Genomic DNA, 114,834 nt, shown 5'->3' with positions numbered 1-114,834 from the left:
CCTTTGGATTTGAGCGGCTGGGTGTCGTGGTCGGCGATCTGTACCTGGTCGATCCTTCGCTCCCGGCGGGCCGCGAGGGGCCGGAGCGTGGCGTCCGCCTGGAGGTCCGGATGTTCGAACGGGGTGATGCGGGCGGCTCCCTGTACAAGGCATGGCCGATCACTTTGGAGCGGCCCTTGTGGCGGGCGGACTTGCTGGAGTCCGTGGCCAGCCCGCCGGGCAGCCTGGACCGCGCCCACTACCACCCCTCCTTCACCGGCTGGGGGCCGGTGGATGACGTGTTCACCCCAGAGCTGAGCGCCGACCCCGTGGGCTGGCTGGCCGACAGGCTTGCCGACCCGGCCGCGTTGCTGGCGGAGGCGGGGGTCGGGCGCGGAGAGGTGGGGCCGCACGACGTCGCCGATCTGCAGGCCGCGCAGCCGGACATCATGAGGTTCGTAGAGCAGTTGATTGACACGGCTGCCGACGGCCTGCAAGCGCGGCCGCCCCACTGGGAACAGCTCGCGAGCGCCCGCATCAGTTGGCTGTGACAGGGAGAACCCCATGATCGCCATGCCGGCGCAGGATCAGGACATGGTGGTCGACGGCATCGACTGCACGACGGTCCTCAACACGCACCTGGAGTGGACGCCGGAATTCGCGGTGCACCTCGCCGACGGCCGCAGCGGCCGCGCCGCCTGCCCGCGCGCCGACACCCCCAGCGTCTACGAGAAGGGCGCCGACCGCCGGGCGGTCACGGCGCGGCACGTGCTGGCCGAGGCCCGCTCCGCGCTGTGCGGGCGCCCCTTCGGGCAGACCTCCTTCGACCAGGCACTGGAGGCATACCGGCCGCGCTGGGGACACGCGGCCTGCTACGGCCTCTCGGCGGCCCACTTCGAAGCCCGCCGCCCCGGGCCCGGATCCGGCGGCCCCGGTATGCCGCGACTGCTGTTCAACCTCCTCAACGGTGGCCTGCACGCCTACAGCCTCCCGGTGGCCGCGGACTTCACCGAGTTCCTTCTCGTGCCCCGCGGCACGGCCATGGTGCCCGCGATCGACGCCTACCGCCGCCTCCTGCCGGCCGCCCGTACCGCCCTTGCGGACCTCCCCACCCGGGACGTGGGTGGCCACCGGGTACACGAGGTGGGCCCCGAGCCGAACAAGGCGGCCCTGGCCCTGGTCACCGCTCTGCTGCAGCAGACCGGGCTCGGCGACGACTTCGGCCTCATGGTCGACGCGAGCGCGGGCGACTGGCTGCACGGGGACAAGTACGTGCTCCCCGTCAGCGGCCGGCGCTTCGACCGGGACGGCCTCATCGGCTACTGGCTGGAGCTGATCGACACCTTCGACCTGGTCATGGTCGAAGACCCCCTCGCCGAAACGGACCGGGCCGGCTGGAGCGCGCTGCGCGCGGCCCGGCCGCCGCACTGCCGGCTGCTGGGGGACAACATCACCTCCACCTGCCCCGAGCGGCTGCCGGCGCTCGCGCACTGTGTCGACGGCGTGCTCCTCAAACCTGACCAGGCAGGCAGCCTCAGCGAGGCCCGCCGGTTCGCCCGCCTGGCCGGCCGGCTCGGACTGCCGCTGATCGCCTCGGCCCGCTCGGCCGAGACCGACAGCCCCCTGATCAGCCACGTCGCCGTCGAGTTCGGCGCCGAATACCTCAAGGTGGGCCCCTTCGCGGACTTCAGCTCCGTCCTGCGCACCAACGAACTGCTTCGCGGGGCGATGAGGTGAAGGACCGCCAGCTGGCGATCGTCACGGTGCGGCACTCGCTGACCGCACACAACACGGCGGGATACATCACCGGGCGCCTGGACGTGCCGCTCTCCGCCCAGGGCCGGGAGGCGGCCCGCCACTACGTGCGGGCCACCGGGCTGCTGTCGGCCGACATCGTGCTGTCCTCGCCCGCCCGCCGCACCATGGAGACGGCCCTGCTCCTGACCGGCCTGACGGAAGAGGACATCGTCTGCGACGTGCGTTGTCACGAGCGCCACTACGGAGCGCTGCAAGGACTCAGCCGCATGGAGGTGGCCGCGTGCGACGGGCAGATCACCTACCTGGAAGCCGGCGGCGTACGGCACTCAGTCAACCCGCCCGGTGGAGAGACGCTTGCCGAGCTGCGAGCCCGGGCCCAGGCCTTCCTGTCCGCAGTGCAGGCTCTGCCCGCCCGGTCGGTCCTCGTTACGTCTCACGGAACCTTCCTCCAACAGCTCCACGGACTGCTGCTGGGGCACAGCCTGCACGCGACCCTCTCCCGTCACGTCCGAAGCCTCCAGACCGACGAATTCACCCTTGGCACCGACGGCCCGCCCCTGCACCGCACACTCCACCCCGGCCTCGCGGCAGGACCCCTGTGGTGACCTGCGGACGCCGGCCTCAGGCGGTGGTCTGCTGGATGAGGTGGTCGATGACGTCGTGATGGCTGTGCCGGTGGCGGTAGGCGGCTCGTTGGCGGTCTGCTCCGTTGCCCTGTGCCAGGAGCCGTCGGCGGGTGGCGTGGAGTCGGGCGAGGTCCTCGGGGGCCAGGGCGGGCAGGGCGGTGGTCCACAGCTGCTCGATGAGCCGGGTGGTGGGCTGGAGGCGGCCGGAGGCCAGGTCGATGCTGTGGCCGCGGACGCCGTCGCGGGCGGCGCGCCAGCAGGCCGCCCGCAGCAGTTCCGCTTCGGGTCGGGGCGCGGGCTGTCCGTCGCGGACGGCTGCGAGGGCGGTGGCGGCCAGCCCCTTGACGGCGGCGGCCAGGAGGACGGTGTCGTCGACGGTGGGGGTGGCGTCGGCCACGCGGATTTCGAGGGTCGGCACGTGGTGGGAGGGGCGGACGTCCCAGTACACGCCGCCGCGGTCGAGGAGGGTGTGGCTGGTGAGGAGCCGGCCGATGAGGTCTTCGTAGTGGGCCGCGGACTCGAAGTAGGGCGGGGGTCCGGATACGGGCCAGCGTCCCCAGGTCAGGGTGCGCCAGCTGTCGTAGCCGGTGTCCTGGCCGTCCCAGTAGGGGGAGTTGCCGCCGAGTGCGATCAGGGCGGGCAACCAGGGCCGCAGGTGGTTGCTGAGGGCGAGCGCGGTGGCGAGGCCGGGCATCTCCACGTGGATGTGGCAGGCGCACACGGTCTGTTCGTGGTCCAGGGCGCGGAAGGTGGCCAGGCTCTGCGCATAGCGCCGGCCGGCCGACAAGGGCAGGGGGGTGTGCTGGCCCAGCACGGGGGTGCCGCTGGAGATGATCCGCAGGCCCAGGCGGGCGGCGGCGCGGGCCACGGACCGCCGGCTGTGGCGCAGGTCCTCGTCGAGGGCGGTGAGGCTGGTGTGGGGGTGGGTGCGGATCTCGACCTGGTAGCGGGTCAGTTCCGTGGTGACCCGGTCGCCGAGTTCCGTGGCCGCTTCGGTGACGACCTTGTCCGCGCGGGTGCTGAGCTGCCGGGAGACGGGATCGACCACGAGGTACTCCTCCTCCACGCCCATCCGGAGCACGGGTGCGGTGGAGCCGGTCGGTAGCGAAGGAGTGCCGCCGGTCTGTTCAGCGGTGGGCGCGGATGTCCACTTCTCGCTCTTCATGGCGACCAGTCTGTCACTTACCGTTACGGGATCGGGGGTCCTGGCTGGAAGGAGCCCATGTGAGGCGTCACACCTCAGTCCTGGTCATCGGCGGCGGCCCGGCGGGATCCACGGCCGCCGCACTCCTGGCCCGCCAAGGGGCCGAGGTCACGCTCCTGGAGCGTGACCACTTCCCCCGCTATCACGTCGGCGAATCGCTCCTGCCGTCCCTCCTGCCCCTGCTGGACGTCCTCGGAGCCCGCGAGACGGTCGAAGCCCACGGCTTCGTCCGCAAAACCGGCGCGTACTACGGCTGGGGCGGCCAGGAATGGTCCCTCGGCTTCGACGAGCCCGGCAGGCCCGCCGCCTACAGCTTCCAGGTCATCCGCAGCGAATTCGACCACCTCCTGCTGACCCATGCCCGCAACCAGGGCGCCGACGTCCGTGAAGGCGTCCGCGTCCGCCGGATCGTCTTCGAAGACGGCAGGCCCACCGCCGTACTGTGGTCCGACGAGGACGGCCGCCAGGGCCACCTCACCTGCGAACAGCTCATCGACGCCTCAGGACGGGCCGGGATGGCCGCCCGACAGCTACGCGACCGGCGCTTCCACGACGTGTTCCGCAACGTGGCCGCCTGGGGCTACTGGCGCCATGCCAAGCCCCTGCCCGGACCCCCGGGCGCGATTGGCGTGTTCTCCCTGCCCCGGCACGGCTGGCTGTGGGCCATCCCCCTGCACGATCACACCCTCAGCGTCGGCCTGGTCACCGACAAAACCTCCTTCAACACCGCCCGCCGCACCCGCGGCTCCACCCACGCCGTCTACCACCAGGCCCTCGCCCGACAACCCCTTCTCAGCGCGATCCTGGACCAAGCGCACCTGGACACCGCGCTCACGGTGGAAGGCGACTACTCCTACACCAGCCGCACCTTCTGCGGCCCCGGCTACTTCCTGACCGGCGACGCCGCCTGCTTCCTCGACCCCCTGCTGTCCACCGGCGTCCACCTCGCCATGTACAGCGCCACCCTCACCGCCGCCGCGCTGACCGGCATCCTGGCCGGCGACATCGACGAGGAACACGCCCGCCACTTCTACCAAACCGCCTACCGCCACGCCTACGAACGGCTCCTCATCCTGGTCAGCGCCTTCTACCGCATCCACGACGGCCGCGACTCCTACTTCCGCACCGCCCAGGCCCTCACGCACCGCGACCAACAAGGCCTGCGACTCCACGAATCGTTCCTCAACATCATCACCGGCACCGACGACCTCCACGACAGCCGCCACAACCTCCTCGACCACCTCCACACCACCCTCTCCCAACCCCGCCCCGGTCACAGCGACCACGGACTCGGCGGCCACAGCACCAGCGACCTCCTCCCCCTGCCCACCCGCCCCGACCAGCCCACCGCCGGCCTCTACCTCGACCTCCACCCCCACCCCCGCCTACGCCACGCCCCCGACCCCCGGGAAGGTTGAGGTGACCGGCTGCTCGTTGTCCCGGCTCGCGCCGGCGACTGCACCTCCTTTCCGCCGGTGGCCGGGTCGGGCCCGAACCCCCGACCTGGCGCTGTCCGGCCCCCAACGGTGCGATGTCCACGGCGCAGCACGCCGCCGTCGCGCCGGTCCTCGTGCTCATCCTCAGGCCGGTCGGGTAGGTCCTGCGACGGTCGCCTCAACGGTGCACCGGCTCCTCAACCACCGCGGTGATCGGCCTGCTGCCACGACCGCGGTGCTGGCAGGAGCCACCCCGCGGCACCATGAGCGGTCCAGTCGGGAAGACATAGAACGTCAGTGCGCGGCGGCGAGGCCGAAGACCGGGCGACGACGCCGGAGGCGGGGCCTGGGACTCGGGCGCCAACGCGTGGAGCAAGCAGCGCCGTATCGAGCACGCCGACTGTCTGGGAGAGCTCAGGTATGTCTCGTCGCCATCCTGCGCTCCAACAGGCAGCGGCGCTCTGGCGCGCGCCGCGGTCCCGTGTCGCGTGGAGAAGAGTCTCGTCCTTTACCGAGCGCGCCCTCGGCGAGCCGGTGCGTTCTTGAGTCGCGCGGCCGTTCGGGTGACGAGGGATCGTTTTGGCGCACCACCTGGGACTCCAGCGCCGTTGAGCCGCGCCTGCACGCGGCTACCGTCTCCTCGCACGACCAAGGGACGGCCTCTGCGGGGTCGGTTGGGAGGTGCCGCCTCAAGGGGCCGGGGCTCCGTGGTCGCGTATTCCGACGTCACCTACGAACTGCCGGGAGAACAGCGTGTCCGTACCGTCGACGATCGATCACACCGCCAGGAAGCACAACCCGCAGCTCGCCTACTGGATGGTCCAGGCCGCCGAGCTGGCCTACAAGGACGAAGCGGCCATCGCCGGCAAGGCCCGCGACTGGGGGTTCGACCGCGTACGGCACCACCAGACCCGCTTCACGCCGCCCTTCCCGCTGGAGGACACGCAGGCCTACACCATCGCCAGCGACAAAATGATCATCACCGGGTTCCGGGGTACCGAACCGGCGCAGATCCGCGACTGGCTCTCGGACGCCGCCACACCCCCGTGGCCGGGGCCGGCCCACACCGGCTACGTCCACTACGGCTTCGGCCAGGCCCTCGACTCGATCTTCCCCACCGTCAAGGACGCCCTGGCCGAACTCCGCGACAACGACCAGAGCGTGTGGTTCACCGGCCACAGCCTCGGCGGCGCACTCGCCATGCTCGCCGGCTGCCGCATGTACCTGGAGGCGCCGCGCCTGCAGGCCGATGGCATCTACACCTACGGTCAGCCCCGCACCTGCGACCGCCTCCTGGCCGCCTCCTGCAACAAGGGCTTCAAGGACCGCCTCCACCGCTACGTCAACAACAACGACATCGTCCCCCAACTCCCCCCGGAACCCGCCTACACCCACGTCGACACCCTCCACTACATCGACGCCTCCGGCCGCATCCGCCCCTCCATGCCCCTCCTCGGCACGCTCGCCGACCGCGTCAAGGGAGCCACGGCCGACCTCCTCGCCCCCGCGAGCGACGCACTGCGCGACCACCCCGTCAAGCAGTACGTGGCCGCGATGGAGAAGAACCTCACCTGACAGTCACCGAGTGGACCGAGCGGGGCCCTGCGCGCGGGCAGCGGGCAGCGGGTCGTCGGCCGCGGGAGCCGGGAGGCCGAGCGGGCCGCCCGGCGGGGCGGCCTGGTGATCAGGCCGGGCGTCGCGGGCAGGCGATGGTTTGATGCCATACCGCCCGGTGATCATTCTTGGCCCGGTCCAGGGCCGCCATGCGCTTAGGGCAGCGCCGTTCCGACGCAGCTGGCCTGCTCGGCCGTTCGGGCGGGTAACGGCCGCGTGTGGGCCAGGGGTTGTGTGAGGATCGGGTGAGCGGACGATGACGAAGCCCCCCTTGCCGGGAGGCGGACGGGTCCGGGATGGAGGCTGCGCGATGTTCACCTTCCCTGATGAGACGGCTGCCGCTCTGCGCGCACGGTTCGCCCAGGAGGGCTATGTGCGTCTGCCGGGCCTGGTCGGCCCGGATCTGCTGGCCCGGCTGGGAGCGGAGGCCGGTCGGCTGGCTGCGATCGGGCAGCGGCGGGACTTCGCGATGGCCTGCACCGACGACTCGCCCCGCCACATGACAGCCCTGGGAGGCCACCTCATCGCCGAGCACTCGCCCCTGATCACCGGCCTGTACACCGACCCGACCCTGATGTCCTTCCTGCAGAACCTGACCGCCGGCCCGGTCATCGCTCCACCCCACGTGCTGGAGCGCCACGTCCTGAACATCCTGCACCGCCCGGGCGACACCCACGGCGCCCACACCGACGACTACCCCTACGCCCTGGTCCTCTTCATCGAAGCCCCCGAGGATCCTGCGGCGGGCGGCCTGCTGGAATACGCACCGCACACCGGTGACCTGGGCGCCCTGGAGCGCCACGGCGTGCGGCGCGCGCACCACCGGCGCGGTGACGCCTACGTCCTGCGGGCCGACACCACCGCCCACCGCGTCACGGCCCTGACCAAAACGGGCCGGCGGCGGACCGTGCTGAACTTCGCCTACACCACACCTGAGGAACGCACCACGGTCACACCGTCGGCGGCCCTGCTCTACGGCGGCCCTCACCAGGAGCGGTGACAGCAGTCATCCCGGGGGCCTGTGCCACCATCCCTGACCTGCGCGAGCCGCGCTGGTGCGGCCGGACCGTACGGCAGACCTGACAGGCGCGCGGGCCCCGCACAACGCGCGGGGGCGGCGTGTCTTCGGCCTGAGGATCCCGGCCGTGCCCGATGTGGGGGAGACGGACCATCTGCTGGCGGTGGTGACGCACTTCCCCAGGCTGGTTGCCAGAAACGGTGCGGTCAGCGCCTGGGGTGAGGGCGGGCAAGTGGAGCATCATCCGGGTATGCGGCAGCACGGACCGCTTGCCCGGAGCGCCCGCGGTAAGCAGAAACTGTCCCATGGAGGCACAGAATCCCAGGCCAGTGGTGGCGACGTCGTTGGGAATGTGCTGGATGGTGTCGTAGACGGCCATGCCCGCAGTGACCAGGGCCGCCGGCTGAACGGATGTAAGGCGGATGTCCGCTTCGCTCTCCCAGGCCAGGAGAAGCAGCTGGGTGGTGACGGGTCGGCGCTCTCGCCGGTGATCGTGCCGCCGAGGTGAATGGCGCGGTTCCGTAGCAGCCGCTCCATGACCGCGTCCGCAGGGCGGCGGGTGCCGGGGGCGTGCGTGAAGGGCGCGCGGGCCTTCCCCTTTCGTAGCCCCCGTCCCGGCTCCCGGCGAACGTGCCGCCGAGTGGCGGCTGTCGTCGCCGGGAGCTTCGGGGCTGCGAGCCGACTATGCCGGCTGCCGGCGCGGCGGGAGGCTAGGGAGCCGCTGCTGCCGAAGAGCGACAACCGATGCGGCAGGTGGCGAGACCATCGGCAGGTGATCAACGGGATCATCTACCGGGTCAGTTCCGGCTGCCAGTGGCGCGAGTTGCCTGCCCGCTTCGGTCCCTGGCAGACCATCCACAAACGGCACATGTTCTGGTCGGCAGATGGCACCGGGGAGACGCTGTTCCGACACGTCCTGGCCGTTGCCGACTCCGAGGCGACGTCGACTGGGACATCAACATCGACTCCACCTCGATCCGCGCCCCCCTGCACGCTGCCGGAGCGCCAAAGGCGCCGCCGCCCACCCTGACGGCCACGTCAAAGGGGGGCCGCGAAAAGATCAGCTCACATGCGCGCGCACTTGCATCTGCAGCCGCTTTTGGAGGAGGCGGTGCGGCCGCGAGGCTCTCGGTCGCTCGCGCGGCGGGCTGACGACAAAGCACCTGAGCGGGCCGACTGTACGCAGTTCGAAGCGGTCATGGACTACATTCGGGTCCCTCGGCTGGGCCCGGGTCGGCCTCGCCGAAGGCCCGACAGAGTGGGCGCCGACAAGGTATACAGCAACCGCAGAACCCGCACCTCTCTACGCGAGCGCGGTATCCGACACGTGATCCCGGAGAAGCGGGACCAGGCAGCCGGCCGCCTGCGCAGAGATCCCGCGGCGGACGGCCTCCCGGCTCGACAAGGACCGCTACAAGAAGCGCAACACCGTCGTGCGCGCGATTAACAAGCTGAAGTAGTTCAGAGCTGTTGCGACCCGCTACGACAAGCGCGGATACGTCTTCCTCGGCACCGTCACCGCCGCAGCACTACCGCCCGCACCCTCCTATGTGGACCAAGAGCCGACGCAGTAGGGCCAAAACGGGTTGCGGCCGGGCATATGATCAGCTTAGGTGCGTTCTCGTGACTGCCTTGAACGATCTCGTACGTCCGGACCGCTATCCGCGCTCCTCTCGGTATGACCCCGCCTGGTTGCTCGACCTCGACATGGGGCCGAACCCGCTGTGGCTGCTCGAAGACCTCGCCCACGATCTCGACCTGCGCCCGGGCATGCGGGTTCTCGACCTCGGCTCCGGCAAGGGCGCCACGTCGGTGTTCCTGGCCCGCGAGTACGGAGTCGAGGTCGTCGCGGCCGACCTGTGGATCGCCCCGGAACAGGCGGCAGCGGTCTTCGCCGCGGCGGGTGTCGGCGGCCAGGTGGAGGCCGTGCGAGCGGAGGCTCACACTCTGCCGTTCGAGGAGCAGAGCTTCGACGCGATCGTCAGCGTGGACGCCTTCGAGTACTTCGGTACGGCGGACACCTTCCTGCCCTACCTGCTGCGCTTCCTCCGGCCCGGGGGACAGCTGGGCATGGCGACCCCCGCCATGACGCGGGAGATCCGTGAACTCGGGATGATCCCGCCCCACATCAAGGAAGTGGTTGGCTGGGAAGCGATCGCCTGGCACACGGCGGAGTGGTGGCGCTTCCAGTGGGACATCACCGAGTTGGTGAAGGTCACATCCGCGCGGCTGCAGCAAGACGCCTGGCAGGACTGGCTGCTGTGGGCCCGGGCCGGCGCTGAGCACCATCCCGACGGCCGGAGCGCGAACCAGCCCGTTATCGACATGCTCACCACAGACCGCGGGGAATTCCTCTCCTTCGCTCTGGTAACCGCACAGAAGAACTGAGCAGACGCCACGTCGACGGTCTGTCTCTTCGGTCGTGATCGGAGAGACAGAAAGGTGACGGGTTTGCCCCCGCGGAGTTCGATCGCCGTGTACGAGGTTGTTGCCAGTGTCCCGGCTCCCGTTGGGCGGGGGCTGTCGGTGGCAGTGCCTAGGGTGCCCGGGTGAACATTGACGATCTTTCCTGGCAGGCGCGCCACCACGGTGGCGTCTACCCGCGGATGGCGCGGACCCTCCTCGACCTGGGGCAAGTGGAACTGCTGGTCCGGGCGGCGGGGGAGCGCGGCGACTGGAACTGCGCGGAGGCGGCGGCCCGGGAGTTGTGCGCGGCGGGGAAGTGCGACCGGGCGCTGGCCTTGCTGGATCCGTTCGCTGAGATCGGCTGGCGACCTGCCGAGTGGCTCACCGTCGAGATCATGATCCACCAGGGCCATGGTGACAAGGCGCTCGCGCGGGTGCGCCCGGACGCGACCGAACTGGGCGACGGCCACGTGTGCGCCCGCTACGCCGAGCTGCTGTCGAAGGCCGGACGGATAGAGGAGGCCGTCGACGTGCTCTCACCCCACCTCGGGGAGCACTGGCTTCGCTCCCGCCTGGTCGAGATCACCGAGGGGCGGGGACACGACGACCTGGTCCTGGACGTGCTCACACGGGAGGCCGGGCACATGGAGGCTGCCGAAGGCGCGGCGTGCGAGCGGTGCGGCGGATCCTGTGGGACGAACCGGACGGACCGGTGGCATGTGCTGCTCCTGATCTCCCAGGTCTTGGAGAGGGCCGGGCGCACGGACGAGGCCGTCGAGGTGCTGCGCGCCGAGAGGGGCTTGGGCCGACGGCACCCCGTCAACTTCCCGGAGTACTACGCGGAGCTCCTCGCCCGGCAGGGCATGATCGAGGAGCTGGGGGCCCTGGCCGCCGAAGACCACCGCTCAGCCCTCGACGTGTATGCGAAGGCACTGGAGGACGCGGGGCGTGCGGACGAGGCGGAGAGCGTGCTGCGCGGACCAGGTCCGCCACCTGCGGCTCTGGCTTCTGGGCGAGGCAGGCCGCTGCAAGGAGGGCATCTTGGAGGCCACCGCCCTCAACGAGCGGGAGCCGGGCGAGTGGGACACCGCGCTGGCGCGGCTGCTGGAGCAGGACGGACAGCCGGAGGAAGCCCTCGCACTGCTCCGCTCCTCCACCCACTACTTGGTTCACCATGAGTTGCCCGACATGCTGATCAGGCACGGCCGCCCGGCCGCGGCTCTCGACGCCATTCCCACGATCGCCGAGAGTCGCGCGGCTGCCGAACAGCGGAAGCGGGAGCGGGAGCGAGAGGCGGCGGAGCGGCGAGAGCAGGACGATCCCGAGGCCGCTACGGGCGGGTTCAGCGTGGAGCCACCGTTCTAGCCTGGACCGCCCCGGTCGAACCGCGCTGAGACGGGACAGCGGGGGTCCTCGCACCGGCTTCCGGCAGGCAGTCCAACTGGCAGGAGCACGGTACGAGAGTCCGACGCACGACCGCTTCGGGCCCCTGAACAGCAGTGATCCACCTTCGCTGTCACAAAACGCGTTCGATCCAACTTCGGTGTCAATCGGTCCAGCTCCGCTGTCACACCTCAATCGGAGTTTGATCACCGCTGGTCAGCGACTCAGTGCACCGAAGGTGCGTTGAGTCGCTGACCAGCGCTTATGTGCAGTTCCTCGTAGACGGGTATGTCAGAGCCCTGCGTTCGTCATGCCAACTGCTCGATTGGTGGTGACGGGGAGTCAGGAAGGCTTGACCGTCGAGACCGGGGTGGCGGTCACCTTGTTGTCGCAGTGGGCCCACCACCCGTCCTTCAGGGCGACCTGGTGCTTCCCGGAGTGAGGCAGTCCGATGACCATCGTCGGGTACGCCGCCGGGGTCTTGCCCGACACGCAGTAGCCGTCGCCCTCCCCCTGGACCTGGACGAAGGTCAGCTTCACCCATGCCTTGCCCTGCGGCCGGACCGTCACGGTGGCCGCCTTGCCGGTGGGGGTGACCTTGAGCGGGGTATTGCCGGCGCCCGTGACCGTCGGATAGCCCTTCAGGACGCACGTCTTCTGGGAGACGTTGGTGAACTGTACGACCGCCGCCCCGGTCCCGGTCCCGACGGGCCGGTGGGCGGCCTGCCAGGCGCTGACCTGGAGGGCGGAGGCCGGGCAGGCCGGCGGCGGGGTGGAGGTGGTGGTGGTGCTCGCCGCCATGGCGGTGCCGGGCAGGATGCCGGTCACCGCCATGGCGGCGGCCGTGACCGCCGTCGTCGCCAGAGCCGCCCTGCGAATGCCGTTGCTGTGACGCATGCTGTCGTCCCCCTGAGTCGTCTTGTTCGCGGGTTTCGGTCGTCGGTTGTTGCCCGCGGTACGCGTGGTACGTGAGTGAAGATATGGGCGGGAGAGCGGCAGGGTTCCGTGTGGCGACCACCTGTGACGGAACGGTCAAACTCCGATGGCAAACGCTCAAGATCCAGCGGCACGGGACAACCCGCAAAGCCCCAGGTGGGCGAGGTGGGGCGTCGTCCTCGACGGATTCGGTCGACCTTGGAGGGAGGAGGAGAGGGCGAGGGAGGCCCTGTGACGTTGCGACCGCCCGTTGAGCCGATGCTCGCGCAGGCCGCCGAGTCGGTGCCGGGCCCGGCCGCGCTGCGGGCGGGGGTGGCCTATGAGCAGAAGCTCGACGGGCCCCGGGCGCTGCTGTTCACCCCGGCCAGCCCGGGCGGGACGGTCAGACCCGACGCGGGGCGCTGGTGCAGGACCGGTGGCCGGACCTGGTGGCCGCCGCCGAGGCGCAGCTCCCCGCCGGCCTGGTCCTGGACGGCGAGCTGGTCGTCTGGGACACCGAAGAAGCCCGGTTGTCCTTCGGGGCGCTGCAGCGCCGGGCCGCCTCCCGTGCTTGCGGCGCAGCCACCCTCGCGGCGAAGTGGTCGGCCTACTTCGTCGCGTTCGACGTGTTGCAGATCGGCGGTCAGGAACTCCTGACCCGCCCCTACGCCGACCGGCGAGCCCTCCTGGAGCAGCTGTTCGCCGACCACGCCCTTACGGCCCCGCGGACCCTGTGCCCGATGACCACGGACCTCGCCAAGGCCCGCGAGTGGCTCCAGACCTGGACCGAGGTGTCCGGGGTCGAGGTAATCGTGATCAAGCCCCTGACCGGGAGATATCTCCCGGGCTATCGCGGCAGCTAGACCAAGATCAGGAGGCGCGACAGCACCGAGGCGGTCATCGGCGCGATCACCGGCACCCTGACCCGTCCCCAGCTGCTGGTCCTGGGTCGCTATGACGAGGCGGGCCGGCTGCGTCCGGTCGGCCACACGGTCACGCCGCGCCCGGAGGTCTCCCGGCAGGTCGGGGAGACCTTGACCCGGCCGTGCCGGGGAACCCCTGGACGGGGGTGCGGTTTATCGCAGCGTGGGGGAGCCGGGACGTCTTGGATGTGGTGCTGGTGCGCCCGGAGACGGTGGCGGAGGTCAGCGCCGAACGGGCGGTGGACCACGGGGTGTTCCGCCATCCGCTGCGGTTCCAGCGGATCCGCCTGGACGTGACCGCCGGCGACGTGCCGCCGTTCGGGGCCGGGCCCACGGCGGCGGTCGGCTGACCGCCGCAGCACAGCTGGCCCCGTCCTCCGGGCGGATGAATCCGACCCTCGCGTACGCGTAGGCGATAGGTGCGGTATGTACTCAACTCGCGGTGAAACAATGGCTCTTGACGTTTTTGGCTTGGCTGTCATGGTTTGCGCGCGGCTCGGCTGGCGGGTCGCCTGGTGTGCGTGTGGGGTGTGTTTCGGCATCGGTGTGCGGCGTGAGTGCTACGACGAGTACAGGGCTGCGGGGCCGGCTGAAGGTGTCCGTGGCAGCCTGGCGGTGGGCGACGGGCTCGGGTCTGGTCCCGCCGGCGGAGACGGGTCCGCGCTGATGGTCGAGGGCGGTGGTGGAGGCCGCCGACCCGGAGGCGGTCCGTGCGGCGTTGCGGGGGCCGATTGGTGCGGGGGTGGCGGCGGACCGGCTGACGCAGGCTCTGGGCGTGCCGTTGCCGATCCTGCGGCCGAGGGTGACGGCTTCGGCGGTCGGGCACCTGGTGAAGGCCGGCCTGCTGGTTTACCTCGGCGGCGACACTCAGTACCCCGACGTCCACCCGGACCAGGTGGCCGCGCTCGCCCGCCGCCGGGACCTGCCCGCCCTCCTCGACCGGTACGTTCTCCCGGGCCCGGACCAGGCGGCGCGCCGGCTCGGGGTGCGCAGGGTCGACTACGACCAGGTCGTCCGACTCGGATGGATCTCCCCGTCGACCTCCGTGAGCATCGACTACAAGTCCCACGGCGGCTGGACCACGGCCCTGTACTCGGGGGGGGGCTCTCGCCCTGCTCCCCGTCCTGCGGCCCGGAGCCGACTGGGAAGCGCTGCGCACCGTGGCCGCGGGCCGCCGCTCGCGCTCGCGGGCCTGGCGGCGGTCACCCCGGGGCGGGACGTGGTGCTGCTGGGGGAGGTGGCGATGATCGCCGGGGTGGGTCGCGCGGCGGTGGTGAACTGGCGCCGGAGGCACGCCGACTCCCCGGACCCGGTGGGCGGGACGGACGTGCACCCGGAGTTCGACCGCCGCGCGGTGGCCGCCTGGCTCCTCGATCACGACGAGATCGAGATCCCTTCGCAGATCCCGCCGGCCATGATGCTCTTTGACGGCGCCGAAGGCCCGACTCGGCTCCGCCTCGACGGCCCGCGGCTGCTCCTGGCGGACAACGCCGAGGACGAGGACCAGCTCTCGGGCTGGACCACCGACGCCGACGCCGACGCGCTGGCAGAGCTGACGGCCGGAACGTTCGGAGCGCCACTGCGCCGGCTGACCGTGCCGGGCGTGGATTCACTGGCGGTGCCCGGTGAGGTGCGGGTGATCGACCGGTTCCGGACCGGATCGGGCGGGCTGAAGGTGACCCTGGCATGGCCAGCCGCCCTCCGGGGCACGGCCTCGGACAGGCAGGCGGGCGGAGTGGTTCGCCATGGGCTGGCGTGCGCGGGATCGGGAGAGGCCTGCGCGTGTGACCGCCACGCCTGCGGCGGTGTCGTCCCTGTCCCCTGGTGCGGAGAGCACCGCGCGTCTGCCGAGCCGGTCCCGGAGTGGCACCCGCGCGGTGGAATCCGGTGTGCATACCTGGCCCGTAGCCGGAGCGCTTCCGCCGCAGGCGTCGCCTCCGAGGTCTGATCAGACGGTGGCCGGAGGCCCGGCGAACGAACCGGGCCCCGGCGCTGCACCGTTCCGACCGGTCAGAGGCACAACGGAATTGGCGGAGCGGGGGCACTGACTCGGCCGCCGTTCGTCCCGTGCAACTCCGGCGCACCCTGGCCAACTTCCGTGTGCCTTTGTTAGGTTGCGCCGGAACCGACCTTCGGCCACTCGCCCCTTCGGGCCGTAGCGGTCATCTCTCTGATCCGCTTACACCGTTTGGGAGAGTCATGCGCACATGCAGAGTGTGGCACGCTGCGATCACAGGCGTCGTCGCCGTCGCCGCCGTGCCCGCTGCCGCGTCCGGCGTTCAGGAGCAGCCCTCGTCGACGGCTGCCGGGAGCGACGCGTTCTACACCTACAACGGCAGCAAGCCGCTGTCCTCGTACAGTCCCGGGGACGTGCTCAAGGTCCGGACGCTGCCGTACCACGTCCTGGGTATCGCGACCCCCCTCCAGGCGACGCAGCTGCTCTACCGCACCACCGACGCGCAGGGCCACCCGTCCGCAGGCGTGACCTCCGTGCTGCGCAGCCCCGGTGGCGACGGCCGCAAGGTCGTGTCGTACCAGTCATTCTACGACTCGCTCGACCCCGAAGACGGTCCATCCCGGGCGGTCGCGGGCAACGTCAAGCTGCCCGGCGGCTTGATCGCGAACGGTGAGTCCACGCTCCTGGCGCCGCTCCTGCTGTCCGGCTACGACGTCGTCCTCCCTGACACCGAGGGGGAGGCCGCCCACCTCGCGGCCTCCCGCGAGTACGGGTACAACACGCTGGACTCCCTGCGTGCCGCCTCCAGCGCGGAGTCGCGGACCGGCATCAGCCCCGGTGCGCGCGTCGGCCTCATGGGCTACTCCGGCGGCGCCGTCGCGACCAACTGGGCCGCCTCCCTCGCGCCCACGTACGCCCCTGACGTCAACAAGCGCCTGGTGGGATACGCCGAGGGCGGGGTGCTCGTGAAGCCCTCGCACATCCTCAGGTACATCGAAGGCAGTCAGGTGTGGTCCGGGCTCATCCCGGAGTTGCTCATCGGGCAAGCGCGTTCGTACGACTTCGACCTCAAGAAGTACCTGAACGACTACGGCAAGCAGCTGGTCGACGAGCACCAGCACTCCTCGATCGCCGACGCGCTGGGCCACTACCCCGGTCTGACGTGGAAGAAGATGGCGAAACCGGAGTACGCGAACCCGAACTCCGTACCCGAGCTCGTCGAGGCGGTCAATAGGTCCAACCTCGGCCTGGCACCGACCCCGACCGTCCCCGGCTACATCGGCCAGGGCAACGCCGGCTTCCTGGAGGGAACCACCAGCAACATCGCGGGCATCGGCTCGGGCGACGGCATCACGGTCGCCGGGGACACACGGGCGCTGGCGCGGAAGTACTGCGCCGAGGGCGACGCCGCAGTCTGGTACCAGCAGTACGACGTCCTCAGCCACTTGACCGCGCCCACAGCCACGGTGCCCACCGCCCTCACCTGGCTGCGCGCCCGGTTCGCCGGCAAGGAGGCCCCGTCCTCCTGCGGCAGCATCGCCGAAGGCAACTCACTTGCGGCTGACGAGACATTCCCCGCCGGATGAGGACCTGACGGGGGCCGCAGCGAACTTCGCCAAGACCGCATAGAGAATCATCGGCCTGCCTGATCCCGCGCTCCCTACGCTGCGTGAACTGACTGAAGGGGGGATCCTCGTGGCCCGGCAGCTGTCCTCCCCGGAGCGTGGCCGAGGTCTGCGTCCACGCCCAGCGCGCGCACGGTCACCTTCCGCCCACCCCTCGGCGACGCGGGGTGGATCACGATCTCCGGCTGGTCAGGCATGCCTCCAGCCTGCGCCCGGACCCGTAGTACACGCTCAGCTGCCGCGAGGAGCGGTGGGTGTACAGGGCGGACCGGGATGAGGCCGCCCGGATGCGGCCCCCGACCCGGGGGAGCGGGTCGGGGGCCGCAGCACCATGCACGGGACGTGTCCGCGGTCAGTGGCGGAAGGTGTCCTTGGTCTTCTCCTTGGCGTGGCGGGCATCGCCCTTAACCTGTTCGGCGCGGCCTCCGGCGGTCATCCGCTCGCTGCCGGTCATGCGGCCGAGGGCTTCCTTCGTCTTGCCCTTGGCCTGCTCGGCGGTGGCCTTGGTCTTCTCGGTGCCCGACATGGGGGACCTCCTCGTGTGGTACCGGATCGGTCGTGACCGCTCTCCTGCTCGCATCCGCGACAGGCAAACCTGGGCCGTCCGGTGTGTCGCGGGGACGGGGCTGGAGCTGGGCCCGCCGCGGACCTGAAGCCGGCGCGGTCTTGGGCGGCCATGGTCAGCAGAGCGGCGCATGCTTCGGGACGGCCACGGGGGCGAGCTGCTCCATCTCCTGACTGGCCCGCAGTTTCCAGGCCGCGGAGGTCGCGAGGCCCGGCTGCGTGCCCTGGGCCGTCCCACTGCCCTGTGGATCCTCGCCGCTGATGGGGATCTTTGCGAAGTGCCCCACCTGCTGCTGGAGGTTCCGCAGACCTGCTCGCCGTGATGCCCCACCTGCAGCACGTTGTGGACCGCTGCCGCTCGGGCGGGACGAGCTGCTGCTGTGCCGGTGGAGGCCATGTCAGTGCCTCCTGCCATCCTTCTTCGGTGATCAACGAGTACGAGAAGCTGTTGGCAGGGCTGGATGATGTGGACTGGGCCAGCCTGTCGCACGCCTACCAGTCGGCGGAGGACGTTCCAGGACACCTACGCACCCTGTGCGGGAACGACGACGAGGCGCGGGAGCAGGCTTTCAAGAGCCTGTTCATCAGCATTTTTCATCAGGGCAGCCGGTATTCGGCCTCTCCGGTCGCCGTGCCGTTCCTCGCGAGGATCGCCGTCGCCGGCCCCGCGGCCGCCCGCGAGGATACGATGTGGCTGCTCACCCGGCTGGCCGTGGACTGGCACGACGAGTACGACGTGACCACCGGCATCAACGTGACCGGATGGCGTGCGGCCGCGGCGGAGGTCGGACCGGAGGACCTGCTGCCCTGGTTCGAGGAGCAGGTGGCCGCCGCGACGGATGCCGACCAGCGCGCACAGGCGCAGGAACTGCGGGACTGGGTGGCGGCCGGCAACTCGCCCGACTCCCGGTGGTCGGCGCTGCAGTCCTACGACGCGGTCCTCGCTGAACTTCCCGGCCTTCTTGTCCTGCTCGATGATGCCGACGCCCGTCTGCGGACCCGGATCGCCTACCTCCTGGCCTGGTTCCCCGAATTCAACGCCACCTCCCTGCCCCGCCTCCTTGCCCTCGCCGCCCGCGAGGAGGATTCGGTCACCGCAGCCACGGCGCTGCTCGCCGCCGGCCTTGTCAGTCCTGTTTCCACGGTCGGGGACATCACCCCCTACCTGGATGCCGCGGACCCGCTGATGCGGTGGGCCGCGGCCACCGCCCTCATCCGCCTCGCCGCCCTCGACGAAGCGCCCGCCGGCCCCGGTCTGCTCGGCCGCGCCATCGCGGAACTCGCCGCTGCGGCCCGCAGCCCGTTCGACCGCGTGACCGACTACTGCGACGGCGACCTCCACGCCCACATCGAGCGCACCCTCCACTCGCTCCCGCCCGGCTCGGACCCGGCCATCGTGCGCGAGACGCTCCACGCATGCCTGCCCCGCATCGTCTGGGACTCCTCCGGGTCCCGCACCCGCAGAGCGTTCGAGAAGCTCTTCCACGCACCGCAGCCGCACCCCGCGCCCCGCTACGCCGACCTGACGGCGGCGCAGCAGCAACTGCTGCACGATCTCGCCGGCCACCGGCACGCCTGGCTCATCCGCTCGTCCGCCGACCGGCTGCGCGAACTCGGCCTTCCACACACGCAGGAAGCCCTCCAGTCCTTCGTCGGAGCGCACCGCGGCGCCTGAAGTACCGCAGCACCCCGTAGCAAGCGAAGGAAGGCTCGGGAACGTATGGGCTACACGGCCGAGATCGGCGTTGACGACCCGCACCGGCGTAGCTCCTGTTACCCCGAAACGGTCGGCCGCTGAGAGGTGCTGGGCAAGCCCAAGAAGAGCCTGGGCAAGCCACCCCCGCCCACGGGCTTGCCTGCTCCGGCCGTGGCTCGTCGGCGGGGCGACATCGGTCACGGCCAAGGCGCGGCTGCCGGCGCCCGTTGCCAGTCTGCTGTCACACCAGCAGACCGTCGACCTCAGCCCGCGCCGACAGCGGTGAGCCCCGCCCCCGCCGCAGCTTTCGACGTCTCACCGCTTACCGTGCACGAGCTCGTTAGGGGTTCGGATGGGTGCGCGGGACGATGACCAGCAACGTCATGCCGTGGCGGAGTGCGAGGATGCCCGTCTGGGAGTCGACCAGCCGCTCCGACCGCCGGCTCGGGTGGGTCCTGTTGAGGATCTCGAAGGCCGCGGTCCGAGGGGCGGGCTCCAGCCGGTCGACCCAGGCCGGGACGTCGGGTTCCCACAGGTGGATGGTCCGAGGCCCGCCGTATGTGAGGTCCTTGATCCCGATGGAGAAGGACACCTCTCGAACCAGTCGGCGGGCGAGCCGGTCGCGGCGCCCGAGGATCTCCCGCCAACCCTCCCAGTGGGTGGCCGGATCGACGGGCGGGGCGGAGGTCCACTTCTCGCCCCATCGGCCTATCGCGGCGTTCCGCTGGGAGAGGAGAGAGACCAGGACCCGGTGCGCTGGCGAACGCGCGTCGTACTGGGCGGCGAGGCGCCGGGCCAGCCGCGCGCCGTCGGCGGTCAGATGGTGGCCGGGGACGAAGGGCGCTTCCGGCGGCCGAAGGACGTAACGGATGATCTCGACGAGGACGACGACGGCCAGCAGGCCGCCGAACACACCCCCCACCAACTCCCATGTCATGGGTCGTCGTTTCCCCCCGCCGGGCACCGCTTGTCCGGAGTGCCTGCCACTCCGCTCGGAGGACGGACGGCCGGGGGCGGTCGGTTCCCCGGTGTGGAGCCGCGCATTCTCCCCAGGCCCTCCCCAGAGGGCTGGAAGGAGCCCTCGATCCCGTCCTGGACCCCTCCGGCGGCACCGGCACCACCACCACCACAGCGGCTGCCAAGGCCCCCGGACGCGTCGGCATCAGCGCCGACATTTCACCCACGTACATCCGACTCGCCGCCTGGCACAACACGCCCCTCCCCGGCACCGACCGCCGCCGTGCCGCCTCCCGACGCTGAGGCGGCACCAACCTCATGCGACAGCACACCTATTGCTCAGAAACTGATGGGCTTCTCGTCCAGGACGTAGCGGACGTGCGGGCCGCCGAAGGAGCCGCGGACGATGCGGGGCTGGCGTTGGGGTCTGTGGAAGAAGCGGCGTATCTCGGCGGCGAGTGCGGCCTGGTCGCGGGCCCGGTGCTGCTTGGGCAGGCTGTGCTTGAGGTCCGGGTTGACCAGCTCGTCGGGGTTCAGCTCGGGTGCGTAGGGCGGCAGGAAGCGCAGCTCGACGTTGTCGGGGTGGGCGGCGAGCCAGTCGCGGACTTCTTGGACCGGTGGGCGGAGTGCCCGTCGACGACGAGGTGGAACTTGTGGTCGAAGTGGCCGGCGAGCCGGTCCAGGAAACGGCACATCACCTCGGCGGTGAAGCTCTCGGTGAAGACCATGAAGTGCACCCGCCCTTGGTGCTGATTGCCGAGATCGCGCTCACCGAGAACCGGTTCCCGCTCCGCCGTGCGACCGGTGTCCTGCCCTTCTCGCCCCAGGTGGTCCACAACTGCCCGGAAAGTCCCACGTCACAGGGCCGGTGGTCGAGGACGGCCTGCTCGGCCTCCCCGAGCACCTGGTGCACCCCGACCGGCCTGCCCTGCGGCCGCATGGCCAGCGCCTCCCGGCCGACGGCCTGCCACTTCGCCCACCACGTGTCGACCGCCTTCAGCGACACCCCGAAGACCGCTGCCACGTCCTCACGGTCCCGCCCCGCCACCAACGCAGCCACCGCCCGCAGTCGCAGGGCCCTGCGCCGACGGCGACAGATGCCGCGCGCCCCCCACCGGATTGCCCACACCCCACCAACGACCCAGAACCCAGCCGCCGACTGGCTGTGCTGGCAGCCACGTGCGCCTACTGAGCGCCAGCGCATCCGAGGCAGACCGTCAGCTCCACCCTCACCTGGTCACCCGCCACGACGGTCCCGCCGATCCGGGCCTCGACGGGACCACCGGCGGACTGTCTGACGTACTGGTCGTCGCCGTTCTCCGATGCGACCCAGTCCGCCGCGAGCCAGGAGTGCGAGGCGGCGTCGACGCCGACGGCCACGGAGCCACGACGGGCGTCACTCACGCCGACTCGCCGAACGAGCGCTCCAGCGATCCTGCCTAAGGATCAGGCCCGGCGCGTCACGTGATCCATGATCAGCTCACCTACGGCATTCCAGCGCTTTCTCGACATCTCCCGGCCGTTCTCATCGAAAATGACCACTTCCGACGGTCGGCCGTTGGCGTGCCAGTACCGCCACTCACCTACCGCGGCACCCATGATGGCCACGCCCTCGGCCCGTTTGGTCCCGTCCGGCCACCACTCCTGCTGCCGCCCGTGCTCGATGCCCGAGCAGTAGGTGCCGAGCAGCTCGGTGTGCCCGTTGTCCGCGACTTCCTCGACCTCCCCAGTGAACAGTTCCCCTGCGTGACAGGTGCGTCCGTACTCGTCCAAGTAGGTCTGATCGCCTTTGATACGCATCACCCGTACTGAAGTCGGCGTCGCGCCAAGCGGTTTCGCTGGCGGCTCAGCACCACCACGAGCCTCGGTGGTGGGCCCTGACACGCGCTCGGCGGCGCGCTGCCCGCGCGCTGCCAACTTGCGCCTGAGCTCTGCGCGCCAGCGCGCGGCGTTGCTGCCGTCCAGTTGCCCGGCGAAGGCGGCACGGGCGGCGTCGACAAGTTCGGCAGGGGCCCCCGGACCATACTTGGCGATCTCCCACAGCGCGTCATCCGTTGCCATGTCGAGCCCAGTGCAGGTCCGCAAACCCTGACCACTGAGCACCTCTTTCAGCACGGCGCCGAAAGTCCTCGTCAACTGGTCCTCGGTCGGCCGGTCACCGCGCATGGACCCACCCCTCCCTGAAGCGAACGAACTGTCCCGTCCCTGTACGACGCCCGGGGCGATCGGGAGGGTTCCCGCCGCCGTCACCGCTCGCATCCTGCCGAACGATCCACCCGGCGACAACAACGCCGTCGAGCCGAAGCTCGTCTCTTTCGTATAGCCGCGGAACGGACTGCTGCGCGTGTACAGGCTGAGGAGTTCGTCGATGCGGTAGTCCGGCGCCAGCAGGATCGGGTCACCCGGCCGGATCCCGGTTGACGCTTCGCGCCACCCCGGGCTCGATCGCGAGGAACTGGGCCTCGGCCGGGTTCGTCGGCCTTGGGGTGCATTCGCCGAGCGGAGCTTCGGGGTGGTGTTCGTCGGCGATCCGCGGAGTGCCCGGGGTCGAGCGCGGGTGGCGGGCTACCTCGACCGTGCTGCCTGCGGTCATAGCGGTGACGATCAGGCCGTCGCCGTGGAAGCGGACCCAGACGCGCTCGTCGACGAGTTGGTGCGGGACCGAGTAGCGGACAGACTCGACCGAGATCGTGGAGTCCTTGCCGACCCGTCGGGTCTCGCCGAACGCGGCGGTGAACGGCTGCTCGGGCACTGGGTGCAGCCGAAGCCGTTCCTCGGCCGGCAATTCGGCCGGGATCCAGCGGGTCTCGCGGTGGATCCGGCCGTTCACTTCGGCCATGAAGTCCTCGCAGGCCTGTTGGAGTCGGCGAAGTCGCCGTAGTCGGCGCGGAGGTTGGCCGCGGTGGGGACCAGGTCCCGCTTCGCGGTCCGAACGGTCGCCTCCGTGCCGCTTTTCGAGGCGGGGTCGGCCGGCATGCACGAGCGGACGACCGTGCCGTAGTAGCGGGCGATCGGCACCAATTCGGGGCTATGGACCGCGATCCGGGCCACGTGCTCGACCGTGACGGTCTTCTCGTTGTCGGTCAGGCAGTAGGTCGGCACACCCCACCCACTGTCCGGAACGTCGCGTCCAGGCAGGCCGCGACGGTGGGCAGGGTCTTGTCGAGCACCAGGATGACCACCCGGAACCTGGACCAGGCCAGCCACGCACACCACAGGCTGGTGCGTCTTCCGTCGATGCGCGGGCCTTCACCCCAGTCCCACTGCAGCCACATCGCCGGCTCGGGTATCCACGGCCGGAAGACCCTGCGGTTCCCGGCCGGGTAGGACTCCTTCGCCGCAGCGACGGCCCGGCGGGTGGTGCGGTCGGCGCCAGTGAAGCCCATCGCGGCGATCTTCTTGTGAACAGTGTCGGCGCCGACCCGGCCGCGGGACCGTTCGACCAGTTCCTCGACCTTCGGCAGGAAGTCGTCAATCAGCTTCGACCGCACCGCCCGCTCCGTCGGATCGACCCCCTGCCCGCGCAACTGCACGTAGCGCCGCACGGTGTGGTGGTCGCACCCGGCCAGCTCGGCCGCCTTCGAGTCGGGAGCGCGGTGACCGTGATGGCGGTCGCAAGGTCGGGCGACGGCCTGGGATCCGTTCCCGCGATCTGCTTCACGCCGAGGTGGGCGAGGACGGTTGGGCGTACGGCTTGGGGTGGCGTGCCCGCCCTTCGCGTCTCGGCCGCCCGCCTCATCACCCCGACGACCGCCGGGTCTGGCCGGCCGCGCCCGCGGAGCCCGCGCCCCGGGAGTGGGCCGCACCGGCCATGACGTTCTCACGGGCCTGGTGATGGCCGCCTCCCGGACGGCGGGGTATCCGGGTGCGGACGGAGCGGCTTGGTAGGAGCTGGTCGTGCAGGGGGTGGAACACCTTTTCGCACTGCCGCCGGCCGCCACCCCGGCCTGGTGCAGGCGGAGTCAGTCCGCGCGTTCCTGAGCGGTCCGGCCGTCCTGGTCAGCCTGTGCCGGGGCGCCGCATACGGGTCCAGGTCCGGTTTGTCTCCGCCTGCAGCCTGTGCTCCGGGCCGCCGCATACGGTTTGCCGTGCAGCTCACTCCGCGACTGCCGGTACGGGCACGCACCGGCCGGGGCCGAGCGTTCCAGCACGCCTGCAGTCCTGTGCGGCCTCCCGCCAGGACGTCTGGGGGTCTTGTTCGCCCGGCTCGACCACCGGCCCGACGACGCGGTGTGGCGGGCGACCGTCGCGTACTACCTGCCGCGCCCCAGCCACGGATCGACGCTCAGCAGCCTCGTCCACGGCTGCGTGCTGGCCCGCCAGAAGGGCCCGGACGCCTGGCAGTACTGTCAGGGGGTACTCCTCGGCGACGTCACGGACATCCAGGGTGGCACCACCAGCGAGGGGATCCACCTGGGCGCCATGGCGGGCACCCTCGACCTTGCGGAGCGCGGTGTCACGGGCCTGGAGACCGGCCCCGAAGGCCTGTACGTCGATCCTGTCCCCCTGGGGGAGATGGAACCCGTCGCGTTCACGCTCTGCCACCGCGGACATCGCGGCGTGCGCGTACGACTGCTCCCCGGCAGGTTCGGCATCACCGTGCCGGGATTCTGCCAAGGTCCCCTGGCCCTCATGCTGCCCGGGGGCAGGGCGTCGTGGTGGCGGCCGGCGGAGAGCATCTGTTGCGTCTCCCTCCAGACTGACCCCCTGACCGAGATCCCTACTTCGGGGAGATCACCCGCGGTGCCCGGGAGGCCGCGGCCGCGGCCGGCGGGCTGGAGCACGTGTGCAGCGACCAAGCGGATGCGGGCTCGCGTCCCCCCGCCCGGTCAAGCCGCGGTCGTACCGCCTCCGGCGGTGTCGGACGTACGGTCTCCACGCAAGCCGGGATCCCGCGTGCCGGGGTGGAGGTACTCCAGGGGGCCGGGCAGGGGCACGCGTTGGCGCCAGTGGGTGCAGAGCAGCAGGGCAAGAGCCCGCTCCGCCTCCGGGTTCTCGGGGAGCGGCAGGCGGACTTGCTCGTACAGAGCGAAGCGGTTCGTGTCGATCGCCGCGTCGAGAGCGGCGCCGTAGCCCACCGCAGCCTGAACCGCCCCGAGGTACGACATCCGTGCCAGGAGCGCCGGGGCCAGGGCGAGAACGAGCCACCACTCCGCGTCCCACAGCAGCCAGACCGAGACGAGCGAGGTCAGCCGCTCGCGCCTCCAACGGCAAGCTGGCCTGGCGCTCCGCCCCGTGGAAGCCCCCGGCCCCCACGGCCGGCGCCCAGGGATCCTCCAGCGGGGTCGCGGAGATCCCGGACGTGACGGGCGTGGAGATCGACGGCCGCGGGTACGTCGTGGCCTACGCCCACGGCCTGCTCGGCAAGGACCAATTGCACGAGGGTGCCGAGATCGTCCGCCTCGCGGTCTTCCCGGCAGACGCGCAGGGAGAAGCCGTCAAGCCGCTGCGGGAAATCGACGTCCCGGTATCGGCGGATCCGGGCCAGATCCGGGTTCAGGCGACGGGCGGCCGGCTGCTGGTGGCCTGGGGAGAGAACGGACTCTTCCCCCGCCGCTCCGCGACGGTCAACGTGACCAGCGGCGAGGTCACCGGCTACCCGGCCGCCGACCGGCTGCTGCCGCAGTGCGGTCACGCCCCGATGTGTACCAGCAGCCGCGTCGTGGCCGCCACCGTAGATGGCCCCCTGGTCTCCATGACCGGCGGCGGATTCGGCATCCCCGGACGCTACTTCAGCGACACCCTGGCACCCGACGGAGTCAACCCCAAAAACGGCTTCCTCGGCTTCTGGAACGGCAGCGTCTACGGCGCCGCGGCCGGACGGATGCTCATCAGCTGGCAGCCCGGCGGGAACTGCCGCCCCCTCCGACCGCCCCACCCGCGACTACCGCGTGGTCTCCTCTCCCGACGGCCAGTACCTGGCCGCAGGATCCGTGGTCTTCGACCTCAAGAACAAGCGGGGCATCTGCCTGGAGAGCGACGGCAACGGCAAGACGATCGCCGTGGCCTCGATCCGCAACGGAGGCACCGCGTACGGGGCCGTGCAGGAATCCGAGACCGCCGACGTCACCGCCGCCGCTCAGCTGGATCTGAACACCCCCACCGGCGAGGCGAAGGTGCTGGAGACAGGAACCGACGTGCCTCTCCTGCACACCGCTGACGGAGCGGCCGTGTTCCTCACCCGCAACGGCGACAAGGGCCTCACCCTGGCGGTGCGCAGGCCCGCCGCTCACTCCTGAACGGCCCCCTCACAGCCTCGACGCGTACCGCGGAGGGCGTTCGTTCTCGGAGAACCGCGGAGGAGTCTCAGCGCCGTGAGACCGGACAACGACTCTCAGTACTCACGGATCCTTGACCACCACCAGCCGCCCATCCTGAAAACGTTCACCGGCCCAGGATTCGGCAGGGTGCGACGTTCGAACTCCTCGTCGATACGAGCAATCAGCCGGCCGAGATCACGCCGGGCACCGCCCGGGAGGTGAAGCATGACCTCTTCCAGATCATCTCGGGCATACTCCACCTCCAGACCGGGCTGCCAGACCTGGGATGCATTCAGATACCGGCCGGGTTGCCTGAACGCCCACTCGAAACGAGCGAGCGCGTCAGCAACTGCACCAGGCCACATCCGCTCATCCTCGACGCGGCGGACAGCTGCACGAGTCCTCGCGGAAACGCCCCGGATCCGGCGAACTACAACGTGGCTGCGAGGCCGCCACTGCTCATCACGGACGGCCTTCGGACGCCTACGCGGCATCGCCCTTTCTGATCAACATGCCGTCATCCTGCCACGAACGCAGCCGGCTCAGCACGCACGATCGAGCCCCCGCCACCCTGGGGGGCTCTTGCTGGTTGAAACCGACGCAGCCAATCGGTGCAGAAGGGCGTCGTGGCTACTGGTCGGCCGGCAGGTCGGTTCGGTGTTGTGTAAGGTCCGTGACGCCGTTGGGGTTCACCACGACCGTGTACCGGGTGTGACCATCGGCGGGACCCTTCTCCGGGGTCAGCTGCCAGCTGTGCGCGACGAAGCCCCAACTACGACCTGTGTAGACGCCCTTGATCCTGCCGTCCACCGTCCCGAGCGCGTCGAAGGGCTCTCCCTGCAAGCGGAACGTCCAGTGGACGCGGTACCAGGCGTCCAGCTGCTCCGCAGCGGCGACGAAGTGCCCGGCGCCCGGGTTCCGGGCGTCGGCCATGAGTCCTTCGGGGCGGTCGTTCCCGGTGGTTAGTGCGATGAGGCCCGAGCCGTCGGTCTCGGCAGCAGCCGGATACGTCCGACCGCGGTGGACCGCGTAGGCCTTGGGGCGGAAATGATCGACCTCGGACAGGCGCCGCACCATGGCGTGGAGCGGCTGGAGCAGGTCCTCGCGGTGCTCCTCCAGCGCGGTCACTTCCTCGCGCGGGAAGACGCCGTGGTAGCGAATTCCCCGGCGCTTGAGGTGCTCCCTGGCGAAGTGTTCGTCGGAGCCGAGGTAGTCACCCGTGAGCGCGGCGGGGTCGGCGCCGGTGCACTTGAAGGGCTGGTCGTGCCAGCGGAAAGTCCACGTCACGGTGTACCAGGCCTCGAGGCGCTCCGGGGGAACCGGGTATCGCAGTGACCCGTCGGCGGCCTTACGCGGCGCGAGGTCCGCGGGTGCGGGGCAGTCGGGTTCGGGCAACAACTCGATGCACGGCCACAGCCCCTCGGCGGCGAGGGCCTGGTAGGCGCCGCCGCGGAATACGGCGACTGTGCCCTTGACTGGGGAGGGGTGGCTCACAAGCTGAGATTCGTCGCCAGGCACGGTGCCGCCGGCACCGCTCGAGCTCTCCTGCGCAGCGACAACACAGCGCCTGTCAGCCACAGGACCTCCCCGATATCTGCATCCCCGAACTCTAGTCGGTCCCCTCCCCGTACGACGGGGGGATGGCTGCCGTGACGTGCAGGCCGGTTGCGCAGCCGCGGCAGACGGTGACGGTGGTGGCGAACTCGTCGCCGACGATGGCGCAGCCGGTCCGCCATTCAGAGCACGCCCACTGGTCTTGGCGGTGCAGGACGACGCCCGAACGGCGTCCGGCCTCTTCGAGTTCGACGACCCCATGTCTGGCACCGTCGCAGCACCGAGTCGACGGGGCCGTGGTCCTGCGCCTGCGTCTTCCTTATCCACAGGACGCCACGCCTACCGTCCGCGTAGACCGGCCCCCGCGGGCAGCGGAAGCGGGCGCCGCGAAAGAAGGTAGGGATGGGGAGCAGCAACTTCGACCGGCAACTGGAGGAGATGGCCGGGACCTCCGCGAAGGCGCTGGCCCGATTCCTGTCGGGGCTTGAGATGGACTGTATCCGTCGGACGGACGCGGCTTCATCCGTAAGGGCACCCGTGTCCAGGAGGGAGTTGAGGGCCGGGTGGGGAAGTGGTCTTACCTGCCGTACGGGCAGCGTGCTCTCGTCCGGTTCGGCGGACTCGGTGTGGTGGCCGACGGCGGATACACCTACTGGCGTCTGCCCGCGCAGACCCTGGAGTTCCTCCCCTACGGTGGGGCCGGCGCAGTCACCCTCGCCGCGGCGGGCGGTGTCGTCCACGGCATTCGGCAACCGCGGCCAGGCCGAGCTCCTTCGGGAATGGGTCGAGCCCCTCCATCTCGCGCTGGTGGGACCGCTCGGGCTGTCCCGGCACACCGACCCCCGCTCCTACCTCCACGTACCGAGGAACTTCAGCGACGACGACGCCGTCATCCGTTCGACCCTCCTGTCGCCCTCGGGTTCAACGAGTGCGCCGTCATGGAGGCGATCACCCAGAAGCTCGCCCGGCAGGGCGCTTCCTTCAGCTGGACCCGTGAGGGGCGCAAGCCCTACGTTGTGGCCCGGAAGGTCCAAAAGCCGCCGTCGAAGGTGGTCTTCTCCGACCCCCGCATCCGACCCCCGCATCCGAGCCCTCGTCGAAAGCGTCCCGGAATCCGCGCCGCTGATCGGCCTCGAGCGCGGCGGCAAGATCGTCTCCGTCGACCTGGACGCCGAGTCACCGCACGTCCTGGTCAACGCCGGCACCGGCGGCGGCAAGTCGGTCATTCTGCGCACCATCGCCTCCCAGCGGCGCGCTGGCCTACGTCCTGGACTTCAAACGCGTCAGCCACCAGTGGGCACGGGGCGTGCGGAACGTCACCTACTGCCGCGACATCGCCGACATCCACGAGGCGCTGATCGCCCTCGGAGAAGAGGGCCGGCGCCGCATCCACGCGGCGGAGAAGCTCGGCGACGACGCGGACCCCTCATCCGTCGGCCCGCGCCTGGTCATCCTCCTCGAGGAGATCAACGCGACGATGAAGCAACTCACGAGGTACTGGGACAGCATCAAGGAGAAGGGCGAACCCAAGGTCAGCCCCGCGATCGACGCGCTCGCCGAGATCCTCTTCATGGGCCGTGCTGTCCGGCTCAACGTCCTGCTCGTCGCACAGTCAGCCACCGCCCGCGCACTCGGCGGCCCGGAGATGCGGGAGAACCTCGCCACCCGAATCCTGGCCCGCTACACCCAGAACGCTTGGAGGATGCTCGTACCCGAGGTCCACCCGGCGCCGAAGTCGACGCGTCACATCGGCCGTGCCCAGGTGGTTCTCGGCGGTGTCGCCCACGGCACCCAGGTCATGTTCATGACTGACGGGGAGGCGCGGGCGTGGGCGATGGCCGGCCCCACCCCGAAGTCACTGCTGGACGCGGCCCCCGCTTCACCCGCGCGACCGAAGATGCCTGAACACGCGGAGCATGTGGCCCCGGCCCCGCTGCCTTCCCGACGCTCCGAACCGGCCCCGGCTCCCCTGATCAGCCCCGCCGATCAGACGCCGCACACCCTGAGCGCGGCGGCGCCATCCGCGCCTGCACCCGCGCCCGCGCCGGTCTCTGCCCCAGCCGCGGCCGCCGCGACGCCAGCCGCGATCCGAGGGAGCCTTCGGAGGCCCCGGTAGGGCTGAGCAGGGCGCAGGAGGAACTCCTTCCGGAGCTGACCCTCAACGCGATCCGCTGGGCGCGGGCCAACGACCCCGGCTTTCCCAAGCACGCGGCCAAGAAGGGAGTCGAACTGCTCTACACACCCTCGGAGTTGTTCAGGTGGGGGCGAAACCGCCAGCGGGCGTCGATCAACACGACGACCTCCTTCGAGGACAACACCATGGACTTCTCATGACGTAACGACGGGGGCGACGGCGGTCCAGGCGGCGGAACCTTGACCGCCCTTGGCGCTGCTCCGCTGCCAGCGGCGGACCGCAGCGCCGGAAGGACACCGGCCGCCGCTGCCACCGGAAAACTGCAGGTGAGGGCGTTAAACAAGCGCCCAATGCCCGATAAGATGTTCGATGATTGTAGTGGCGCTCCGCGTGCCCGAGAGGTGCGCGGAACGCGGCTGATACTGGGGGAGAAGACGTGGTTGCGACCAGAGCCAGATACGGCGACCGATCGGCACCCGGCGGTGCGCTGAGGGCGTTCCTGCGGTCCTGGATGGGGAAGTTCGAGCATGCTCCGATGGCTGAGCGTGTGGAGGACACGCTCATTTCCCGGATGCAGCTCGCCCGGACCATCCTGGGCATCGTCGCCGCTGTCTGGCTGATCGTGGCCTACCCGCTCAGCGGCGGCGGACAGGACTTCCTCGTCGGCAAGCTCGTCGAACTGGGTTTCTCGTGCGGCATCCTGGCGGTCGGCAGCATCATCGGCATCACGGCCTTCCTCGTGGCCAGCACCCCGGACCGGCGTCGCGACTTCGCCGAACGGCTCCGCGGGCCGATCATGGCCGCCGTCCTGCTCGTCGCCGGCCCCGCGGCCATGTGGGTCGCCTGGCAGACCCTCCGGGGCGACTTGGTCGAGAGCGGGGACCTGAAGGGCTTCTTCTCCGCGATCACCGGTCCCGGTTTCATCTCCTCCGCGCTGTCCATCCTGGCCCTTATCGTCGGCTGGCTGGCAGCCCTCGCGCTGCTGCTCGCCTCGATCCCCTACACCCTCCTGCTCTGCTACTACTGCGTCTTCACCTGCTTCCAGGCCAGCGAGGTGCACCAGCTGCTGCCAGCGTTGCTCTCGCCCCTGCTGGTCTGGTCGCTCTTCGCGTTCCAGCTCTTCAACGGACCTGACGTCGCAGCTCCTCCGGAAGTGCTGTACACGTTCATGCTCGGAGGCCCACTGTCGGTAACGGCCCTGTCGGTATGGGAAGTACGGCGCCTGCGCATCCGCCACGGGATAACACTGCGACAAGCGCTGGGACACTGAGCGTTTTCAGCGTTGCCGCTCCAGTGTGAGGACGGCTCTGGTGATGGCTGTCATGCGGTTGGGGCTGATGCGGGATCTGCGGAAGATCTGCCATGACTTCAGTCGTGCCATGCCGCGTTCGACCGGTGCCCGTGCCGCGGCAAGGGCTCGGTTGACGGTGCGCTGGGTGAGGGTGAGTTCGCCGCCCGGTGGGCGTTTGAGTCCGGTGGTGACCCAGGGGCCGGCGCCCTGGTAGGCGATGTCGGTGAGGATCGGGACGCCTTGGCGCTCGCAGATCCGGATGATGCCGTGGGTGCGGGCCGCGGTCAGGTCGTGGGTGCGGCCCGGCAGTGCGGGTGAGATCCGCAGGACCTCACCGGCGGGGTCCGTGACGACCTGGACGTTCACGCCGTGCCGGTGGTGCTTGGCCGAGTAGTCGGCTCGGCTGTCGCCGACGCGGTCGCACTCGGCGAGGGTCCCGTGCAGGAGGACGAACTCCGGATCATGCTCGCGCAGCGCCTTGAGCAGGCCTGGGGCCCCTTCGGCGAGCAGACCGGTTACTGCGGTGACATAGGCGTGGGCGGTGCCGCCCGATATCCCGAAGCCGGCAGCGATCGGGTGAGGGAGTCGTGGCGGCATAGGTACACCAGAGCGACGAGCGCCCGCTGGTGCGGCGGGAGTCTGCAACTGCGGTCACCCTTACGGGTGACGATGAGCATCGTGACCCACTCGCCCAGGGCATGCGGGAGGTCGAGTGCAGCAGGATAGGGAACCAACAGGGATCCTGCCGGTGGGTTGGGACTTCGAACACCTCCCCCAACGGCACGGGAACCTTGTGCGTTGCGGTCCTCACCACGGCCTCACCGGCCTCACCCGATCAGTAGCCTGGTTGAAAACGCTCACGCACAGGACGGCTCCTTGCGCGGAGCTGAACTGGCGGAGCGTCCTGTGCATCGCCTACGCGGACGGGCAGCTGAAGTTGGCGAAGAGGGAGTTGCACGGGGATTTCGCAGGCACGTGGAGCACGCTCGCCGTCGATGCCGCCGGCGGCTCCTGGCCCTCCCTGGTGTACGACAAGGACACAGCCCACATCGCCTACATCAAGGACGGCAAGCTCTGGTACGGACGGGGCGTGCCGACGGTCTGACGGCCCTGCCGCAGTGGCGTCAGTGGGTGCGGCGTCGGCTCAAGTGTTGCAACCTCCACCCGAGCGTGGGCGTGTTCGATGCATCGGCATGAAAGATGCAATACCGTCCCGAGCGGTGTGCAACCGCGATCCGGTCATACACGATCTGCGGTTGGCACCCCGTCCAGCTCCGTAGGTCGAGCGGGGTCCCACAGGAGGACGAATGTCGCACCCATCAGCGCCCCACTGCCAAGAGGCCAAGGCTGCCCTCAAGAAAGCCGTAGAACACAGAAAATACAGGCTCAAGATTCTGCTCGAAGCCGAGGAAAAGCTCAAGAAGCTCAAAGCGGAAAAGCCGCCGAACCCTGCGGCCATCGCAGCCCAGGAGGGCGAGGTCGAAAAGGATCGGAAGCTCTGGGAAGAGGCGAAGGAGAAGGAGGCCGATTGCGCGGATGCCGTGGATCAATTCTGCAATCCGTAACGGGACCACTAGCGCCCCTCACGATGTCGAGTCGCTCACCGACGCCTACTGGAACGGCATCTCCCGCAGAGCACCGACACCGGCCCGAGCTGTCCACCTGCTTGGCCAGATACCGAAACGGGTCGGACCAGGCCCCACACGATCACACCCTGGGGAATCACGTGATCGTGGACGTGAGGAACTACGTGAACGTCCACAGAGCGCGCACCAACCTTGCCGCGTGTGCCGTCCGGTCTTAGACCGTGTTCTATGTGGTGAGGCGGACGAGTCGTTTGTAGCAGCAGATGGCGGCGGCGAGGCCGAGGAAGGCCAGGTAGTTGCGGGGATGGCGTTCGTAGCGGTGGCTGAGCCGGCGGCAGCCGGTAAGCCAGGACATGGTCCGCTCGATCACCCACCGCCGACGCCCTAAGCGTTCGGACGACTCGATGCCCTTGCGGGCGATGCGGACGCCGATGCGTTTGCCGCGGAGCCATTTCCGCAGTTCAGGTATGTTGTAGGCCTTGTCGGCGTGCAGGCGCTGGGGCTTGAAGCGGCGGCCTCGGTGGGGGTCGTGTCTCGTTTGGTGACCGAGCACCATGGGCTTCAGGGCCTGACTGTCGTGGGTGTTGGCTGCTGAGAGGCCGACGAGGAGGGGCAGTCCGGCCGCGTCCGACAGGACGTGCATCTTGGAGCCCGGCTTGCCCCGGTCCACGGGGCTCGGACCTGTGAGTTCGCCCCCTTTTTCGCCCTGACGTGGGCGGAGTCGAGGACCGCTCGGGACAGGTCGAGGAGACCGGCATCGTCGAGCCGGTAGAGGATTTCCTCGTGCAGCCGGCCCCATACTCCGGCTCTTGACCAGATCAGGAAGCGGCGGTGGGCGGTCGACTTCGATATCCCGAAGCACGGCGGCAGGGCCCGCCAGGCGCAGCCGGAGACCAGCACGTAGACGATCGCCGCGAACAGCGTCTCATCAGGCGTGTCCTGCGTTCCGCCGCCTTGCGGCCGGACCTTCGACGGTGGGATCAGTGGCTTCGCGATCTCCCACAGTCCGTCCGGAACAATCCAACTCCACGTACCCCGCCCCATACACAGCTCAACGACGTCTCACCACATAGGACACGGTCTTACTCGGCGAGACTGGTCGGGATCGAGCAGGCCCACGGCTGACCCGAGGGGCTGATCCGCCCGGCCCTGCCGCGCGATCGGCAAGGTGTTGAAAACCAGATGATGCGAAAGAAGCAGGAGCGCTAGCGTGCGCGCATGGATCTTGAACTTGGAAAGACCGTGCCCACCGTTCCCGTTCCTCTCGATGCCGAACTTCGGGTCGTCTACGAGGCCTACCTGGCGGAGGAACCGGACGTGGCGCCGATGAGTCTCGAGAAGCTGTCGGCGATCCGCGCCGAGGCCGACGCCGCAGTGGCGGCACACGAGGAACACGAGGACCTCAGCCATGGCGGGCGCTTCACCGTCTTCCAGCCTTCGGTGCCCGGCCTGGACGGCGCCCCCGGGATCCCGCTGCTGGTGTGCACACCCGCCGGCGCGCCCGCAGCGCGGCCGGCGCTCTACTTCACACACGGCGGCGGCTTCTACGGTGGCGATCACCGCAAGGGGCTCGACCAGATACTCGAGACGGCCGAGCGGTTCGGGGCCACGCTGATCTCGGTCGGCTACCGGCTCGCGCCCGAGCACCCCTACCCCGCCCAGATCAACGACGCCTACGCCGGTCTGCTGTGGGTCGCCGACCACGCGGACGAGCTCGGCATCGACTCGGAGCGCATCGTCGTAACGGGCTTCAGCGCCGGCGGCACCCTCACCGCCGCGCTCGCTTTGACCGTGCGCGACAAGGGCGGTCCCCGCCTGCTCGGCCAGCTGCTGATGGCCCCGCTGCTCGACGACCGCAACGACAGCGCCTCGGCCCTGCAGATGGACGACGTCGAACTCTTCGACCGCAGCCGCAACGGGTTCGCCTGGAGCTCCCTGCTCGGCGACGTCCGGGGCGCAGCTGACGTGCCGCAGTACGCCGCGCCCGCCCGCGCCACCGACCTGGCCGGCCTGCCGCCCACGTTCCTCGACGTCGGCTCCGCCGAGTGCCTGCGCGATGAGGTCCTCGCCTACGCCGACCGGATCTGGCAGGCCGGCGGCGAAGCCGAGCTGCACGTGTGGCCCGGCGGAATCCACGGATTCGACCGGAAAGCCCCCGAGGCGCGGATCAGCAAGGCCGCTGTCGCGGCGCGCCGCGACTGGCTCGAGCGCCTCCTCGCCACCACCTGACGGTCCCCGCCGGCGGTAGTCGGTCGCGGGATGGACAACGTCCCGGCAGGCGTCCCGTGGCAACGAGGTCGAGGAACCTTACGACGGAACCTGGGCGGACAGCCGCGTGACACGGAGCCCTCCCGAGGTTCTGGACCGACAAGCGTCCAGCATCCCGGCTGGTGCCGTCGGCGGCGCACTTCGGCAGCTCGTCGTGGGCGTCCTTCCAGGAGCCGGAATGCTCAGGCAGGTCCCTGCGATGCACGGGGCACCGGTGCGGTACTTGAACGCGTGGCGACAGTCCCTGGCAACTGCGGGGATTCCGCCCGTTCCCACGGTATGTAGCCGTACTGGGGCCGTGTGACCGCGCGCGGGTCGTACCCGAATTCGGTCCAGGCGTAGCACCAGGAACAGAACCAGCGTTCCTTCACCGCGATGTCCCACGGCATCCGCGGTTCAGCCACCGGCATGCGTCGCATCTCATGGCCGCAGACATCACCTATCACACACCCGGGCGGCTGCCTCGTGAAGGACATCGGGAACGAGTCGGCCGTCGAGCGACATCCTGGTTCATTCCATAGAGGTAAATATCCCCTCTTCGCTGGTCGAGCCGTGCTGATAGCTCGAAACTCGTTTGGGGCGCGGCCGATCACGACCCTGCCAGTGCGACCTCCGGCATCTGAAAGGCTCCTTATGGGCAACGGCAGGCTCCGACTCACCATCATCGCCGCACTCGCCTCTCTGCTGATCGGCGGCGCATCGGCTGGTACGACAGCTGCGTCCGACCGAGGCGGCGACGAGCAGGCAGACACGGCGGTGCCGGGTGTCGCGCCTTCCGGCTCCGACGCGGCCGCGGTCTATCTGGACGCTGCCGGTCGGGTGATCGATATGAATGCGGTCGATGAATCAGGTACGACTCGGCACGCTGCCGCGCTTGGATGCACGCCGGTCAGCGGGAGGGACAATCCACACCGGTCGAGCACTGGAGTGGCAGCCTCCGGTCACGGGTGGTGGGAGAAGGGCAACTGCGGCAGCGACCGCGCCAAGGTGTTCAACTGCCTGTACGAGTGGTACACCGACAACACCTGGCGCCAGCAGGCATGTTCGGAGACCAAGACGCTCAAGCCGGGTGGCGGGAGCGTTCAGCGCACAGCGGCCCGGCGTGACTGCCGCGACACCCAACGTACCTCGTGGCGCAACCATGTGGACGTCGATGTGATCGACGAGATCGACACCGGAGAGAAGCCCATGAACCAGGCTGAAGTGGACTGCCGGGTCTACTGAGAGGCCCTGTCGGCCCCTCCAGTGGCAGGAGGTCGCCGAGTCCATCCAGAGGGAGAGCGACATGTCGGATCAGACGTCGGAGCAGGATGCCCTCGCGCAGCCGGGTGTGGCGCCCTCCGCTCGTCGCACTGCGGGAACCATGTTCGCCGCGCTCTACGGAGAACTCGTCCCGCACGCGTGGCGGGATCCCGCGTCGGAACACGACGCATACCAGTTGTTCCATCAGCGATCGCTCGCGATGGGCTGGCTCGACGACAGGGCGGGCGCTGAGGAAGTGAGTGCCGCCGGTCGGCGCGCGCACGCCGCGCCGGGGTTGTGGGCCATGAACGACGCGGGCTGGAGCCACCCCCTGTCCGCTCCGCGGCCGAACCTGATCTCGTGGTTCCAGGTCGAGGTGAGCGCATTGCCCGACGACCGGCCACTTCCCGTCCAGCCGTTCCTGCGCTGCGCTCAGGACACGACAGAACGGGCCGGCGCCGTGAGCCTCACCGCGGTCCAAATCCTTCTGCCGGTGCAGGGGATCGAAGCCTCGGCCCGCCCGCCGTACGCACTGGTGCCGTCCATGCGGACCTCAGACTGGTTCGGGGAGTGCGACCGCCGGGCACGGGTACCCGTGAAGGTCCGCATCGACGGCGGCGTCGACCGGTCGATTCCCATGGTGGCGCCACAGCTCGCCCGCCACGTCGTCTCTGCGGAGCAGAACGTGTTCGCCGGCGAGATCGACGAGGTCCTTCCGCCGAGAGAATTTCCGGCGCCGCCGTTCGACGACCGCTTCTGGAACGGTCCGCCCCTGCACGGAATGACACTCTCCGGTGAGTTGGCGGAGTGGTCCTGTGACGCTGTCGGCTGGCTCGCCGCGACCGTGGCCGACTCCGCCGCTCACCTCGGCATCCACACGCCGGTGCTGTTCACCATCCTACAGGGCTGACCGTCCGGCAGCCCGGCCGGATCCCCTCCAGGGAAGCGTGTAGCGGCTGGCTGTCCCGCAGCCCGAGCCCCCTCCTCGAAGCCCGAGTGCGGAGGTCGGGCCTTTCGAGCTCTGTTTCGTGCTCTGTGCCCTCCCGCAGCCGGACCTGCGTGGCGCACGGCCCCCAAGCCGGAAGGGGCGAGGGCCACCATCTCGACGCCGAGGCCGCTGCCCCGATCGTCGTTGAGATCCAGGGAGCGCCGGACCTCGACCGCGCCACCGAGTTCGGACGTGAGAGTTGGACCGGAACCTCCTCGTGGGCTTGTGAGCTCGTGCGTGCGTGCCACGGCCCACGGAGGCCCGGCCTGCCCCCGGCGCCGGGCCTCGGTTCACGGGGGGTCCGTCACACGTAGTTCATGGGGCACTGCCGGCGGAGCGAGTGCTCGGCGGCGCGGAGGTAGAGCGCGGTGTAGTACGCGGCGTCCAGATCCTGGGTCCATGGTCCGGGGTGGGCCGCGGCGGCTTCGGCGGCGGCTGGGCCGCCGAACCAGTTACCGAGGTCGAGGTTGTCGCACCGGCTGGGCACCTGCGGCGGCAGGGCGAGCCGCGAGGCCAGACCCCGCGCCGCCCCGAGTACGCGATGTGCGCTGTGGACGGTCGTGGTGTCGCTGTACGGTCCCGACACCGGCAGGGTGATGGCCCCGATGAAGTCCACGGGTATCAGCAGGTCCCAGCCGAGCAGTGCCTCGCAGCACTCATCGCCGTCGGGTTGGGCCCGGCACAGTTCCTCGAAGGTCCGCATCGGCCGGTACATCTTCTCCTCGAACCACGTACCGGACCCGGACCCTTGCCCGAGGCCGGCCGCCGGTGGCGGCGTGCAGCGCGGAAGGCCGCGCCGGACCAGCTCGCCGTCGAGCAGCCGGGCGGCCGGCCCGAGGACGTCATCGTCCGACCAGGCGTCGGCGTCGACGCTGCACAAGTAGATACCCATGAGGGGACCCTACGATCCCCCTCTGACATCCCCCGGCGGTCCTGGACGCGGAGGCTTCCGCGCCGAAGGGCGAAGGACCTGATCCGCGTTGAACTAGTCTTCTGGGTCAGGAATTCTATTCAGATATGAGGCGAGGCGTTCAAGGATCTCGTCTGCGGTCATGGTCAAGACGTAGGGCTTGGGGTCGGTGTTCCAGGCTGCGATCCAGGTTCGGATGTCCTTCTCCAGAGCCTGGACGGTCTTGTGGACGCCTCGCCGTATCCGCTTGTTCGTCAGCTCGGCGAACCATCGCTCCACAAGGTTGAGCCAGGACGATCCGGTGGGTGTGAAACGCAGGTGGAACCGGGGGTGTGCCAGCAGCCAGGTCTTGATGGCCGGGGTTTTGTGGGTGGCGTAATTGTCCAGCACGAGATGGATGTCGAGGCCGGCCGGTACTTCCCGGTCGGGCTTGGTGAGGAACTTCTTGAACCCCTCGGCCCGATGGCGGCGGTGCAGGGGCCCGATGACCTTGCCGGTGGCCACCTCCAGAGCGGCGAACAGCGTGGTGGTGCCGGCGCGGATGTAGTCATGTGTGACGCGTGGCGGCGCTTCGGGCGTCATCGGCAGCACCGGCTGCGAGCGGTCCACTGCCTGGATCTGCGACTTCTCGTCCACGCAGAAGACCAGGGCCCGCTCCGGCGGGTCCAGATAGAGGCCGACGACGTCGTGGACCTTGTCGATGAAATACGGATCTGTCGACAGCTTGAACGTCTCCGACCGGTGCGGCTGCAGGCCGAACGCGCGCCAGACCCGTGACACAGTCGACTGCGACAGACTCAGTTCCTTGGCCATTGAGCGCGTCGACCAGTGCGTCGCGTTCTTCGTGGCGTGTCGGGTCGAAGGGATGCCATAACCGCCATGCCTTCTCAGCGAGCGGCTGCACGGCCTACCAGCATGCGCGGGTCTTGCCCGTCGAGGAGGTCCCCACCAGGACCACGATGCCGCTGTGTCCCTCCGCGGCCTCCGCTACCACGTCGGACAGCACCTGATCATGCTCGCGTCGCACGTACCCAGGCAGTACCCGCACGCCGACGGCGCCCGACGTGCTCTGGCCGGGGCCGGCTGGGTGGTCGTGCGGCTCCCACTGCCCGATCGGCCGGCCCGGCCCCGGCACGTCGGCTGACGCCGCACCGGTTTCCTCGGCCGCGGTCCGCCTCAACTCCAGCAGCTCGACCACCGGCAGTTTCAGTGCACGGGCCAGCAGAGTCACCGTGTCCACCGATGGCACGCCTCCGCGGGGCGAGAGTGCCTTCGAAACTGTCCCGCGCCCGACACCGGCGTTCCTGGCGAGTTGCGTCTGATCCAGGCGGGCGAGAGCCCGTCCCTCATCGAGTCTCCTGCGCAGTTCGGCCTGCGCGGGACTGCGGTGATCCTGCTCGTCGTGCATGTGATGGCCCCCGGGGTGGTGTGTGCGCCCGTGTTCATCTTCGTCCCCGTGAACCATGGCGCACAGTTTCGCGAGCTTCATCCCTGTCAACATCCATCGAGTCCGGGGAGTCCGTCGTGACCGTCGCCATCGTCCTTCTCGCGGCCGCTGTCGCTGTCATCGTCGCGCTGCTGTCCGCCGTCGGCGCCGGCACGCTAGCCCGTATCGACGGCGCGACCTGGCCGACGGCCTTCACTCGCGCGGCCAAGGCCTTCGCCGCCGCTCTCGCCCTCGCCGCCGCCGCGGCTCTTTCCCCCTTCCTCACCTGACGACCAGCCCACCTCCATCTCTGAAGACCCACTGGCTTAATTCACGGGTTGTGGTTCTGGCCAACTTCTGTGCTTGTTCCTTACCCTCCGGCCATTACGCAGCGTGACGGGCGGCCGCTGGCTCGGGTAACGCCGAGATGGATCAACAGGGCCATGAGCTGTTCTTGAAGTACTGGCGAGGCAGGCGAAGGCGTCTGGCGGCGCTGACCATGATGTGTGTCAGCCGTGACGAGCACACTTGGCGCCGCGCGACCAACGTCGCCGCGGCCAACATGCTGCTGATGGCGGGAGGCCTGCTTCACGAGACATCGTCGACCGTGACCCCGTCCGCTACGGACAACCATCGGCATGGACCGTCTTCGGTACCCCCGCCGCGCTGATGACCGGATCTTCGCTGAGATCGCCGGCTGCTTCAGCGCCTCCGGAGCACGATGCTCTGGTGCTACGCCGGCGCAGGTCGAAGCGGCAGCCAGGTTCGGGTTCCAGGCCGGCACGGCCATTCAGCTGAGCGACGACCTCGGCGACGTCTGGAATGACAAGGAACGCCACAGCGACGGGTTGTCGGACATTCGGGAACGCCGGGTCACGGCTGCGGTGGCCTACGCACTCCAGCATGAAGGTGCCGCACAAGAGCAGCTCAGGGCCTACTACCAGGCTACCCGCCACGAGACCGAAACCTTCGTCCGGGACGCGTGTGCGGACTTTCAGCACCAGTGACCCAAGCTGACGCGGACCGGTCAGGCCACGTCAGGCGGCCTGGCCGGAGCCCTCGGTGTTCATGTTCTCGTCGCGGACCTGGGTGAAGTCGACGGCCAGCGACCGCTACAAGGAGCGGAACACCGTCGAGCGCCTGATCAACAAGCTGAAGGCCCGGCGAGCCGAGGCGTCGCCACTCGATACGACAAACGCCCGAGAGCTACCTCGCCGGCCTCCACCTCCGCGCCGCCATGATCTGGGCCACGGACCTCACCCGAACCAGCCCTTGATCACGACCGAATACGCCCCTAGGCGCCGGTGGTCAAGACCTCGTATACGTACTTCGCCATGTCCAGGCCACGCGGCTTCGCCACGGAGGGCGCGGGCGTGCCTGTGGTGGTCTGCATCTCGTAGGACACCTGCACGAGCAGGTTGTCGATGCGGAACATCACGTGGGCGTACCCGTAGTCGGCGCCCGTCGGGTTGGATATGCAGAGGTCGTCCGCGAAGTCGTGGAGCCGCACGGCGTTCCCGTAGAAGGAGCCCGAGCGCTCCTTTTCGAAGGCCGCCGATCCGAAGGTGCCGGACGAGAAACGGAAGGTGTGGACGCTGACGTCCGCGGCCCAGGGGTAGTTGTACCAGTAACCTTCCGTGCTCCACCGGCAGTCATGTGACTCCGTGATACCGGCGAAGAGGCTGGCGCCGGCCGCCCAGTTGTCTTCCTTGCCGGTGTCCATACTGGGAATGACCGCGCCGGCCCGGCTGCCCACCTTGACGCAGAACTCGGGAATCTTGTCGTACCGTGCGATGACCGTCGGCGTCGGGCTCGGGGTGTGGGTCGGGCTGGGGCTCGGGGTGGTGCTCGTGCTGGGAGTCGGGGAGGGGCTGGCAGGGGAACTCGCCCGGCTCGGCTGCTCTCCGGCGTTTCCGCGGCCGTGCCAGAGCGCGAACGGGAGAGCGGTGAGGGCTGCGAGCAGGAGGGGCGCCGCGAAAGCCACGGCCCTCCTGTGCTTTCGAGCCGGTCCGCTCGGCGGGTCAGCCGCCTCGGCGGGGAGCTCCTTCGTCCGCGGGCCGTCCTCCTGCGGCGCGATCTCGATCGTCGCAGCGGCGGTGCGTAGCCCCGTTTCGGCGCCGGCCGCGTCCAGGCGCAGGGCGGGATCGCGCGTCAGCAGGCCCGCGATGGTCGGCGCCAGCGCCCCGGCGCGCGTCATCGGCTCCGGGGCGCGGGTCATGACCGCCGCGAGCGCGGCTGCCACGTTGTCGGCGGCATACGCCGGTCGGCCTTCGACGGCGAAGTAGAGCGTGGCGCCCAGAGACCACAGATCGGCCTCCGGGCCCGGCTCGGATCCGGCCAGCCGTTCCGGGGCGACATAGCCGGCGGTGCCCCGCAGGGCCTCCGTCTGGGGCGCGGTGGCGTGGGCGACCGACGCGATTCCGAAGTCGGTGAGCACCGGTCGGCCCTTGTCGTCGAGCAAGATGTTCTGCGGCTTGATGTCGAGGTGCAGAACCCCCTCGTCGTGCGCCGCCGACAGCGCCTCGAGTAAGCGCGTGCCGAACTCGGCGGCCCGCTGCGGACTCAGCGGGCCGTTGGCGGCGACCTCCTGGTCGAGCGTGCGCCCCGCGATGAAGCGCATGACGATCCACGGCTGGCCGTCCTCCTCGAGGACGTCGTGCACCGCGACGATGCCCGGGTGCTCGAGGCGGGCGATCGCCCTGGCCTCGCGCAGCGCGCGCGTCCGCAGCCTGGCCTGTTCCTCGGCGCCGAGGCCATCCGGCAGGTGGAGCGCCTTGACCGCGACCGTGCGGTGCAGCTTCCGGTCGTACCCTCGCCAGACGGAGCCCATCCCGCCCGTGCCGATCGGATCGATCTCCAGCACATATCGACCGTCGGCGAGGCTCCGTCGTCCGCTCACGGTCAGATCGTATAACGACCTGTAAAACAAAGTGAGTTGCGGGGGCTGAGGGTGACGACCGGAGTCAGGGTCCCCGTCGGCGATGCGCGCCGGTACCGGCGATCGGCGAGCCACCGCCACACCGGCGCGCGGGGATCCGGCGGAAGAGGAGCGGCGGCGCGCCGTAAGCGTTCGTCCGGCGGTCCGGGAGCCCTCGCGGGGGTCATCGCGCGCGGACGAACCCCGCTCCGGGGCGTTCCCGCCGGGTCGGGCTCAGCCCAGGCTGCCCTGGAGGACGGGCCATGCGCTTCATGAACGTGGCGTCCTTGGCGAGGGTGGTGCCGAAGGCCTCGTTGACGCGCGCGGCACCCGCCTGCTTCAGCGCGAAGTCCGTGGATCCCACCGTGACCTCGAACGTGGTCAGGCCCGTCGGGCGGCCACTGACGGTTCCGGGCGCCAGAGGGTATGCGGCGTCGGCTCGTGATCCCACCTGCGTCGCCTGCCCCGGCCGTGTCGTCTGGGGTGTCGCACTCATGGCGCCCAGCGGGGGTTTCGCCGGACAGCTTTGTTACGTCGAGCCGGCACCCGTCCTTGACGACCAGGGAGATGCCGCCCTCCATGTCCAGCTTGCCCTGGAAGGTCGAGCTCATCGACCCGGACACCTTGCGTACGGCGTTCATGGCATCGGTGGGGAAGCAGTCGACGTGCCCGCCCGTGACGCTGCCGACCCGTACGTCGGCGGCAACGGCATATGAGGCCGCACTCACCCTGAGCATGGCGCCGTCCTCGCGGATCCGGCGAGAGAGAGTGGGAGACGTGCGGCACCTGGAAGACGGGCGGCTCGGCGGTGCTGATGGGCTCCGCGACCGCGGGGGCCGACCTGGGTGTCGAGTTCCCCGACGGCGGATTTCCCGAGCAAGTGGTCGTGCCCCTGCCCTCGGCACGTGGACGGTGCGTGCAGTCCACACCCGGCCCGGCGAGCGCGCGTCCGTGGGTTTGGTCCAGTTGCCGCCCACCGCCGGTACCTGACTGTCAGTGGCGTCGAGTACGTTCGTGCTGGGCGTTCGGCACCCGACGGATCCGGCGCCGGGGATCGGGAGCCGTGAACTCCGCGGCGGCGCGGGGCAAGCCCTCCCTCCCCTGCCCGCCCACCGGAAGGACTCCGTCCAGTGCCCGACCCCGACCTCCCGTTCCCCACCGTCACGCAGTACGCCAGCCCGGACCTCATCGCCGCGATCGTCTACGACGGCCACGACCAGGGAGCCGATCCCCGCTGGGCCGAGAGCGGGGCTCCAGACGCCGAGACCTACCGCACCTGGTGCGGCCACATGTGCGGCATCGCCTGCCTGCGCATGGCCCTCCTGGCCCGCCACGGCGACGCGCCCAGCCTGTTCGAACTCCTCGACGGAGCACGGACGTACGGGGCGTACACCGAGGACACGGACACCGGAGCGATCCGGGGCCTGATCTACGCCCCGTTCGCCCGGTACGTACAGGACGTCCACCGCCTGCACGCCCAGGTCCACCCCACCCTGCCCGTGCCGGACCTCCTGGCCCTGCTCGACTCCGGCCGGCTGGTGATGGCCTCGGTGCACCGGGAGATCCGCCGGCCCGAGAACCCGGCCCCCGGCAAGGGCGGGCACCTCGTGCTCGTCACCGGCCGCCGGGGCGACACCGTCCACTTCCGCAACCCGTCCGGCCACACCGACCGGACCCGCACCGCGAGCCTGCCCGTCGCCGCCTTCGCCGGGTTCTTCGCCGGCCGCGGAGTGTCCCTGGCCTGAGCGGGGGAACGGCGCGCGGACGGGGCGTTGTCGGTGGCGCCTGGCAGGATGACGTCAACGTCAACGTCGATATCGCCGCGACGGGCAGCGGGCGACGTGCACGCGACGGAGGGGGCACAGATGAGGGGTCTTGACGTCGTCAGGTTCGCGGACCGGGGGCGCAGCGTGTCGGTGGAACTGGAGGACGTGGCGGGCGGCGGACGCCACGAAGGCCGGCACGAGGCCGAGATCGTGATCGAGACCGGCTTCGTCGGCGCGCGCCTGCCGGTGCACTTCACCGACTCCGACCTCGCGGACCTCACCGCGTTCATAGCCGCCCGCGCCGCCGCCGAGGAGGACGGCGCTCCGCCGGACGGCTCGGGCACCGACTGGCCCGGGGCGGGTCGCACCGCCTACCTGCGGCTGCGCGCCGCCGACCCGTTCGTGGTGGAAGTCCGCGACCCGGTGCAGAGCGGGGTGACGGTGACCGTGCCGCTGAACCTGCCCGACGGCTGGGCCACCCGCCGCCTCCCACCTGGACCGACTGCGCACCGCCCTCACCGACGGCCACTGACCCGGGCCGGGTGCGGAGCCTCGCCGGAGTACCAGGTCGTCCTCCCCGGGCCCCGGGCAGCGCGGCCGGCGGCTGCGCCACGACGCCAGGGTGCCCGGAACACCGGAATGCCGGAACGCCGCCTCCCCTCCCGTGCACCCCGTGCACCCCGTGCTCCCCGGGCGTACGGTCGGCTCGTGGCGGCCGACTACGACGTGGTGATCGTGGGCGGCGGGGCTGCCGGATGCGTGCTGGCGGCGCGGCTGAGCGAGGACCCCTCGACGCGGGTGCTCCTGCTGGAGGCCGGACCGGATTACGCGGAACTCCCCGCCGCGCTGCGCGACGGCTCCGGCCCCCATACGGCCTCGCACGACTGGGGCCTGTCCAGCGAGCCCGGCCCGGCCGGCCGGGCCCTCGCCCTGCCGCGGGGGAAGGTGATCGGCGGTTCCTCGACCACCAACGCGGCCTTCGCCCTGCGCGGTTCGCCGTACGACTTCGACGGCTGGGCGGCGCACGGCAACCCCGGCTGGGGCTGGGGGGACGTGCTGCCCTGGTTCGTCGCGGTCGAGACCGATCTGGACTTCGGCCACGAGTCGTACCACGGCGGCCACGGCCCGGTCCCCGTCCGCCGGTACACGGGCGGGGACCGCAGCGACATCGCCTCCGCCGGGCAGGCGGCGATCATGTCCGCGGGGGTGCCGGAGATCGCCGACCACAACGCCCCGGGCGCCGTGGGAGTGGGCCCGCTCCCGGTCAACGAGGTCGGCGGGGAGCGCCTCGGGGCGGCATCGACGTACCTGGCGGCGGCCCGGGCACGGCACGACCTCACCGTGCGCGGCGGGGCGCACGTCGCCTCGGTGCTCCTCGACCGCGGGCGCGCGACCGGAGTGCGCCTGGCCGACGGGGAGAACGTGCACAGCGATCGCGTGATCGTATCGGCCGGCACCTACTTCAGCCCGGCGATCCTCCTGCGGTCGGGGCTCCGCCCGGCCCACGAACTGCGCGCGCTGGGCATCGGACCGGTACTGGACCTGCCCGGCGTCGGACGCAACCTCGCCGACCACCCAGCGGTCTCGATCGATGTCGCCCACACCGGGACGGCACGCCCTCGGCACGCATTCCAACTCGTCGCTTGCACAGCAACCTGCACAGCGCACGGACCGGCGAACACCGCGGGCCGCCGGACCTCCAGCTGATCGTCGGCGGCCCGTTCGACGACCGGCCGCCCCGACCGGCCTGGCGGGTGGCGCGGGTGGAGCCGCTCGGCCCCGTATCCGCCGGCGTGGTGGGCGCGCCGGACGACGACGGCGACGAGGCGATCGAACGCTTCGTACGCACCCACGTGTGGACCTACCACCACCCGGTCGGCACCTGCGCCATGGGACCCGACCCGGCAGCCGGGGCGGTCGTCGACCCGGCCGGCCGGGTGCACGGAGTGGACAACCTGTGGGTGGTCGACGCGTCGATCATGCCGGACGTGCCGTCGACGAACACCCACCTCCCCACACTGATGCTCGCCGAACACATCGCGGCAACGCTACGGGGCGCACCACCAGCGACCGCCGGAACCGCCACCGTCCGAGGCATCGACAGGGGCACGCAGCGCACCTCCGGGAGCACGGGGGAGCCCCTTTGACCGCTGCCGGACCGGCCCCGCCGGTCAGCCCCGCGGGACCTTCTGGTCGAGCACCGTCCCGTGCACTGCGCGTAGGGGGCGGGGGTGTTCAAACCCGTCGTGTGCCCCCACTCGAAGGCCAGGGCCGCGAGAAAACGATCATGGCATCTGCGACGCGCACACCCGGTCCGCGGTTGCGTACGCCGCCGGGCGCCGCCCGTGATCCCAGGTACATGCTCCGGGGTGGTGCACGCCTCGTCCTGACCCCGCGTCGGTGCGCCGTCGACCCAGACGCTCCGCGTGTTGAAGGCGATGTCCCCTGCGCTCGCGGGCGTCCCCGCCAGCGTCACGACGGCCGTCGCCGCGGCCGCCACGGCCGCGAACCTGCATCCTGTGCGCTGCGCGCCCTGCGGCGCGGGGCACCTCCGGCATCCGACTGCGGGCGGTGTGCAACCGTTCCGCCGTCCCGTATGTCCCACCAGGTGGGAGCGACCGACTCCGATGACCAGTAGGGGGAAACATGAGGTTCACCCGTTCCGTCGTCACCACCACCGCAGTCGCCGCCCTGGCCCTGGGGGCCACGACCACGCTGGCGGCGCCCGCCTCCGCCGCCCCCAACACCACGCCGCAGAAGGTCTGCGGAAGCGCCTACAAGACCGTGAACTCGGCCGCCATCGGCTCGCTGGGCACCGTCTACCTGACGTACAACGCCTCGAACGGCAAGAACTGCGTCGCGACCATCCGCAACAACCCGGGTGCTGCCGTGGACATGGCTCTCTGGATCGAGGTCACCGGAACCTCGGAGCGGGGCGAGGACTTCGGCCGGTACACCTCGTACGCGGGCCCGGCCTACGTGTACGGCAAGGGCCACTGCGTCGACTGGGGCGGGGGCATCGGCAACGTGCACGTGCAGGTGTACGACTCCAACTGTGGCGCGCTCAAGGAGCACCGGGTCACCGAGGTCCGTTGACCCGAGCGCCTCCTGCGGTCGTCGGGCCGGGACCTGCGACCCGACGACCGCAGGGTCGGCCGCACCGTGTCGCCGTGCCCCGGACTCGGCAGCGGCGTCGGGCGACCGCGCCCCGCCGGACCTCACGGCAGGGGCGCGTGCCGGGCGAGACGCGGGCCCAGGAGCTCCTTCACGTGGGGCCAGTCCGCCCGGACGAGCGAGTACGTCGCCCAGTCGCGTACCCCGCCGTCGGCCGCCAGGAAGTGGGCCCTGCGGACGCCCTCGAACGGGGCTCCGATGCTCTCGATGGCGGCGCGCGAGCGCTCGTTGCGGACGTCGGCGTGCAGGGAGATCCGCTGCACGGCCCACTCGTCGAACGCGAGCGACAACAGCAGGAAGTTCGCCTCCGTGTTCATCCCGGTCCGTTGTGCCCAGGGGGCGAGCCGGGTGGATCCGATCTGTCCCGCGTCGGGTATCCCGTCCGGGTTGAGGTGCCCGGGGCGCGGCGGCCACACGCCCGCGTGCCGGTACTCCAGGTCTCGCAGCCTGCTGGTGCCGGCCACCCGGCCGTCGTGGGCGCTCCAGAGGGTGTAGGTGACGGCGAGCCCGGTTTCCCCGTCGGCGCGGGCGCGTTCGATGTACCGGTCGACGGCCGCGGCGTCGGCCGGAACACAGGTGAACCCGTAGGTGCCACGGTCTTCGGTGGCAGCGGCGAGAAGGCCCGGCGCGTGGTCGGGCGACATCGGCTCCAGGCGCACCAGGCGGCCGGAGAGGGGGGATGCTTCAGGCATGGCGTCATGATCACAGCCGTCCGGCGGGGCCCTCTCGGGAGGGTGGTACCGACCCGGGCCCCGACCGCTGACGGGCCCGAACCCGGGAGGGAGCACGCGGCGAGCGGTCGCGTCAGATCGCGGACCGGCGGCAGCGGTGATCGCCGACAGCGGCGTGGACAGCGCGGGAACTCCAGCTGCCGTCGCTACTGTGACGTCGGTGTCGAGTTCCCGTACACCGGTCGCTCGTATGAGCCCGTGCAGGCGCCGGCCCATGGCCGCGGACTCCACAAGTCGACCACGCGGAGCCGCGAGGGTGAGTGCCTCCGTGCACTCGGGAGGCCCCAGCTGGAGGTTTTCATGACGATCGACCGGGACCACGACAAGCCGTGGCTTCGCAAGCACGACGACCCGAGAGGCGGTCCCTTCCCGTCCGTCCCGGAGACCGTCTATCCGAAGTCTCTGGAGGAGCTGGTGGACCTGTGCCGTACCCGCCCGCACGGAGTCCGGTACAAGGCGGCAGGGAGTCACTGGGCGCTCTCCGACGCCGCCGTCAGTGACCATACCTTCATCGAGACGCACGATCCGCGGGGCAGGCGGCAGGTTCTCGGCAAGACGTTGCACCAAGTGGTGCCGGGGTGTCTGCACCCCGATCTGCTGGAGCGGATGAAGAGCCCGGAGTTCATCGACAGGTATGGCACCTTGTGCCACGTGGAATCCGGTAAGCGGATCTGTCAGCTGTACGCCGAGTTGGACCAGGTGGATCCCTGCACGGACGCGTCCACACTGGGCGGGTTCATGAAGAAGTACCACGGCGTGGATCACTTCGCCGGCCCCTGGGGGTTCGCGACTCTCGGGGGAGCCGGGGGCCAGACCATCGTCGGAGCCTTCAACACCGGTACCCACGGCGGAGACTTCGACCGTGGCCCCCTTTCCGACGCCATCAAGGCCATCCACCTCGTCGCCGATGGCGGCCGACAGTACTGGATCGAACGCGTCGACGAACGCTGGGCGCCCCAGCTCACTGACGACACGCTGCTCACCGCGTCGTACGATCGCCCGGAATACGGCGGACCCGACAACTTCACGATCATCCGCGAGGCCGACAACCACACGTTCAACGCAGTTCTGGTATCGGTCGGCCGCTTCGGAGTCATCTACTCCGTCGTGGTCCGCGCCCAGCCGCAGTACTCCCTGTGGGAGCGCCGACGTCTGCACCTGTGGCAGGACGTACGGCAGCAGATCGGGGACCGGGATGGCCCGCTCTACACGGACAGCGCCCCCGGGCACAGCGAAGCCCGGCAGCGGTTCCTGCAGATCGCCGTCTGTCTGACGCCTCACCTGAACTTCGGCCGCAATCTGGTCGGCGTCACCAAGCGCTGGCAGATGGATCTCGACGCGGCTCCCGAAGGCCATGCCCAACGGGTCGGCGCTCCGGTGAACGACCCGGCCGCCGAACAGCGCAATCAGGCACCGGTCTACCAGTTCGCCGGGCGCAGTTTCCCCTACACCCCGGACGAAGACCATCCGTACCGGTCCGCGGAGCCGAGCTTCCTCGACCGGGCCTGCGCGGACGGCAGCTTCCTCGAAGGCGTGCTGAAGCAGGCATGCAAAGAGGTCGAGGAATTCGTGGAGTCCCACGGAGCCGTCGTCGCCGCGGGGGTGGGCGCCATCGCCGCCGCAGGCGGAGCCGGGCTGCTGGCGCTGCTGCCGGCGCTGGCGCTCACCCTGCTCGTGCTCAAGGCGCTGCTGGACGCGTTCAACTCCGACGATCGTCTCGGGGAGCACCTGAACAACATCAAGAACGAGCTGCTCGACCCGTCCGAGCCCGATCCAGCGAAGCGGGCCGCCGGACTCTTCGCCTGGCAGCTGATCTCGTACAAGGTGTTCGAGGAGATGCAGGGCGACATGGAGTTCGGCGCCCGTAGCTACGCGGTGATGGACCGATGGAACTACCTAGACCGCAGCTGCGCGGTGAACGTCGACTCCGTCGAGGTCTTCTTCGACGCCATGGACGATCGACTGGTCGCATTCGTCGATGCCCTGATCGCCTTCGAGATCGACCAGGAGTTCCGCGGGAAGGCATGCATCGGCTGGGTGTCATTGCGCTTCACGGGCCGTTGCGAGGCGTTGCTCGGCATGCAGCAGCACGACACGACGTGCGCGATCGAGGTGGCCGGGCTCAAGGACGTGTCCGGCACCCAGGAGCTCATCGACTACGCGGTCCGGCTCGCGCTCAACCCCAACATGGGCGGCGTCCTGCACTGGGGTCAGCGCAACGACTCCACGAGCGCGGACGTCGAACGCCTCTTCGGCGACAAGAGCGACCCTGCCAACGGTCGGCTGGGGGCCTGGCGCAGGGAGCTCGCGGCGATCACGGATGGCAACCGCCTCGACGGATTCAGCAGCGAGTTCACCCGGCGCACCGGTCTCGAAGCGTGACCAGGACCAGAAGGGAAACGCCGACCGTGGAATTCTTCGGACCGTGGGAGATCCAGCTCGGGGAACTCATCGACCTATGGGGGACGAAGCTCACCCTGGCAGGGACCGACAACGCCGACGGGGAGTACTTTCCCGTCTCCGGTCAGCCCCTGGACGTCGCGGTAACCGGTAGCGCCTGGACGATCAGCGTTCAGATGGCGCGGCCGGACGACGACGGGGGGCAGGCGTGGGATCCCCGGGAGCTTCGTCGTAGCACGCGGTTCGACCGCATGACCGGCCTTGTCGTCGACATCGAGAGCGGCCTGCCCCAGGGAGACGTCGTCGGCCCCCTGTACTTCTACATGCACCTCGTATGTGTGTGCCGGGCCCCCGGCGTCGCTCCGGACCCTGTGCCCAATCCGTACGACTTCACCCTCCCCGGACGGACTTGACTGAGCACCAGCCGGCACGGCTGTGCACTCGGTGGCCGCTCTGGGCCGGGGTGCGGTGCAGGCTCAGGGGCCGGCGGGAAGAGCTCGCTCCAGGGCATCGAACGCCGCGTTCACCAGCGCGCGGTGGTCGTCGGACACCTCCGCCGCGCGCTCCCCGTCGAGCTGCCTGCCGACGGTCCGGTACGCGGCGACCGTCAGGGCCGCCGATGGCGTCCGGCCAGCGCGTTCTCCACCTCTTCCGCACCTTCACGCGCCCGCGCTCGCAGCGCCGGGGGAGTCGAGCACGCTCCGCCGGAAGTGCGGGAAGGCGTCGCCGACGGCCCCCAGCGGGTGGCGCTCGTCGAGGAGCGCCGGAGGAGTACGCGCGCAGGCCGGTCAGCGGGGACTCGTCCTGCCCGCGGTCCGTCACCGCCGCGGAGAACAGTTCGACAGCTTCGGGGAGCCCGGTCGAGGAGGTGAGTGCGTGAACCCGGACTGCGAGCGTGACAGGGGCGTAGGTATGGACGTGGACGTGGACGTGGTGGCCGGTGGCGGCCCCCTCGGGCTGACGCTGGCATGTGAACTCCGGCTCGGCGGGGCCCGCGTGGTCGTCCTGGAGCGCCGTACCGAAGTGGACGCGACGATCAAGGCGGGGTCGACACACCCACCGCCGAATTCTTCAACCGGTGCGGGCTGCTGCCGGCGATGGCCGCAGTGCAGCAGCGTGCGTTCGAACGGGTCCAGCGTTCAACCACAGTCAGCCGGACGGACAGCCCCCGCGCACGGCGTGCAAGTTGGCCGGTCGCTCGCCACGAACCTCCGCCCCCCTGGCAGAGGCGCCGGACCCGGACGGCCACCCGGATCCAAGAACAAACACCGGGCACCCCACTACGACGTCGGCAAGACCATCAAACGCCCCGAGAACCTCAAGGCCATCGGCAAGACCGGACGATCTTGGTAGGCAGAGAACAAGATCAGGTACCGAGGAGCTCGATGACTTCACTCACCCGGCGGACCGGGAGGGGGGTCCACCGCGGCGTTGGCGCCAGCCGGGAGACCACTGCGCTGAGCCACTCCGGGTCTCCGAGGCGGTGCAGCACCTTCGCCTCGGACGTCTTCGCGACCAGGCCGATTGCCAGAGCCATGTGCATGGACGTGTAAGTGCGTTCGTGGTGAGTGTAGTTCACCGACCAAGGCGTAGAGCGATCCCGATCACACATACCGGACAGGGAACAGCCAGCTGGGCCACCGTCCATGTAGCCGCCGGCCGCGACGATGACACCCCCGGTGCGGGTGGCCATCCATGGCTTCATGGTGGCCCTCAGCCCAAGGCTACGGAGGCTGCTCCATGGGACGACGTCCCGGGGTGCCGCCTCTCCCCGCAGGCGGTGCTCGATGCCTTCGGTGGCTAGCACCAGGCATGACCCTTCGTTCCGCTTCGGGTCCCCGATGGCCCATCGGTCCCCGACCAGTTCCAATGGCCCCAGGTACTGCATCAGACTCCCCTATGGATCATGTGTTCCCCTGCCCGAAATTTACCCTCAGCAGGCCCGTCCAGGACTCGTGCCGCTGAGGAATCCCTCCGTCACATCGACCAAGGCCGTGCCCGGTTCCGCTCTGACGGAGAACCTCCGGCAAGTTGAAATTCAAGCCAAGAACTGTCCGGTAACTGACCTCCGAGATGGCCGCCCAGGTCCTGTCGATGGTCAGCCGCCAGAACGATCGAGGGGTAACTCTCGTGGGGGATCGGGATCGGGATCGGGATCGTGCGCGCAGGCGACGTACTGTCGTTGAGGTTCGACGATGGTGAGGGCCATGCCGATCACACGTCTCGCTCTTCCGCTCGGCGACACCGAGCCCCCCGTCCCCGTCTGGGCCCTCCGACTCGCCAAGGCCCTCCCGTTCGTCGTGCCGCCGCACTGTCTGTGGCGGCTGCCGCTCGCCTCGACTTCCGTACGGGCACGGTCGACCCGGCAGCCCCGGCCGCCCGCTGGTGGGTTCCGTTCTACGTCGTCGGGCTCAGTGTGCTCACCGAGGCACCGGCCCTGCTCACCACCGGCTTGGTGAGCGAGTGGGGCGAGGTGGTGCCGCGCTGGGTGCCGTTGATCGGCGGTCGGCGGGTGGCGCCGCTCGTAGCGGTCATCCCGGCGTTCCTGTGGGGCCGATCGTGCTGGCCCTGGCCTGGGCCTACTGTCGGCGGCGCCGACGTGCCTGATGGTCTCGTTGGTCCAGACCGGCCGAGCCCGGATGGATCCGTGCATGCGAGCGAACGCGGGGCCGGACAGCATGATTCGCCGCGGCACAGTGGCCGCGATCGCCCGGCTCCGGGCAAAGGACGATCCGATGATCTCGCGGTGTCTGGTGTGATCACGGCGTCGGAGCCGTCCTAGTCCTCCTCGGAGGGGAGCGAATCCCATTCCGTCCATGCTCCGTCGCGCGGCACCATGAACAGCGGACGCGATCGCAGGACCTCCCCGACGGGTTGCCCGCGCATGATGACGCCGGGATCATCCGGTCCTGCGTGGCCCTCGCACGTGTAGCGAAACTGCACGTCATGCGCCTCGGTATACGCGATCATGTCGCTCTCCAGCTCCCCCCATCTCCCTCCCGACCAGCAGGAGGCCGTTGTACGCGACCTGGGGGCCCTGCACAGCGTCGCAAGCGACGCCGAACAGCCCCGCGTCCTGGCTCACGTAGGCCGTGACGGCCGGTGCAGAAGGCGCGCCCCCGCGACGGTGGACGTCGACCTTCCAAGTCTGCGAGAAGACCGCGTACTGCTGGCGGCAGTCGCTGACCTTCGCCGGGCCGATCACCTCAGCAGCCTCGACCACTTCGCTGACGGTCATCCCGAACCGGAGCGGTCCCACCCCGACAGCCGCCGCATACGACCACTCGCCCCGTTCGACGACTCCGAAATCGCCTCCGGTCTCCAACGCCATATCCGCCCCCGAACGTCCTGCTGTCCATCCCTGCGACCTGCTCCAAGCACCGCCTGTCCACGACAGCGTTACATCCCGCACTGACAGCCGTCGTGTCCATGGCCGGACTTTCAAAGGTGCCTCAGGCCGGGACAAGACACCTTCCTGCCGGCAGAAAGTCGCCTGTTCCACTGGTGGAGAGGCAGTATTCCGATGCTGCGGTATTCCTTCCTCCGGGGGGGGGCGTGGCCGAGCCTTTCCGCACGCCCCTCCGAGCGGGACGTATGCCAGGGGCAACACCCGCGCTGACGGGCACCCGCCCGCAGGTACCGCCCCTATGATGGTGCGCCAGTTAGCACCTGTGACGCACAGTGGTCGAGGGGAAAGGGGCGGAGCATGCCGGAGTACTGCATTCGCTTGGACGGGGAGTCTCCGGTAAGGGACCTGCGTCAGCTCGCGCAGTGGCTCCGCCAGAACCCCGCGATCAGGACCAGGGCGGCAATCACCCTTCAGCCCGCCCCCACTGCCGAGGGTGAGATGGGCGGCGCAGCCCTCGACGTCATCGCTCTGGTCACCGAGACTGGCTTCTCGGCGGCCAACCTGGTGTTGGCGATCTCCGCTTGGCGCCGGACCCGGCCGTCGACGCCAGGCGTGACCATCGAGCGCGACGGGGTGCGGGTGACGGTGGACTCCGGCGATCCAGCTGAGATTGCCCGGCTGACCCGGGCCCTGGACAGCGAGTAGCTGCCGGATGCCGCTCCCCCGCCCGGAAGCCTCACGGGTGGTCCTGGCCGGTGTCGCGGACTACAGACACCTACCGCCCCTCCCTGCCATCCGCAACAACCTCGCAGCGCTCGCCGGCTTTTTCACCTCGGCGTCCGGCTGGGGCCTGCCATCGCGGCACTGCACGGTCGTCACCGACCCCGGGCAGCCGTCCGAACTCATCGACCCCGTCCGGAAGGCGGCGGCCGAGGCCACCGACACCCTGCTCGTCTACTACAGCGGGCACGGCCATCTTGACAATGAGCTGCGGTACTCGATCTCGGTCACCGGCTCCAGGCAGGGCGAGCCGTGGACCTGCCTGCCGTACGCGTGGCTGAAGTCCGTGCTGATCCAGACCCGGGCGGAGCGCCGGATGGTGATTCTGGACAGCTGCTTCAGCGGGCTGGCTCACGGGCTGATGGCGGGCGAGGCCGAAGCGCTGCGGGCTCAGGTGGCGACGGCGGGAGCAGTGGTGATCAGCTCCGCCCGTGATGACCTTCCCGCGCTGGCACCGATCGACGAGCCCTACACCGCGTTCACCGGGGAGCTGCTTCAGGTACTCACCCGCGGAATCGCGGGCGGGGCCGCAGAGATCACCGTCGATGCCGCATACACCCACATCAAGACAGCCCTGGCGGCAAAAGGCCGCCCCGCACCTGATCGCACCGGCACCGACACCTCCGGCGCCCTGATCATCGCCCGCAATCCCGGATTCCGGCCACCCTCCCCTGCCGCTGCTCCGCGGCCCGCTCCCGGGACGCATCTACAGGCGCTGGCCAGCCGGCTGCTCCTGCCGTCGGCGCAGGCCCGAAGCACATCCCGAGGCAGCGAGGAGCCGACTGTGGTCGGCAAGCGCTACGAGATCATCTCCCCCGTGGGGCAGGGCACATCCGGAGGCAGCGAGGAGCCGACTGTGGTCGGCGAACGCTACGAGATCAACTCCCCCCTGGGGCAGGGAGGCATGGGCACGGTGCATCTGGCCTGGGATCGACTCCTGAAAAGGCATGTCGCGTTGAAGGTGCTCCAGATGGCCGGGCTCGGGGATCAAGTCGAGTGGCAGGTGTTCTGGACCGAGGTCCGGGCCGTGGCTGCGCTGAACCATCCGAACGTGGCGGCGATCCACGATGTGAGCGAGGGCAAGGCAGGACGGTTTTTCGTCATGGAGTACGTCCCTGGAATCCCGCTGTCCGCCGCACTTGCGAATGGGACACTGCTGCCCGACGAGGCAGCGGAGGCAGTCCACGATGTGCTGTCTGGGCTGGAAGCCGCCCACCGGGCCGGGGTGGTCCACTGTGACGTCAAGCCGGGCAACATCATGCTGACGCCGAGCGGCACGGTGAAGATCATCGACTTCGGCATCTCCCACCTCGTCGCGAACGAGGGACAGGGTCCCCTACACCGCGACGACAACGACACTATGGTGGGCACAGTCGAGTACATGGCGCCGGAGATCGTCCGCGGGCACCTGCCCACCGTGGCCGCCGACATCTACGGGGCCGGAGTCGTCTTCTACGAGCTCTGTACCGGACAGCCTCCCTTCCGTGGGGACGATTTCAACGAGCTGGCTTGGAGCAAGTTGTACAAGCCCGTCGCACCGCCGAGCCAGCTGGTCCCAGGACTGCCGCCCCACTACGAGACGATCATCATGCGGGCCCTTGAGCGCAACCCCGGGGAGCGTTACGAAAGCGCTGAGGAGATACGCGCCGAGATCGCGGCCGCCCTCTACGGCACGGGATGACACGGTTAATGCCAGACCCAGCGAGGCGACACCTTCCGTTGCCCATCGGGGAGCACGTTCGGTGATGCGGGAAGATCACCAACCGTACGCAGGACGCGTCGCTCCGGGCGGTCCTGGTGACGTTGTTGTGTGTGTCCAAGCCCGTCCAGTCAAGCCAGCTTCAGCCTGTTTCACTGGTGGAGAGGCAGTATTCCGAACCTGCGGTATTCCTCCTGGCCAGGAGCCCGGGCGGTTTGCCACGGCAGTTCCGCAGTTCCGGTGTCCGGGCGCAGGGGTGGGGGGCGCACGGGTGGGGGCGCGACCCCGGGCGAGGCGACCACGTCCTAGTAGTGCTTTGTTAGGTGGTGTCGTAGGGCTGCCATGGGACGGTTTGTCGGCAGGTGGGGCAGGTTCCGGTCCAGGTGGCGATGGGGTGTTGGAGGAGGTCCAGGGCCTGGTAGAGGGTCGGGCCCTGGCAGGGGCTTTTGGGCTGCTCCGTTGTTCGGTCAGGAACAGGTGGGCGGCGGTGACGAGGGTGACGTGTCGGTGCCAGCCGGTGAAGGAACGGCCCTCGAAGTGGTCCAGTCCCAGAGCGGTTTTCAGCTCACGGTAGTCGTGCTCGATTCGCCAGCGTGCTTTCGCCAGGCGGACCAGGTCCTTGGCGGGTATGTCGGCGGGCAGGTTCGAGATCCAGTACTTCACCGGTTCGGCCTCGCCTTCGGGCCACTGCGCGATCAGCCAGACCAGCGGGATCGTCCCATCCTCGGCCGGCTTGGGCCGCCGGCCGGCGAGACGGACCCGCAGGAGCACGAAGTGCGAGCTCATGGCAGCTTTCGAGCCCTTGCGCCAGGTCACGGCCCGGCCGCTCCTGCGGCCGGCGGCCAGCACGTGGTCGCGTAAGGAGAGGGGACGGGTGCGGTAACGGGGCAGCGGCCTCGGGCCGAGCCCGGAGTAGGCGGGCTGATGCGGCACCGCTTCCTCGCCGTGGGCGGTCATCTCGGCCTTGGCCTGCAGGACGTAGGCCAGCCCGCGGTCTTCCAGGTCGTGGCGGAAGTCGGCGTTCGCACCGTAGCCGTGTCCGCGACCAGTGCGGCAGGCCGCAGGCCGATGCCGGCCAGCTCGTCGAGCATGTCCAGGGCGAGCTGCCACTTCGGGCGGTGACGCTCGGTGGCGGGGATCCGGCAGGCTGCCCGGCGGTCGGCGGCCCGCGGCCCGTCCCAGGAGGCGGGCAGGAACAGGCGCCAGGACAGCGGGCACGAAGCCGTGTCCGAGGCGGCGTGGACGCTGACGCCGATCTGGCAGTTGCCGACCTTGCCCAGTGTGCCCGAGTACTGCCGGGCCACCCCCGGCGATGCCTTGCGGTCCTTGGGGAAACCGGTGGCGTCCATTACCCACACCTGCGGCCGCACCACCCGCACGGCCCGCCACGCCAGCCGGCCCCGCACATCGGCGACCGGCCAGGTCGAGGACGTCATGAACTGCTGCAACCGTTGATGGTCCACACCGAGCCGCTCAGCCATCGGCTGCATCGACTTACGCCGGCCGTCCAGCAACAGACCCCGCACATACAGGGCCCCCTTCTCCAGCCAGTCCCGCCGCACCAACGGCGCGAACACCTCGGAGGTGAACTCCTCCAACCGACCCCGAACCGCGGCAAGCTCCCCCAGCCCTCATACAGCCAGCGAACTGCCAGACACCCGATGTGACAAGACCGGCTAACAAAGCACTACTAGCTGATTGCCTGACAGATGAGCCATGAATCCGGTAAAGGTGTGCTCGTGACTGACTCCCCCGAGGACGGCGAGCCCGCGTCCTTCGTCGAGAAGACGAAGACCCTGTACCGGAAGCACAGGCGGAAGATCCATGCCGTCGTGGGCACCGTCGGCACTGTGGCCCTGGCCGTTGCCTGGGAGGCCATCAAGCAAGCCGCGGAGCAGAGCGGCTCCGAGGGTGTCGAGGCCGTCGAGGAGGAGGTCGAGGACCGGGAGCTGACCCCTGCCGCCGAGGCCAAGAGCCAACCCCGATCACCTGTGACTCCTCACGTGCGGAACCTCGTCGAGGGCTGGAACGCAAGCCCGGAAAAGAGGGCGCAGTACAAGGAGGAAACGGGGGAGGAGCTCGCCCCCGGTAAGAACTGGGTCCACCGCAGGGAGGGCGAGGACCCCGGCGAAGCCGCGGCCTGAATGCCTGGGGCGTGGGGCATCCTGCGCAGTGCCGGCCGAGCGCTGCAGGAGGGTTGCGCCCTGACTGACCTGCGCATTCGAGCGCTGCGGGCGTGGCGGTGCCCGTGAGCCCCGGACCGCAGCCGTCGTTCAGGCGGTCGGCGCCTTGTCCGGTACTGATCGGCGTGGGAGCTGTTGACCATGAAGGACACCGGGGGACCGACCCGGCTCCCGTCGGCGCGAAACGAGCCGCGGTGCGTGTAGGCACCAGCGCGGCGGGCGGACATGTGCCGGCAGCATCCGGCCCCGGCACATGACGCGCCGCACGGTGACCGCCGCCCCGCCTCGGGCAGCGGGGGTCAGGCCTGGGTCTCGTTGACGAGCATGTGCAGGTTCAGGCTGTGCTTTTCCGGCGGCCGGGTCGCCATCGCGGCAGCGGCGTGGGCGACGCCGCTGGCCTTGTCGCCGGGCCGGGTGAGCATCAGCTCCCGGTGGAGTTCCAGGTGCGTGCGAACCGAGGCACCGAAGCGGGAGGGTCGGCCAGCGCTTGGCCCTGCGCGTCGACGGCGGCTCGCCCAGGCCGACGCGGAAGGTGACCTTGACTCGGTCGTAGCGGTCGACTCCACCCTCTTCCGTGCCTACCAGCGCGCCGCCGGGGCCCGTCAAAAAGGGCCCCGGCCAGCGAGCCGCACGATCACGCTCTTGGACGGTCCCCCGGCGGACTGACGACGAAGATCCACCTCGCCGCAGACGGCCACTGCCGCCCGCTGGCGTTCGGCATGACGCCCGGCCAGGCTGGCGACGCACCAGTATTCACCCAGGTCATGGCCCGGTTGCGAGTGCCTCGGCGGATCGGGCGGCCCAGGGTCACGCCGGATGTGGTCCTGGCCGACAAGGCGTACTCGTCCCGGGCGATCCACCTCCATCTACGGCAGCGCGGGATCCGGGCGGTGATCCCGCAGCCGGCAGATCAGGCCCCGAACCGCAAGGGGCTCGGTCGGCTCGGCGGCCGCTCGCCCGGCCTTCGACCGCGACGCCTACAAGCAGCGGAACACGGTCGAGCGGTGCACCTTCAGACGTGACCGCGCCGGGGCGGCGTGCGGGAGCCGGGACGCACAATTCTTCCCGCTGTGGGGAGTTCTGGACGTGCAGGGTGTGCGGGCCTTGGCGAGGAGTCGTTCGGCGGTGCGAGTGCGGGGCGGCGACCGACGCCGTGCAGGGCGTGATTGCCGGGGGCAGCCGCCCAGAGGGCCCTCGCATCGGTCCGCGCCCGGGTCTGCGCCATGGGCCTGGGGGCTGAATCGGGCCGCCGAGCCGGGTGCCGGACCGCTGCCTGCATGCGTCAACTTCAGTCAGTCATAGGGGAGTTCTGGACAAGGTGGCGCACTTGAGGTGACAGGGGCTGACAGTCGACACCTCTCCGGGCACGATGCTCCGACATTCAACGGGGGGTCATGATGAGCGCTGCCGCTGGCGTGACGGGCATCGGGGACGAGGGCAGTGGTCCCGGCGGACAGGAGGACAAGGCCGGAGCGGAACTGGCGCTGCGCGTCTTCACCGGGGAGGAGCGGTGGGGCTGGGAGTTCGTCCAGCCGCCGGAGCCGCCGGCCCACCCGAGCGCGCAGAACCCACCCGTGTACAGGGAACCTGCCGATGACGAGGTGCGTGCGGCGCAGGAACGGGCCATGACCGGGAGGAACACCTCCGGCTGCGGCTGCGCGCTCCTGATCGCGGGCGGAGCGGCGCTCGCGGCCGGCGGTGTGGAGGCCGCGGCCGTCGTCCTCGTCATCATCCTCGTCGTCTTCGCCCTGAGCTCGCCCCAGTCCAGGCTGCGTGCGGCCGAACGCCGACTGGCATCCGAGAGGAAGCGCGCCCGGGACGACCACGAGGCACGCACGAAAGCCTGGCAGGACCGGCTCGCCGCCCACCGCGCCGAGCACCTCCGCCACAACGCGACGCTGGACACCTGGTTCCCCATCGCGCTGGCCTCCAAGCCCAGCCGCATCGACGTCTTCGGCGGTACGGGCAACGGCTGGGCGAGTCTGCTCGCCACCCTCGGCGGGCCGCTCCTCGGCGGCGGCCAGTCGGTCGTGGTACTCGACCTCACCCAGCAGGCCGTCGCCCTGGAGCTGGCGGGGCTCGCCGCCCGGCGCGGGGTCGCCGTCGGCCACGTACCCATGCCCGGGGCCCTGCTCGGCCTGGACCTGCGCCAGGAGTTCACTTCGGAGGAACTGGCGGAAACCTTCGCAGAGGCATTGGGGTCGATGCGTCCACCCGGCTCGGACATCGACCTCCACAGCATCGACGCAGACGTGGTCCGCACCGTCGCGGACCTGCTCGAAGGCCCGGTGACATTCCCGCGCCTCGCCGCCGGACTGCGCGTCCTGCTCCGCGTCCACGACCATGACCCGCAGGCGAAGGGCGTGCTCAGCGCTGCCGAGCTTGAGTCGATCACCCAGGCCATCGACCTCATCGGCCAAGGCGAACGCGTTCAGAACGAACTCCGTTACGTGCGGGCCCAGACGGAACTGCTGGCGAAAGCCGAGGCCGCCCATACCGCCGACGAATCCACGTCCGGCTGGTGGAAGCCCGGCGTGCTGACCATCGTCACGACCGAGGACCACGTCCACCGGCGAAAGGACCTGACCGACCGGTTCGTCTTCTTCCGCCTGCTCCACGCCCTGCGTAAGCGCGCGGTTGTCCCCGGCTCGGGCACGCTCGTCGTCGCGGGAGCGGACCACCTGGGCCGCGAAGCCCTCGAGACAATGGCACGCCAGGCGCGGACCGCGGGTGTGCGGCTGGTCTTCCTCCTGGAACACCTGCGGGAGGCAGCCGTTCAGGTTGCCGGGGGATCCGACAGTGCCACAGTTTTCATGCGCATGGGTAACGGTGAGGAGGCCAAGGCCGCCGCGCAGTTCATCGGGCAGGAGCACAAGTTCCTCGTGAACCAGCTGACCCGGCAAATCGGCGAGACCCTCACGGAGGGTCGCGGCAGCAGCTACGGCTACCAGCGCGGCGTGTCGGACACACGGGGGTCCAACCGGGGCGGCGGCGTGAGCTCCGGCGGAACGTGGGGGAGCTCCTTCTCCTCCTCCACCTCGCTGTCGCGCAGCTGGCAGGACTCGACGAACTCCTCGACCGCGCGGTCGACGACGACCGGCGAGAACCTCACCCGCGTCTACGAGTTCACCATCGAGCCCACCCAACTGCAGGCCCTCCCGGTGACCGGGCTGGTACTCGTCGAGGCCGGCCCCGCCGGCCGCCGCGTCGTGTTCGGGGACTGCAACCCCGGGATCACCTTCCTGCCCCGGCTGTCCACCCGGCCTCGCCCGAGCCTGACGTGAACGAACCCGACACTGCCGGGGCCTCCGTCGCCCCGGCCCATCCCGCAGGGCTGGCCGCGTACCGCTTCCACCGGCTCCTCACCGTTCCCCGGCGCCCGGAAGACCCGCGTGCGGAGGACCGTACGGCCGCGCAGCTCACCGCGGCCGTGACGGCGGCCCATGCCGTGCTCGGCCACCTCGGGGAAGGGGGCCCGGGCGGAGCGCCCCCGACGGGTCTCGCGGCGGCGTGGATCCGGCCGGGCCACCACCAGCCGATGCACTTCCTCGTGGGCGGCACCCCCTACTTCCCGCCCGCCGGACGGGATCCGCGCGGTGAGGGGGACGAGGCCCCCGTCGGCTTTCCGCCAGGGGCGACGGCCCGCGCCGTCCCGGCCGGTGAGGCTTCCGCGCTGTTGGAGCGGCTGCCGTACTGGCTGCCATGCCTCGGGTCTCACGACGCCCTGCGGATGGGCGACGACGAGCGTGCCCTGCCGGCGGAGCGCCGCGGCTCGTTCGACGATGCCGTCGCCCACCTTCCGGAGGCCTTCGCCTGGCTGGTCCTGGCCGACCCCGTCCCCTTCGAGCGGCTGGAGCGCGAGCGCGCCGCGCTGTCCGTTCAGCTGCCGCGGCTGCGCCTGCGCGAGAACTCCGAAGCCGACCGGGTGGCGGCCGAACGGGCCGAGGCCCGCTACCGAGAGCTGACGCGGGCGCTCGCCACCGGGGTCTGGAACGTACGCGTACTGGTCGGCGCCGACCGGCCCGAGTCGGCGCTCGCCTCGGCGGCGCTGCTCTGCGGCGCGGGCGACCTGGACGACCTGCCGTACGTCCTCGTGCCGGGCAGGCGCCCCGTCCGGCTGGCGGAGGCTCTCGCCCTGTCCACCCTTCCCGCAGCCCAGCCCAATCCGCCAGGAACCATCCCCTTCCTCGCCACCGCGGAACTCGTCGCGGCACTGGCCCGGCCGCCGGAGCGCGAACTGCCGGGGATCCGTACGGTGGCTCCGAACCGCTTCGACGTCACCGCCGACGACCCGGGGCAGAACGCGCCCGCCGACGGTTTCCTGATCGGCGACATCCTGGACGAGTCGCTGTCCGCCGCGGGCCCGCTCTACGTGTCGCGTTCGACCCTCAACCGGCACGCCTTCGTCTGCGGTGCCACCGGGTCGGGAAAATCCCAGACGGTACGCAGCCTGCTCACCGCCCTCTCCACGCACAAGCGGCCCATCCCCTGGCTGGCGGTCGAGCCGGCGAAGGCCGAGTACGCACGCATGGCCGGGCGCCTCGCCTCGGCGGGCGGCCCGGAGGCGGCACGCCGGGTCACGGTGATCCGTCCGGGGGACGTGGACGTACCGCCCGCTTCGCTCAACCCGCTCGAGCCGGAGCCAGGGTTTCCGCTCCAGAGCCACGTGGACCTCGTACGAGCCCTCTTCCTGGCGGCCTTCGAGGGACACGAGCCGTTCCCGCAGGTGCTGGCCCGCGCCCTGACCCAGTGCTACACGGCGGCCGGGTGGGATCTGGTCACCGGCGAGCCGCGCCCGCCCCACAAACCGAAGTACCTGCTGGACGAGCCGGACGAGCCCCGTACGGCCGTGTACCCCACCCTGGGCGACCTCCAGTCGACCGCCCGGCAAGTGGTGGAGATGATCGGGTACGGCAAGGAAGTCACCGCAGACGTACGCGGGTTCGTCGACGTCCGCATGGGTTCCCTGCGCGAAGGCACGCCCGGCCGCTTCTTCGAGGGCGGCCACCCGCTGGACATTGCGGGGCTGCTGGCCGGGAACGTCGTCCTCGAACTGGAATCGATCACGAACGACCAGGACAAGGCCTTCCTCATCGGCGCCGTGCTCATCCGGCTCGTCGAGCACCTGCGGGTCCACCACGGGGCGGGAGGCGTACCACTGCGCCACGTCCTGGTGGTGGAGGAGGCGCACCGACTGCTCAAGAACGTCGAGAACGGCCCCGCAGCCGCGGCGGTCGAGCTCTTCGCCTCGCTGCTGGCCGAGATCCGCGCGTACGGCGAGGGCGTCGTCATCGTCGAGCAGATACCAAGCAAGATCCTGCGCGACGTGATCAAGAACAGCGCACTGAAGATCATGCACCGGCTTCCGGCGGAGGACGACCGCCGGTCCGTGGGTGCCACGATGAACCTCCAGCAGGAGCAGAGCGAGAACGTCGTCGCCCTGCCGCCGGGACGGGCCGCAGTGGCCGCCGACGGGATGGACAGGCCGGTACTGACGGCGGTCCCACACGGGGAACACGACGAAAGCACGAGGGACGCCTCGACGGAACCGCCCCTGCTCACCAGCCGCAGCCCGCACTGCGGGACCGCGTGCCACCGCGAACCATGCACCCTGCGCACGATGAACGACTCCCACCACTGCTCCCTGGTGCCGCTCCACCTGATCTGGGCGGAAGTGGCCGCGCTGGCCCAGGCGATGGGCATGCCCGCCCCCGGACCGAGCGAGGTGGTCCGCTCCTCGCTGAGCGCCCTGTCCGAACGCGACCTGGAGTGCACCCTCGTCTACGCGGTCGAACGGGCCGTCGGAGCACGCGAGTCCCTGATGCGGGACGAAGTCGACCCGGCCGACTTCGCGAGGCGGCTGCACACGGTGCTGTCCTGCGCTCTGCGCGGAACGGACCCGCCGCCCGGGGACCGGCGCCGCTACACCTACGCCAACTACCGCTTCCGGGACGTGATAGCGGCCATCGCGCGAGCGCGGAAGGCGAATCCGGACGGCCCGCACAGCTACCCCGAGCACGCTGCGCAGTGGGCGGCCCGAGGCCTGGTCCTGACTGGCACCTCGGGAGCCGACCACCGCCTCCAGATCCACGCCCTGCCCGGGTACGGACCGGAGAAGGTCCACGCCCGGGTCGGCGACGTGGACCGCAGCGGCCTGCGCGACGCGGTGGCGGCGGTGACAGGCGGCACGACGAAGGAGCACGTCACCCGGGCCTTCGCGCGGGCCTGCGCGAACGGGCCGACGCTGGACGCGGTGGTGGCGGAGACGGCGGTGCGGGTGGCGATGGTGTGCGCCCAGGGAAGGGAGCCCCGTCCATGAGCGAGCTCAGCGGCGCGTCCGACGTACCACCCCCTCCGCCTCCGCCACCGCCCCCGACCGACGCGCGGGCCTCCCGGGACGGAGACGAACCGGACGAGGCGGAGGCCGGGGACACCGGGGCCCAGGACACCAGCAGTGAGGACACGGACGCCGACACCGACGAACCAGAACCGGAGCCCGACCCGAGCGAGGTTCCCGCCCCTGCCCCCGAGCAGCCGACGGACGGCAACGCCGACACGCAGGAGACACAACCGCAGGCCGAACAGCCCAAGGCCGAGGCGCCGCCGGAGGGACAGGCCTCCCCGGACACCCCCGACCGCCCCACGGCCACGGCACCCGACACCCCCTCCGAAACCCCACCCGCCTCGGAGGCCCCCACTCCCGAGGCGCATGCGCCGGACCCCCCCGAACCGGAATCTGGCCCCGAACCAACTCCGGAATCCGACCCCGACCCCGAGCCCGAGCCGGACCCCGAACCAGAACCAGAGCCGGAGCCGGAACCTGAGCCCGAACCAGAACCAGAACCAGAACCAGAGCCGGAGCCGGAACCTGAGCCCGAACCAGAACCAGAACCAGAACCAGAGCCGGAGCCGGAACCTGAGCCCGAACCCGCACCAGAGCCCGAGCCGGGCGAGGAAGCCGAACCGGACGTAGGAACCGACCCGGAACCAGATCCGGAGGGCGAGCCCGTACCCATGCCGGAAGGCGAATCCAAACCCGAACGCGACCACAGGACCGAGGGAGAGCCCGAACAAGGGCCGCAACCAGAACCGGAACCGGAAGGTGACGACGGCGCACCGGAGGACGCGGGGCCCGACGATTCGGTGGAAGGACAGCCCGAGGCTTCGGACGAGTCCCAGCGTCCTGAGCATGACGACCCTGCGGAAGAGGCATTCGACCGGACCGCACCCCCCGTTAGGTCGGGGGTGCCCGAGCAGTCCGACGCACCGCACCAGGACCCGGACGAGAAACCCGCTTCCGAGGCACCGGCCGACCAGGCATCCCCGGCCGACGAAGCGGCGGAGGGCATGGCCGCCGTGGCCAAAGGCGCCGGCGACCTTGCCGTTGCCGTGGCCGAAGCCGCCGCAGATATCGCCGGCCAAGCGGCGAACGCCCTGGACGATGCGGCCGCCGACGCGTCCTCCGACGCTCGAGCCGACGCCACAGCTCGGGGATTCGCACGCGACGCTGGCCCGGGGGACGCTTCCCCGGACCCGGCGCAACCCGGCGAGGAGGTCGAGGGTGGCGTCATGGACAGACTGCGGCATTTCACGGGCAGGGAACCGGAGACGAACACGGCGGATCGACTCACGGGCGCGGCCGATCGTCCCGACTTCCAGGACCCGACTCTGGACCCGAGATATGTGCCTGACCGCTACGGCACACCCCTCGACCGAGCCGACGGCACCCGGACACCCCTCTTCGACGGTGACCCGGTGCGTGAACAGGCGAAACAGGGAAGCATCCAGGACTGCGGCATCATCTCCACGCTCGGCGCCGTCGCCTCCCATCGCCCCGAGGCGATAAGCGCGTTGGTGACGCAGACCGAGGACGGCAACTACACGGTCAAATTGCATGAAGCGGCCAGTGCCCCGGGCGACAGGTATGAGCCCACAGGACGCGAACTCAGTTTTACAGTGACACCCGAGCTTCCCGTGTTCGATGCCGACCCGAGCAAACCCGCGTTCGCGAGCTCTCCGGACGGCGGGTCGGCGTGGGCGCCCATCCTGGAAAAGACGATCGCGGCCAGCGACCGGGCCTGGGATCCAGAGCGCCGTGCCTTGTGGGCTGAGAAGCAAGAGCTGGCAGGCGCACCCGAAACACCGGAGGGATATGTCCGGCTCGAAAAGGGGAGCAACGCACTCAACCGTGCCGAACTACTCACCCAGCTCACCGGCGAGCCGGCCGTCGTGATTGATTTCCCCACACAGTACGACCGCAGTGGACGTAGCCCGGACGCTCAGCTCATCGGAGACATCCGGCAGCGGCTCGCTGACGGGAAGCCGGTACTGGTCGGCACTCCGCATCCCAGGGAGATCAACCGCCCGCTCGCGAACGACCTTCAGAGGGAGCACGCGTACGAGGTGACCGAGGTGGACGACAGAGGGCGTCTTCACCTCCACAACCCCCTGGGCATCAACCATCCCGAACCCTTGACGCTGGCCCAGTTCAGGGCCAATATCCGGCCGCAGTATTCCACTTTGGAGTGATCACATGGCATCTGAGGTCTCCATCAGGCGGGGAGCCCCGACCCGGACTGCCGTCGCGTTCTTCGGTGTGATTGATGTAGATGCCCGTCCTGGACATCCACCCAGGGTCCGCCTAGGTTTCGACGACGGCGAAGAGCACCGGTGCACCCTCGTACCGGGTGACACCTTCCCCGTCCGGGACGAAACCTGGGCACTCGACCGTGTAGAGGACCCCGCCGGTGACTGGCAAGTGATCATCCGCAAGGTTGAGTAGTCGTCCGACGATCGTGTGCGTGCTTTCGCGGATGTGCTGGCGGCCCGACGGGAGAATGGCAGCCATACTCACGCACCCGGCGACGGCACCTTCCACGTCGTGCCCGCGCTTCGCGTGCGGCCGGTCATCCACCACGACCTCGGCGCGAAGGTCCGCACCACAGCCGTCCTGGCCGCCGCCGTCCTCGCCCGAGCCGAAGCCGTCAGCACCGTCGACATCACCCTCCCGGAACTCCCCGACGCCCAGCGCCAGATCCTCGCCGACGCTGGCCTCCACCCCGCTTCCCACGACGGCGGGATCCGCGCCGCCGTCGGCGCGGGCGGCCTGCGCGCGGTTCAGGCCCGGACCGTCCCGCACCCCGGCCTGCCCACCGCCCCCCAGCTGTCCGCCCTCCTCACCTATGCGGTCGGCACCAGCCACCTCTTCGAGGCCGTCTACCCCCAGCGCGACACCCACGTCGCACCCCTGCGCGCCTTCGGCGCCCCCTCGCCCGCAGCCCGAAGGTCGTCCCCACCGAGCGCCGCATCCCCGGCGCCCCCCGGATCTGGGGCACCGCCCACGACGACAACGCCGCCCTCCTCGGCGGGATCGCCGGCCACGCCGGAGTCTTCTCCACCACCCGCGACCTCGCCCACTACGCCGAACACCTCATCGACCCCGCCAGCCGCCCGCACGGCTGGCTCCGCACCTCCACGCTCCCCTTCGCCCCGATCGAACCCGGCCTCGACCGAGGCCTGTCCTGGATCGTCGCCCCCGGCAACATCGCCTACCACCACGGCTTCACCGGCACCAGCCTCTACCTCAACCCCACCACCGGCCGCTACCTCGCCATCTGCACCAACGCCGTCTACCACGGCGAAGCCCGCCACCGGATCGCCCCCCTGCGCACCCTCACCCTCAAGACCATCACCGCCACCTGACCCCGGGAGACCCGCCATGGGACAGCACCTGCTGTCCGACCACACCACGCTGCGCCTGGGCGGCCCCGCGCCGCTCTGGCTCAGCCACACCCACCACGCCGACTGGCCCGACCTCGCCCACACCACCGCGCGGTACGCCGAGCGGCCGTTCACGCTGGGCGGCGGCAGCAACACCCTCGCCCCCGACCCGGCACCACCCGGCCCGTCATCCACATGGCCACCCGCGGCATCCGCACTCGCCACCTCGCAGGCGACCAGGTCGAGGTCACCGTCGCCGCCGGCCACCCGCTCGCCGACCTCGTCGCCCACACCGTCGCCGAAGGCCTGTCCAGCATCGAATACCTCGGCGGGATCCCCGGTATCGCGGGCGCCGCACCGGTCCAGAACGCCGGAGCGTACGGCCAGGAGATCGGCGACCGGCTCACCGCCGTCACCGCCCACGACTGGACCACCGGCCGCACCGCCCGAGTCCCCGCCGCCGCGTGCGGATTCGGCTACCGCACCAGCCTGTTCAAGCAGCAGCCCGGGCGGTGGACGATCCTCTCCCTCACCCTCCACCTGACCCGCTCCACTGCGGCGGGCCCCGTCACCTACCAGCACCTCGCCGCAGCATTCCGGGCGCCCCTGGGCAGCCGGCCCCCGCTCGCCGAAGCCGCTGCCGCCGTCCTCCACGACCGCGCCGAGCGCGGCCTCTTCCTGCCCCAGCACGGTCCCGACCACCGCCAGGTCGGCTCCTGCTTCCTCAATCCCACCGTCACTGAAGACCAGGCCCACGGACTCCTCAGCCGGGGCGCCCCTGTCCACCGCATGCCTGAAGGGACCTGGCGGGCCAGCGCGGGATGGCTCCTGGAGGCCTGCGGATACCGGCCCGGCACCCAAGTCACCTCCGGCGTTCCGCTGCTCCAGCCGCCGAACCCTCACCCTCACCGCGGAGGCGGAAGCCACCGCGCAGGGTTTCCGCGATGCGCTGGAGGAGATGGCCGCGAGCGTACGAACGGCTACTGGCGTCGACCTTCAGCCTGAGCCTGTGCTCGTGTGACACCCGAGCCGGCATGCGGGGGCGGCCGCTTGACGAGGTGGGGCCGGAGACAGTTGCGGTCCGGTCCCGCACCTAGAGGTGCCTGACTGATCGTTTCAGAATGGCTTTCGTCCAATCCCGAGGACGCCTTGTCAAGGACTTGCAGTGGCGGGGCGGTAGCCGTCGACTACGACGCACAGTGCACCCGCCGCCCCTCGATCCGCTGTCCTGCGATCGGCATCCGGACCGAGCCCGACACGTGGAAACGCACAGGAGTGGCGTGCTCGCGGCGCTCTACCGAAAGAGATCTTTCCGCGTCTTTCGCAGGATGGACTGATTCGTCCCGTCGAGAGCTCATGGCGGCAGCCCGGACGAAGACTGGGGTGCGGGCCTTCGTCCGGGCTTGCCGTGCGGCGGGCCGGTTACTCGGCCCTGGTGAGGGCGGGCGGCCAGTCAGCCGGGATCGCGTCGGTCTGCGGGGCGTAGAGCCGCAGGGTGATGGTGAACTTGCCGCTGGTGGGGATGGGGAGCCAGTTCGTCTTGTCCAGGGAGTCGTCCTCGGGCGCGACGGCGCTGATGTACAGGGTGACTGCGCCGTCCGAGTCAGGCGCAGGGGCGGTGAAGTGGCCTACGGAGTAGATCTCGGCGGGGTTGGCGACCAGGAAGCTGTCGGCGTCGTAGGCGGTCAGCGACCAGAACGCGTCGACGGGCGGCAGCTGACCGGCGGGGAAGGTGAGGGTGTAGGGGATCGGCTTGCCGGCGCTGTCCGTCGAGGGGCCGCCGGTGCTGGGATAGAGGGCGTCCTCGGGGAGATTGGCGGCCAGGCCGAACATGGCGACGTAGGCGCGCTGCAGGTAGTCGGTGCCGTAGTAGCCGATGTCGGTCTTGACGAAGGTCCAGCCGTTGATGGGGGCGGGTCCCTTGTGGTTGGCGATGAGCTTGAGGCCCTCTTCCTTGGCCTGGTCCAGGACCTGGGCGCCGGGGAGTTTGGCGGGGTCGTAGGGGTAGACGCCCAGCTCTGCGAGGGTGGCGCTCATGGCCGGGTCCGGCGGGTTGAGCGGGGTGGTGGGCAGCAGCTCGATCATCTGGGCGAAGAAGTCCGGACCGCTGAGGGCGTTGATCTGCTCGGACGGCGGGGCGGTGGAGACGGTGGGGTCGTAGGTGCCGTCCGGCGGGACGTAGGTGCCCTGGTCGGGCCACGCGCTCAGCGGCAGCAGCCGCATCAGGCTCTGGTACGCGGTGACGTTCTCCACGTCGTCGCCCGTGTTGAACATCTCGATGCGGCCCATCAGCCAGACCGTGTCGGTCCCCATGGGGACGTGATGGACGTCGTCGGGGAGTTCGCCCTTCCAGCCCGGTCCGGTCAGCGCGTAGGCGTAGACCTGGGCGCCGGAGGACGGATCGGTGGTCGGGGCGCCGAGCGGCCTGGTGCTGCTGGGCGACTTGAAGGAGGTGTTCGACCAGGCGTCCATCAACTGCATCAGCCAGTAGCGGCCCTCGTCCATGACCGGCACCGCCAGCACCATCGGCTCGGCCGCCAGGTCTAACCACGCCTGCGAGTACAGCGTGTCCACGTTGGGCCGCACCACGTTCTTCATGTCCGGCGTGGGAGGCGCGTCGTACTGACAGAACTGGTTGGTGGGTGCCTGCGTCGCGTTCACCTTTACGGTGTTCGTCTGCAGCCGACGGGTCAGCTCCATCATGATCTGTGCGTAGCCGAAGACGTAGACGTCCGTTGCCGCAGCCTGCGCGTGATGCTTGGGGTGGTGCGTCGAGGCCATACCGCTGTCCCTTCCGATGTGTCGAAAGAGTGACGCTACTGTCTGGTATGGGCACATCGCTGCGACAGAACAAGCCGATTGTGAACGGCTTTCGCAAACGGAATCTAATCCTCCGTCATTACGTCATCACCACGGCACCACTGCGGCTGACGGGCGGCGACTGCCGTGCCGCGGCGCGCTCCAGCCGATGAGCCAGAGGAAAACCCGGAGCCTGGCGGCCTATCCGCTCGTTGCGGCGCCAGGCCCGCACACCGAGCCCCGCGCCTCAGCGGCAAGCGGCTCCGGCACCAAGAACCAGCCCCGTCCACCCGGACCGGGTGCCGCCGGACCGGCGTCGAGTGGCCTGATGTCAGCGCGCTTGCCGATCGCTTCGGACATGAGTTGAAACTGCCTCCTTGCATCCGATGATCTTGATCGGCAGGCTATGCAAGTGCTTGCCGATCTTGTTCCGGATGACCTTTGGACGCCAAAAAGCTGACCTTCGACAAGGACTGGTACCCCCACTACCCCGAGAAGCACCAGACCTCCGGCAGCGCGCCCTGCGTCCTCGGCAAATGGGTCCTCTTCAACACCAACGGCGTACCCTCCACCGTCTCCTCCAGCATCGTCGCCGTCAGCCAGGAAGACCCCAAGGACCTCCACCGCATCACCGCGATCCCCATCGGCAGCGCCAAGAAGAGCTTCTGGCCCTCCAAACTCTCCTGCGACCCGATGACGAACATGATCTACCAGGCCGACACCGGCGTCGGGAAGGTCGCAGCCGTACGCATCAACCCCGCCACCGGGCAGCTCACCAAGGTGTGGGGACCCATCGACCAGCGGACCTTCGGCTTCTTCACCCTCTTCGGCCCCAAGAACCAGCGCGTCGTCCTCAGCACCCACATCGACGTCACCAACCCGCTGACCGCCCTCGGAGTCGGCGCCGGCGTCTACGGCGAACAGTTCATCTGGTGCGACGCCCTCACCGGCCGGGAACTCGCCCGCTCCGACTACGTCGACGCCATGTCCCAGGGCATCCTGCCCACCCCCGGATACGGCGGTCTGGCCTACATGCTCCAGTCCGACGGCGGCATCGCCTCATTCCAGGTGGTGAAGGCATCGGCGTAGCCCAAACGGCACACGGCTGCATTCACTGGCTCCGCCACGCGCTCCCCCGGGGGGCTTGCCCCAGCGTTCGCTCAGCCCTCGGGTCTGGGGGCGAGGGTGATGAGGGCGGTGGCGATCTGGTCGAGGCGGTCACGGTCGAGGCTGTAGAGGACGTAGTAGCCCTCGCGTTGGGTGGTGGTGAGTCCTGCCTGGGTGAGTTGGTGGAGGTGGCGGGAGGTCACCGAGGGGGACAGGCCGAGGAGGATGGCGAGTTCCTGGGTGGTACGGCTCCGGGTGGCGAGGTGGGTGATGATCTGCAGGCGCGGGGCGGCGGCCAGGGCCCGGAGCGCGGTCAGGGTGTCTTCCTGGCTGGTGGGGCGGGCGGCCGCGGCCGGCGCGAGGGGCAGGGCGGGATAGGTGATCCGCAGGGGCCAGGGATGGTCGCAGGTGACGCGGACGTGGGGCCAGACGTAGTGGCTGGCGGTGAACGTCACGGGGCGCTCGTGGGTGATGGTGATGTCGTGATCGTGCGGGCGGTCGAGCCGCAGGGTCCGCCGGCCGGGGTCGATACGGATCTGCGGGGCGAGGGTGCGCAGCATCGGGAACAGGCCCTGGTGGGCGATCCGGGAGCCGGCACGGGCGATCGACTCGTACAGGGAGGGTTCGATGCGCTCCCACTCCTGGGCGAAGGCGGCGTCCCAGTAGTCCTCCAGCACGGTGAGCGCGTCGTCGAGGACGGGCAGGGGGTCGGTGAGGATGCTCTCCAGCCGTGCCGCCCGGTCGGGGTCGCTGTCCCGGTACTCGGCGAGGACGGCGTCGCGGGTGGTGGGGTCGGTGACGAGGCCGTGTCCGGTGTGACGGGTGGTGTCAATGAGGGTCTGGGCGAGTTCAGCGGCCAGCAGTACAGGCGGCAGTGCCCGTACGGCCGCGAGCTGACTCGCGAAGTCGGCATCGTGATCACCGGCGCGGCTCTCGAAGAACGCGGGGATGTAGTCGGCCACGACAAAGCCGTGCTCGCGCATCCGCCGACGCAGGGCGGCGGGCAGCCGGCGGCACCGCCTCACCCAGGGCACGTGCAGGGCGTGGTGGCCGGGGTCGGTGAGCACGTGCCAGGAGTGGACGGCTTCGAGCAGCGGTGAAACCGAGAAGGCGATGCCCTCCTCGGCCGTCTCGGCAAAGCGCAGGGTGATCACGATTGCAGGATTTCACAATCAGTTGATCGGATCTCGCCACGTCGGCCAGGCTCACAGCAACAGACCGCGCCGTATCCCCGCAGGTCGACCCCCTTCTTCTTCCGAGCCGAAGGCCGCTGGTTCCTCCATGAGTACACCCGAAGCGCCCTGGCGAGCCGTGCTGGACGCGGACGGCTGCCCGTACACCGTCCACGAGCACGCCGCCGCGCACACCGTCGCCGAACGCCAAGCCCTGCCCTTCCCCTGGCCGCAGGCGGTCAAGACACTCGCCTTCACCACCCCGGACACCCCGCTCTTGCTCGTAGCGCTGCGGGCGCAGGACCGGGTGGACTACGCCCGCCTGGCGGCCCGGCTCGGCACCAGCCGCTCCCGGCTACGCACGGCGGACACCGCCCTGCTCGCCGCCGAGGGCCTGGTGCCCGGGGGCGTCCCGCCGGTCAGCCACCGGCCCGGGGTGCCGTGCCTGATCGATGCCGCGCTCGCCGAACCCGAGCGGCCCCTTTACTGCGGCGCCGGAACGGCCGACCGCACCCTCCAGATCGACTCCGCCACCCTGACCCGCCTCCCCCGCGCCCAGGTCGCCACCCTCTCCCGCTAGCCACCCGCCCGCGCACCGGGCCCCTACCTCGTCGCCACAGCACGCACCGCGCGCAGCCACACCCCGCTGCGCGGCACAGATCAGGAAGTACCGGCCCATGGTGAGTACCGAAAGCCTCCTCGCGTTCGCCGCGATGTCCCTCGTCGTGATCGCGATCCCCGGCCCGAGCGTCCTGTTCGTCGTCGGCCGCGCCCTCGCCCACGGCCGCCGCACCGCGCTCGCCACCGTCCTGGGCAACCTCCTGGGCTGCTACACCCTCGTCCTGGCCGTCGCCCTCGGCGTCGGCGCCCTGGTCCAGAGCTCGGCCACCGTGTTCACCACCGTGAAGCTGGCCGGCGCCGCCTACCTCGTCTGCCTGGGCATCCAGGCATACCGCCACCGTGGCCGGCTGCGCGCCGACCTGGCGGCCGGGGAAGGCGAGCCGCGCGGTGATCTCCGCACGGTCTGGGATGGTCTGCTGGTGGGCGCCACCAACCCCAAGGGCCTGGTCTTCTTCGCCGCCGTCCTGCCGCAGTTCGTCAACCCCGACGCCGGGAACATCCCGCTGCAGATGATGATCCTCGGCCTGATCCCGGCCGGCATCGGCCTGGTCTGCGACACCGTCTGGGGTCTGGGCGCCTCGGCCGCGCGGTCCTGGTTCGCCGGCTCCGACCGGCGCCTGTCGATGATCGGCGGCGCGGGCGGCATCGCCCTGATCGGCCTCGGACTCACCGTCGCCACCACCCGCCACTGACCCCACCCCGGACCATTCGGCCGCCGCCGAGCCGTACGGACCCGCTGCCGGACGGCAGCAAAGGTCTTCAATACCGCCGACGCCACCCTGTCGACCGGGGACGAGTCCGGCCGGGAGCCGGCCGAGCGCTCCGGGGAGCCGGCCCCGCGCCGTCGGCCCTGGTCGCCGCCGGAGTGGGCGGAGACGGCCGGGGCGCTGATCACGTCCGTACGTCTCGCCGCACACCTCCGCCAGGGCGGGGGCGGGCGCCCGCGCGGTTAGCCGCACGCAAAGTTCCGGCCCGGCCCTCGCGGGAGCCGGCCCGGAGCGGGGGTAACGCCTCGGGCGCGGGTTGAGTGGTTCGCGGTTTCCCGACAACCCGTCCCCGACGGGTTCGGCCGACCCTGAAGGGAGGCGGCTGCGGGGGAGCCGTTGTGACGTTGAGACCGACCATCGAGCCGATGCTCGCACAGGCCGCCGAGTCGGTGCTGGGCCCGGCCGCCCTGCGGGCCGGGGTGGCCTATGAGCAGAAGCCCGACGGGCAGCGGGCGCTGTTGTTCACCCCGGCCATGCTTGGCAAGATCCACTGCGGTAGGCCGTCGGGACGCGGCGTGACAGCCGGGCGTCCAGGACGCCTCCAGTTCGCGATCACCACTCACACCGCTGGAGTCCCTACATGAGCACCGCCTCGGAGTCATACAACTTCGCCGGCCCGTTGAACGGCGGGGTCGACGCCCGCACCGGGCTGTTCTCCATCGCTATAGCGCTCCCCCCGCTGGGCCCGAACATCGCTGCCGACCCCACGCTGGAGATGGTGCTCCGCTACGCACCCTCAGCCCCACCCACACTGGATTCGGCCGCTCCGTCACCACCGGGCTGACCACCTACGACACGAACCAGCGGGTCCTGGTCCTGCCCGACGGCGCGCAGTACAAGGTCGATGAGACCGACACCGCCGTCACCCTGCAGCAGTACGAGCTCAACAACGTCAGGATCCTCAAGGAGCGGGACGGCTACCGTGTCGCACACCGCAGTGGCGCGGTGGAGGTCTTGACCGGCCCCGGGCCGATCAAGGTCCCCACCACCGTGGCATCGCCCACAGGCCACCAGGTGACCCTCGCGTGGGACTTCGACGCCCCGCTGCCACGTCTTCGCGAGGTCCGAGACGACGCAGGTGTGCTCCTGCGGGTGGACTACACCGGCGACTTCGAGGTGACGCTGACCTACGAAGGAGGCGGGAAGGAACTTGCCCGCTTCGAGCTGCACCTCAAGGACGGACTGCCCAGCCGCCTGGTGCTTCCCGCCTCGAACGGGGAGTACAGCTTCGTCACCAGCCCGGTCGGCCCCGACGGCCCGTGGATCACCGGCCGGACCGCCCCGACCGGGGCCGTCGAGACAGTCACCTACAGCACCGACGGGAACGGGCCCACGCCCCCTCTGCCCTACGTGACCCACTTCACCGTCAACCCGGGCGACGGCATGCCGGCGGTGGAGACCACCTACGAGTACACCGACCGCACCGGCCAGGAAGCCCCCACTCGGTAGGCCTGGTGCGGCGGATGTTGCCGTGGCCGGCAGCGTCCTGGGGGTCCGGCGCCCTGCTCGTACAACCGACGTTGAGCCCCCCGCATCGGCAGACGGGCCATGCCCCGCACACCGTTCGGGGCATGACCAGGTACCAGGCTTGAAGAGGCTCCCGTGCTACCCACCTGACGGCAACGGCCCGCGCGCCCAAGGGCGCGCGGGCCGCGGACCATCCCTGTCGTGGCTCAGCCGAGGACGGAGTCGGGCTGGTGGGCGACCGAGTCACTGGAAGGGACGATGTCCAGCAGCTCGAAGGCGTTGTTGGGCTCGAAAGTCTCCCCACCCTGCTGCTGCTCGGGTGCCTCGTCGGCCTGGGGTGCGGTCTCGTCGTACATGAGGGTCTCCTTGTTGTCCGTCGGACGATGCCGGCCCGGCGAGCGGCCGGACCGACGCTACGCCCGCGTCCCGCGACGCGGAGGGCCCCTAAGTGATCTCCACCCGTTCGGGTGAACGGAGGTTTCGGCCTACCGCTCCCGGTGACAGGCAACGCGAGCAGTCCAGCCGAGGTGACAAGTACGGCGAGTACTTGGTGACAACCACCATGATTCGATCGGAGGCCACGCCGAGGTCGGCGCGCGTTCCTGGTGACAACCACCGCGCCCCGGCACAACGACGCCCAGGAGGTCGCGCTCCTGGAGGTGGTCCGCCCCTGCGTGGACTGGCGGGCCGTGCGCACCGCCCGGCCGGGGACCCGCTCCCCTCTCGCCTCCCTCGAACCCGTCGCCCCAGGCGGTGAGCGGGTGTTCCTGGCGGGGGTGGCGCGGATCGCCGGGGTGGGTAGGGCCGCGGTGGTGAACTGGCGCCGCCGCCACCCCGACTTCCCGGCCCCGGTGGCGGGGACGGAGGTGCACCCGCAGTTCGACCACCGCGCCGTCGTGGCCTGGCTGCTGGCCCACGACAAGATCGGCGTACCCATGGGCCCGACGGTCGCCCATCTGTCGCTGGCCGGGGCCAACGGCGCCGGACACCGGTTCCGCCCCTTGATGACCCGCATCTGGTCCTGGCCGATGATCCGGCAGGCGAGGACCAGGTGTCCGGCTGGTCCACCGACGAGGACGCCGACACGATCGGGGCCCTTGCGGCCGGGTAGCGGGGGCGTCGGTACGCCGGCTGACCGCGCCCGGTACGGGCCCGTTGGCGGTGCTGGGGGAGGTGCGGGTGATCGACCGGTTCCGTACGGGGTCGGGCGGTCTGCGGGTGACGCTCGCGTGGTCGGCCCGGGTCAGGGGCGCCGCCGCCGAAGGGTCGGGCGGCGGGGTGGTCCGTCACGGCGTGCCCTACGCCGGCCCGGCGGAGGACTGCGCCTGCGTCCGGCACGAGTGCGGCGGCCTGGTTCCGGTGTCCTGGTGCGCCGACCACGGGATCGCGACTGCGCCGGTGATGGAGTGCCATCCCGGAGGCGGCCTGCGCTGCACAGCCCTGGCCGCCCGTCGGGCATAGCCAGCCGCGCGCCGCTGATCCGGGGGGCGCTCACCGCTGTCACCCGTCCGTAGGCACACCAGCGATCAGGCCCCGGGCACGGGCCGGCGCTGGGAGGGTGGGCAGGCGGATGCTGCGTGGTGGGACCGACAGGTGTACGGGTCGGACCGGACGACCCTGACCAGGGTCCGGTGCCGGGCCACTCATACGTGGAGCTGGTGGGCAGCCTGCTGGACGGGCAGCTGCTCGACGTGACGGGCTGGAGTCCGCTGGAGGTGGCGGACGGTGTCTTGTTGATGTCGGAGCGGGGGGTGTTCGGCCCGGGTGGCCGGTGTGCGTACGAGCCGGCCGAGATCGATGGCGTCTACCCCAGCCGGTTCGGGCGGGCGGGCGGCCGGGGGCGGGGGAGTTGCGCCGGTTAGGGCGGGGTCCACAGCACCTCGGGCAGGGCGACGACCAGCCGGCCCGTCAGCCCCCTGCGGCCCCGTCCCGCCGAGTGTCCGTCCGGCCTTGGTGCCTCGGCCGGGATGGGCTCCCCCCTCATCAGCCCACGCTGCTCCGGTTCGGTCCGCAGTCCCGGCGTCAGCAGGAGCGCCCGTGTCGGGCGGTGCAGCCTGGACTCACGCCGCTCGTGCCGCACGGCGCGGGTCCGGCTGGGCCGCGCGCCGTGGTGTGCCCCGCAGCAGGGCCAGGTTCTCCCGTTGGCCCTGCTGGGCCCACTACCGCGTCTCGGCGTCTTGGTGATCGCGTAGGTGGGCGTCGATGCGTTCCAGGGGTTGGCCAGCCACACCCCGGTGCGGTGCGGACCGTCCGGCAGCTGCTCGGCGTGGGAGGCAGCAACCCGCCCCCGCCCCCGCCCATCGCGCCGAGCCTCCCCTGCGTGGTGATCCCCCGGTAGCAGACATGCAGGTAGCTTTTGCACGGACAGGCGGGTGAGGGAACGTCGCCCGTCCGCGCGAGCCAGGCTGGCACGTTGCCTGCCGATGACGACGGCTTCGTGGTCTGCCACCGCACCTTCGGCGACGACGTCCCGCCCGGTACCTGCGAGGCCATGTGCCGCGGCTACATCGACGCTTTCGGTCTTCCCCCGTTTGTCCAGGAGGCCCTGGATACGGGTGTCGGCCGCCTCGTGGAGGTCTCCGACCCGCTGGCCGCGGCGAGGGAGACGCCCGAGGAGGAGCAGGCTGGTCCTTGAGAAGCTGATCGACATTGTCTGTGGGGGAGGGGCAGGGCTGCGGCGGGCTCGGCGATTGCGGTGTCCCACACGATCACCAACGCCTCCAGCCTATTTGTCATCGCCCTGGCCCGGATCGCGCGGCGCAGGCCGCAGTTCCTGGACTGGCACCGGGACGGCCACGGGTACCAGGCGCACGACTACAAGGCGCCCCCGACCATCTGACCTGCCGTTTCTGGTCAGGCGCCGGGGGTGTGCCCGTCCTCCTGGCCGTGGCCGAGGATCGGCAGCAGTGTCTCGGCGGCGTCGCATCCGGTGCACGCGAGCGTGCCGGGTCGGCCGAGGGCGTCGAGCGCGACGGGCGTCTTGGTCGGCACCGCCCGGTCTGTGGCCAGCGCGCATCCCTCGGCGTGGACGGTGGCGGCCTGGGCGCTGGTGCGGCCGTCCAGCACCCACACCCACGGCGTTGCGGGGGCGGCCGCCGTGCCGGTGGGGTTGCGGTGGGTGGGTATCTGGTCCAGGCGCGGGTGCGGTAGCGGACCTGGCCGACGACCTGCCGGATGCGGACGAGGAGCAGGCATTCCTCGCCCGGTCCGGTCGTGCCGGGCGCGTGGGTGGACAGAAAGTCGACTGCTGTGTAGGCACGGAGCCGGCGTCGCAGGCGGTCGCCGAGTCCGCTGTGGCGGGCGTGTCTGACGGCGGCGCGGCGGGCCGAGACAGGTGTAGGCGGGGCGGGCAGAGTGCTCGTGAGGCGCGCGTGTTGTCCCTGCATGACGTTCGTGTGCCCCCCAGCGGGTCCGAACCCGTCCTGCTTGGGTGCCTCCGCTTGGTGCCCACGGTTGTGGCCGCAGTCGTGGCAGTGGAGCGACGTCAGCGTGTGTGCCAGGTGGGCTTGGTTTTCGTCAGACAGGGTCCGGTAACAGGGCCAGGCGGTGGCCTGTCTGTGCGCCGACGGCGGCCTCGGTAGTGCGCGTGGGCGCAGGCGCGGTTGCCAAGACGAGGTACAGAAGCTGCCGAGCTGTGACGGATGGGCCAGCGGTGACCGGTTCATCCGAGGCGCTGGGTTGTCTCTCCGGCCTGTGCGGGTACGGCGGGCAGGGCGACCGTGCAGGAGGCGCAGCGTCGGGCCTGGGCGGGTACGGGGCTGAGGCATTCGGGACAGTCCCGCTTGGGGGCCGCCGAATGCCGGTTTATCGCCATCACGGAGAACAGGCCGCCGTCCTTCAGCGGGGCGAGGGCCGTGGCAAGGGTGCCCGCCTTGTTCCGCTTTGACGGACACCTTCGGTGTGGTGGTCAGGCCGCGAGGGTGCCGACCCCGGCAGCAAGCCGGGCGACCCGGCGAACGTCAGCCTGCCCGGTCAGGTGTCGTTCGACGACGGCGCCCGCGTCACCTACCGGCTCACCGCCTCCGGACTCGCTCTGTGTTTCATCAAGTCGTCCTGACCAGCCACCCCCACCAGAAGGGAAGGGAGGGTCGCCGCGTCGGCGCGGCGACCCTGGGACTGCCAGGCGTAGGTCCGCCGAAAAGCCGGCGGCCCCTCACGCAAGATCGAGGCCCGAGGTCACCTTCCGCACTCTCGGGTCAAAGCCGTCCCCAGCAGCTCGACGCGATGCGAGGTCGTTCCAGCGCTCACACCGAGGATGCCGAAGATGAGATCACGGCCCATCGTCGCGCCCACCAGCGTATTGACCGGGCCGAACGAGGCCGTCATCGGCGTGACCGCGGTTCCGGTCACGGCCTTCGCCTCCTGGAGCGACGCGAGAAAGACCGGGACATCGGCGGGCCGAATCAATGGGCCGCTCGACCCCACCCGGAGGCCGCAGCCACCCGTGATCATCGACACTCCGCGCTCCAGACACGCCTGGGCGCACACTTCCGGCAGCGACGCGGGACGGTCGGCCGCCACGACGAGGAACCCACCTTCGCGAAGGTACGGCACCAGCGCCTCGCTGGTCGTGATGGTCTCCATGGCAGCGATCGGCTCCGTTTCGGGCAGGCGCTCACGAACCCACTCGCGGGCCACATCGACCTTTACCCGTCCGACGTCACAACGCCGGTAGAGGTACTGGCGGTTGAGGTTCTCCAGCGCGACCCGGTCGCCGTCCACGAGCGTGAGTCCGCCCACGCCCGCCCCCACGAGCTCGGCCAGCACCGCGCCGCCGACGCCGCCGACGCCGAGCACGGTCACGTGCGCCGCGCGCAGCCGTTCCTGTGCCGCGCCGGCGTCCAGGCCAAGGGCCGCGAAGTACTCGACCTGGTTCCGCCAGGCGGACGACTGCCACGAGCGGTCGAACGGCGCGACGACGAGGCGGAGTCGAAGCAGCGTGCGCACGATGGCGTCCGTGTTCCCTCCCCTCGGCACCGGGAGGCCGAGCGGCTCGTCGGAGACCGCTTCGAGCCATGCGAACATCGCCTCAGGGCAGCGCCGGACCAGCAGCACCTCGTCGGAGAAGACGCGCAGCTCGTCGCCGTCGCGCGACCAGGTCGCCGCAGGCGAGAGCACGTAGCGGTCGCTTCCGTCAGCCATCCCTGGCCTTCCTTCATAACGAGATCACCGTTTGCCGAGGGTCATGGGGAATCGGCGGTCCAGCTGAACCGGGGAAAGCGCACGGCGTCCATCGGCGGCCAGGGCCGGCCGGCCAGTGTCTCTCGCTGCAGCCAGTGGCCCTGGAGCCGCAGCAGTGGCAGGACCGGGCACTGCTCGCGCGCCGCTCTCCGCAGCTCGTCGGCCGCTTCCTCGTCGTCCGGGTCCTCGGACAGCCGGCGCAGCAGCGGCGCGAGGACCGGATCGCGGCGTGCCGGGTCGAGCAGGTCCAGGGCTCCGATCGGATCCTCGAAGAGCGGGCCCCGCAGGGCGAGGAGCAGGTCGAAGGAGTGGGCCGAGCCCGAGACGAAGTCGGCGGGTGCCAGCTCGACCTCGACGCCGAGGTTGTCGGTCAGCTGGGCCGCGACCTCTTCGGCCACGTCCAGGTTGGGGTAGTAGTCCCAGTACCCCAGGCGCAGGCGTTCACCGGTGCCGGCGGTGCTGGGCGGTGCCTCGACGTGGTGGTCGGGCGCCGCCGACTCCACGCCGTTCCAGCACCGGGCGACCAGGCGGTCGTAGCGGAGCGCGCCGAGGAGCCTGCGGCGGAATTCCGGGTCGCCCACCGCCGACCGGCTGCCGGGGACGACCTCCAGGCACATCTCGATCCCGGTCGGTGCCGTGTGGAACGCCCTGCTGTCCGCGAAGTCCGGAACGCGGTCGAGCGGAAACGCCGTCGCGCACGTCACGTCGACCTCGCCCCGCCGGAACCGCTCCGGGGCCCCGTGCGGATCACGGCGCACGAGCACCTGCACGGGGGGCGTGCCGGCACTGACGGGTTCGAGCCAGTACGCGTCGTCGGAGGTGCGCACGGCACGCTCGTACGCGCCCGAGGACAGCTGTCCGCACGGCGAGACCGGAGCGAGGTCGACGCTCTGGAGCAGGCCGGGGAGGTGCGGTGCCGGGCGGCGAACTTCGATGACCAGCGTGTCCTTTGAGGTGTGGACCGCGCGGATGTCGATCAGGAACCGCTGGAGCGACGGCACCGTGAGCGCGGTCCGGATCGCCCGGGCGTGATCGCTCGCACGCACCGGGCTCCCGTCGGAGAAGGACGCGTCCCGCTGGACGCGGTAGTGCTGGCTGAGTCCGTCTTCCGTGCACCAGAGGAGGTCGAGCCTGCTGCGCTGGCTCGCCGAGGCGAACCAGCGGCTCAGGTAGTCGCCTCCCGTGGGCCCGTGCCACCGGATCGGGTCGTCGTCCACCTCGACGACGACGGGGCGCGGGGCGCTCACGCGGTCGGGAGGGGGCTGTCGGCCACCGGCGGAGTCCGTCCGGGGGCGTCCGGCGAGGCGTCGATCCGGGCGCACAGTCCCGCCACCGCCGTGGCGACCTCGCGGAGCCGGCCGGGGGCAACCTGGGCGAGGAGTGCCTCGCGCTCCTCGGTGCCGCGCGGCATGAGGGCCTTGAACATCTTGGCCTGCCCCGGCGTCAGACGGAGGGTCGACACCTCCGCCTCGCTCGCGCGGTACACGACCACGACGGTCGGACGGTCCAGATCCGGCTCCCAGGTGATCGCCCGCGGGTCGGAGACCATCGCGACGACGTCGACGTCGAGGTCCGCGGTCAGGAAATGCGGCTTCTCCCCGACGACGGCGGGCCGCCGGTACACGTTGACGAGTTCTTCCTCCACCTCGTCGCCGCGGAACCTCGCGAGCATCGAGTCGTACGTGAACAGCGCCCTGGCGGTGCGCGCGTGCGCGCCGTCCAGCTTCGCCGGGATCTCACCGAGCGCTTCCTCGACCGGAATGTCGGACCGCTCCAGGAGCGCGTCGATGACTTCCACGTACGTGAGCCCCGCGCCTTGCTTCAGGAACCGCAGCAGGTGGTAGTAGCGGCGCGTGAAATACCGCGAGAGGCGCAGCACGTCCTGGTAGTACCCGTATTCCCGGTTTCCGCTGCGGATGAAGCTGAAGCCGGTGAAGATCTCAGCTTCTTCCTTGATGAGCGCGCGGACGTCCGGCGGGAGGAAGGTCCCCATGACGTCGAGTTCGTCCTTGAGCGGTTCGAGTTCGGCCCGGTACTCACCGGTGATCTCGGCGCCGGGGAGCGGCTGGAGCACGCTGAGGTCGCTGTTGACAGCCCCGTAGGCGATCGCGTCGAACACGACTTCCAGGGACTTCTCCAGGTCCTCGGCGGCTTCCTCCGGGTAGCCGACAATCGTGTTCGTCTCGAACTGGATGCCGACTTCCTGGGCGGACCGGAAGAACTCGTAGGTCCGCTTCGTCGAGGGCATCTTCAGCATGGACTTGAGGATCTTCTCCGACCCCGCGTCCGTGCCGCAGAAGATGTTGAAGCACCCTGCATCGGCCATCCGCCGCAGAAGGGACGGATTGACGTTGTCCGGCCGGACCGCGCAGCCCCACTCGAAGATGTCGTTGTGCTCCGCGAAATAGGACACGAACTCGTCGAGGTACGTGCGCTTGTTGGCGAAGTTGTCGTGCAGGAAATTGAACTGGGTGACCCCGTAGGTGCGGTGCAGGAACCGCAGCTCTTCGAGGATGACCGCGGGGTCCTTGATCCGGAAGTCGCGGTCCCAGAACGTCGACGTCATGCAGAACTTGCACGAATAGGTGCACCCTGAGCCGATGTGCACATCGAAGATGTGCGGGGTCGAGAGCCGGATGTAGTCGCCCATCGGGACAGCGGCGTACGCCGGCATCGGCACGAGGTTCAGGTTCGTGGTCGGCTGCGGTCCGCTGGACACCGCCCGGCCGTCCGTGCACGACCAGAAGCCGCGCACCTCGGCGGGATCGGTCCCGTCGGCGAGGGCGTCCGCGAGAGCGGCGATCGCGAGCTCTCCCTCGCCGCGGCACACGAAGTCGACGCAGTCGGCGAAGCGTGGGAGGGCGTCGGGGAAGACACCGAACGTCCCGGGGCCGCCGAGCACCACGGTGACATCGGGCCGGAGCTGCTTGACCCGGCGCCCGATGAGAAGGCACGAGGGAAGGGTGTCCGCGAGGCAGGTGAGGCCGAGGACGTCGGGGTCGGCGGCGAGCAGACGCTCACAGGTCTGGTCGAGCCAGTCGGCGTCACTCGGTTCGAAGGCGCTGATGCGGTGCTCGTACTCCAGGTCGACGACGACGGTGGGGTGGCCGTGCGTCATCAGGGGAGAGGCGATGCAGAGAAGTCCGAGAGGGACGAAGAAGGGGGAATTGATGTCGGAATTGATCAGGGGCCGGCCCAGCGTCACGCGGACGTTCCGCGTGGACGTCCTGACCGACACCTGGCCCTCCCCGGCGAACGAGAGGGCCAGTCGTTTCGGAGTCGCCATCAGATGTGATCAGCAGCGCCGCGCGACGATGGCACCGAGGGTTGCCGACGACAGGGAGATGAGCTCCACGTCGTCGACGAGGTCGAACCCCTCGCCATCGGTGAAGAGCACCATGTCCGGCTCGGCCTCGGTCATCGCGATCACCGGACTGTCCTGCAGTTCCTGCATCATCGTTGTCCCTTCTTCACCTGGACCGGCACCAACCTCTCCATAGCATCCAGTTCTTGAGATCCTGTCAATGGCGCGTGCATACAAGGCCCGGCCCGGCGTCCGAAGCCGCTTCCCGGGCGGCGGACGGGGACCGCCGCCGTCCGGTCGATTCCGCTTAGCCCCTGCCCGCCAACGCGGTTTCACATGGCTGAAATCCCGCTCCGGGCACGCGCTCCGGCTCTCCGCCGACCGGCGGATGCGGTGTCTTCCTGCCTCTTGTGGGGCTTGATCTATGCTGGGTAGGGTGCTTCGGGTCCGGAATAGTGCCGGACGGGAGGCCGGAACATGGCCGGTTTTCCACTCTGTGGCGCAAAAAGATCGAGCACCGGAATCTGCGGGCTGCGGAAGCCGATTCGGCGATCACGCCCATCAGCGGGGATCGGCCCCCATGTTGATGTTTCTTCCGTTATGGGACATTCGGAACGGAGCTAGGATTGTGACGTCTTCGCAGGCCAACGTTCCCGATCTGAAATCCACGGCGATCCCGTACTTTCCGATGCCCCGGGCCTCCGGCTGCCCGCTGGATCCGGCACCCGAGCTCGCCGAGTTGCAGGAACGGGCGCCGCTGGTCCGGGTCCGGCTGTGGGACGGCAGTACCCCGTGGCTGGTGACCCGGCACGCGGAGCAGTGCGCGCTGCTGTCGGACCGCCGGGTCAGCGCGGACTGGATGCAGCCGGGCTACCCGTTCCACACCCAGTTCCTGCGCGACCACCACGGCGAGGGCCAGTTCCTGACCGCCATGGAGGGCCCCGAGCACCTCCGGCTGCGCCGGATGATCGCCCGGCCGTTCACCCCCCGCATGGTCGAGAAGCTGCGGCCGACGATCCAGCAGGTCGTCGACGAGCGCATCGACGCCCTGCTGGCCGGCCCGAAGCCGGCGGACTTCGTGTCGGAGTTCGCCCTGCCGATCCCGTCCAGGGTCATCTGCCACGTGCTGGGCGTCCCCTACGAGCACCACGACTTCTTCCACCGCGCCATCAGGGCGGTGACCGAGAGCGACGTCCCGGCCGACGTCGCGAGCAAGTCCGAACGCGAGCTGTACCACTACCTGGCCAAGCTGATCGGCCACAAGCTCGCCCACCCCGACGACGGCCTGCTGTCCCAGCTCGCCACCGAACGGCTGGCCACCGGCCAGCTGAACCGGCATGAACTGGTGATGCTGATCCTGTTTCTGCTGATCTCGGGGCACGAGACCACTGCCAGCATGATCGCTCTGGGCGTGCTGGCCCTCCTGCTCCATCCCGACCAGATCGCCGTGCTGCGGGACGCCGACGAGGCCGGGGTCGACGGGGCCGTCGACGAGCTGCTGCGGTACCTGACCACCGTCCAGCCCGGCCGCCGCCGCGTGGCCGTGGAGGACATCGAGATCGCCGGACAGCTGATCCGCGCCGGCGAGGGCCTGATCCTCCCGGAAGAGATCGGCAACCGCGACGCGAGCGTGTTCCCCGACCCGCAGAAGCTGGACCTGCGCCGCGACGCCGGCCAGCAGCTCGCCTTCGGGTTCGGTGTCCACAAGTGCACCGGCCAGCCACTGGCCCGCCTGGAGCTCCAGGTCGTGTTCACCGCCCTGTTCCGGCGCATCCCCACCCTGGCCCTGGCCGTCGACCCCGACAGCCTCCCGTTCATGGACGACGGTCTCGGGTACGGCCTCAAGGGCATGCCGGTGAGCTGGTGAGTGCACGCGACCGAGCAGAAGCCGAATCCGCCCGTGATGGTGGAGAACGTCCTTGACCACCGGAGTCACCAGGGGGGACCCGCAGCATGACCGGCACCACAGAGGCCCTTGACGGATCGGCGGCGGCCGACGTGGCACGCGACGTCACGCGCCCGTTCTACATCTACGCCGTGCTCTCCAACTCGATGTTCCAGCGCGGCGTATTCGTCATCTTCCTCTACCAGCAAGGCTTCTCCGCCGCTCAGGTGGCCCTCCTCCAGACCCTGCTCTTCCTGGTCAGCGGACTCGCGGAGCTGCCGACGGGCATCATCGCCGACCGGATCGGCAGGCGTGCCAGCATCGTGATCGGCCAGGTGCTGGTGGCCGGATGTCTGCTCGGTCAGGTGGCGACCTCCGACTACTGGCTCTTCCTGGCGCTGTTCATCGGTCAGGGCGTGGGCATGGCCTGCGTCTCCGGTTCGGACACCGCCCTGCTGTACGACCTGCTCGTGCGCCGCGGCGCGACGAGCGGCTACGTCAGGATCAGATCCCGGTTCACCATGCTCGGGACGGTCACCTCGGGGGCCGCCATCATCCTCGGCGGCCAGCTTCAGCGGTTCTCCTGGGGAATCGTCTACACCGCCTCGGCGTCGTGCCTCGTCGTGGCCGTGCTGGTGCTGCTGGCCCGGGTGCCCGAGATCCGCGGCGTGGACGCGGTGGACGAGCAGGACGGCGCCGGGAAGGAGCACGGCGACACGACGGCCTGGCGGGCCATGCTCCGGGTCGCCACGCCGGCGCTCGTGACGCTCGTCGTGGTGTCCGCACTGATGCACGCGACGCTGACGCCCTACATCATCTTCACCCAGAAGACGCTCTCCGATCAGGGTGCGAGCACCGCGTTGGTCAGCGTGGTCATCTCGGCGGGATTCTTCATCGGCGGCCTCACTCCCCTCCTGTCGGACCGCGCCGACCGGCGCATCGGGTACCGGATCATCGCCCCGTTGTCGCTCCTGGCGCTCGCCGTGGCCCTCGGCCTGACCGGCCTCGGCCGCGTCTGGGTCACCATCGCCGCGTTCCTGCTCCTGGTCGGAATCCCCGAGATCACCGCCGTGCTCGTGGACAACGTGTTCAACGAGGCGGTGCCGTCGCGCCACCGGGCGGGCCTGCTGTCGATGATCGCGTTCGTGGAGTCGGTGCTCATCGGTATCGGCTATCTCGTCCTCGGCGCGCTCATGGGCGGACTGGGCTCCAGCGTGGGCATGGCCGTCTACGCCGCGGTCCCCCTGCTGGCATGTCTCCTGTGGCTGCCGGTGCTCATCCGGGGGACGCGGGTGACCACCGGGAGCGAGCAGGCCGCCGACCCGAAGGAATCCTGAAACAGCCAGTTTCGGACAATGCCCCTGGCCGAGGAGGAGCCGACGTGGAACTGATGCAGATCGGGCACAAACAACCGGTGCTGAATCTCTCTCCCCCGGTCGTGCATGAGGACTCCCTTTCGGTCGCGCTGGTCTGCATGCCCTGGGCCGTGGTCGACATGCCCTCCTTGGCGCTGAGCACGGTCGCCCCGCTGTTCGAGCGGCGCGCAGAGGTCGAGAAGCTCGACGTCGTCTACGGCAACATCCGGTGGCTCGACCACCTGGTGCGGGAAGTGGGCCTCGAACGCGGGCACTACGAGCTGATCGTCGACGCCGAGGTGTTCGGGGTCGGCGAATGGGTCTTCTCCAGCTGTTTCCGTCCCGGTGCCGACCCACGCGGCACGACCTTCTACGACCTGATACGCGACAGCGAGCACGTCGACGCCTACTGCGCGATGTTCCGCGCGGCGCCCGCCTTCATCGACGAGCTGGCCCGGGACCTCGTGGCCTCGGACGCCGACGTCCTGGGGCTGACGACGACCTTCGACCAGAACATCGCCTCGTTCGCGCTCGCGCACCGGGTCAAGGAGCTGCGGCCGGACGTCGTGACGATCCTCGGCGGGGCGAACTGCGACGGCGTCCAGGGCACGGCGGTCCACCGCGCCCGCCCGGAGTTCGACTACGTGATCCGGGGGGAGGCGGAGCACTCGATCGCGCCGCTCATCGCTCACATCGCTGAATGCCGCAGCGGTGACGGGAAGAAGAACGAGGAGCTGCTCCGTGCCGTGCCCGGCCTGTGCTGGCGGTCCGACGCCGACGGAACCACGGTCAGCAACCCCATCGGGCGGACGCCCGTCTCGATGAACGTGGTGCCGGAGCCCACCTACGACCACTACTTCCGCGATCTGGGGAAGTCTCCGGCCGCGCCGTTCATCGACGTCAAGATCCCGCTGGAGGCCAGCCGCGGCTGCTGGTGGGGCGCCAAGCACCACTGCACGTTCTGCGGCCTGAACGGGTCGGCGATGACCCATCGGGCGAAGCCCGCCGAGCGTGTGCGGGCGGAGGCCGGCCGGGCCATCCGCCGGCACCACGTGCTCGACCTGGTGTTCTCCGACAACATCCTGGCGCCTGAGCACGTCGTGCAGCTGACCTCGGATCTGGCGCTGCCCGCCGAGTGGGACGTCCGGCTGTTCGCCGAGGTGAAGTCGAACCTCAACTTCAGTCAGCTGGAGTCCCTCGCGCGCGCCGGCTTCACACAACTGCAGCCGGGTGTCGAGAGCCTTTGCACGCCCATTCTGCGGATCATGCGCAAGGGGGTGACCGGGTGGCAGAACGTGCGGTTCCTGCGGGACTGCGCCACCTGCAGGATCTACCCCTCGTGGAACATCCTCGTGGGCTTCCCCGGGGAAAAGGACAGCGACTACGAGGCGCTGATCGCCTCGCTGCCGTCCCTCCACCACCTGACGCCGCCCGCCGGGGCGTTCCCGATCAAGCTGGAGCGCTTCAGTCCCTACTTCGACGATCCCGCCCTCGGTCTTCAGGCGCTCGGCCCCTCGCTCAACCTGGTGAGCGCCTACGAGGGGGTGGCGGAGGGCCTCGACGACCTCGTCTACGTGTTCGAGTCCGCGCCCGCCGGCCTTTCCCCCGAGGTGAACGAGCTGCTGCGCGAAGCGGTCGCGAGCTGGAAGGAGACCGGCTCGGTCTCCCGGCTGGTCGCCCTGCCGTCGCCGGACGACTCGCTCGTCGTCATCGACGACCGGCCCGCCTGGCCCTCCCGTGAGCTGGTGTTCCGGCCGGGGCTCGAAGCCGAGGCATACCGGGCGCTGGCGAAGGGCAAGACGCTTCCCGCCCTCGCCTCCGCGATGCGCTCGCTCGAGATCGACCTGCGGGAAGGTCAGCTCGAAGAGCTCGTCGAGAACTGGACGGAGCTCGGCATCGTCTTCCGTGAGGACTCGACCTATCTGGCGCTCGCGACGGGATTGCGTTGGTGACGAAGCAGACAGCAGAGCGGCGGTCGAACCGCCGGAGGCTCTTCGCGTCGGCGGACCTCCACTCGGTGCGGAGCAGGGAGGACCTCGTCGCCCTGACCCGGTCGGGATACGCCGGGGTCAGACTGACCGGTCACTTCCCCCTGGAGGAGATGGGCGACGGCGAACTCGTCTCCCTGATCGCGCTGCTCCGTGACGCCCGCGGGGTCGGCCTGCGGGTCTCGTGGAGCGGCGACTGCGGCACCCTGGAGGTCGGAGGCATACGCCACCTCGACCCGCCGCGGCGGCCGGACGGCTCCTTCGCCTGGTCGGCGCAGCAGGGAAGGGCCCTCCTCGTCCGGCGCGGGCCGACGTTCCTGGCCGTCGAGGACACCCGCCACGGGGAGCGCCGCCGCATCGACGTCGACCGCTCGGAACCGGCGGCGGCCGTCCTCGACGAAAGCCGCTGGGGGCGTACGCTCACCCCCGCCGAGGAGGCCAGCCTGGACGCCCTCGAACTGCACGACCTCGTCTTTCGTGCCGGCGACCACGCCGTGGGCATCGCCGTGAGACAAGGAGTCTGGTGTGTCTGAAGGCCACATCCTCTTCCGCAGGACGCTCGATGAGCGGACCGTGTCGCGAGAGCCGGGGGAGCAGCCCGGGGCCGTCGTCCCCGTGCGCATGGGCACGGCCGGGCTGGGCCTGCTCGTGAACGATCACCGCGAAGCCACCCGCATTCTGTTTGAGGTCGAGACCTACGGCAGCGCCGGCGAACTCATGACGAGCGTCTTCGACGAGCCGGACGAGGCGCATCCGGACGGCTCGCATCCGCACGCGGCGTCCGAGCAGGTCTTCGCGGTCACCCAGACCGACGGGGAGGAGCACCGCCGCGTGCGGCGCGCGCTCCGGAGGGTCATCGACACCCGCGTGCGCGACGTCTCGGACCAACTGGTGCAGGACGTGCGGCAGGCGGTCGAGAGCGCCCTCGCGCTGGGGAGGCTCGACGCGGTCGCGTCGATCGGCGTGCCCATCGCCGACAGCGTGATGTCGCGCCTGCTCGGACTCGACGAGAAGCTCGTCTCGGCCCTGCGGGCCGCGGTGTACGGGGGATACCCGGTGCGCGAGCTCGACGCCACCCTCGTCGACTGGGTGCGCGACAGGCGGACCCGCCCTGCCGAAGACCTCGTGTCGGACCTGATGGCGGAGCTCCCCTCCCTCGACGACCGGCACGTCGCGGCGAACACCCGGCTGCTCGCGCTGTCGGGCGTCGAGGTGCTGGCGGCCCTGATCACGAACGGCATCCTCTGTCTGGCGCAGGACCCGCAGACCCAAAGCCTCGTGCGCGACGACGAGACGCTGCTGCCCGGCTTCGTCCATGAGGTGCAGCGGTACGCGAGCCCGATCGCGCGGGGGATCTACCGGATGTCGAAGAAGCCGTCCGTGATCGGCGGGTACGCGGTTCCCGCCGGCACCCTGCTCGTCATCGGGGTGGACCTCTGCAACAGGGACACGTCGGCGCTTCCCGACGCCCACAGGTTCGACCCCACGCGCGGCCGGGATTTCGAGTACCTGACGTTCGGCCGCGGGAAGCACTCGTGCCTGGGCATTCCAGTCACGCGGCTCGTCGCGGCGCAGGCATTGCGCGTATTCCTCTCGGGAACGACGAGTTTCGGCCTGACGGTGGAGCCGTCAGAGCTGCGTTTCCACGATACGGCGGTCATGAACGGTCTCGTCGAACTCCCGATCTGGGTCGAGTGCGCGAAGTAGTGCCGCATCAGGCAACGCTCGCCCCGTTCCGCCGCAACCGGGCACGCTGACCCGCCCCCGCAGCGTGCCTCGGTGCGAGCTTCGTGCGCGCGAACTTCCCGCGATAGCCACGGAAGATGTCTGGACTGACTCCCGGGGTCAGCGGCGGGGCTACGCATGTCGTCCACGACGACCAGGCGGGAGGATGCCCGGCCGGCTTCATGAACCGTTCCGACTTCTCTGCCGCTCCGTTGTGAGCTATCAGAGAGGATGGGTCTCGTGCCCAAGAAGATTGACGCAGCCCTTCGGGGGGTGCTGAGGTTGTTCCTGTTTGGCGGACAGGTGTGTTGTGTTGGTCAGGTCGCGGTCGTTTCGTACTAGACTGGGCTTTGGTAGCCGAGACTGCTGTGGAGTCGGCGGGTGTTGTACCAACCCTCGATGTACTCGAAGAGCGCGGTCCTGGCGGCGGTGTGGGTGTGCCAATGGTGGCGGGTGACGAGTTCGGTCTTCAGGGTGGCGAAGAAGGATTCGGCGAGGGCGTTGTCCCAGCACACGCCGGTGCGTCCGACGGAGAGCCGGATGCCGAGGCTGGTGGCCAGGCGGGCGAAGGCGTGGCTGGTGTACTGGGTGCCGCGGTCGGAGTGGAAGATCACCGGCCCGGCCGGTCGGCGTTGCCGGCAGGCGGCGGTGAGTGCGTCGGCGGCCAGGCTGGTTCCGAGGTGGTCGGAGGTGCCCAGCCGATCACCCGGCGGGAGGCGATGTCGATGACGGTGGCCAGGTAGAGCCAGCCCTGGCCGGTGGGGATGTAGGTGATGTCCCCGCACCAGCGGGTGTCGAGGGCCTGCGGGTCGGCGGTGAAGTCCCGCATGACCAGGTCGGGGCGGCGAGCGGCGGCGGGATCCGCGATGGTGGTGCGGTGGCCGCGTCGGCGGTGGCGGCCTGCAAGGCCGGCGTCACGCATCAGGCGGGCGATCCTGCGCCTGCCGCAGGTGCGGCCCTCGGCCTTGAGGGCCGCGTGTCGCTGAGGGGGTGGGTGGTTGGGGTATCGGTGGTTCGGTGAGCTGGGGTGTTGCAGGTTGGTGTGAGAACGACTTTGTGGCGCGAGTGCCGGTCTGATCTGGGCTTGTTGCGGGTTGGTTGAGAATCTTCTGGGTGTTGTAGATGGCGTCTGGGTCTAAAGGAGCAGGCGCCACGCGCTTCCCGAAGGCACGCGGGCTCAGCCCGGTGAACGGGGCTATCCAGACACCTCAGGGTCCTAACTCGTCAAGCCGCACGCCTGCAGCCGCTGTGTACCCTGTCGATCTGTTCGAACGGGATGAGGAGGCCGACAGTGGATGCCGAAGGAACGCACACTTCGATCCAGCTTCCCGAAGGGTCCTGGTGGGACTGGGACGTCGTCGCTTTGGACGGCGGACAGCTCAGGCTCGCCGCCAGCTACGACTTGACCTACCTCCACGGCCTGGAACTGGTCTTCGGCGATCCGGTCTTCGTCAGCTGTCCGACCGGCTTCCACGATCCGGTCTTCCGGCCCCCGTCGCCCGACGAGCTAATGAAAGTCGCTCGTCAGGTCGGAGAGAAGCCGCCCATCGTGGTCGCCTTCGAAGCCGACGCCGGCGGGCAGGAGCCGGTCTCGTGTCTCATCGCCGCAGAGCGGCTCGAGATCGTCCAGGAAACGGTTCTGCGGTACTGGCGCGAGGATGCAGGCCCCGATCAGCGGTTCGCTCCCTGGGTGACGCCCCCAGGCCAGTAGACGCACTGGGTTATGCGGCCGCTGCGGTGACCTCGGTGGGCGGTGCTGGGAAGGCCAGTGCCTCGTCATATGGATGACGCTGCTGGAGACAATGGTAGAGCTGGCCGATCATGCGGTTGAAGAGGTTGCGCTGGGTAGCGGCGTGCCAATCAGCGTGTTGGTCGCGTCGGCGCCGGTAGTGGGCTTTGGCGCCGGGTGAGGCGGTGATCGCGGAGAAGGCCCAGAGGTAGCCGGCGTGATTGAGGCGGTTGTTCTTCACCCAGCGTCGGGTGATGCTGGACTTCTTGCCGGAGGCTCGTGTGATGGGTGAGGCGCCGGCGTATCCCTTCAAGCCGCGGGCGTCGGCGAATCGTTGTCGGTCGTCGCCGATCTCGGCGAGCACGCGGGCGCCGAGCTGGGTGCCCAGGCCGGGGAAGCTGAGGATGATTTCAGCGTCCGGGTGCTGAGAAAATGCCTCTTCAACCGCCTCGGCGAGGCTGTCGGCGGCGGCGCAGGCGGCCTCCAGCTGAATCAGGAGAGCAAGCATCTGCTTGCCAAGTGCCTCCTCGACCAGGTCCGACTGTCGGGCCCAGCCGGCCCGGAAGACCTCGCGAAGCCGTTCGGCGTCGGCTGCGATGCCGCGCTGGCGACCGGCCCGCTTGAGTGCGGCCTGCAATTGTGTGCGGGTAAGCCGAGCCGCCTTGGCCGGCGTCGGGGCCGCCTTCAACAACTCGTGCGCCTCGGGCCGGCAGAGTCCATTTTTCCAGGATTCGACGGCTGTGAGAGCCGCCGGGTAGTACTCGCGCAACAGGGATCGAAGCTGGTTGGCGATCTGCTGCCGGTTCCACGTAGCGTCCTGCTGAGCACGGGCGAGGACGGCGACGGCGCGGGCCAGATCGCTGTCCTGGGGAAGAGGGCGGTGGGCGTGCATGTCGGTCCGCAGCACGTTGGCCAGGACCAGGGCATCGCCCGGGTCGGACTTCTTGCGCGAGACCGAATGACGGTCGCGGTATCGAGCAGCGGCCATCGGGTTGATCGCGAAGACTTGCCGCTTGCCGGTCCGCAGCACCGCGACCAGCAAGCCTCGGGATGTCTCGAGTGCAACCGGGATCGGGGATTCCTCCGTGTCGCCGTGATCAGCAAGCAGATCCAGCAGAACCTTGTAACCAGCAGCGTCGTCGGTGATGTGCCGCTTGGCCAGTAACTGGCCGCTGTCGTCAACCAGGGCAATGTCGTGCGTACGTTCCGCCCAGTCGATGCCGCAATAGATCAAGACCTTTCCCTTCCCCGCGATTCAGGTGTCTGTACTGGTCACGAGCTCATGCGGAACCACGCAGCGACCTAATCCCAGGACTCGACATGGGGTCGGTCCGCCACCTCAGCAGCTGTTCGTGGCACCAGCTCACCGCATGGGCCCCGGTCTGCGTTGGAGCTGAACCGGCTCGGGCATCACGAGGGGTCACCATGCGGCGGGCTCGCACCACAGACGCCAACAAGTGATCAAGAGAACCGTGTTGACGACGGTGATGGTCACGAGAGCGCCGGGCAACACCGCTCTGGATATAGGGATCAAGTCCCCTGACGGCTCAAGGCGCCAGCCCGACGCTCACGTCACCGCCCTCGCGGCCAACTTCTACGGCTCGATCGGCCCTGCCGTACGTCCCAGAGGGCTGTCGCTACCACCGGACTAGGACGGCTCCGACGCCATGATCACACCAGCCGCGCCAAGATCATCCCAGTTGCCGACGCTACCCCACGTCCTCGATCCTGTGTGCTCGGCAAGCAGGAGGGCACATGGGACTGGTTCTTTTCCCGGGCGACGGAGACAACAGCAGTCCGGATGTCTCCTGGTCCTACAGCGGCTTCGCCGCGTTTCGGCGGCGTCTGGCCGAGACCGAGGGGTTCGCCCTCTCCGAGATGTCGGGCTTCGGCGGCGAGTGCCTGTGGAGCGAGGTGTCCACCGTTCTGGAGCCACTCCTCGATCATCCGGATGCCGGCGGTGACGACCTCTCTCCTGCCGACTGCGCGGTGGTCCTGCCCCGGTTGGAGGCGATCACCGACCAGTGGGCGCGGGAGGGCGGCGGTCAGCTCCTCCAGCAGCACATCGCGGACGCCCGCCAGCTGGCGGGCGTCCTGCGACTCTGCATCGAGAAGGACGTCCCGCTGGCCTTCCTCTGAAGCCCGCCGACTACGGATCCCACTTACGGGACAGCCCTTAGCCGTTCGTGGCACCAGCGCATCCCACGGGCCCCGGTCTCCTCGGGAGCTCTGACGGCTCTGGAGTATCAGGAGGTCACCGTGCGGCGGGCTCGCACCACCAACAGCAACGAGTGATCAAGCGGCCAGTGCTAACGGTGGCGGCCTCGAAGACACCGAGCGCCGCCGCTCTGGATAAAGGGATCGAGTGCCCAGACGGCTCCAGGCGTACGTTCGGCGCCCGCGAAGCTGCCACCACCTGCACTGTGGAAGGCCGGGATGAGCGAAGGGCATCGGTCCCCGGCGCTCGAACGGACTGGTGGCCAGCCCCGTCCCACGGCCCGTTACCAAGGAATTAGGAAGGCTCCGACGCCTTGATCACACCAGCCACGCCAAGACCATCTCATTGGCGGAGACGGTCATGAGACGTGGATCTACAGCTCGATCCGCCCCGTCAACCACCAATCGAGGTACTTGGCCAGGCTGGGCGCCACCCAGGTACGGCTGTCGTCCTCGTGATTCCAGACGAAGACGTCGGGCCGGTCGATCCTGGCCAAGAGCGCGAACAAGTCCCCGTCCCCCGCGTCCGCGAAGAAGAGCAGCGGGTCGAACGGCATGTACAAGGTGGCGAGCTCGGCATCCGCGCGAAGACTCTGGTTCTCGGAGGCGATGCGCTCGGCAGACCAAATGAGTCCGTCGCCGTACTCGCCCTCGATGCCGTTGCTCTCCCGGAGGAGGGCTGCGAGGTGCGCAGGCAGTGGATGGCCGAGGACCGTAGAGCAGTGAACCAGCGACTGCTCCGATGCGGGCGGCTGAAAGAGCGCCGTCCCGGGCAGGGCTGTTACAGCTTCGGTCCACACGGTGGAATCGACCTCCAGGAGCCTGGCCACCGATCGAGCCGGCTGCGGCCCGTCGCTATCGACAGGGGCGTCCGCAGCTCGGCCAGGGTCGCGACTGATCATCAGCCGAACAGTACGGCCCTGGCCGCGCCAGCCGCTCACGGGCCCGGGGCAATGCGGGACAGCCCCTAGCCGGTCGTGACGCTGGCGGCTACGGCCGCGACGGCGGCGGCGGTATCGGCGGTCAGGTCGGGGGTGCGGGAGTCGTACAGAAGGGTGAACTCGACGCCGTCCTCGTCGTAGGCGCAGGCGAGCCACCCGGCGTGATCGGTCAGCGGGCAGTCCACCTTGGCTTCGTGCCGGTCCTGGCTGGTGAGCAGGACCTCGCCGCCGTCGGGGTGGGGACGGCGATCTAGGAGCAGCCGGAGCCCGGGTGCGCGCCGCTGGCGGCTTCGATGCCCGCCTCGGTCAGGACCCGCTGAAGGTACTCCCCTGCGGTGTCTTCCTCGGCGTAGCCGAAGTCGCGGCAGAACGCGTAGGCCAGGGTCGCGGCGGTGTCGGGGGCGGGGGCGTTGAACTCGTCGCCCATCGGGTGAAGTCCTCCTCGCTGGTGGCCAGCAGCTCCACCTGGTCCGCGACGGGGCGCGCGAGGACGGCCGCGTTGATCAGCTCGGTGCTGTCGACGTCGAGGGTCGGGCCGATGATGGTGTCGTCTGGGGCGCGGTGGCGCTCATGCGATCAGCTCGCGCTGACTGCGCCAACGGCCCGCAGACCGTCAGCCGCGGCGGCGGGCGCCGTACGAATGGCGCGGCGGCGCCCTGCTGCTCACTACCTCGGCCGGCCGGGCACGACGGCGCCCCGGCGCGGCTGGTGGGCGGTTCCGGGGCGCAGAGGTGTGGGTCCGGGAAGTCGCTGCGCTGGCGGCGCCGGTTCACCACCGCGGCTCGACCCACCCTGGCGGTGTGCCAACCCCGCCGCCAGCACATGCTATCGATCAATGGGACTCGCATGGTCACTTATGACAGCCGACAAGAACGTTGGCGAGTTGGTCGCACGCGTCATGCATCGATGACGCCGAAACCCGACCGCCGCCCCCAACTCACAGCTGACCTCCGACGCCTCCACTTTCGTAGCACTCGGCACACGGCACGCCCCGGGTCCGGACGCAGGCGCAGACAGTCCGAGGTGCATCAGAATCGCCTCAGTGAGACTCTGCTATGAGGAGCTGCGCCGCACCCAGTGGATGTGGCGCTCTTGGTTAAGACTTCTGATTCGTGAGGTTTCTAAATGAAACTTGGACGCCTCATGGTGGCTGCGATTCTGCTGGCCCCCACGCCGTTCGTGGGAATGACGGAGTCGGCTTCAGCAGCGCAGGTTCACAGACTTACCATCCGAGGATGGGTGAATGCGCGAGACGGAGGCGGCATCTTCGATGCCGAGAATGACCGGACTCGCAACTTTCAACAAGATGTCACTCTTACCCACGAACGCCGAGAGGCAAGCTTTCGCCGTGATGTGTGCGCAGGTAATGAATCGAGAGCCGAGCTGTTTGCCACGTTCACACTCAATGGGGTGGAAGAAGTTGTCACGGTTATAAGGCTGAGGCTATACGAGGGGTCGAGCTGCAGCAGCAATGACCTCGACGGTGAGGACTACGTATTCCTTGGGCTCAAGGAAGGTGAATCGTGGTCTAAGTGGCGGCTCCAGGCCCGTAATCTAGAACCCCTTTCCTTCGATTCTGCCACGGCAGATGTAACTGTGTCTCACAATCTCGGACCACCACCAGAACCCTCAAATGTGGTTGCACAAAGGTCATCTTCTCGCGACGTCACGGTGACGTGGACTGACGAAGCCACCAGCGAGAACGGTTACGAAGTCACCGAAACGTACACCCACAACAGCAAAATATTGCCACCAAATGCCACGAGCTTCATTTACCACATCCCTGGGCCTACAGGGCCGAAGCAGTGCTTCCAAGTGCGGGCTATCGGCGCTCAAGGCGCATCAGATTGGACGCCCGTATCCCCAAGGGCGGAGTGTGCCTGACGTGCCGGAGCTGGTAGGGCGCCGTCGAGTGGGCGGTCTTGCGCACGTTGAGGCGGCGCGGGGGCTGCGGCAGACCTGGGTGGTTCGGCCAGCCACCAGGGGTGGGGCCGCCAACGTGCCGGCGGGCCCAGACCATCGTGAGGCGTGTGACGGGGTCGACGACGCCCCAGCCCCCGCGGCGTACGCGCGCGGGTTGTCGTCTGGGTTGGTCAGAAGGCTGGACGGCCCAGCTCGTGGATCGAGGCGTCCGGGGTAGAGGCACGCTGGCCACGCCGAGGGCTCACAGGCCGTAAGCCGCAGTGGCGGGCGGCGTACGGAGGCGCGGCGCCGTCCTGCTGCTCAGAGCCGGCGGGGTGTCCTCGGCCGGCCGGGCACGACGGCGCCCCGGCGCGGCCGGTGGGCCATGCCGGGGCGCGAGAGGGTGCGGGGGGCTATGCGGTCAGGGTCCAGGGGCCGCTCAGTCGCGGCGGGCTCCGCCTCGATGCGCGCGGCTTCGGCGACGATCGCGGCGACGCTGAGCTTCTCCCGGAACTTGTGGCCGATGTGCTCCTCCAGGGCTCCGTGCCGGGCGGGCAGATCCAGGGCCAGCGCGCTTCGGCGCCGAAGGCATCGGTCGCCTTGAGGGTGACGGGGGCGTGGTCCGGCGAGGATCACGCCGGATGCGGTCCTGGCCGACAAGGCCTACTCGTCCCGCGCGATCCGCCGCCATCTGCGACGGCGAGGGATCCGGGCGGTGATCCCGCAGCCGGCCGACCAGGCCGCGAACCGACGGCGGTTGGGCCGCCTCGGAGGCCGACCGCCGTCCGTCCCGGGCTGTGGTGGTCAAGTCGGCGCAGGTGCCTGGCGAGAGATTCCGGCCGGGCACCTGCGCATGGATGGGCGGTTATCCGAGGGTGCGGGCGGTGGCCCAGTCGTCTTCTTCGACGCGCCAGCCGTTGCCGATGGCGGTGCGGCCTCCGTAGTAGAGGTGGAGGGTGCCGTCGTTGCGGGTGAGGTAGAGGTCGGGGATGCCGTCTCCGTTGACGTCGGGGGTGCCGCGCAGGAGGGGCCAGGTGGTGCTGTCCCATCCGGTGGTGCCGTAGGTGAGGTCCTTGCCGTCGGCGGAGTTGACGGCGAGGGCGAGGGAGTTGATGTCGGCTCCGCCGTTCGTGCCGGGCTTGCCTCGGCGTAGGGCGAGGCCGCGGTCGGGGGTGGAGTCGTCGCGGTAGACGAGGTCGGGGACGCCGTCGCCGGTGACGTCGCGGATGTTGATGATGTCGCGTTTGGTCCAGCTGGTTGCGGAGAGTTGGCGGGCTTCGGTGATGGTGGCGCCGCTGTAGCCGGTCAGGACCCAGAAGGTGTCGCCGGCGGTGGCGAAGATGTCCTCGCTGTTGTCGCCGTTGACGTCCTGGGCGACCACGATCTGGGAGAGCGTGGCCGGGTCGGGTGCGCCTGTGGGGAGGAGGATCTCGGTGCGGCGGCTGATGTCGAAGCGGCCGTTGCCGTCGCCCTGGTAGACGTAGAGCTTGCCGTCAGGCATGCGGGCGATCAGGTCGGTGATGCCGTCGCCGGGGTACCAGTCGGTCGAGTGCGCGATCAGCGCGTTCTTGAAGTAGCCGGCGGGTGCGGGCCTGCCGTTGTCGGTGGCGGCGGGCATCCACGCGTCCACGTCACCGGTCGCGTCGGCGGGGTAGACGCGCAGGTCGCCGTTGCCGTCGACGGCGAGGATGTCGGCTTTGCCGTCGCCGGTGACGTCGCCGGGGCCGTCGAGGCCGGGGCGGGGGCGGACGTAGAAGGTGTAGGTGACGGGGTTGGAGGGGTTGCCGGCCTTGTTGACGACGCGGACGTAGAAGAGGTTGGGTCCGGCGTTGTCGGGGTTGACGTCGACGGTGACGGTGTCCGACCCGGCGGCGGGGACGGCCTTCTTGTCGTAGACGGGGTGGTTCAGGGACCACTGGAACTCGGTGATGTCGGCGGGGTTGGTGCCGCCCGCGATGACGGTGATCTTGCCCGGTCCGAGGGTGTTCTTGCTCCACTCGGCGCCGTCGGGGCCGGGGGCGGGGAAGTCGTCGGAGCGGATGGTGGGCGGTGTGGGCTGGGTGTGGTCGACGGTGAAGGTGCACCAGCCGCCGCCACCGGAGTCCATCGGGCCGCTGCCGGACCACTGGCCGTCCCAGTCGATGGCCTGGGCGAGCCAGTAGTACGTCTTGCCGGGGGTGAACTTCTCCCAGCCGACGGTCACGTTCGCGGCGCCGTCACTGTTGGTGTCACGGAACTCGTTCGCCACGGACTGGGAGCCGTCGGCGGCCCAGATACGGAAGTTCAGCTGGCGCAGGTTCCCGTCGCCGTCGGTTGCCTTGGCACGGAAGTCCACGTCCGTCTTGCCGATCTTGGTGAACGGCTGCCCGGTGACGCACGCACCGCCCGGGGAGGTGCTCATGTTCGCCAGGACCGGGGTGTCGGGGGCCTTGTTGTACTCGACCTCGATGTAGGGGGCGCTCTCACCGTTGGCCTGGAACTTCTTCCAGTAGCTGGCGTCGCTCTCGTTCGGGGAGCGCAGGCCCAGGGTCAGGTTCTGCCAGGCGCCGCGCGCGCCCTCCTCGACCTTCGACTTGATGTCGATACCCACCCACGCGTCCGGGCATTCGCTCTTGTAGCCGTGGCCGGTGGACGCACCCGCGATACGGTTGCTCCAGAAACCGGCATTGTCGGTGTTGTTCCAGGTGCTGGCACTGTTGATCAGCGGGACGTGGTAGACGTCGAAGGCACGCGGGTCACAGCCCCAGGAGTAGGTCTGCAGCATCCGCAGGTTCGCGGAGCGGATCTGGGAGCCGTAGAGCTGGCTGCCGAAGTCGAAGATGAACGCCGCGCGGGAGGTGCCGCCCGAGGTGGACTCGTAGCCGACACGGGCCTCGGGGGTGCCGCTGCCGCTGTTGTAGTTCTGCCCGTTCCAGAAACTGGAGGAGCCCTCGGTCTTGTAGAAGGTCGTCCAGTTCTGCTTGTGGCCCTTGAAGGACGGGTCGATGAAGACCGGGTAGACGGTGTCGGCGTCCTCGAGCAGCTTGCTGCTCGGCGTCACCGTCAGGATGTTCTCGGCGCTGAGAGCTGCAGTGGCGGCCTTCGCGTGGTTGCCCTCGGCACCATTGAGGCCGGACAGGCGCAGGGTCGGGTGGTCCTTGGCCTCGGGCGCCGGAGCCGGGACGGGCTCGCCCTCGGTGACGGCCACCTTTCCGGCGGAGTCCCACATGAAGGGGGTGGGCGAGCCGGCGACCTCCGCACCCTGGGCATCCTGGGCACTCACCGAACGGGAGGCCTCGTCGAGGTGGAAGGTCAGGTCCGCGGATGAGAGACGGTAGTTCAGCTGCCCGAGCAGAGGGTCGGCAGCGGCCTGCTTGTCCTTCACCACCAGGACGTGCGTGTAACCGCCGTCCTGCGCGGTCAGCACCAGGTCGATACCCGGACGGACGTTCTCGTACAGGGCCCGGGAGCCGGAGATCACCGGCTCGGGCAGCGGGCCCGGCCAGGCAACGGCCATATCGTGGCCGTCGAGATTCAGACGAACCAGGTCGGTCCACGCTGGCTGGGGGGTGTCGGCCTTCGCGACCGCGGGCTGGACGAGCGCCACCCGCGAGGCACCACGCGAGGCCCGGCTGCCGCTACTGGCGTTCGGGGCCTTGGTACCCGCGCTGAAGACGACCTTCCCGTTGACGGCCTTCGGCGCGAAACCACCGTCCACCCTCTGAAGAGTCGTATCGATCGGCTTCCACTCACCGCCGACCTTCGCCCGGTTCGCCAGGCTCGACACCCGCAGCTTGAACGTTCCGCCAGGCTGCGCCCAGGTACTGGTGTACGCCGACGCCTCGCCCGTGACCTCGACCTCCTTGCCCGTCTCCCGCGCCAGCCGACGCGCCTCCGTAGCGGTGGCAGCGCCCTTCGGCGAGGGCTTGGCCGTCGGCTTGCGGGCGCCGTCGTGGTTCAGGACGACCGGCACAGCTATGACTGCGGCCAGCAGCGCGGCGAGCCCGCCCCACGCTATGCGTCGGCGATACCAGGACCGCCACTCAACTGGCTTTCCTGCGGCTCCATTTGGGCCATTCTCGGGCTCTGGTTCGATTGTGGACACGCTGGTTCTTCTCCCCCCTCGGGCGCGCGTTTCAGCCACCCCTGGGTACTCGCAAACGAAATGGGGCCCGGCGACCGGGCGGCGCGAATACCGGCTCCCCACCCGGTCGTCCGCGCATGAATGTGCGAGCAGAGCATGACGTATCGCACCGACATCGTCACCTGCAAGAATGTCGGGTCTGGGCCCGAAATATTACTTTTGCGGTGTCGTATGTAGGCAGTAAGTGACAAAGGCCACACAGCAGCGCTTCCTATGGATTTCCTGTGCGACGGGCCACAGAATCAGCGGACTATTTGTCAGTTTCCTGCCACACGTGTGTCGTCACCCGTGGGCAGAGCGTGGGGGGTCCACATGTCGCCGTTCTCGGCGCATAATTTCCGCCTGCCCGGAAACAGAAGAGCGCGCGTGAAACGCGCGCGCCTCGCCGGGCGTACCGGCCTCACCGTCTCGGTGGCGCTGGTCGTATCACTCCTGCCGATCCAGGCATGGGCGGCGCCACCGGGCGACCGCAGCGGCGTCCAGCTGCCCGGCCTGCAGCAGGACATGAAGGCCAAGCTCGACAAAGTCGAAGCCGGCAAACTCGAAGGCTGGGCCGGCGCGCCCGTCCAGTCCCCGCCGGGGTACGAACCGTCCAAGGTGACACCACCGGCCGGCGGTACGGCCAGCGTCGCCCTGACTGGTGACCAGCTGGTCCAGGCGGGCACCCTGCCGGTCAGCATCGGCAAGGCCTCCCCGACCGCGGAGAACCCGACGCCGCCCGCCCCGTCGGGCACCTGGTCGGTGGCGGTCGAGACGCGCACCGCGACCGAGGCCGCGAACGTCGACGGCGCGCTCATCAAGGTGACCCCGCCCGCCGAGGGCTCCACCCCGGTCGACGTCCAGCTGGACTACAAGAAGTTCAAGGACCTCTACGGCACCGAGTGGGCCACCCGCCTGGAACTCAAGCAGCTCCCCGAGTGCTTCCTGACCACCCCGGATCTCCCGGAGTGCTCGGTCTCCAAGGATGTACCGAGCGTCAACGACCCGGCCACCGGTACCGTCCGGGCGACCATCGATCCGGCCACCGCGCCGAGCCAGGGCCTGCGCACCATGGCCGGCGGCAGCGGCGGCCCCACCGTCCTGGCCGCCTCCGACGGCGCCTCCGGCGCGGGCGGCACCTACAAGGCAACGTCCCTGTCCCCGTCCGGTTCCTGGACCGCGGGCGGCAGCGGCGGCGGATTCTCCTGGTCCTACCCGCTGACGGTCCCGGCGCCTCCGGCCGGACCCACGCCCAAGATCGGCTTCGCATACTCCTCCCAGGCGGTGGACGGCAAGACGTCCGTGGCCAACAGCCAGGCGTCGTGGGTCGGTGACGGCTGGGACTACGAGCCCGGCTACATCGAGCGCCGTTACCGTTCCTGCGCGGACGACCTGAAGGCGAACCCGGCCGCGCCGAACAACGACAACACCACCGACAAGAAGAAGGGTGACCTGTGCTGGGCGGGCGACAACGTCGTCATGTCCCTGGGCGGCAGCACCACCGAGCTCGTCCACGACGCCGCCACCGGCAACTGGATCCCGGCCTCCGACGACGGCTCTCGCGTCGAGCACAAGACGGACACCACGGTTCCCAACGGTGCCAAGGACGGCGAGTACTGGATCGTCACCACGCGTGACGGCACCCGATACTTCTTCGGCCGTCACGACGTCGACGGCGCTGGCAGCCGCCCCGTCACCAACTCGGTTCTGACCGTCCCGGTCTTCGGGAACCACCCCGGCGAGCCCTGCTACCAGAGCACCTTCGCCGCCTCCTCCTGCGACCAGGGCTGGCGCTGGAACCTCGACTACGTCGAGGACGTCCACGGCAACGCCATGATCATCGACTGGGCCAAGGAGACCAACCGCTACGCCAAGAACTCCAAGTTCAAGGAAGCGGTCACCTACGCCCGGGCCGGCTACCCCACGCAGATCACCTACGGTCTGCGCAACGACAACCTCTCCGGCCCCCCGGCCGGCAAGGTCGAGTTCACCGTCGCCGAGCGCTGCATCAAGGAAGGCACCGTCCAGTGCTCCGACGCCGAGTTCGAGGGCAACAACTACGGTGACAAGCAGCCCTGGTGGGACACCCCCTCCACGCTGTACTGCAAGCCCACCGCAAAGGACTGCTACGTCGGCTCCCCGACGTTCTGGACGCGCAAGCGTCTGACCGCCGTCACCACCTACGCCCAGCGCACCGAGGGCTCCACCGCGCTGTCCCTGGTGGACCGCTGGAACCTGACCCAGTCCTTCCCCCGCCAGCGCACCGATACCCACCCGCCGCTCTGGCTGGAATCCATCACCCGCACGGGGTACGGGACGGTCAAGGACAGCGCCGGAAACCAGCAGTCCACCACGCTCCCGCCGATCTCCTTCGTCGCCAACGTCAAGGACATGCCCAACCGCGTCGCGACCGGCGCGACGGACGCGACGCCGGACTTCGACCGGCTGCGTGTGGAGACCATCCGCACCGAGACCGGTGGCGAGATCGTCGTCGGCTACTCCGCACCCTGCCCGGTCGGCGGCACGCACCCCAAGCCGGAGGAGAACACCACCCGCTGCTTCCCGGTCTACTGGTCCCCGGACGGCGACCTGCAGAAGCCGCCGCTGGAGTGGTTCAACAAGTACGTCGTCGACAAGGTCACGGAGAAGGACCGCGTAGCGCGCCAGCCCGACGTCACCACCTCCTACACCTATGAGGGCGACGCCGCCTGGGCCAAGGACGGCGACGAGTTCTCCAAGCCCGAGCTGCGCACCTACAGCCAGTGGCGCGGCTACGCCGGCGTGGTGACGAACAAGGGTGTCACCGCCAACACGGGCAAGCCTGACGCGACCGAGCAGTCCCAGACCCGTACCCGCTTCTTCCGGGGCATGTCGGGCGACGCCGGTCGCCCGAAGATCACCGTCAAGGACTCCACCAACACCGAGGACCTCGGCGAGGACCTGCCCCAGTACCAGGGCCAGGTAGCGGAGACCATCGCCTACACCAAGGCCGGCGGCACCGTGGAGTCCCGGAGCCTGACCTGGCCGTGGAGCCAGCAGACCGCCACCCGGCCACGCGACGGCACCACACCCCTGAACGCGTTCCGGTCGGGCACCTCGCGCAGCGAGGCGATCCAGACGATCAGCGGCGGCGCCACCCGCACCCTGCGCACCCGCACCACCTTCGAGCCCACCTACGGACTCACCCAGACCGTCCAGAACGAGGCGATCAGCCCCAACGGCACCGGCGGCTGGCAGACCACCAACCAGACGTGCGCCACGACGACGTACGTCCACAACACCGACAAGAACCTGATCGGCTTCCCCCAGCGCGTCCGCACCACCGCGGGTGACTGCACGCAGACCGCCACGGGGGCCCTGCTGGCCGACTCCCGCACCTCCTACGACGCGCCCGGAGCCTTCGGCACCGCCCCGACCAAGGGCCTGATCTACCAGGTCGACACCAACGACGCGGGCGGCACCGGCTGGATCACCAGCGCTCGTACCGAGTATGACGCGCTCGGCCGCTCCACCAAGGTCTACGACGCCGCCGGCAACGCCACCACCACCGCCTACAGCCCCTCCAGCGGCGCCGCGTTCGCCGTGTCGAACACCAACCCGCTCGGCCAGACCGTCACCACCAAGAGCGACCCCGGTCGCGGCGCCACGCTTGAGAACACCGACGCCAACGGCCGCAAGACCACCACCACCTACGACGACCTCGGCCGTGCCACCGCCGTCTGGACTCCGTCGCAGAAGCCGGGCACCGACAAGCCGGCCTCGACGTTCGCCTACCAGATCGCCGAGCACGAGCCGCCCGTCGTCACCACCGGCATCCTCCAGGACGACGGCACCTACACCCAGGCCGTCACCATCTACGACGGCCTGCTGCGCCCCCGCCAGAGCCAGGGCGAAGCCGCGGGCGGCGGCCGGATCATCACCGACACCCTGTACGGGGCCAACGGCACCGTCCGCCACACCAACGCTGGCTACTACGCCGAGGGCGCACCCGAGAAGAAGATCTTCGTCCCGCAGAGCGACTTCCAGGTCCCCAACTCGACCGAGGCGGCCTACGACGGACTGGGCCGTGCCGTACGCACCACCACGCTGTACGCGGACGTCCCCCAGTTCTCCACCACCGCCCAGTACGGCGGTGACTACACCCTGACCCGCTCGGCCATGTCCGTCGACGGCACGACCCCCCTCAAGGGGAGCACCGCGTCGAAGATCTGGACCGACTCGGCCGGGCGGACCTCCGCCGTCGAGCGTGCCACCTCCACCGACCTGACCACCTGGAACAGGACCACTTACCTCTACGACGTCCGCAACAAGCTGACGTCGGTTACGGATGCGGCCGGCAACAAGTGGTCGTACGAGTACGACGTCCGCGGCCGCCAGACCGCCTCCGAGGACCCGGACACAGGCCGCTCCGAGTACGGCTTCGACAACCTCGACCGGCAGACCTGGACCAAGGACTCCAGCGGCCGTACCCAGTACACCGTCTACGACGCCCTGGGCCGTGCGACCGAGCTGCACGACGACGCGGTGAACGGGCCGCTCGTCGCCTCGTGGGCGTTCGACACCCTGGCAGGCGGCAAGGGCCTGCCCGTCTCCTCCACCCGCTACGACGGCACGACCGCGTACAAGAGCGAGGTCACGAGCTACGACGCCGAAGGCCGGCCGACCGGATCGAAGATCACCATTCCGGACGTGCCCGGCACCAAGGGCCTCGCCGGCACCTACGCCTCCAACGTCACCTACACCCCCACCGGCAAGGTCCAGTCGACCACCAGCCCGGCCACGCCCGGCGGTCTGGCCGCGGAGAAGCTCGTCACCCGGTACAACGCCGACGGCCTACCGCAGAGCATGTCCGGCCTCGCCTGGTACACGGCCGACGTCAAGTACAGCCCGTTCGGCGAGGTTCTGCGCACCGCGTCCGGCAACGCCCCGAACCGGGTGTGGACCACGACGCAGTACAACCCGAACACCGGACAGGTCACCCACCAGATCACCGACCGGGAGACCGGGCCCAACCGGATCAGCGACGTCTCCTACGACTACGACCCGGCCGGCAACATCACCTCCATCACCGACTCCCAGCCCGGCGGCCGGGAGGACCGCCAGTGCTTCGCCTACGACCCGATGGGCCAGCTCACCAAGGCATGGACCGGCAAGACCGCGTCCTGCACCGGCCCCTCCCTGGCGGACGTCACCCCCGGGCCGGACGGTGACGGCTTCTGGCAGGAGTACCAGTTCGACGCGATCGGCAACCGCACCAAGCTGATCAACCGCGACCTGACCGACCCGGCGCTGGATGACGAGACGACGTACACCTACGGCGTCACCATCACCGGCAACGGCACCCAGGCGCCCGTCAAGACGCAGCCCCACGCGCTGGCCAAGGCCGAGAAGACCACCCGCACCCCGGGCCGCACGGTCACCTCGCTCACCGACTACACCTACGACGCGTCTGGCAATACCAAGACCCGGCGCATCGACGGCGACACCCAGACCCTGAACTGGGACCGGCGGAACAAGATCACCTCCGCCAGCAGCCCGGGCGTCGGAGCCGCCTCCGTCATCGGAGCCTCCGGCAAGTGCATCGACGTCGAGAACGCCAGCACGACGGACGGCACACCGGTCCAGATCTGGCCCTGCAACGAGACCAAGGCCCAGCAGTGGCGCCTGACCGGCAACACGGTCCGCGCGCTGGACAAGTGCCTGACCACCAGCGGGACCAAGCTGGTCCTGGCCACCTGTGACGGCAGTGACAAGCAGAAGTTCGTCTACCGCGCCGGCGACAAGTCCCTGAACAACCCGGCCACCAACCAGTGCGTCGACGTCCCGAATTACGCAAACGACGGCAGCGACCTCCAGCTGTGGTCCTGCAACACCACCGGCCCGCAGCAGTTCACCTTCGACACCACGACCACCTACATCTACGACGCCTCCGGCAACCGCCTCATCGAGGAGACCGGCAGCAGCCGCACCCTCTACCTCGGCGACACCGAAGTCACCGTCAACAAGGCCGGCCAGCCCCTGGACGCCGTCCGCTACTACGCCGGCCCCGGCGCCACCACGGTCCGCCAGACCGGCGGCAAACCCGACAACCACAAGCTCAGCGTCCAACTGGCGGACCACCACGGCACCGCCACCACCACCGTCGACCAGAGCACGGGCCAGACGATCACCCGCCGTAAGGGCGACCCGTACGGCAACCCGCGCGGCGCCCAGCCCGGCAACTGGCCCGGAAGCCGCGGCTTCCTCGGCAGCGGCGTCGACGACACCAACACCAGCCTCACCCACCTCGGCGCCCGCGAATACGAATCCACCACGGGCCGCTTCATCTCCGTCGACCCTGTCATCGACATCACCGACCCGCTCCAGATGAACGGGTACACCTACGCCAACGGCAACCCCATCGGCAACGCGGACCCGAGCGGCCTCAAGTACTACGAAGGCATGAACGACGGAGGCTTCCAAGCAGCCCCCGACCGTGTGGAGGAACGCGCCGAGTACTACAGCACGCACAGCGGCAGCTACAACGCCAACACCGGAAACTACTGCTCCTGGTGCTACAACAGCAGCGGAAGCGGAGGCGGAAGCGGCGGCAGTGGAAAGAGCGCAGGCACTGGCGGAGCGAGCAAGAAGTCCTCGAGCTGCAGCTGGATCTCCATGTGCGGCGTCAAGAAGGTGGCCGCCAAGGCGAACAAGGTCTGGCAGGAAAACAAGGTCTTCATCGTTTCGCTGACGGTCGAAATCGCCGTCGGGGCGGCATGTGTGGCCGCCGCAGGCGGAGCAGCAGCCGCGACGGGCGGCGCCGGCTTCGCACTCGTGACGGGCTGCGGCGCCATTGCCGGAGCGGCAGGTGCAGCCGTGGCCAACTACATGGATCCCAACGCCGACCACAGCGTCATGGGCCAGCTGAAGGACATGGCCCAAGGCGCCCTCTGGGGAGCCGCCAGCGCCGCCGGCACGGCCGCACTGTCCCCGATCCTCGGGTCGGTAGTGAAGGTGATAGCGAAGGGGGCCGGCAAGGCTGCAGCCAAGATCGCGGCCAAGGTCGAAGCCCGAGCCGCAGCGAAGGCGGAAGCCGAAGCCGCATCGGGTGGAGGCGGTGCTGCCCCAGAGCCCCCCTGCAACAGCTTCGCTGGTGGGACCCTCGTCCTGATGGCCGACGGATCCTCCAAGCCGATTGACGACCTCCGACCCGGTGACACGGTCCTGGCCACAGACCCCGAAACTGGCGAGACCGTATCGAAGGACATCACCGCAACGATCCAGGGCGCGGGCACGAAGAACCTCGTCGAAGTCACCGTCGACACCGACAGCACGTCAGGATCCGCCACCGAAACGATCACGGCGACTGACAAGCACCCCTTCTGGGCATCCGATCTCGCAAAGTGGGTCGACGCAACAGACCTCCAGGTCGGCCAGTGGCTGCGCACCGAGAGCGGTGCCCGAGTGCAGGTCACAGGGATCAGGCGCTGGACGGCTCTTGGCGCCACCGTCCACAACCTCACCGTCGCCGACCTCCACACGTACTATGTGCTCGCAGGCTCCACGCCCGTCCTGGTCCATAATTCGGGACCGTGCCCAACGGCGCGTTTCGTCACTGACGCCAACGGTGTGACGATCGACCTAAAGCCCTTGGGCAGAGGGTCGACTGGAAGGACAGCGCCAAATAGTCTGAATGAGCAGCTTGCGATGGAAACGGTCATGGCGAACCCAATGGCAGGAAGGGTCATTCCCCTCAAGAAGGGTATGACTGATCCCCGATGGATGGGATCGGATGGTTGGGTTAAAATGACCAGGAGGGTGAATATAGGAGCTGAGGGTGATGTGGAGATTCATTATGTGATGAACACGATCACTGGGCATGTCGACGACTATAAGTTTAAATAGGAACCTGAGCCTATTCTGGCTTAGAATGGAGAGGCCGGGAACATAATTCCCGGCCTCTCCGGGGCATGTTTGATGCACTGACGGAAGGGGGTGTAATTATGGAAGTTACTTGCGTCAAGGAGCATGTTGACGGCAAGTCGGAAATTTCGATGGAATACAACTATGGTGGGGCGCCTGAAGTCACTGCAGGATTGTCCTATCCGGTGGCCGGAATGTCGATATATGCTGGCGTGGCTATGGTCTTGATTCGGGACGATGCCCAGCTCCCTGGCTGGTACCCCATGGAAATGTTTGACGTGCGAGATCCTCGAATGCCGTCTCACTGGTTGTTCGCAAAGTATCCTGGATCGGAGTATCTCCAGGCGCTTTGGGGGTACGAAGAGCTGATTAATGATGAATTCCATTACGATGCGCTCTTGGAGCGCGATAATGGCGCACTTGTAATCTTTAGTAACAGGCTCAGGGGCTCCGGAGTTGCTGACGCTTAAACTCCTATGTGCTGGCGGGGGCTACGCCGGTCCTCGTTCGCAATTCCACTCCGTGTGGTCCCGATTTGGATGCTCTTTCGCAGAGCGGGATGCGTCCGGCTTAGGGGAATACGACTCATGCGGGACGTGAATATCAGAAGCATGTGAACCGTGGGGATCTTCCCGTGGTTCCAGATCTTCGATAAGAGCCTTGCGGCTGCTTACAGGATTCCTGCGAGCGCCACACCTTCGTGCGGGTAGAGCGAATGAGGGAGCCTGATTCGATGCATCCGGGTTTCACCTGTGCGTTTCTTCTCGCTCCTGGTCGGTGCGATCCATAGGGAATGAAGGAAATGCAGGGGCCCCACCAGAGTGATTTCTGGTGGGGCCCCTGTTGCCGTTTGACGGCAACGGTGACGGCAACGTCAGCGGACGACGGCTGAGGCGGGCGGGTCGTCGGGGCCGTCGTCGCCCCGGCCGAGGGCCTCTCCGAGGGTGTCGATGGCCTGGCGTTGGAGGCGGAGTCGTACGTGGGCGTAGACGCCGGCGGTGACGCCGATGTGAGCGCGGCCGAGGAGTTCCTTGATGACGACGAGGTCGACACCCTGTTCCAGGAGCAGAGTCGCGGTTGAGTGCCGGAGGTCGTGGAAGCGGATGCGCCGGAGGCCAGCCCGGTCGAGGAAGCTGCGGAAGCGGCGGGTGAGGTTGGCCGGGTCGAGAGGGCCGCCAGTCGGCGTGGTGAAGACGAGTCCGCTGTCCCTCCAAGCTGGCCCTGCCGTCTCGCGCTCCTTGTCCTGCTGTTCCTTGCGCTCCTTGAGGGAGTGGATGCATTCGGTCGGGAGCGCGATACGGCGCTCGGACGCCCGAGTCTTGGTGGGCAGGTGGGTGAGGCCGCCGGTGCGGGTCCGCTGGAGCGAGCGGCGGATGCTGGCCGTACCGGTGGTGAGGTCGAGGTCTTCCCAGTGGAGGCCCAGGAGTTCGCCCTTGCGAAGTCCGGTGCGTAGGGCGAGTTCGTAGAGAGCGCGAAGCCGGTCGGTGCGGGCGGCGTCGAGGAACTTGCGGGCCTCGGCCGCCGTGAGCGGCCGGAAGCGCCTGGGCCGGGGTGCGGTGGTCTTGACGCTCCGGGCGACGTTGCGGGGCAGTTCGTCCTCGCGGACGGCGTGTTCGAGGGCGGATTTGAGCACCGAGTGCACGTAGGTCACGGTCAAGGCGGACAGCCGCTTCTGGCAGCACTCGCCGATAGCGCAGCACCCCTTCCGTTCGGTGTCCAGGCCCTGGGTGCAGCACTGGCAGGTGGTGCGGAGCCGGTCGAGGAAGGTGCGCACGTCCTTGGCGGTGAGCCGCGCGATCTTCTTGGTGCCGAGGCCGGGGATGAGGTGGAGGCGGACACAGGTGGCGTAGCGGGTGTGGGTGTTCTCGCGGAGCGAATGGATGGCGACGCCGTTCAGCCAATACGTGAGGTAGTCGCTGACGGTGCTGTCTGCGGTGGCGACGGGTACGCCGCGGTTGCTGTCGGCGATCTTCTCGGCGAGTTTGTCTGCGGCTTCCCTGCGCGTGCTGCCGTAGACACGGACGCGTTTGCTGGTGCCGTCGGCGGCGAGAACGTAGCCGGCGGCTTCCCAGCGGCCGTCCTTGCGCTGGTAGATGGTGCCTTCGCCGTTCGCACGTGTCTTCTTGCGTGGAGTAGTCATCAGGCGGCCTCCTCCAGGTGACGCTGGACGTAGTCGCCCAGTGCTTGGGCGGGGATGCGACGGGCGCGGCCGATGGTCACTGAGGCCAGGCGTCGGGTGCGCAGCAGGTTGTAGAGGGCGGAGCGGCCGATCTTGAGGCGGGCCATGGCTTCCGGAACGGTGAGGAGTTCGTTATCACGCACTGGCCGTCACCTCCTGCTTGCGGGTCGGGCAGCCGCCGATGAGGGTGGCGAGGCGTTCGAGGTCGGGGGTGAGGCCGGTGCCGTCGTAGGCCCAGTGGGCGAGGACGAGGGTGGTCGGGGAGGGCGGCGGGGTGTGGCGGAGGTGCCAGGCTGCTCGGGCGGCCCGGAGGGCGCCGAGGGTGGTGGAGTATGTGCGGGTCTTGGTGGAGAAGTGGCCGCGGAAGCCGAGCATGTGGGCCCACTTGCGCAGGTTCAGGTGCTTGAGGTCGTCGCGGGCGCCGAGGGCCCATGCGGTGTCGATCATGCGGGCGGCGTGCTCGGGTACGGACTCGAACCAGAGGTCGGTGATCTTCTTCAGTCGGTAGTCGAGGGTGCCGGTGGCGGCTTCGGTGCCCTTGGTGGCGTACTTGGCGACGTATCCGGCCACCTTGCCCTCGGTGATCGCGGTCCCGCCTTGAAAGGCGGTGGACCGGATGATCCTGGTGTCGATCTGCTCGCCGAAGGCGAAGGAGTGGGTGTGATTTTTGAGCGTGGGCCCGTCGATGTGGGCGCGGGTGGCCGCGATCCGGATGGCGTCGGCGAGGAGTTCGGGGGTGGCCCAGGCGGGTGGCAGGGTGTAGGGGCCTGCCAAGCCGTCGAGCCGGATGACGGCGTGGAAGTGGATCAGTCCGCGCTGCTGGTACTCGGCGACCTTGGCGTACGAGACCCGGACGATCTTGGAGAGCCTGCGCTGCGGGATTCCGGCTGCGTCGGCGATGGTGCGGCGCAGGTGGAGCATGAAGCGGGCCCACAGGGCGGGGGCGTGGGCGTTCCACAGCCCGGCGCCGGTGTACCGCTCGGGGTCGAGCGGGGTGCCGAGAAGCGGGTCGCCTTTGGAGTGGGTGCGTCCGCAGCGGCAGCGGGCGGAGCTGCCCGTGCGTCGGCCGTGGACCGGCCCGTACGACGGGGCGGTGAATGTGGCGAACACCCTTGGTACCTGATCCTGAAGCAGTCATGACAATTCAGTAGCGGTTGACCGCTCGGAGTTGAGGCTGGCCAGTCACCTCGCTCGCAGAGCGGGAAGTGCCCCTGACGGAGACGAGAGGGCCGAGGCGGTCCCTTGTTCTCGCTGGGCAGAGGCACTTCCTGCTGTCCTGATCACCTGTCGGACAGGGAGCGCGAGGCTAGATCGTCCCGTCGAGGCGGAGTTGGAGGGTGATGGTCTGGCCTCCCCGGATGACGGTCACCGGCACGCGCATACCGGCCCGGCGACCGTCGATGGCGGCGTTGACCGCGGCGACGTTGGGGGTGTTCTGGCCTCCGACCGAGGTGATGACGTCGCCGACCTGGAGCCCGGAGTCGGCCACGTTCGAGCCGGGCAGGACGAACGCGACGCTGGCCCCGCCGTTGTTCGGCGCGTTCGTCATGAGTGCCGCGATGGCGCCCTGGGAGCCGGGGCTGATGTTCACGGTCAGGGGCTGCGTCGAGCCGTCGAGGCTGAACGTGCCTGAGAACGTGCCGCCTTCGATCGGCGCGTCGTCATCGGCGATCACGTCCACGTGGAACGGGGTAGATCCAGATCCAGTTGGTCGACGGGAAGTCGGCTGTGGCGGACTTGCCGTCCGCCGAGATGCTCACCGGGCAGTCCCAGCCGTCGCAGTTCGGCACCAGTCGCGTGATCCGCGTGTGCTGGGGAGCCTGCACCGTGATCCGGCTGAAGTGCCGGCGCGTGATGTTGTCCGGGTTGTACGTCACCGTCTTCGCGGGCCCCGGCGCGTCCAGCGTCGGCACGCTCGTCTGCGGCGTCACATCCCCCGGCCTGTGCGCCGCCGCCACCGAAACCCCGGCGGGGGCCGCCACCGCCCCGGGGGCCGGCACCACAGCCCCCACGGTCGCCAGCAGCGCGGCGGCGGCCAGAGCGGGTACGAAC

General features: G+C 69.6%; 99 protein-coding genes and 11 pseudogenes (2 of these 110 only partly in view). 62 read left to right on the top strand and 48 right to left on the bottom strand.

Going from position 1 to position 114,834, the window contains the following annotated elements; genetic code table 11:
- The 3 genes in view from ABT403_RS14110 to ABT403_RS14100 are tightly spaced (at most 13 nt apart) and all read left to right on the top strand, a layout consistent with a single transcriptional unit that may run on beyond the window.
- A protein-coding gene (locus ABT403_RS14110) for a hypothetical protein (protein WP_344151998.1) crosses the window boundary here: on the top strand, nucleotides 1-530 show its 3' portion. 10 nt of this gene lie to the left of the window's left edge; only the last 530 of its 540 coding nucleotides appear in the window; its start codon lies off the left edge, out of view; the stop codon is at nucleotides 528-530.
- A gap of 13 nt (nucleotides 531-543) precedes the next feature.
- Complete coding sequence (locus tag ABT403_RS14105; protein ID WP_344151995.1) at nucleotides 544-1,716, top strand: enolase C-terminal domain-like protein; 1,173 nt, start codon at nucleotides 544-546, stop codon at nucleotides 1,714-1,716.
- Entirely contained in the window at nucleotides 1,713-2,342 is a 630-nt protein-coding gene (locus ABT403_RS14100) for a histidine phosphatase family protein (protein WP_344151992.1), read from the top strand. Before ABT403_RS14105 ends, ABT403_RS14100 begins: the two co-directional genes overlap by 4 nt.
- A 16-nt stretch (nucleotides 2,343-2,358) precedes the next feature.
- Here ABT403_RS14100 and ABT403_RS14095 read toward each other — a convergent pair whose 3' ends face one another.
- Nucleotides 2,359-3,528 (bottom strand): carboxylate-amine ligase, encoded by a 1,170-nt coding sequence (locus ABT403_RS14095; RefSeq protein WP_344151989.1) that lies wholly within the window; start codon nucleotides 3,526-3,528, stop codon nucleotides 2,359-2,361.
- Between the two features lie 59 nt (nucleotides 3,529-3,587).
- Here ABT403_RS14095 and ABT403_RS14090 point away from each other — a divergent pair, with 59 nt between their 5' ends.
- From ABT403_RS14090 to ABT403_RS14080, 3 genes are all read left to right on the top strand, one after another.
- Nucleotides 3,588-4,985 carry an NAD(P)/FAD-dependent oxidoreductase gene (locus tag ABT403_RS14090; protein WP_344151986.1) on the top strand — a complete coding sequence of 466 codons (1,398 nt, stop codon included), beginning with the start codon at nucleotides 3,588-3,590 and terminating at the stop codon, nucleotides 4,983-4,985.
- Nucleotides 4,986-5,756: 771 nt separating this feature from the next.
- Complete coding sequence (locus ABT403_RS14085) at nucleotides 5,757-6,578, top strand: lipase family protein (RefSeq protein WP_344151983.1); 822 nt, start codon at nucleotides 5,757-5,759, stop codon at nucleotides 6,576-6,578.
- Between the two features lie 349 nt (nucleotides 6,579-6,927).
- On the top strand, nucleotides 6,928-7,617 hold the full coding sequence (locus ABT403_RS14080) for a HalD/BesD family halogenase (protein ID WP_344151980.1): 690 nt from the start codon (nucleotides 6,928-6,930) through the stop codon (nucleotides 7,615-7,617).
- Here the strand turns inward: ABT403_RS14080 and ABT403_RS14075 are convergent.
- Nucleotides 7,568-8,059: an ATP-dependent Clp protease proteolytic subunit gene (locus ABT403_RS14075; RefSeq protein WP_351648960.1), complete on the bottom strand. Its 492-nt coding sequence runs from the start codon at nucleotides 8,057-8,059 to the stop codon at nucleotides 7,568-7,570. The genes ABT403_RS14080 and ABT403_RS14075 overlap by 50 nt on opposite strands.
- Before the next feature lie 267 nt (nucleotides 8,060-8,326).
- Here ABT403_RS14075 and ABT403_RS14070 point away from each other — a divergent pair.
- The 3 genes and pseudogenes from ABT403_RS14070 (at nucleotide 8,327) to ABT403_RS14060 (ending at nucleotide 11,219) form a co-directional block, all read left to right on the top strand.
- Nucleotides 8,327-9,209: pseudogene (locus ABT403_RS14070) on the top strand (IS5 family transposase).
- Between the two features lie 49 nt (nucleotides 9,210-9,258).
- Nucleotides 9,259-10,023: an SAM-dependent methyltransferase gene (locus tag ABT403_RS14065; protein ID WP_344151974.1), complete on the top strand. Its 765-nt coding sequence runs from the start codon at nucleotides 9,259-9,261 to the stop codon at nucleotides 10,021-10,023.
- A gap of 161 nt (nucleotides 10,024-10,184) precedes the next feature.
- Nucleotides 10,185-11,219 carry a hypothetical protein gene (locus tag ABT403_RS14060; RefSeq protein WP_344151971.1) on the top strand — a complete coding sequence of 345 codons (1,035 nt, stop codon included), beginning with the start codon at nucleotides 10,185-10,187 and terminating at the stop codon, nucleotides 11,217-11,219.
- A 547-nt stretch (nucleotides 11,220-11,766) separates the two neighbouring features.
- On the opposite strand, the gene ABT403_RS14055 is transcribed toward ABT403_RS14060, so the two are convergent.
- Nucleotides 11,767-12,321: a DUF4232 domain-containing protein gene (locus ABT403_RS14055; protein WP_344151968.1), complete on the bottom strand. Its 555-nt coding sequence runs from the start codon at nucleotides 12,319-12,321 to the stop codon at nucleotides 11,767-11,769.
- Between the two features lie 443 nt (nucleotides 12,322-12,764).
- Between ABT403_RS14055 and ABT403_RS14050 the strand changes: the two genes are divergently transcribed.
- The 4 genes from ABT403_RS14050 to ABT403_RS14035 all read left to right on the top strand — a co-directional run bounded on the left by ABT403_RS14050 (nucleotide 12,765) and on the right by ABT403_RS14035 (nucleotide 16,805).
- Nucleotides 12,765-13,202 carry an ATP-dependent DNA ligase gene (locus ABT403_RS14050; protein ID WP_344151965.1) on the top strand — a complete coding sequence of 146 codons (438 nt, stop codon included), beginning with the start codon at nucleotides 12,765-12,767 and terminating at the stop codon, nucleotides 13,200-13,202.
- Nucleotides 13,203-13,444: 242 nt separating this feature from the next.
- Complete coding sequence (locus tag ABT403_RS14045) at nucleotides 13,445-13,612, top strand: hypothetical protein (protein WP_344151962.1); 168 nt, start codon at nucleotides 13,445-13,447, stop codon at nucleotides 13,610-13,612.
- Between the two features lie 425 nt (nucleotides 13,613-14,037).
- Nucleotides 14,038-15,210 (top strand): hypothetical protein, encoded by a 1,173-nt coding sequence (locus ABT403_RS14040; protein ID WP_344151959.1) that lies wholly within the window; start codon nucleotides 14,038-14,040, stop codon nucleotides 15,208-15,210.
- Between the two features lie 251 nt (nucleotides 15,211-15,461).
- The gene (locus tag ABT403_RS14035; RefSeq protein WP_344151956.1) at nucleotides 15,462-16,805 is read left to right on the top strand and encodes a lipase family protein; all 1,344 of its coding nucleotides are present in this window, start codon (nucleotides 15,462-15,464) and stop codon (nucleotides 16,803-16,805) included.
- Between the two features lie 391 nt (nucleotides 16,806-17,196).
- Here the strand turns inward: ABT403_RS14035 and ABT403_RS14030 are convergent, their stop codons facing one another.
- Both ABT403_RS14030 and ABT403_RS14025 read right to left on the bottom strand, forming a co-directional pair.
- On the bottom strand, nucleotides 17,197-17,370 hold the full coding sequence (locus tag ABT403_RS14030; RefSeq protein WP_344151953.1) for a CsbD family protein: 174 nt from the start codon (nucleotides 17,368-17,370) through the stop codon (nucleotides 17,197-17,199).
- Nucleotides 17,371-17,524: 154 nt separating this feature from the next.
- Nucleotides 17,525-17,695 (bottom strand): hypothetical protein, encoded by a 171-nt coding sequence (locus tag ABT403_RS14025; RefSeq protein WP_344151950.1) that lies wholly within the window; start codon nucleotides 17,693-17,695, stop codon nucleotides 17,525-17,527.
- A gap of 137 nt (nucleotides 17,696-17,832) precedes the next feature.
- Between ABT403_RS14025 and ABT403_RS14020 the strand changes: the two genes are divergently transcribed.
- The gene (locus ABT403_RS14020; protein WP_344151947.1) at nucleotides 17,833-19,083 is read left to right on the top strand and encodes a hypothetical protein; all 1,251 of its coding nucleotides are present in this window, start codon (nucleotides 17,833-17,835) and stop codon (nucleotides 19,081-19,083) included.
- Nucleotides 19,084-19,444: 361 nt separating this feature from the next.
- Here ABT403_RS14020 and ABT403_RS14015 read toward each other — a convergent pair whose 3' ends face one another.
- The 6 genes and pseudogenes from ABT403_RS14015 to ABT403_RS13990 all read right to left on the bottom strand — a co-directional run.
- Complete coding sequence (locus ABT403_RS14015) at nucleotides 19,445-20,041, bottom strand: hypothetical protein (RefSeq protein ID WP_344151944.1); 597 nt, start codon at nucleotides 20,039-20,041, stop codon at nucleotides 19,445-19,447.
- 359 nt (nucleotides 20,042-20,400) lie between these two features.
- The gene (locus ABT403_RS14010; protein ID WP_344151941.1) at nucleotides 20,401-20,754 is read right to left on the bottom strand and encodes a transposase; all 354 of its coding nucleotides are present in this window, start codon (nucleotides 20,752-20,754) and stop codon (nucleotides 20,401-20,403) included.
- Nucleotide 20,755: 1 nt separating this feature from the next.
- Nucleotides 20,756-21,085, bottom strand: a complete 330-nt coding sequence (locus tag ABT403_RS14005; RefSeq protein ID WP_344151938.1) for a hypothetical protein — start codon at nucleotides 21,083-21,085, stop codon at nucleotides 20,756-20,758.
- Nucleotides 21,086-21,246: 161 nt separating this feature from the next.
- Nucleotides 21,247-21,465: a hypothetical protein gene (locus ABT403_RS14000; protein ID WP_344151935.1), complete on the bottom strand. Its 219-nt coding sequence runs from the start codon at nucleotides 21,463-21,465 to the stop codon at nucleotides 21,247-21,249.
- Nucleotides 21,466-21,507: 42 nt separating this feature from the next.
- Nucleotides 21,508-22,227: a toxin-antitoxin system YwqK family antitoxin gene (locus ABT403_RS13995; RefSeq protein ID WP_344151932.1), complete on the bottom strand. Its 720-nt coding sequence runs from the start codon at nucleotides 22,225-22,227 to the stop codon at nucleotides 21,508-21,510.
- A 268-nt stretch (nucleotides 22,228-22,495) separates the two neighbouring features.
- Nucleotides 22,496-23,639, bottom strand: a pseudogene (locus tag ABT403_RS13990) (Mu transposase domain-containing protein); the annotation flags it as partial.
- A gap of 481 nt (nucleotides 23,640-24,120) precedes the next feature.
- Here ABT403_RS13990 and ABT403_RS13985 point away from each other — a divergent pair.
- A pseudogene (locus ABT403_RS13985) lies at nucleotides 24,121-24,438 on the top strand (hypothetical protein); the annotation flags it as partial.
- Between the two features lie 452 nt (nucleotides 24,439-24,890).
- Here ABT403_RS13985 and ABT403_RS13980 read toward each other — a convergent pair.
- Nucleotides 24,891-25,169 (bottom strand): hypothetical protein, encoded by a 279-nt coding sequence (locus ABT403_RS13980; RefSeq protein ID WP_344152091.1) that lies wholly within the window; start codon nucleotides 25,167-25,169, stop codon nucleotides 24,891-24,893.
- 783 nt (nucleotides 25,170-25,952) lie between these two features.
- Here ABT403_RS13980 and ABT403_RS13975 point away from each other — a divergent pair.
- A complete protein-coding gene (locus tag ABT403_RS13975) occupies nucleotides 25,953-26,300 on the top strand; it encodes a hypothetical protein (RefSeq protein ID WP_344151929.1) in 348 nt (115 codons plus the stop codon).
- Nucleotides 26,301-26,395: 95 nt separating this feature from the next.
- On the opposite strand, the gene ABT403_RS13970 is transcribed toward ABT403_RS13975, so the two are convergent.
- Both ABT403_RS13970 and ABT403_RS13965 read right to left on the bottom strand, forming a co-directional pair.
- Nucleotides 26,396-26,686, bottom strand: a complete 291-nt coding sequence (locus ABT403_RS13970; RefSeq protein WP_344151926.1) for a hypothetical protein — start codon at nucleotides 26,684-26,686, stop codon at nucleotides 26,396-26,398.
- A gap of 265 nt (nucleotides 26,687-26,951) precedes the next feature.
- Nucleotides 26,952-27,815, bottom strand: coding sequence for a hypothetical protein (locus ABT403_RS13965; protein ID WP_344151923.1), 864 nt, complete (start codon nucleotides 27,813-27,815; stop codon nucleotides 26,952-26,954).
- A gap of 1,366 nt (nucleotides 27,816-29,181) precedes the next feature.
- Here ABT403_RS13965 and ABT403_RS13960 point away from each other — a divergent pair.
- Both ABT403_RS13960 and ABT403_RS13955 read left to right on the top strand, forming a co-directional pair.
- Nucleotides 29,182-29,991, top strand: coding sequence for a hypothetical protein (locus ABT403_RS13960; RefSeq protein ID WP_344151920.1), 810 nt, complete (start codon nucleotides 29,182-29,184; stop codon nucleotides 29,989-29,991).
- 553 nt (nucleotides 29,992-30,544) lie between these two features.
- The gene (locus ABT403_RS13955; RefSeq protein WP_344151917.1) at nucleotides 30,545-31,279 is read left to right on the top strand and encodes a hypothetical protein; all 735 of its coding nucleotides are present in this window, start codon (nucleotides 30,545-30,547) and stop codon (nucleotides 31,277-31,279) included.
- A 6-nt stretch (nucleotides 31,280-31,285) separates the two neighbouring features.
- Here the strand turns inward: ABT403_RS13955 and ABT403_RS13950 are convergent.
- Nucleotides 31,286-32,034: pseudogene (locus ABT403_RS13950) on the bottom strand (transposase).
- A 113-nt stretch (nucleotides 32,035-32,147) separates the two neighbouring features.
- On the opposite strand from ABT403_RS13950, the gene ABT403_RS13945 reads away from it, so the two are divergent.
- Nucleotides 32,148-32,405, top strand: coding sequence for a hypothetical protein (locus ABT403_RS13945; protein WP_344151914.1), 258 nt, complete (start codon nucleotides 32,148-32,150; stop codon nucleotides 32,403-32,405).
- A gap of 202 nt (nucleotides 32,406-32,607) precedes the next feature.
- Nucleotides 32,608-32,865 carry a hypothetical protein gene (locus ABT403_RS13940; protein WP_344151911.1) on the top strand — a complete coding sequence of 86 codons (258 nt, stop codon included), beginning with the start codon at nucleotides 32,608-32,610 and terminating at the stop codon, nucleotides 32,863-32,865.
- A 247-nt stretch (nucleotides 32,866-33,112) separates the two neighbouring features.
- On the opposite strand, the gene ABT403_RS13935 is transcribed toward ABT403_RS13940, so the two are convergent.
- Nucleotides 33,113-33,930 (bottom strand): IS5 family transposase gene (locus ABT403_RS13935; RefSeq protein WP_344151908.1). Its coding sequence is split into 2 segments (ribosomal slippage): nucleotides 33,113-33,588 and nucleotides 33,588-33,930, totalling 819 coding nucleotides; the frame shifts between segments, so codons are not numbered across the junction.
- 174 nt (nucleotides 33,931-34,104) lie between these two features.
- On the opposite strand from ABT403_RS13935, the gene ABT403_RS13930 reads away from it, so the two are divergent.
- From ABT403_RS13930 to ABT403_RS13920, 3 genes are all read left to right on the top strand, one after another.
- Nucleotides 34,105-35,115, top strand: coding sequence for an alpha/beta hydrolase (locus tag ABT403_RS13930; protein WP_344151905.1), 1,011 nt, complete (start codon nucleotides 34,105-34,107; stop codon nucleotides 35,113-35,115).
- 672 nt (nucleotides 35,116-35,787) lie between these two features.
- Nucleotides 35,788-36,378: a hypothetical protein gene (locus tag ABT403_RS13925; protein WP_344151902.1), complete on the top strand. Its 591-nt coding sequence runs from the start codon at nucleotides 35,788-35,790 to the stop codon at nucleotides 36,376-36,378.
- Nucleotides 36,379-36,439: 61 nt separating this feature from the next.
- Entirely contained in the window at nucleotides 36,440-37,306 is an 867-nt protein-coding gene (locus ABT403_RS13920; protein ID WP_344151899.1) for a hypothetical protein, read from the top strand.
- A gap of 382 nt (nucleotides 37,307-37,688) precedes the next feature.
- Here the strand turns inward: ABT403_RS13920 and ABT403_RS13915 are convergent, their stop codons facing one another.
- From ABT403_RS13915 to ABT403_RS13905, 3 genes and pseudogenes are all read right to left on the bottom strand, one after another.
- Complete coding sequence (locus tag ABT403_RS13915; protein ID WP_344151896.1) at nucleotides 37,689-38,276, bottom strand: hypothetical protein; 588 nt, start codon at nucleotides 38,274-38,276, stop codon at nucleotides 37,689-37,691.
- A 93-nt stretch (nucleotides 38,277-38,369) separates the two neighbouring features.
- A pseudogene (locus ABT403_RS13910) lies at nucleotides 38,370-39,233 on the bottom strand (IS630 family transposase); the annotation flags it as partial.
- A complete protein-coding gene (locus tag ABT403_RS13905) occupies nucleotides 39,202-39,702 on the bottom strand; it encodes a helix-turn-helix transcriptional regulator (protein WP_425580117.1) in 501 nt (166 codons plus the stop codon). The pseudogene ABT403_RS13910 and the gene ABT403_RS13905, both read right to left, overlap by 32 nt.
- A gap of 116 nt (nucleotides 39,703-39,818) precedes the next feature.
- Here ABT403_RS13905 and ABT403_RS13900 point away from each other — a divergent pair, with 116 nt between their 5' ends.
- Together ABT403_RS13900 and ABT403_RS13895 are read left to right on the top strand one after the other, a co-directional pair.
- A complete protein-coding gene (locus ABT403_RS13900) occupies nucleotides 39,819-40,010 on the top strand; it encodes a hypothetical protein (protein WP_344151889.1) in 192 nt (63 codons plus the stop codon).
- Between the two features lie 348 nt (nucleotides 40,011-40,358).
- A complete protein-coding gene (locus ABT403_RS13895; protein ID WP_344151886.1) occupies nucleotides 40,359-40,727 on the top strand; it encodes a polyprenyl synthetase family protein in 369 nt (122 codons plus the stop codon).
- Between the two features lie 287 nt (nucleotides 40,728-41,014).
- Here ABT403_RS13895 and ABT403_RS13890 read toward each other — a convergent pair whose 3' ends face one another.
- Nucleotides 41,015-42,583, bottom strand: coding sequence for a serine/threonine-protein kinase (locus tag ABT403_RS13890; RefSeq protein WP_344151883.1), 1,569 nt, complete (start codon nucleotides 42,581-42,583; stop codon nucleotides 41,015-41,017).
- 238 nt (nucleotides 42,584-42,821) lie between these two features.
- Nucleotides 42,822-43,001: a hypothetical protein gene (locus ABT403_RS13885; protein ID WP_344151880.1), complete on the bottom strand. Its 180-nt coding sequence runs from the start codon at nucleotides 42,999-43,001 to the stop codon at nucleotides 42,822-42,824.
- 766 nt (nucleotides 43,002-43,767) lie between these two features.
- On the opposite strand from ABT403_RS13885, the gene ABT403_RS13880 reads away from it, so the two are divergent.
- The 4 genes from ABT403_RS13880 (at nucleotide 43,768) to ABT403_RS13865 (ending at nucleotide 47,499) form a co-directional block, all read left to right on the top strand.
- Nucleotides 43,768-44,382, top strand: a complete 615-nt coding sequence (locus ABT403_RS13880; protein ID WP_344151877.1) for a cysteine peptidase family C39 domain-containing protein — start codon at nucleotides 43,768-43,770, stop codon at nucleotides 44,380-44,382.
- 120 nt (nucleotides 44,383-44,502) lie between these two features.
- Nucleotides 44,503-46,110: a DUF5959 family protein gene (locus ABT403_RS13875; RefSeq protein WP_344151874.1), complete on the top strand. Its 1,608-nt coding sequence runs from the start codon at nucleotides 44,503-44,505 to the stop codon at nucleotides 46,108-46,110.
- Nucleotides 46,047-46,550, top strand: coding sequence for a GMC oxidoreductase (locus tag ABT403_RS13870; protein WP_344151871.1), 504 nt, complete (start codon nucleotides 46,047-46,049; stop codon nucleotides 46,548-46,550). Before ABT403_RS13875 ends, ABT403_RS13870 begins: the two co-directional genes overlap by 64 nt.
- A 499-nt stretch (nucleotides 46,551-47,049) precedes the next feature.
- Nucleotides 47,050-47,499, top strand: a complete 450-nt coding sequence (locus ABT403_RS13865) for a spore-associated protein (protein WP_344151868.1) — start codon at nucleotides 47,050-47,052, stop codon at nucleotides 47,497-47,499.
- A gap of 122 nt (nucleotides 47,500-47,621) precedes the next feature.
- Here ABT403_RS13865 and ABT403_RS13860 read toward each other — a convergent pair whose 3' ends face one another.
- Nucleotides 47,622-48,269, bottom strand: a complete 648-nt coding sequence (locus ABT403_RS13860) for a GNAT family N-acetyltransferase (protein WP_344151865.1) — start codon at nucleotides 48,267-48,269, stop codon at nucleotides 47,622-47,624.
- 339 nt (nucleotides 48,270-48,608) lie between these two features.
- Between ABT403_RS13860 and ABT403_RS13855 the strand changes: the two genes are divergently transcribed.
- The 3 genes and pseudogenes from ABT403_RS13855 to ABT403_RS13845 form a co-directional block, all read left to right on the top strand.
- Nucleotides 48,609-50,690, top strand: coding sequence for a hypothetical protein (locus ABT403_RS13855; protein WP_344151862.1), 2,082 nt, complete (start codon nucleotides 48,609-48,611; stop codon nucleotides 50,688-50,690).
- 26 nt (nucleotides 50,691-50,716) lie between these two features.
- Nucleotides 50,717-51,121 carry a hypothetical protein gene (locus ABT403_RS13850; RefSeq protein WP_344151859.1) on the top strand — a complete coding sequence of 135 codons (405 nt, stop codon included), beginning with the start codon at nucleotides 50,717-50,719 and terminating at the stop codon, nucleotides 51,119-51,121.
- A 499-nt stretch (nucleotides 51,122-51,620) separates the two neighbouring features.
- Nucleotides 51,621-51,704, top strand: a pseudogene (locus ABT403_RS13845) (hypothetical protein); the annotation flags it as partial.
- A gap of 370 nt (nucleotides 51,705-52,074) precedes the next feature.
- Here ABT403_RS13845 and ABT403_RS13840 read toward each other — a convergent pair.
- The 3 genes from ABT403_RS13840 to ABT403_RS13830 all read right to left on the bottom strand — a co-directional run bounded on the left by ABT403_RS13840 (nucleotide 52,075) and on the right by ABT403_RS13830 (nucleotide 54,039).
- Nucleotides 52,075-52,245 (bottom strand): hypothetical protein, encoded by a 171-nt coding sequence (locus tag ABT403_RS13840; protein WP_344151856.1) that lies wholly within the window; start codon nucleotides 52,243-52,245, stop codon nucleotides 52,075-52,077.
- 860 nt (nucleotides 52,246-53,105) lie between these two features.
- The gene (locus ABT403_RS13835; protein WP_344151853.1) at nucleotides 53,106-53,243 is read right to left on the bottom strand and encodes a hypothetical protein; all 138 of its coding nucleotides are present in this window, start codon (nucleotides 53,241-53,243) and stop codon (nucleotides 53,106-53,108) included.
- 409 nt (nucleotides 53,244-53,652) lie between these two features.
- The gene (locus ABT403_RS13830; protein WP_344151850.1) at nucleotides 53,653-54,039 is read right to left on the bottom strand and encodes a hypothetical protein; all 387 of its coding nucleotides are present in this window, start codon (nucleotides 54,037-54,039) and stop codon (nucleotides 53,653-53,655) included.
- Between the two features lie 375 nt (nucleotides 54,040-54,414).
- Between ABT403_RS13830 and ABT403_RS13825 the strand changes: the two genes are divergently transcribed.
- Nucleotides 54,415-54,762, top strand: a complete 348-nt coding sequence (locus ABT403_RS13825) for an effector-associated constant component EACC1 (RefSeq protein ID WP_344151847.1) — start codon at nucleotides 54,415-54,417, stop codon at nucleotides 54,760-54,762.
- 7 nt (nucleotides 54,763-54,769) lie between these two features.
- On the top strand, nucleotides 54,770-56,518 hold the full coding sequence (locus tag ABT403_RS13820; RefSeq protein WP_351648931.1) for a caspase, EACC1-associated type: 1,749 nt from the start codon (nucleotides 54,770-54,772) through the stop codon (nucleotides 56,516-56,518).
- A 411-nt stretch (nucleotides 56,519-56,929) separates the two neighbouring features.
- On the opposite strand, the pseudogene ABT403_RS13815 reads toward ABT403_RS13820, so the two are convergent.
- A pseudogene (locus ABT403_RS13815) lies at nucleotides 56,930-58,164 on the bottom strand (IS701 family transposase); the annotation flags it as partial.
- A 111-nt stretch (nucleotides 58,165-58,275) separates the two neighbouring features.
- Here ABT403_RS13815 and ABT403_RS13810 point away from each other — a divergent pair.
- A complete protein-coding gene (locus ABT403_RS13810; RefSeq protein ID WP_344151841.1) occupies nucleotides 58,276-58,680 on the top strand; it encodes a hypothetical protein in 405 nt (134 codons plus the stop codon).
- Between the two features lie 338 nt (nucleotides 58,681-59,018).
- Here the strand turns inward: ABT403_RS13810 and ABT403_RS13805 are convergent, their stop codons facing one another.
- On the bottom strand, nucleotides 59,019-59,141 hold the full coding sequence (locus ABT403_RS13805) for a hypothetical protein (protein WP_344151838.1): 123 nt from the start codon (nucleotides 59,139-59,141) through the stop codon (nucleotides 59,019-59,021).
- Between the two features lie 219 nt (nucleotides 59,142-59,360).
- Here ABT403_RS13805 and ABT403_RS13800 point away from each other — a divergent pair.
- The 7 genes and pseudogenes from ABT403_RS13800 to ABT403_RS13770 form a co-directional block, all read left to right on the top strand.
- Nucleotides 59,361-59,724: pseudogene (locus ABT403_RS13800) on the top strand (transposase); the annotation flags it as partial.
- A gap of 392 nt (nucleotides 59,725-60,116) precedes the next feature.
- Nucleotides 60,117-62,003: a hypothetical protein gene (locus tag ABT403_RS13795; RefSeq protein ID WP_344151834.1), complete on the top strand. Its 1,887-nt coding sequence runs from the start codon at nucleotides 60,117-60,119 to the stop codon at nucleotides 62,001-62,003.
- Complete coding sequence (locus ABT403_RS13790; protein WP_344151831.1) at nucleotides 62,000-65,038, top strand: helicase HerA domain-containing protein; 3,039 nt, start codon at nucleotides 62,000-62,002, stop codon at nucleotides 65,036-65,038. The genes ABT403_RS13795 and ABT403_RS13790 overlap by 4 nt, the downstream gene beginning before the upstream one ends.
- A 695-nt stretch (nucleotides 65,039-65,733) precedes the next feature.
- Nucleotides 65,734-67,248, top strand: a complete 1,515-nt coding sequence (locus tag ABT403_RS13785; protein WP_344151828.1) for a hypothetical protein — start codon at nucleotides 65,734-65,736, stop codon at nucleotides 67,246-67,248.
- Nucleotides 67,249-67,252: 4 nt separating this feature from the next.
- The gene (locus ABT403_RS13780) at nucleotides 67,253-67,501 is read left to right on the top strand and encodes a DUF6406 domain-containing protein (RefSeq protein WP_351648927.1); all 249 of its coding nucleotides are present in this window, start codon (nucleotides 67,253-67,255) and stop codon (nucleotides 67,499-67,501) included.
- Between the two features lie 440 nt (nucleotides 67,502-67,941).
- Nucleotides 67,942-68,421 (top strand): annotated as a pseudogene (locus ABT403_RS13775) (serine hydrolase); the annotation flags it as partial.
- A 213-nt stretch (nucleotides 68,422-68,634) separates the two neighbouring features.
- Nucleotides 68,635-69,444, top strand: a complete 810-nt coding sequence (locus tag ABT403_RS13770) for an FAD-binding protein (RefSeq protein ID WP_344151822.1) — start codon at nucleotides 68,635-68,637, stop codon at nucleotides 69,442-69,444.
- 417 nt (nucleotides 69,445-69,861) lie between these two features.
- On the opposite strand, the gene ABT403_RS13765 is transcribed toward ABT403_RS13770, so the two are convergent.
- The gene (locus tag ABT403_RS13765) at nucleotides 69,862-71,220 is read right to left on the bottom strand and encodes a DUF1254 domain-containing protein (RefSeq protein WP_344151819.1); all 1,359 of its coding nucleotides are present in this window, start codon (nucleotides 71,218-71,220) and stop codon (nucleotides 69,862-69,864) included.
- Between the two features lie 459 nt (nucleotides 71,221-71,679).
- Here ABT403_RS13765 and ABT403_RS13760 point away from each other — a divergent pair, with 459 nt between their 5' ends.
- Nucleotides 71,680-72,327 (top strand): hypothetical protein, encoded by a 648-nt coding sequence (locus tag ABT403_RS13760; protein WP_344151816.1) that lies wholly within the window; start codon nucleotides 71,680-71,682, stop codon nucleotides 72,325-72,327.
- A 71-nt stretch (nucleotides 72,328-72,398) separates the two neighbouring features.
- Here the strand turns inward: ABT403_RS13760 and ABT403_RS13755 are convergent, their stop codons facing one another.
- Entirely contained in the window at nucleotides 72,399-73,499 is a 1,101-nt protein-coding gene (locus tag ABT403_RS13755; protein WP_344151813.1) for an ArsR/SmtB family transcription factor, read from the bottom strand.
- Between the two features lie 127 nt (nucleotides 73,500-73,626).
- Here ABT403_RS13755 and ABT403_RS13750 point away from each other — a divergent pair, with 127 nt between their 5' ends.
- The 4 genes from ABT403_RS13750 (at nucleotide 73,627) to ABT403_RS13735 (ending at nucleotide 76,354) form a co-directional block, all read left to right on the top strand.
- Entirely contained in the window at nucleotides 73,627-74,097 is a 471-nt protein-coding gene (locus tag ABT403_RS13750) for an aminoacyl-tRNA deacylase (protein ID WP_344151810.1), read from the top strand.
- Between the two features lie 97 nt (nucleotides 74,098-74,194).
- On the top strand, nucleotides 74,195-74,830 hold the full coding sequence (locus ABT403_RS13745) for a LysE family translocator (RefSeq protein WP_344151807.1): 636 nt from the start codon (nucleotides 74,195-74,197) through the stop codon (nucleotides 74,828-74,830).
- Between the two features lie 413 nt (nucleotides 74,831-75,243).
- Nucleotides 75,244-75,489 carry a hypothetical protein gene (locus tag ABT403_RS13740; RefSeq protein WP_344151804.1) on the top strand — a complete coding sequence of 82 codons (246 nt, stop codon included), beginning with the start codon at nucleotides 75,244-75,246 and terminating at the stop codon, nucleotides 75,487-75,489.
- A gap of 406 nt (nucleotides 75,490-75,895) precedes the next feature.
- A complete protein-coding gene (locus ABT403_RS13735) occupies nucleotides 75,896-76,354 on the top strand; it encodes a hypothetical protein (protein WP_344151801.1) in 459 nt (152 codons plus the stop codon).
- A gap of 224 nt (nucleotides 76,355-76,578) precedes the next feature.
- Here ABT403_RS13735 and ABT403_RS13730 read toward each other — a convergent pair whose 3' ends face one another.
- A complete protein-coding gene (locus ABT403_RS13730; RefSeq protein ID WP_344151798.1) occupies nucleotides 76,579-76,728 on the bottom strand; it encodes a hypothetical protein in 150 nt (49 codons plus the stop codon).
- 823 nt (nucleotides 76,729-77,551) lie between these two features.
- Here ABT403_RS13730 and ABT403_RS13725 point away from each other — a divergent pair.
- On the top strand, nucleotides 77,552-77,833 hold the full coding sequence (locus ABT403_RS13725; protein ID WP_344152088.1) for a hypothetical protein: 282 nt from the start codon (nucleotides 77,552-77,554) through the stop codon (nucleotides 77,831-77,833).
- 170 nt (nucleotides 77,834-78,003) lie between these two features.
- Nucleotides 78,004-78,234, top strand: a complete 231-nt coding sequence (locus ABT403_RS13720; RefSeq protein WP_425580116.1) for a hypothetical protein — start codon at nucleotides 78,004-78,006, stop codon at nucleotides 78,232-78,234.
- Here ABT403_RS13720 and ABT403_RS13715 read toward each other — a convergent pair.
- Nucleotides 78,231-78,356 carry a hypothetical protein gene (locus tag ABT403_RS13715; RefSeq protein ID WP_344151795.1) on the bottom strand — a complete coding sequence of 42 codons (126 nt, stop codon included), beginning with the start codon at nucleotides 78,354-78,356 and terminating at the stop codon, nucleotides 78,231-78,233. The two genes, ABT403_RS13720 and ABT403_RS13715, sit on opposite strands and share 4 nt — an antisense overlap.
- 429 nt (nucleotides 78,357-78,785) lie before the next feature.
- Here ABT403_RS13715 and ABT403_RS13710 point away from each other — a divergent pair, with 429 nt between their 5' ends.
- Together ABT403_RS13710 and ABT403_RS13705 are read left to right on the top strand one after the other, a co-directional pair.
- Complete coding sequence (locus ABT403_RS13710; protein ID WP_344151792.1) at nucleotides 78,786-79,007, top strand: hypothetical protein; 222 nt, start codon at nucleotides 78,786-78,788, stop codon at nucleotides 79,005-79,007.
- Nucleotides 79,008-79,067: 60 nt separating this feature from the next.
- Nucleotides 79,068-79,211, top strand: coding sequence for a hypothetical protein (locus tag ABT403_RS13705; protein WP_344151789.1), 144 nt, complete (start codon nucleotides 79,068-79,070; stop codon nucleotides 79,209-79,211).
- Between the two features lie 14 nt (nucleotides 79,212-79,225).
- On the opposite strand, the gene ABT403_RS13700 is transcribed toward ABT403_RS13705, so the two are convergent.
- Nucleotides 79,226-79,567, bottom strand: a complete 342-nt coding sequence (locus tag ABT403_RS13700) for a DUF6233 domain-containing protein (protein ID WP_344151786.1) — start codon at nucleotides 79,565-79,567, stop codon at nucleotides 79,226-79,228.
- A gap of 703 nt (nucleotides 79,568-80,270) precedes the next feature.
- On the opposite strand from ABT403_RS13700, the gene ABT403_RS13695 reads away from it, so the two are divergent.
- Complete coding sequence (locus ABT403_RS13695) at nucleotides 80,271-80,429, top strand: hypothetical protein (RefSeq protein ID WP_344151783.1); 159 nt, start codon at nucleotides 80,271-80,273, stop codon at nucleotides 80,427-80,429.
- 119 nt (nucleotides 80,430-80,548) lie between these two features.
- Here ABT403_RS13695 and ABT403_RS13690 read toward each other — a convergent pair whose 3' ends face one another.
- Genes ABT403_RS13690 through ABT403_RS13675 form a run of 4 tightly spaced genes read right to left on the bottom strand, consistent with a single transcriptional unit; the run spans nucleotide 80,549 to nucleotide 85,010 of the window.
- Nucleotides 80,549-81,514, bottom strand: a complete 966-nt coding sequence (locus ABT403_RS13690; RefSeq protein WP_344151780.1) for a ThiF family adenylyltransferase — start codon at nucleotides 81,512-81,514, stop codon at nucleotides 80,549-80,551.
- Between the two features lie 41 nt (nucleotides 81,515-81,555).
- A complete protein-coding gene (locus tag ABT403_RS13685) occupies nucleotides 81,556-82,800 on the bottom strand; it encodes a hypothetical protein (protein ID WP_344151777.1) in 1,245 nt (414 codons plus the stop codon).
- Nucleotides 82,797-84,839 (bottom strand): B12-binding domain-containing radical SAM protein, encoded by a 2,043-nt coding sequence (locus ABT403_RS13680; RefSeq protein ID WP_344151774.1) that lies wholly within the window; start codon nucleotides 84,837-84,839, stop codon nucleotides 82,797-82,799. Before ABT403_RS13680 ends, ABT403_RS13685 begins: the two co-directional genes overlap by 4 nt.
- A gap of 9 nt (nucleotides 84,840-84,848) precedes the next feature.
- Nucleotides 84,849-85,010 carry a hypothetical protein gene (locus ABT403_RS13675; RefSeq protein WP_159036654.1) on the bottom strand — a complete coding sequence of 54 codons (162 nt, stop codon included), beginning with the start codon at nucleotides 85,008-85,010 and terminating at the stop codon, nucleotides 84,849-84,851.
- A 475-nt stretch (nucleotides 85,011-85,485) separates the two neighbouring features.
- Here ABT403_RS13675 and ABT403_RS13670 point away from each other — a divergent pair, with 475 nt between their 5' ends.
- The 5 genes from ABT403_RS13670 to ABT403_RS13650 all read left to right on the top strand — a co-directional run bounded on the left by ABT403_RS13670 (nucleotide 85,486) and on the right by ABT403_RS13650 (nucleotide 91,792).
- Nucleotides 85,486-86,724 (top strand): cytochrome P450, encoded by a 1,239-nt coding sequence (locus ABT403_RS13670; protein WP_425580115.1) that lies wholly within the window; start codon nucleotides 85,486-85,488, stop codon nucleotides 86,722-86,724.
- Nucleotides 86,725-86,810: 86 nt separating this feature from the next.
- The gene (locus ABT403_RS13665) at nucleotides 86,811-88,079 is read left to right on the top strand and encodes an MFS transporter (protein ID WP_344151763.1); all 1,269 of its coding nucleotides are present in this window, start codon (nucleotides 86,811-86,813) and stop codon (nucleotides 88,077-88,079) included.
- Between the two features lie 53 nt (nucleotides 88,080-88,132).
- The gene (locus ABT403_RS13660) at nucleotides 88,133-90,049 is read left to right on the top strand and encodes a RiPP maturation radical SAM C-methyltransferase (protein WP_344152076.1); all 1,917 of its coding nucleotides are present in this window, start codon (nucleotides 88,133-88,135) and stop codon (nucleotides 90,047-90,049) included.
- The gene (locus ABT403_RS13655; protein ID WP_344151760.1) at nucleotides 90,046-90,618 is read left to right on the top strand and encodes a DUF5825 family protein; all 573 of its coding nucleotides are present in this window, start codon (nucleotides 90,046-90,048) and stop codon (nucleotides 90,616-90,618) included. The genes ABT403_RS13660 and ABT403_RS13655 overlap by 4 nt, the downstream gene beginning before the upstream one ends.
- Entirely contained in the window at nucleotides 90,611-91,792 is a 1,182-nt protein-coding gene (locus ABT403_RS13650) for a cytochrome P450 (protein ID WP_344151757.1), read from the top strand. Before ABT403_RS13655 ends, ABT403_RS13650 begins: the two co-directional genes overlap by 8 nt.
- A gap of 359 nt (nucleotides 91,793-92,151) precedes the next feature.
- Here ABT403_RS13650 and ABT403_RS13645 read toward each other — a convergent pair.
- Nucleotides 92,152-92,817, bottom strand: a pseudogene (locus ABT403_RS13645) (DDE-type integrase/transposase/recombinase); the annotation flags it as partial.
- 284 nt (nucleotides 92,818-93,101) lie between these two features.
- On the opposite strand from ABT403_RS13645, the gene ABT403_RS13640 reads away from it, so the two are divergent.
- Nucleotides 93,102-93,521, top strand: a complete 420-nt coding sequence (locus ABT403_RS13640; RefSeq protein ID WP_344151754.1) for a hypothetical protein — start codon at nucleotides 93,102-93,104, stop codon at nucleotides 93,519-93,521.
- A 10-nt stretch (nucleotides 93,522-93,531) separates the two neighbouring features.
- Here ABT403_RS13640 and ABT403_RS13635 read toward each other — a convergent pair whose 3' ends face one another.
- Nucleotides 93,532-94,773, bottom strand: coding sequence for an IS110 family RNA-guided transposase (locus ABT403_RS13635; RefSeq protein WP_425580114.1), 1,242 nt, complete (start codon nucleotides 94,771-94,773; stop codon nucleotides 93,532-93,534).
- A 521-nt stretch (nucleotides 94,774-95,294) separates the two neighbouring features.
- On the opposite strand from ABT403_RS13635, the gene ABT403_RS13630 reads away from it, so the two are divergent.
- A complete protein-coding gene (locus tag ABT403_RS13630) occupies nucleotides 95,295-95,678 on the top strand; it encodes a hypothetical protein (protein WP_344151751.1) in 384 nt (127 codons plus the stop codon).
- A 452-nt stretch (nucleotides 95,679-96,130) separates the two neighbouring features.
- On the opposite strand, the gene ABT403_RS13625 is transcribed toward ABT403_RS13630, so the two are convergent.
- The 4 genes from ABT403_RS13625 to ABT403_RS13610 form a co-directional block, all read right to left on the bottom strand.
- Nucleotides 96,131-96,658: an SMI1/KNR4 family protein gene (locus tag ABT403_RS13625; protein WP_344151748.1), complete on the bottom strand. Its 528-nt coding sequence runs from the start codon at nucleotides 96,656-96,658 to the stop codon at nucleotides 96,131-96,133.
- 65 nt (nucleotides 96,659-96,723) lie between these two features.
- Nucleotides 96,724-96,882, bottom strand: coding sequence for a hypothetical protein (locus ABT403_RS13620; RefSeq protein WP_344151745.1), 159 nt, complete (start codon nucleotides 96,880-96,882; stop codon nucleotides 96,724-96,726).
- A gap of 65 nt (nucleotides 96,883-96,947) precedes the next feature.
- On the bottom strand, nucleotides 96,948-97,124 hold the full coding sequence (locus ABT403_RS13615) for a hypothetical protein (protein WP_344151742.1): 177 nt from the start codon (nucleotides 97,122-97,124) through the stop codon (nucleotides 96,948-96,950).
- Nucleotides 97,125-98,920: 1,796 nt separating this feature from the next.
- Complete coding sequence (locus ABT403_RS13610; RefSeq protein WP_344151739.1) at nucleotides 98,921-99,259, bottom strand: hypothetical protein; 339 nt, start codon at nucleotides 99,257-99,259, stop codon at nucleotides 98,921-98,923.
- On the opposite strand from ABT403_RS13610, the pseudogene ABT403_RS13605 reads away from it, so the two are divergent.
- Nucleotides 99,219-99,386: pseudogene (locus ABT403_RS13605) on the top strand (IS5/IS1182 family transposase); the annotation flags it as partial. The gene ABT403_RS13610 and the pseudogene ABT403_RS13605 sit on opposite strands and share 41 nt — an antisense overlap.
- Before the next feature lie 78 nt (nucleotides 99,387-99,464).
- On the opposite strand, the gene ABT403_RS13600 reads toward ABT403_RS13605, so the two are convergent.
- Nucleotides 99,465-102,551 (bottom strand): DNRLRE domain-containing protein, encoded by a 3,087-nt coding sequence (locus ABT403_RS13600; RefSeq protein ID WP_344151736.1) that lies wholly within the window; start codon nucleotides 102,549-102,551, stop codon nucleotides 99,465-99,467.
- Between the two features lie 537 nt (nucleotides 102,552-103,088).
- Here ABT403_RS13600 and ABT403_RS13595 point away from each other — a divergent pair.
- Nucleotides 103,089-110,585 carry a ricin-type beta-trefoil lectin domain protein gene (locus tag ABT403_RS13595; protein ID WP_344151733.1) on the top strand — a complete coding sequence of 2,499 codons (7,497 nt, stop codon included), beginning with the start codon at nucleotides 103,089-103,091 and terminating at the stop codon, nucleotides 110,583-110,585.
- A 65-nt stretch (nucleotides 110,586-110,650) separates the two neighbouring features.
- The gene (locus tag ABT403_RS13590; protein WP_344151730.1) at nucleotides 110,651-111,073 is read left to right on the top strand and encodes a hypothetical protein; all 423 of its coding nucleotides are present in this window, start codon (nucleotides 110,651-110,653) and stop codon (nucleotides 111,071-111,073) included.
- A 404-nt stretch (nucleotides 111,074-111,477) separates the two neighbouring features.
- Here ABT403_RS13590 and ABT403_RS13585 read toward each other — a convergent pair whose 3' ends face one another.
- The 5 genes from ABT403_RS13585 to ABT403_RS13565 form a co-directional block, all read right to left on the bottom strand.
- On the bottom strand, nucleotides 111,478-112,743 hold the full coding sequence (locus tag ABT403_RS13585; RefSeq protein ID WP_344151727.1) for a tyrosine-type recombinase/integrase: 1,266 nt from the start codon (nucleotides 112,741-112,743) through the stop codon (nucleotides 111,478-111,480).
- On the bottom strand, nucleotides 112,743-112,925 hold the full coding sequence (locus tag ABT403_RS13580) for a helix-turn-helix domain-containing protein (protein WP_344151724.1): 183 nt from the start codon (nucleotides 112,923-112,925) through the stop codon (nucleotides 112,743-112,745). The genes ABT403_RS13585 and ABT403_RS13580 overlap by 1 nt, the downstream gene beginning before the upstream one ends.
- A complete protein-coding gene (locus tag ABT403_RS13575; RefSeq protein ID WP_425580113.1) occupies nucleotides 112,918-113,892 on the bottom strand; it encodes a replication initiator in 975 nt (324 codons plus the stop codon). The genes ABT403_RS13580 and ABT403_RS13575 overlap by 8 nt, the downstream gene beginning before the upstream one ends.
- A gap of 196 nt (nucleotides 113,893-114,088) precedes the next feature.
- Nucleotides 114,089-114,463 carry a PDZ domain-containing protein gene (locus tag ABT403_RS13570; RefSeq protein WP_344151722.1) on the bottom strand — a complete coding sequence of 125 codons (375 nt, stop codon included), beginning with the start codon at nucleotides 114,461-114,463 and terminating at the stop codon, nucleotides 114,089-114,091.
- Nucleotides 114,444-114,834, bottom strand: the 3' portion of a protein-coding gene (locus ABT403_RS13565; protein ID WP_344151719.1) for a hypothetical protein. Its footprint extends 137 nt past the window's final position; 391 of the gene's 528 nt are visible here — the last part of the coding sequence; its start codon lies beyond the right edge, outside the window; the stop codon is at nucleotides 114,444-114,446. The genes ABT403_RS13570 and ABT403_RS13565 overlap by 20 nt, the downstream gene beginning before the upstream one ends.

The organism is Streptomyces sp. NPDC000075 (genome assembly GCF_040301925.1).
Taxonomy (GTDB): Bacteria; Actinomycetota; Actinomycetes; order Streptomycetales; family Streptomycetaceae; genus Streptomyces; species Streptomyces polychromogenes.
The sequence above is the reverse complement of the archived record's forward strand: the minus strand, read 5'-3'. Positions and strand labels throughout refer to the sequence as shown.

Coding starts and splice junctions, on each gene's coding strand:
- ABT403_RS13830 (WP_344151850.1), bottom strand. CDS start 54,039: ATGGCGTTGGAGACCGGAGGCGATTTCGGAGTCGTCGAACGGGGCGAG.
- ABT403_RS13920 (WP_344151899.1), top strand. CDS start 36,440: ATGTCGGATCAGACGTCGGAGCAGGATGCCCTCGCGCAGCCGGGTGTG.
- ABT403_RS13840 (WP_344151856.1), bottom strand. CDS start 52,245: ATGGCTCTGGCAATCGGCCTGGTCGCGAAGACGTCCGAGGCGAAGGTG.
- ABT403_RS14105 (WP_344151995.1), top strand. CDS start 544: ATGATCGCCATGCCGGCGCAGGATCAGGACATGGTGGTCGACGGCATC.
- ABT403_RS13700 (WP_344151786.1), bottom strand. CDS start 79,567: ATGCCTGCTCCTCGTCCGCATCCGGCAGGTCGTCGGCCAGGTCCGCTA.
- ABT403_RS13745 (WP_344151807.1), top strand. CDS start 74,195: ATGGTGAGTACCGAAAGCCTCCTCGCGTTCGCCGCGATGTCCCTCGTC.
- ABT403_RS14015 (WP_344151944.1), bottom strand. CDS start 20,041: ATGACATGGGAGTTGGTGGGGGGTGTGTTCGGCGGCCTGCTGGCCGTC.
- ABT403_RS13750 (WP_344151810.1), top strand. CDS start 73,627: ATGAGTACACCCGAAGCGCCCTGGCGAGCCGTGCTGGACGCGGACGGC.
- ABT403_RS13970 (WP_344151926.1), bottom strand. CDS start 26,686: ATGTGGCCTGGTGCAGTTGCTGACGCGCTCGCTCGTTTCGAGTGGGCG.
- ABT403_RS13625 (WP_344151748.1), bottom strand. CDS start 96,658: ATGATCAGTCGCGACCCTGGCCGAGCTGCGGACGCCCCTGTCGATAGC.
- ABT403_RS13855 (WP_344151862.1), top strand. CDS start 48,609: ATGACGATCGACCGGGACCACGACAAGCCGTGGCTTCGCAAGCACGAC.
- ABT403_RS13875 (WP_344151874.1), top strand. CDS start 44,503: ATGAGGGGTCTTGACGTCGTCAGGTTCGCGGACCGGGGGCGCAGCGTG.
- ABT403_RS14055 (WP_344151968.1), bottom strand. CDS start 12,321: ATGCGTCACAGCAACGGCATTCGCAGGGCGGCTCTGGCGACGACGGCG.
- ABT403_RS13780 (WP_351648927.1), top strand. CDS start 67,253: ATGGCATCTGAGGTCTCCATCAGGCGGGGAGCCCCGACCCGGACTGCC.
- ABT403_RS13805 (WP_344151838.1), bottom strand. CDS start 59,141: ATGCTCACCCGGCCCGGCGACAAGGCCAGCGGCGTCGCCCACGCCGCT.
- ABT403_RS13680 (WP_344151774.1), bottom strand. CDS start 84,839: ATGGCGACTCCGAAACGACTGGCCCTCTCGTTCGCCGGGGAGGGCCAG.
- ABT403_RS13955 (WP_344151917.1), top strand. CDS start 30,545: ATGGCTGAGCGTGTGGAGGACACGCTCATTTCCCGGATGCAGCTCGCC.
- ABT403_RS13925 (WP_344151902.1), top strand. CDS start 35,788: ATGGGCAACGGCAGGCTCCGACTCACCATCATCGCCGCACTCGCCTCT.
- ABT403_RS13630 (WP_344151751.1), top strand. CDS start 95,295: ATGGGACTGGTTCTTTTCCCGGGCGACGGAGACAACAGCAGTCCGGAT.
- ABT403_RS13940 (WP_344151911.1), top strand. CDS start 32,608: ATGTCGCACCCATCAGCGCCCCACTGCCAAGAGGCCAAGGCTGCCCTC.
- ABT403_RS13905 (WP_425580117.1), bottom strand. CDS start 39,702: ATGCACGACGAGCAGGATCACCGCAGTCCCGCGCAGGCCGAACTGCGC.
- ABT403_RS13785 (WP_344151828.1), top strand. CDS start 65,734: ATGCCGGAAGGCGAATCCAAACCCGAACGCGACCACAGGACCGAGGGA.
- ABT403_RS13865 (WP_344151868.1), top strand. CDS start 47,050: ATGAGGTTCACCCGTTCCGTCGTCACCACCACCGCAGTCGCCGCCCTG.
- ABT403_RS14030 (WP_344151953.1), bottom strand. CDS start 17,370: ATGTCGGGCACCGAGAAGACCAAGGCCACCGCCGAGCAGGCCAAGGGC.
- ABT403_RS13795 (WP_344151834.1), top strand. CDS start 60,117: ATGAGCGCTGCCGCTGGCGTGACGGGCATCGGGGACGAGGGCAGTGGT.
- ABT403_RS14095 (WP_344151989.1), bottom strand. CDS start 3,528: ATGAAGAGCGAGAAGTGGACATCCGCGCCCACCGCTGAACAGACCGGC.
- ABT403_RS13770 (WP_344151822.1), top strand. CDS start 68,635: ATGGCCACCCGCGGCATCCGCACTCGCCACCTCGCAGGCGACCAGGTC.
- ABT403_RS14080 (WP_344151980.1), top strand. CDS start 6,928: ATGTTCACCTTCCCTGATGAGACGGCTGCCGCTCTGCGCGCACGGTTC.
- ABT403_RS13765 (WP_344151819.1), bottom strand. CDS start 71,220: ATGGCCTCGACGCACCACCCCAAGCATCACGCGCAGGCTGCGGCAACG.
- ABT403_RS13820 (WP_351648931.1), top strand. CDS start 54,770: ATGCCGCTCCCCCGCCCGGAAGCCTCACGGGTGGTCCTGGCCGGTGTC.
- ABT403_RS13660 (WP_344152076.1), top strand. CDS start 88,133: ATGCAGATCGGGCACAAACAACCGGTGCTGAATCTCTCTCCCCCGGTC.
- ABT403_RS13915 (WP_344151896.1), bottom strand. CDS start 38,276: ATGGGTATCTACTTGTGCAGCGTCGACGCCGACGCCTGGTCGGACGAT.
- ABT403_RS13980 (WP_344152091.1), bottom strand. CDS start 25,169: ATGTCGTACCTCGGGGCGGTTCAGGCTGCGGTGGGCTACGGCGCCGCT.
- ABT403_RS13895 (WP_344151886.1), top strand. CDS start 40,359: ATGGACCGTCTTCGGTACCCCCGCCGCGCTGATGACCGGATCTTCGCT.
- ABT403_RS13585 (WP_344151727.1), bottom strand. CDS start 112,743: ATGACTACTCCACGCAAGAAGACACGTGCGAACGGCGAAGGCACCATC.
- ABT403_RS13730 (WP_344151798.1), bottom strand. CDS start 76,728: ATGTACGACGAGACCGCACCCCAGGCCGACGAGGCACCCGAGCAGCAG.
- ABT403_RS13995 (WP_344151932.1), bottom strand. CDS start 22,227: ATGCGCGGTGACCGGCCGACCGAGGACCAGTTGACGAGGACTTTCGGC.
- ABT403_RS13615 (WP_344151742.1), bottom strand. CDS start 97,124: ATGGGCGACGAGTTCAACGCCCCCGCCCCCGACACCGCCGCGACCCTG.
- ABT403_RS13675 (WP_159036654.1), bottom strand. CDS start 85,010: ATGATGCAGGAACTGCAGGACAGTCCGGTGATCGCGATGACCGAGGCC.
- ABT403_RS13665 (WP_344151763.1), top strand. CDS start 86,811: ATGACCGGCACCACAGAGGCCCTTGACGGATCGGCGGCGGCCGACGTG.
- ABT403_RS13860 (WP_344151865.1), bottom strand. CDS start 48,269: ATGCCTGAAGCATCCCCCCTCTCCGGCCGCCTGGTGCGCCTGGAGCCG.
- ABT403_RS14035 (WP_344151956.1), top strand. CDS start 15,462: ATGCGCACATGCAGAGTGTGGCACGCTGCGATCACAGGCGTCGTCGCC.
- ABT403_RS13715 (WP_344151795.1), bottom strand. CDS start 78,356: ATGAGGGGGGAGCCCATCCCGGCCGAGGCACCAAGGCCGGACGGACAC.
- ABT403_RS13930 (WP_344151905.1), top strand. CDS start 34,105: ATGGATCTTGAACTTGGAAAGACCGTGCCCACCGTTCCCGTTCCTCTC.
- ABT403_RS13690 (WP_344151780.1), bottom strand. CDS start 81,514: ATGGCTGACGGAAGCGACCGCTACGTGCTCTCGCCTGCGGCGACCTGG.
- ABT403_RS13590 (WP_344151730.1), top strand. CDS start 110,651: ATGTTTGATGCACTGACGGAAGGGGGTGTAATTATGGAAGTTACTTGC.
- ABT403_RS13835 (WP_344151853.1), bottom strand. CDS start 53,243: ATGACCGCTACGAGCGGCGCCACCCGCCGACCGCCGATCAACGGCACC.
- ABT403_RS13825 (WP_344151847.1), top strand. CDS start 54,415: ATGCCGGAGTACTGCATTCGCTTGGACGGGGAGTCTCCGGTAAGGGAC.